Here is a 109,705-nt window from a genome sequence, read left to right on the forward strand (position 1 = left end):
GGTCTCCCGCTGCACCGGCATCACCACCTGGGGTGTGCGCGACTGTGACTCGTGGCGTGGGTCGGACAACGCCCTGCTCTTCGAGTGCAGTGGGAACAAGAAGGCCGCGTACACGAGCGTTCTGAACGCCCTCAACGCCGGCCCGGGCATCACCCCGTCGCCCACGACGCCGGGGCCGACGACCCCGGGGCCGACGAGCCCTCCGCCGACGAGCCCGTCGCCCACGACTCCTCCGCCGACGACCCCTCCGCCGGGTGGTTGCACCGCATCGGTGTCACTGAACTCGTGGACCGGTGGTTTCGTGGCCAGCGTCAAGGTCACCGCCGGCGCGGCCGGCACGAACGGCTGGAACGTCAGCGTCACGCTGCCCGGTGGTGCGAGTGTCACCAACACCTGGAGTGCGACGGCCAGTGGTTCCACCGGCACGGTGCGGTTCGCCAACGTCAACTACAACGGCCGGCTCGGCGCCGGTCAGGTCACCGAGTTCGGCTTCCAGGGCACCGGCAGCGGGGCTGGTCTGACGCCCACCTGCACCGCCTCCTGACCGAGCGCGACTGACCGACCCGTCCCCCCGTCGGGGGGGGGGGGGGGGGGGGGGGGGGGGGGGGGGGGGGGGGGGGGCGCGGCGGGGGGGGGCGGGCCGGGGGGGGGGGGCGCCCCCCCCCCCCCCCCCCCCCCCCCCCCCCCCCCCCCCCCCCCCCCCCCCCCCCCCGGGGGGGGGGGGGGGGGGGCCCCGCCCCCCCCCCCCCCCCCCCGCCCGTTCGCGCTGGACGAGCCGATCAGGAGTACGGCAGCCGCACCACCGACTGGTTGCCGATGCCCACGGTGCTGGGGTTGTTGCCGATCGCGGACCAGATCTCCACCCGGACCGTGCCGTTGCTCAACGTGCCCAACGTGCCGGTGGCCGAGGCCAGGCCGGTGCTCTGGGTGTAGCGCTCGTAGCCCGGGACCGGGTCGGTCGCGAAGTAGCGCAGGGTCTCCACCCGGTCCCAACTGCCGTTGCCGGTGAGGTCGTAGGAGATCCGCACCTGCACGCCGTTGCCAACCGCCGTCCCGGCATCCACGAGCAGGTCGAACGCGGTCTGCCCGCCGGAGTAGGCGAGGTTCAGGCCGGTCGCCGTGAAGACCTGGGCGTTGGTGGGCGTACCGTCGTGGTTGCCGTTGGCTGCCGCGACCGTCGTCGTGGCCGCGCTACCGGCCGCGCCCAACCCGCCCCCGGGCAGCAGGTACCGGGTGGGACCGCCCGAGGTCGGCGGCGAGGTGGTCGGTGGCGCGGTCGTGGGTGGCGCGGTGGTGGGTGGCGCGGTGGTCGGTGGCGCCGTCGTGGGTGGCGCCGTGGTCGGTGGCGCGGTCGTGGGTGGGGTGGTCGGCGGTACGCCGCCGGACGCGTTGCCTCCACTCCAGGTGTACGCCCCGGTGGTTGCCGTCCGGCCCGCCGCCACGGTGAGTCTGGTGCCATTGGAGAACGTCACGGTGATCGGCGCGGCGGTCGGGTTCGAGGCCACGTAGGTGCGTGCCCCGTTGCGGGAGAACACCGCCGACAGCGGGTGGTTGCCGGTCACCGTCGTGTCGACGGACCCGAGGGCCGCGAGGTTGCGGATCCAGTGGAAGGTGTGTGCCCGGCTCTCGCCCTCCTCCGGGGTGTAGCCGGGGTTCGCGCGGAGGTTCGCCAGCGCCGCGTCGGGGTCACCGAGGGCCTGGAACTGCCAGAGGATGTCCTGCCACACCGTCGGTTGCCCGCCGTTGTTGCGGACCAGTTCGGCGTAGTTGGTCCGCACGTACGCCGGGTTGTTGCCCAGGTAGAGGTGTCCACCGGTGACCGGCAGCAGGTTGATGCCCTGGATCATCTCCGGTTCGCCGCTGAACCAGGTGGCGTACGCGCCGCCGTCGCCCCAGACCATGCCGACCGTGGAGTGCCCGAAGGCGGCGGGGAAGTTCTGGTCGCTGGAGTCGAACCAGTATTCCTGGATGGCGGCGGCCTGCGTGGTGTAGAGGAAGACACCGGCGTCACGGACGGCGGTGTTGCCGGTGACCTGCCCCCACTGGATCAGGGCGTTGGCGAAGTTCATCCCCTCGGATGAGGACTCCTGGTTGTTTCCGGAACCGAACGAGCCGTGCCCGGACGCCCAGTCGTGGCCGGCGTAGATGTCGAAGTCCCGCAGGTAGGGGAAGCGGGTGTCGTCGCGCTGGTAGTTGTTGGCGTCGCGGATCAGCAGGTCCACCATGCCGCCGTAGCGGCTGGCGGTGGCCCACGTCGGGTCGAACTTGGCGAGCGTGGCGGCGGCGGCGATGAAGTAGCCGTAGTGGAAGTGGTGGTCGTTGAGTTCCTGGTCGGAGCCGTACGACGCCGGATAGCCGATCAGGGTGCCCCAGTTGTTGTCGTAGTAGAAGACCCGGCTGGTCTTGCCGCTGGACGCGGTGAACCAGTCGGTGAGCGTGCCGCGGATCGCGTTCAGCGCGCTGTCGCGCGTCGTGGTGTCGTTGACCTGGTCGGCGATCTCGGCGATTCGCGCGGCCCGGCCGAGCCCCTTGCCGGTCCAGTACGTGTCGTTGCCGCGCTGGTCCATCGGGTTCGCGCGGGTGGCGGCCAGTTGGCTGTTCAACGTGGCCAGATCGCTTCCGCTGCCGTCGCCGACGGCCGGCAACTCCGGCAGGACGCCCTGGAACGTCATGGCGGTGCGGAACTGGTTGACGCCGGTGAGCACCTTCATCCGGCCGCGCGCCGACGGGTAGGTCGGGGTGATGGCGGTGGACCCGCTCAGCGACTTCCACTGGTGCGGGTAGAGACTGACCACGGTCTGTGTGGCAGAGCCCTCCCGGGCGGTCGTGGTGAACGCGTACGTGGTGGTCAGGCCGCTGGTCGACGGGTTGTACGCGTACGACACCTGGGTGCCGGTCACGTGGGCGTGGGCGTACCGGCCGTAGGTCGCGGCCAGGTCGGCGCGCTCCGTGGCGCTGGACGTCGGTGGCAGCAGGGCCACCGAGAAGTAGCCCCGGCCGGCGAGGGTGGACGAGATCCGACCACCGGCGACGGTCCAGCTGGCGCCGCTGGGCGCGTACGCGACGTAGTCGTGCCCGTTGACCCGGAACCCGATGGTGGCGCCGCTGGCGGACCACACGTCGGGGGTGCCGGCGGTGCCGATCACCGCGTCTCCGCCGGTGGTCTGGAAGTACGCGAAGGGCAGCCCGTGGCCGATGGTGGCGCGCATGGTGCGGGTGCCGTCGCTCCAGTGTGGGCTGACCGTCCAGTCGGTCCAGCCGTCCACCCTGACCTGGGGTGCGCCGAGCCCGGCCACGCCGACCCGGATGTCCTGCACGTAGGGGTAGTGGTATTCACCGACGCCGGTCGCGGTGCCGCTGATGGTAGGTGTGGAGTTGGCGGAGAAGCCCAGGCCGTCGGTGAAGGTGTCGTACGAGATCGGGTGGGCGTGCAGGGGTTCGCTGAAGGAGCAGTCGGTGCGCTTCCACAGCAGGGAGGACCACCAGTCGTTGGTGGGGATCGGCCCGGCGGGTGCGTTGGCGGTGGCGAACTGCCGGGGGTTGCTGGCCATCGCGCCGCAGCCGCTGGGGAGCGCGCCGACTGCGGTGGTGGTGTAGCTGCCGGCGCCGACAGGTGCGGCCTCGGCGGCGCGGGTGACGGGGATCGTGAGACCGCCGACGACCAGGGCCAGGGCGGTCGCGATGGCCAGGGCCCAGCGGCGGTGGGGGACGGGAGGTGTCATGGTGCCTCCATCGCGCGCCGGGGTGCGGCAGGTGCCGGGTCCGACGCGTTGCGTCTGAATTAGGGAGAAGGTCAGGCGAGAGAGCGCTCTCACGGCAACGGTAGTGGAGTACCTAGATCCCCGTCAATGTGTCAAACCCGTTGCGTGCTGATGTCGCTAACCGCCAGCGCCCGCGTCCGACGCGACGACCGGCGCGCCAGCGTCGTCGAGGTCGCCCAGGAGCGCCTCGGGCGCGCGCATCCGCCACGCGTCGGTCACCAGCTCGCGCAACCGCTCCAGATCGACCGCCGCCAACCGCACCAGCACCAGGGGCAGTCCGGCGTAGCCGGGTGTGGTGAAGAAGAGGTCGGGCTCGCCGAGCACGAGCGCCTGCTTCTCGGCCTCGTCGCCGACGAACAGCACGGCGATGTCGAGTCGGAGCACCCGGGGCTGTCCGGGGACGCGCTCCGGGTAGGACCAGATGAAGCCCTTGTCCGCCACCCGGAAGTCGAAGCCGTCACTGGGGATCTCCACCGTGTGCGGCAGTGCCAGCGCCACCCGGCGTACGTCATCGGCGTCAGCCACCGAGGCCCCCCGCACCACACCCGATCAGCATGTGCCGAGATTACGCGGTGGACAGGTCGACGGCGGCGGCGCCGATGACGGCCCGGTTACCGTCCTGCTGCACGTAGCCGACCACCGAGGCCCCGCGAGGATCGAGATCGGGTGGTGTCGCCACCTCCACCCGTCCCCGCTCGGCGCGCAGGTCCACCGACGTGAAGGCGCGGACGACATTGTCCTGCCGTAGCGTCCGCCCGGCGTTCTCCCCCCGGGCGATCTCGCTGTCCAGGCCACGTTCCACGATCGCCACGTGCAGCACCGCGCCCTCCGGCGGCGGCGCGCACTGGTAGTCCACCGCCACCCGCCCGCCGAGGTCCGCTGTCCGGAGCGTGACCGCTGTGGTGGCGCTCGACGCGAGGGCGGACGCGATCGCACCCGCCGCACGCCGTCGGTCCGATCCGACGAACTCGACGCTGCCGTTGACGACCATCTGCGGTGTGTACAGACGTCCGGTGCCGAAGGCGCGGGCGTACGCCTCCTGCCGTGCGCTGTACGCCCCGTCCGCGAAACGGTCGGGCCAGCCCAGGTCGTCCCAGTAGTCGACGTGGAACCCGAGGGCGAAGACCGGCTGTCCCCGATCCCGGGCGTCACGCTCGATCTCGGTCAGCACCTCCTCCGCCGGAGGGCAGCTTGAGCAGCCCTGCGAGGTGAACATCTCCACGACGGCGAAGCCGCGGTCTGTCGATGGGTTCGTCACCTGGCACGCCTCCTCCCGCGTCTCGGCCGGCGGCGCTGCGTTTCCCGTTACCGCCGGGACAATGCGCGCGGCGTCACCTGACCTCGGCCGCGCGGCGAGCGGTGGCGCGGCGGGTGGTTGGATGACCGGATGCAGATCACCGTGACAGACGCGCCGGAGCGGGAGCGATTCGAGGCGCGCGACGAGGCGGGGACGGTCGCCGGGTTTGTCACCTACCAGTTGACCGGCAGCATCATCGCCTACACCCACACCGAGGTCGACCCGGCGTTCGAGGGCAGGGGCGTCGGCTCGACCCTGGCCCGCGCGGTGATGGACGACGCGCGGGCCAGGAAGCGGACGGTCGTACCCATCTGTCCGTTCCTCGCCGACTGGCTGGTCAAACACCCGGAGTACGAGGGCGTCGTGGTCCGGTCCACCCGAAAGATCAAGTAGAGTTCGACGAGCCTGACCTGCGCATCCCTGGTGAGCCGAACGATGACAGTGGCCACCTTCCGCGCCCCGCACCACGCCGGCCGGCGCAACCGCCTCGACGGTCAGCCGTCGGCGCGGGCGGCGAGGGCGTCCACCAGCCGGCGGGTGGAGCCGGCCAGGTTCCAGCGGCCGGCGAGCTCGAGCAGCCGGTCCGGATCGACAGGCGCGCTCGGCAGCGCGGTGGGCAGCTCCGGCAGCGGCACGTCCAGCGCGACCCGGACCACCGTGGGCGCGACGGCCAGGTAGTCGCGGGCCGCGGCCAGCTTGGTACGCAGGCCCGGTGCGAACGACGAGTCGGAGTCGTCGAGCGCGGCCAGGATGCCGGCGATGTCGCCGTAGCGCTGGATGAGCCGGGCCGCGGTCTTCTCGCCGACGCCCGCCACGCCGGGCAACCCGTCGCTGGGGTCGCCGCGCAGCGCGGCGAAGTCGGCGTACCGGTCGGCGGGCACGCCGTAGCGGGACCGGACCGCCGCGTCGTCGCAGTCGTCGAGCTTGCTGACGCCGCGCCCCACGTAGAGCAGCCGGACCGGCCGCGCGTCGTCGATGAGCTGGAACAGGTCCCGGTCGCCGGAGACCACCTCGACCGGGCCCGGCTGGGTGACCGAGAGCGTGCCGAGCACGTCGTCGGCCTCGTAGCCGGTCGCCCCGACCGCGGTGATGCCGACCGCGGCGAGCACCTCCAGGATCATCGGCACCTGCGGGGACAGGGTGTCCGGAACGATCTCGCCGCCCTGCGGGGCGACCCGGTGCGCCTTGTAGGAGGGCAGCAGATCGACCCGCCAGGCGGGACGCCAGTCGTGGTCCAGGGCGCACACCATCCGGTCGGCGCCGCGTCCGCGGATGAGGGTGGCCAGCATGTCGAGGAAGCCACGCACCGCGTTGACCGGGGTGCCGTCCTCGGTGCGGGCGGCGGACTCCGGGATGCCGAAGTAGGCCCGGAAGTAGAGGCTGGCTGCGTCGATCAGCAGGATCGGGGGTCGGTGTGCCACGCCGGACAGCCTGGCACAAGCCTCCGACGATCCGGGGTACGCCCGGCCGTCGGCGGTGTCAGCGCCGCTCGTCGTGCCGGTAGACGGTCGCGCGCCGGGCCAGGTGCTGCACGACGTAACTGGTCACCAGCAGCAGGATCGCGACCAGCACCTCGACCCAGGCCGCGACGCCGTCGGCCGCGGTGACACCGATGATCAGCAGGACCAGGCCGACGAGCGCGAGCACTCCCGCCCACAGTTGGCGGCGTCGGCGGGTCGCCGCCCGGTCCCCCTCGTTCGGTGCCACGTGATCCTCCCGGCCGGCGACGCCCGCGCGGGCATCCCGGGTCCAGGCTATGGCCCCGTCCGCCCGGTCGAACGGGAAATCGCGGCGCCTGTGGGGTGACCTGGCCACGCCGTCGCGTCGGGGCAGCCAGGTCGGATCGTCATCGATACGCTCGTCGCGCAGCCGCGTCAGGACGGACCCGGCAGCCGGCCGGGTGCCGAGACGCGGGGAGGGTCGATGGACGAGCCGGCGGCGCGCCGAGCAGAGCTGCTCACTCAGGTGCGAGCCGTGTTGGCGCCGGGCGAGACCCTGCGGGAGGCGTGCTGGGTGGGCCGCGTCCCGGGCCGCCGGTCGGCGGGGGAGGTGTTCCGTGCGGCGTTCAACCCGCTGCGGGTGGCGGAGGGGCTGGCCGGGGATGCCGTCGGGGTGAGCGCATCCACCGGGCCGGGGGTGGAGTGGTACGAGACGGCCCGCAACGGGGTGCTCGGCGGTCCGCCGGGTTCGTTGGCGGTCGGGCTGGACGAGCAGTTGCCCGACCCCAGCGTGGTGCGGGTCCTGGCGTTGACACACCGCCGGGTGTTGGTGCTCCGCCGCCGCGCGCGACCGGTGGGGACGCAGCCGGCCGCCGGTGGCGGTCTGCGGGATCGCCTGTCGGCGGCGGCCAGCCAGGTGCGGGCGGCCTGGCAGGGGCCCGGCCCGGCGGACCGCGACGCGCCACTGGAGGTGGCCTGGCAGGTGGGTCTGGAGTCGTTGGTCCGCCTCGACGCGCTGCCCGGCGGCATGATCGGACGTCTCGCCCTGCTCTTCGCCGACGGCTCGTGGATCGTGCTCGGCCCGCCGGACTCCGCGACCGCGTTGCGGATGGCGGCGTCGCGCGCCGGGTGATCGGCGGCGACACGGCCGTCGTCGCCGCGGCTCGCCGAGAGTGCCTCCTGCGGTGGCGCGGTCACCGCCGAACGGCGGCGACGGGCGACGCGACCGGGCGTGGTTCGTCGTGGTCGGTGAGGTCGCGCAGGTTGCGGACGGGGGAGAGCAGCAGCACCAGCGGCGCGCACACCAGTGTCGCCGCGAAGACGAACAGGGTGGCGCGGGCGCCGAGCGGGCCGGCCAGCGCGCCGGCGACCAGCCCGCCGACCGGGATCGCGCCCCAGGAGAAGAACCGCACGGCGGCCATCACCCGGGAGAGCAGCTCGGGAGGGCTGGCGATCTGCCGGTACGTCCGGGTGGTCACGCTCAGCACCACCGTCCCGAGGGAGAAGACGACGCTGCCGGTGGCGAAGGCGGCGTACGCCGGCCAGCCGGTGCCCCAGGGGAGCAGGAACGACCCGGCGACCGTGGTGAACGCGGCGGCGAGCAACGCTCGGGCGGTGCCGATCCGCGCGGTGATGGGCGTGGTGAGCGCGGCCCCGACCAACGCGCCGACTCCCTCGACGGCGAGCAGCACCCCGACCAGGCCGACTGGTGCGTTCAGCTCGCGGACCAGGTAGAGCGGGAAGAGCGCGAGCTGTGCGCCGCAGACGAGGTTCATCGCTGTCGCGGCCCACATGCTCGGTCCGATCACCGGGTGGTGCGCGACGAAACGCCAGCCGGCGCGGATCAGTTCGCCGACCGGCGGCCAGCGGTCCGGCGCGTCGACCCGACCGGCGGGCAGCGTGCGCAGCAGTGCCGCCGAGACGAGGTAGCTGGCCGAGTCGACGAGCAGGGTGGGCACCGCGCCGAGCGTCTGCACCGCGAGCCCGCCGAGGGACGGGCCGCTGAGCAGGGTCACGGCGTGGGTGCCCGACGTGAGGCTGTTGCGCGACTGCAACTGCTCCCGTTCCACGATGCTGGGCAGGAAGGTCGAGTTGGCCACGTCGAAGAGCACGTTGGCGAAGCTGACCACGAGCGCGGTGACCACCAGGTGAGCGACGGTGAGGTGCCCCCACCACCAGACAAGCGGTATGGACGCGACGGCGACCGCGCGGGCCAGGTCGGCACCCACCTGGGCGCCGCGTAGCGGCAGGCGTTGCACGATGACGCCGGCGGGCAGCCCGATCACGAGCCAGGCGACGTAGCTGGCCGCGGTGATCACGCCCAGCTGGAACGCGGAGGCGTCGAGCACGGTGAGCGCGGTCAGCGGCAGGGCCACCGAGCCGACCGCCGACCCGACCATGCTGGTCGTGCCGGCGGTCCACCAGCGCCAGAAGATTCCGGCCCGATCGTCGACGCGCACGTCGTCGGCCCCCGTTCGTCGGACTGGTGCGTTCCAATCTGGAACGCACTATAGTCGGTGGGGACCGACGGAGGTAACGGGTGCGGCGAGAGGATCTCGCCGATGCGGACTGCGGCATCGCGCAGGCGCTCGGCGTGCTGGGGGATTGGTGGACGTTCCTCATCGTGCGCGACGTCGCCGGGGGAACGACCCGCTTCGACGCGCTGCAACGCGAGCTGGGCGTCAGCCGGCGGGCGCTGACCGAACGCCTCGCCGCCCTGGTGCAGCACGGGGTGCTGGAGCGTCGGTCCTACTCGCGGCACCCACCGCGCTACGACTACCTGCTCACTCCTCGGGGCGAGGGGCTGCTGCCGGTGCTGATCGCCCTACAGGACTGGGGAACGAGGCACCTCATGGGTGACGGCGATCTGACCGCGACGGCCGACGCCGACTCCGCCGAGGCGCACCGGGCGCACCACCTGGTCGGGCGGCGACTGCCCAAGGTAGCCCTGCCCGGTCCCGACGGTCGGCCGGTTGCGTTGGCCACGATGGGCACCTGGGCGGTCCTCTACCTCTTCCCCGGGGCGTACGCGCCGGGGACGCCCGGCTATCCGCCGGGCTGGGGGGAGATCCCCGGCGCCCGGGGCTGCACCCTGGAGTCGCGCACGTACGCCACGCGTCACCCGGACTTCCAGGCCGTGGGGGTGCGGGTGCACGGGATCAGCACCCAGCGCCCGGACCAGCTCGCCGACTTCGCCGCGTACGCCGAACTGCCGTTTCCGCTGCTGTCCGACGAGGATGGCCGCCTGGCCGCGGGCCTGCTGCTGCCGGTCTTCCGAGCCGGCGGGGTGACCCGGTTCAAGCGGCTGACGCTGCTCGTCGACCCGTCGGCGGTGGTGCGCGCCGTGCAGTTCCCGGTCACCGACCCGGCCGGCTCGGTGCAGGAGATGCTCACCCTGGCCCGGGAACACGCGGCGGTCCCCGGTTGACGCCTGGGCGTCGACCGGGGACCCGGACCATGCCGGTCAGGCCGGGAGAGTCCAGCGCTGGTTGGCGCCGGCGAAGCAGTCCCAGATCTGCAGCCGGGTGCCGTCGGCGGAGCTGTTGTCCGTGACGTCCAGGCACTTGTTCGACTGCGGGTTGCGCAACGTGCCGTTGGACTGCGCCTGCCACACCTGGGCGCCGCTGCCGTTGCACTCCCAGAGCTGGACCTTCGCGCCGTTGGCGGTGGAACCGCTGGCGATGTCGGCGCACTTACCGAGGGCCCGCAGCGTGCTGTCGCTGGCCACCGTCCAGGTCTGCGCGGTGGTGCCGTTGCAGCCGTAGAGCTGGATGGCGGCGCCGTTGGCGGTGCTGGCCGCGGCCACGTCGACGCACTTGCCGCCGAGGCCGGTGATCCGGCCGGTACGCCCGGTCGGCGGCGGGGTGGTGCCGCCCATGATGGTGTCGTACATCGCGCTGAGCAGTGAGGTCGAGCCGCTGGTGTCCTGGCTCAACTCCCAGTTCATCACGCCGCCGGCGTTGGCCAGCGCCCACTGCGTCTTGCGCTTGACCGTCGGGATGCCGTTCCAGCACTGCTGTGACCCGCCGATGGTGGCGCAGTCCCGGTTGGCGTTCGCCGGGTCCAGGCCGACGATGTACGAGTAGTTGTAGTACACCGGGCGGCTGTAGAAGGGGATGCCGAGCACCGCCTTGCTGGCCGGCAGGCCGCGCGCCTTCCACAGGTTGATGCTGTTGATCGACCAGTCGTAGTTGGCGTGTGGGCTGCCGCCGTCGTACGCCATGATGTTGAGCCAGTCGACCTGGTTGAAGACGGCGGTCTGCACGCCCTGCACGCTGCCGCCCTCGGAGACCACGGCGGCGGTGAGCAGCTTGCCGCGGCTGTGCATGGCGCTGCCGAGCTGCGTCATGAGCGCCGTGTAGTTGTTGGCCGAGGTGCCCGGGTCGGGGTACTCCCAGTCCATGTCGACGCCGTCGAGGTTGTACTGGTTGACGAAGTTGACCAGGTTGTTGACGAAGTTGGTCCGGCTGCCGGAGTTGGCCGCCAGGGCTTCGAAGGCCGAGTCGTTGCCGTCGTTCCAGCCGCCGACCGCGATCGAGACCTTGACGTTGTTGGCGTGTCCCTGCGAGACCAGCGAGGAGAGCCGGCCCCCGTCGACTCCCTGCAGGCTGCCGTCGGCGTTGGGCAGGATGAAGGCGTAGTTGATGTGGGTGAGCTTGTTGTACTGAATGGTGTTGATGTTGCCGGCCCAGGAGGGCATGTAGCCGACGCTCTTGAAGTTGTTCGGCAGCACCGCGGCCTGCGCGGCGGTGGAGGTGACGGTGAGGGTGGCGCCGGCGGTAGCCAGCGCGAGGAGGCCGGCGGCGAGGGCGCGGCGCAGTGGTGAGGACATCGGGGGCCTTCCCGTGGGCGGGGGACGACACCCGCCCACGCGGGTTGTCGCGGGCGGGCGGTGCGGGACGCAGGAACGGGTGGGCCTCGAGGTAGCCAAATCTTAAAGAATGTTAACTGTCCGCGTCAATCAACATCTGTGAATTCCCCCGGCACTGGTGCCGATATGGGGGTTTACCCAAACGACCGTTAAGCTGATGGGGTGGGACTCGACGAGCTGTACCCGCCGGATCGGCTGATCGCCGCGCAGCGCGCCACCGCCGCTGCGGGGCTGGACGCCCTGCTGCTCACCCCCGGTTCCGACCTGCGGTACCTGACCGGCTACGACGCCCACGCGGGGGAGCGGCTGACCTGCCTGGTGCTGCCCGCCCAGGGCGAGCCGACCCTCATCGTGCCCAGGCTGGAACGCCCGGCGGCCGAGGCGGCACCGTCCACCGGCGTCCGCATCGTCGACCACCTCGACGGCACCGACCCGTACCCGCTTGTCGTCGCCGCCCTCGACGGCCCGCCGGCGGCGGTGGGGCTGGCCGACCGGATGTGGGCCGAGCAGGTCCTCGCGCTGCGCGCCGCCCTGCCCGGCGCCGCGCAACACCTCGCCGGCGAGGTCCTGGGCGAGCTGCGCGTGCGCAAGTCCCCGGCGGAGGTGGCCGCGCTCGCCGAGGCCGGCGCGGCGATCGACGAGGTGCACCTGCGGATGGGGCAGTGGCTGCGCCCCGGGCGCACCGAGGCCGAGGTCGCCACCGACATCGCCGCGGCGATCCGGGCCGCCGGACACGTCCGGGTCGACTTCGTCATCGTGGCGGCCGGGCCGAACGGCGCCAGCCCGCACCACGGCACCTCGGACCGGCCGATCGGCGTCGGCGAGCCCGTGGTGGTCGACATCGGCGGCACGATGGCCTCGGGATACCGCTCGGACTGCACCCGCACCTACGTGGCGGGCGGGCCGGCGCCGGCGGACTTCCTGGACTACTACGCGGTGCTGCACGACGCCCAGCGCGCCGCCGTCGCCGCGGTGCGGCCCGGGATCACCGCGACGGCGGCCGACGCCGCAGCCCGGGACCCGATCGCCGCCGCCGGCTACGGCCGCGCGTTCCTGCACCGCACCGGCCACGGCATCGGTCTCGACGGTCACGAGGAGCCCTACCTGGTGGCGGGCAACGACCGCCCGGTCGAGGCCGGAATGGCGTTCTCCATCGAGCCGGGCATCTACCTGGCGGGCCGGCACGGCGCCCGCATCGAGGACATCGTCGTCTGCACCACAGACGGCGTGCAACGGCTCAACACCACCCCCACGGAGCTCATCGCGCTATGACTGTCGACCGGATCCTCCCCACCGACGAGGCCCACGACCTGCTGGGTCTCGCCACCGAGCTCGCCGATCGCGAGCTCGCGCCGAACGCCGCCGCCTTCGAGGAGCGCGCCGAGTTCCCCCGCGGCCTGCTCCGGACCCTGGGCCGCGCCGGCCTGCTCGGCCTGCCCTACCCCGAGGAGTACGGCGGCGCGGCCCAGCCGTACGAGGTGTACCTGCAGGTGCTGGAGATCCTGGCCAGCCGCTGGCTCGCGGTCGCCGAGGCGGTCAGCGTGCACACCCTGGCCTGTTACCCGGTGTTCGCGTTCGGCACCGACGAGCAGCGCAAACTGCTGCCGGACATGATCGGCGGCGAGCTGCTGGGCGCGTACTGCCTCTCCGAGCCGCAGGGCGGCTCGGACGCGGCCGCGCTGAGCACCCGGGCGGTTCGCGACGGGGACGCGTACCTGGTGTCCGGCACCAAGGCGTGGATCACCCATGCGGGGACGGCCGACTTCTACAACATCTTCTGCCGCACCGGCGGACCCGGGCCGAAGGGGATCTCCTGCCTGCTCGCCGACGCGGGCACGGCTGGCATCAGCCCGCAGGCGGCCGAACGGACGATGGGGCTGCGCGCCTCGCCGGTGGCGCAGATCGTCTTCGACGAGGCGCGGGTGCCGGCCGACCGGCTGATCGGCGGTGAGGGCGCGGGCTTCACCATCGCCATGTCCGCGCTCGACTCCGGTCGCCTGGGCATCGCCGCCTGCGCGGTCGGGCTGGCCCAGGCGGCGTTGGACTACGCGGTCTCCTACGCTCGGGAGCGGCAGCAGTTCGGCCGTTCCATCATCGACTTCCAGGGCCTCGGGTTCCTCCTCGCCGACGCGGCCACCCAGATCTCCGCCGCCCGCGCGTTGACCCTCGCCGCGGCCCGGCTGCGCGACGCCGGCCGCCCGTACGGGATCGAGGCGGCCAAGGCGAAGCTCTTCGCCACCGACATGGCGATGCGGGTGACCACCGACGCGGTCCAGGTGCTCGGCGGCGCCGGCTACGTGGCCGATCACCCGGTGGAGCGGTACATGCGCGAGGCCAAGGTGTTGCAGATCGTGGAGGGCACCAACCAGATCCAGCGCCTGGTGATCTCCCGGGCACTCGCCCAGGGCTGAGGTCGACGCGGGCTGGTGGGGCCGCGGCGAATCCGCCGCGGCCCGCCGCTCGGGTGCCGCGTCGCCGTGCGGCGGTTTTCCCGGTAGGTTGCACGCCGTGGAGGAGATCGACCGCGCCATCGTCGCCGCGCTGACCGCCGACGGCCGACTGTCGTACACCGACCTGGCCGAGAAGGTGGGGCTGTCGGTGTCCGCCGTGCACCAGCGGGTGCGCCGGCTGGAGCAGCGTGGGGTGATCAAGGGGTACGCCGCGCGGGTGTCGTTCGAGGCGCTGGACCTGCCCCTGACGGCGTTCGTGGCGATCCGCCCGTTCGACCCGTCGCAGCCGGACGACGCGCCGGAGCGTCTCGCGCACCTGCCCGAGATCGACTCCTGCTACTCGGTGGCGGGGGAGGACTTCTACATGTTGTTGGTGCGGGTGGCCAGCCCCACCGACCTGGAGCGGTTGCTCCAGGAGATCCGCACCTCGGCGAACGTGACGACCCGGACGACCGTGGTGCTGTCCACCCCGTACGAGAACCGGCCGCCGAAGGTCACCGCTGCGGTATCGAGTCGGTCGCGGTCCCGGGCGCCGGAGGAGCCGGCTGGTTCCACCGCAGGATGACCTGCCGGCCGTGCTCGTGACCGAGCGCGCTGACCGTGGCGGTTTCCAGGCGCAGTCGTCCGCCGGCGGACGGGGGCAGGCCGATCCAGCGAGCGCCGAGCACGCGCAGGCTGTGCGCGTGGCCGACAAGCGCGACGGTGCCCCGGTCGAGCAGTGGGGTGACGCGTGCGAGCACCCGGTCGAGCCGTTCGCCCACCTGCGCGGGTGACTCTCCGCCGGGGCAGCCGTCGGTCCAGATGTTCCAGTGCGGGTCGTCGGCGTGGATGTCGACGGTGGTGCGGCCCTCGTACTCGCCGTAGTTCCACTCGCTGAGGTCCTCGTCGACTCCGTCGACGGTGAGCCCGGCCAGCTGCGCGGTGCGCAGCGCCCGGGCGCGGGGGCTGGCCAGCACTGTCGCGAACCGCCGGCAGGCGAGGAAGGCGGCGAGGGTGCGGGCCTGCCGCTCGCCGTCGGGGGTCAGCTCAAGGTCGGTGTACGAGGTGTGCCGGAGGCTGGCGCTCCAGGTGGTCTCGCCGTGCCGGATCAGCAGGAGCTCTCCCATACGGCCAGTTAACCACCGTGGCCGTCGCCGGCAGGCGACCCTGCCTCAACCTATCTTCCTAGGATGCTGTAGCGGGTGTGCCGACCGGCACCACCGGTTTCGGCACCCAGAGACCGGGCAAGCGAACGAGGACAACCGCCAGACCGAGGAGGCGCGATGAGCTTCACCGAGAAGGCCAAGAACAAGGTCGAGCAGATGGCCGGCGCAGCACGTGAGCGCGTCGGCGACATGACCGACAACGAGCGGATGCGTGGCGAGGGCGCCAGCCAGGAGAGCGACGCGCGCGCCAAGCAGGCCGGTCAGAACGTCAAGGACGCCGGTCGCAACATGAAGGACTCCTTCACGAAGTGACCTGAGCGGTCCACGGGTCCCCGGGGGGCATGACCGCCCGGGGACCTGTCGCTTGCTGCGGTTAGTGTCGGCCGGTGACCGTGCTGCGTTCCCTGGTGTTGTTCGTACTGGCCGCCGTGGCCGAGATCGGCGGCGCCTGGCTGGTCTGGCAGGGCTGGCGGGAGCAGCGCGGGCTGTGGTGGGTCGCTGCCGGCGTGGTGGCGCTGGGCTGTTACGGCTTCGTCGCCACGTTCCAACCGGACGCGAACTTCGGCCGGATTCTGGCCGCGTACGGCGGGGTGTTCGTGGCCGGCTCGTTGGGTTGGGCGATGGTGGTCGACGGCTTCCGTCCGGACCGGTGGGACCTGGCCGGTGCGACGCTGTGCCTGCTGGGCGTGGCGGTCATCATGTACGCCCCGCGCGGCGGCCCGGCGTGACAGCCCGCGGCGGCTCGGCGTAGCAGCCCGCTGAGGGCTCGGCGGAGCCCGCTCGACTTGGTTTCCTGATGTCGGGGTGTCCGGGCGGGTGGGACAGCCCGGTATCAAGAAGCCCGAGTCGATCAGCGGCGACGCAACGGTAGTTCGGCGGCCTGGGGCGGTGCCGGGGGGCAGTGAGTCTCGTTCACTTCTGCGATGATCTGCTGCGTGATTCGATCTTGGATTCGCCCGTTGGGTGGCGTCCTGGTTGCGGTGGTCGTCGTCGGCAGCGCCGCGTGCACGGCATCCCGCGTGCCGCCGCCGGACGGGCCGGTCTTCGTCGGTTCGCCGGCCAGCGCCCAGCCAGCCCAGCCAGCCCAGCCAGCCCCGACAGCCCCGACAGCCCCGACAGCACCGACAGCACCGACAGCACCGACAGCACCGACAGCACCGACAGTGCTGACAGTGCCGGGGGCGACGCGGATGGGGACCCGGGCACCGGTGGTCGATCACGGGCCGCGGACCGGCGCCAAGGTCGCGTTGACCTTCGACGCGGACATGACCGACGGGATGCTGGCCAGCCTGCGGGCCGGCCGGGTGAAGTCGTACGCGAACCTGCGCATCCTCGACCTGCTGGAGCGGGACGAGGTGCCGGCGACGTTCTTCCTGACCGGCAAGTGGGTGCAGCGGTATCCGGACGTGACCCGGCGGATCGCCGGCAATCCGCGCTTCGAGTTGGCCAATCACACCTACGGGCACGCGGCGTTCACCGCCGACTGTTACGACCTGCCGCGGTTGCCGGTCGACGAGCTGGCCGGTGATGTGGCGAAGACGTTCGAGGTGATCGCGCCGTACGGGGGTCGGCAGACCCGGTACTTCCGGTTCCCCGGGTTGTGCCACGACGCCGCGGCGTTGGACGCGTTGGCGCCGCTGGGTGTGACGGTGGTCGACGGGGACGTGGTCAGCGGCGATCCGTTCGCGACGGCGTGGAAGCCGTTGGTGCGGGCGGTGTTGGACCACGTTCGCCCCGGATCGGTGGTGATCATGCATGTCACCGAGGCGAACGCGGCGATGACGGATGAGGCGTTGCCGCACATCCTGGCGGGGTTGCGGGAGCGAGGGCTGGTGCCGGCACCGTTGTCCGAGGTGCTGGCCGAGGGTTGAGGCTCAGCCCTCCCGCACGTCGTCGACGGTCAGGACGATCTTTCCGCGGCGGGATCCGTGCTCGGCCGTCTGGTGTGCGTCGGCGGCCTTGTCAAGCGGGAAGGTCGCTTCGATCGGCACCCTGAACCGGCCCTCGGTGAACAGTTCGGCGGCGGCGGGCAGGCCGTGGCGGCCGTCGGGTTCGCCGGCCAGCTGCCCCATGGACAGGCGGACGCCGTGGGTGGGGGCGGTGAAGTCGGCCAGGGTGAGCACCGCTGCCGGGTCGCCGGTGAGGTGGAGCAGTTCGGGCAGGGACCCGGCGCCGGCGACGTCGAGGGCGCGGTCGATCGGGGTGACGCACAGGGCGTCGAGGCGGTTGGTGAGGTCGGGGCCGTAGGTGACCGGTGTCGCCCCGAGTTGGCGGAGGAAATCGTGGTTGTCGGCGCGGGCGGTGCCGATGACGTGGACGCCGCGGGCGGCGGCGAGTTGGACGGCGGTGCTGCCGACGCCGCCGGCAGCGCCGTCGACGAGGAGGGTCATGCCGGGTCGTAGGTCCAGCAGGTCGAGGGCCCGGGTGGCGGTTTCGATGCTGGTGCCCGCCGCGCCCGCCTGGGCCCACGGCATGGTGGTGGGCTTGTGCGCCCAGAGCTGTAGTACCGCGAACTGTGCGCTCGCGCCGCCGAGTCTGGCCAGCTCGACGATGCCGAAGACGTGGTCGCCGAGGGTCACGCCGTCGACGTCGTCGCCGATCTCGTCGACGACGCCGGCCGCGTCGACGCCGGGGATGTGTGGCAACGGCAGTTGGGCGCTCATCGGGGTGCGGCCGGCGCGGAGGCCGACGTCGACGGGGGAGACGCCGGCGGCCTGGACGCGGATGCGGATCTGGCCGGCCCGGGGCCGTGGCGCGTCGGTGGTGCCGAGGTGGAGTACCTCGGGGCCACCGCACCGGTCGTACTGCACGGCGAACATCAGGGGCTCCTCTGCCTGGGAAGACTGGGTGGTAGTCGTACCGTAGGCCGGAAACGGAGCAGCTGTTCCGCTGTGGGGTCAAGTGAGAGGGAGGCCGGTCGGAGATGTCTCAGATGCAGCGTGCCGATGCCCGGTTCAACCGTGATCGGGTGGTGGCGGCGGCACGGGAGGCGTTCGCGTCGGCGGGGCTCGAGGTGCCCATGCGGGAGGTGGCGCGACGGGCGGGGGTGGGTGTGGCGACCCTCTACCGGCACTTCCCGACACGTACGGAGTTGGTGGCGACGGTCCTGGCCGAGCGGGTGGACGACTGCGGTGTGCGGATGCGCCGCGCGCTCGACGACCCGGACCCGTGGCGGGCGCTGTCGGGGGTGGTGCGGGAGTTCGCCGAGCGGCAGATCCATGACCGGGCGCTCAACGAGGCGTTGTTGGGGCCGGGTGAGGCGTTCCAGCGGGAGCGGCGGGAGCACGCGCAGGCGTTGAACGTGCTGGTCGGGCGGGCCCGGGCCGCGGGTGTGCTGCGCGACGGCGTCGGCGCGGACGACGTCCGGGCTGGTCTGCTGGCCATCGCGTCGCTACGGCGATTGCCGGCGACGACGGGTGCCCGGGTGATCGGTAGGGTCGCGGACCTCGTCCTCGCCGGTATCAGTGCCTGACTGGTGTGGGCTGTCGGCGGGGCGTACTGGTCCGCTTCGCGGACGGGCGGCAGGAGTCGTTCGATCTCGTGGTGGGCGAGGTCGAACTGGCCCGGGCAATCAGGGCCTTACGCTCGTTTCGCTTCGAGGGATGTTCTCTCGTCGTCTCCGCGGCGGGTGGACCGCCGGCTGTCGGTCACCAGCATCAGCACCAGGATGGCGATGGTGGTGACGAGCTGAACGGTCACCGGAAGAGTGACGCCGATGGCGACGGTGGTCAGCGCCGCCACCGCGGCGACGAGTCGGGCCAGGGGGATAGGCACGCGTAGGGCGCGGCGCACGGCGGCGATGCCGACCAGGTAGAGCGCGACGCCGCCGCCGAGGGCCAGGGCGGCACCAGTGGTGGCTGGCTCGTCAGGTCGGGCGACGGCGGCATGCAGACCGGCGACCGTCGCGATGACGCCGAGCAGCAGCAGGAAGTGGGGGAACACGTAGGTACGGGCGGCCAGCTGGCTGCGAGCGGCGGGTGCTGCGGCGGCCAGGGTGGCCGTGGCGGGTCGGGTGTCGGTGAAGTAGGTCCACCAGAGGGCGACGGGTACGGCGAGGGCGAGCACGATCGAGGCGGCTGTTGCGGCGGTGAGCTCGTCGGCGGGTACGCCCATGCCGATGGTGACGACGGATTCGCCGAGGGCGACGATGACGAGCAGTCCGTGTCGTTCGACGAAGTGCGCGGGGCGCAGGTGGAAGGCGTCGGGAACGCCGGTCCAGGACAGCCGGGGGAGCAGGTAGGGCAGCACGGACTGGGTGAACACGGCGGCGGCCCAGAGGGGGGGTACGGCGGGGCCGGTGAACGCGGCGGCGGCGAGGACGAGGAGCGCGGCTGCGAGGTTGTAGGGGGCGAGTCGCAGTGCGCCGGTGCGGGCGTTGGTGTGCAGGAAAAGGATGAGGTGCACGGCGACGACGACGAGGTAGCCGACGGCGAAGAGCTTGCCGCCGCCGGTGAGGGCGTCGGGTAGGGCGACGGCGCTGAGCAGGAAGCCGGCCATGCCGGCGAAGAGCAGCAGCTTGGTGGCGTTCTGTCGGGGTGGCAGGTGGTTGTTGAGCCAGGCGTAGCCGGTGTAGAGGTACCAGAGCAGGCCGAGGATCAGGGCGCTGCGGCCGAATCCGGCCCAGTTGAGGTGTGTTTCGAGGGCGTGGGCGAGTTGGGTGACGGTGAGGACGAACACGACGTCGAAGAAGACTTCGTCGAGGGTGACCCGGTCGCCGGTGCCCGTGTCGGGGGCCGGCTGCGGGTGTCTCATGGTGGTGGACGCTAGTCGTCGGTGCTGCGTGGCGTTCCGGGGTTGAGGATTCTCTAGCAGGGGCGGCGACGCCCTCGGGGGGGAGGCCGTCCGGGGCGTCGCCGTCGGTGGGTCAGTCGTCGCGGTGGTCGGTCCACCACTGCTGGCCGTCGGCCGGGAGGGTGTCGATCGGGTCGTAGTAGGCGTAGCGCTTGTTGAGCGCCTCCAGGTCGGCGGATTCGATGGAGGTGCGGTAGTTCTTGGTCCAGTAGGAGATGCCGCGCTCGCGGTCGTAGTCGGTGAGCATGTGCACCCAGCGTTTGCCGACGAAGGGCACGTCGCAGACGATGCGGGGGGTGGCGTAGCCGGGGAGGTAGCCCATGATGTCGTGCTGGAGTTGCTGGGCGTGCCAGACCGGAACCCGCCAGTGTTCGGCGTTGGGGATCATGTCGCACATGTAGAAGTAGTACGGCAGGATCCCGGCTTCGCCCTGGAGGGCGAAGCAGAGGTCGAGCAGTTCCGGGGTGGTGGCGTTGACGCCGCGCATGAGGACGCCCTGGTTGCGGACGTCGCGGACGCCGACGTCGAGGGCGGTCTGGGCGGCCCTGGCGACCAGTGGGGTGAGCGACTGGGCGTGATTGACGTGGGTGTGGATGGCGAGGTTGACGCCGCGGCGGGCGGCGGTGCGGGCGACTCGTTCCAGGCCTTGGACGACGTCGGGTTGCAGCCAGTGCTGGGGGAGGCCCATGAGGGCCTTGGTGGCGAGCCGGATGTCGCGGACCGTTTCCAGTTCCAGCAGGCGCATGAGGTACGACTCGAGGTTGCGCCAGGGGACGTTGGCGACGTCGCCGCCGGAGACGACCACGTCGCGGACGCCGGGGTGGGCCTTGAGGTAGGCGATGTGGGCGTCGTAGCGGTCGACGGGCTTGAGGGTGAGCTTCAGTTTGTCGACGGCGGGGGTGGAGTTGCCGACGAGGTCCATGCGGGTGCAGTGCCCGCAGTACTGGGGGCAGGTGGAGAGCAGCTCGGCGAGGACCTTGGTGGGGTAGCGGTGGGTGAGGCCTTCGGCGACCCACATGTCGTGCTCGTGGAGGCTGTCGCGGCTGGCGTAGGGGTGTGAGGGCCAGTCGGTGCGTCGGTCGGAGGCGACCGGGATCATGTAGCGGCGGATGGGGTCGGCGAGCAGCGCCTCGGTGGTGGGGGTCGCGAACGGCACCATCGTGTTGATCATTTGGGGTGGCACCAGCATGGACATGGTGGCCATGGCCTGCTGGTCGGCCTCGAGGTCGGCGTAGAAGGTGTCGTCGATGAGGTCACCGAAGACGGCGCGCAGCTGCTTGGTGTTCTTGACGCAGTTGACGCGTTGCCACTGGGCGGATTCCCACTGGTCGCGGGTGATGTGGCGCCAGCCGGGGAAACGGGTCCAGTCCGGTTCGACCAGGGGGCGGCGGTGGTATTCGTAGGGCTGCCCGGCGGTCGGTACGGCGACCGGGGCGTGACGGGGTTGCGGCATGGTCTGGGTCACGGCCCCTCCTCGGTGTTACGGCTGATCAGCAAGGCCCGAAGGCTACTGGAAAATATTCGGTTCAGAAACTAGTCTGCCGTAAGTTTTCCCGTTACGCGAGCCTTGACCGGGGGCTTCGGGCGGCGGCTGGGGGAGGTTGGCGTGACGTCACCGGTGGGCTTGCACCGTGTCGTGCAACCGGCGGGGGTGCTGCCGCAGGCGGCGTGGCGCCTGGACGCGTCGGCGGCGATCGGGCCGAACGAGGTGCGGATCCGGGTGCAGCGGCTCAACCTGGACGCGGCGAGCTTCCGGCAGTTGTCGGAGAAGCACGGCGGGGACGGCGACGCGGTCCGCGCCGAGGTGTTGGAGATCATCTCCACCCGGGGGAAGATGCAGAACCCGGTGACCGGGTCCGGCGGCATGCTGATCGGCACGGTCGAGGAGGCCGGCCGGCGCTCCCCGCTCGGGCTCAGGGCGGGGGAGCGGGTCGCGACCCTGGTGTCGTTGACGCTGACGCCCCTGGTGATCACCGACGGGTTGGCCCGCTGGGACGGGCGCAGCGAGCAGGTGCCCTGTGACGGGTGGGCGATCCTGTTCGCGCGGTCCATCGCCGCGGTGCTGCCCGACGACGAGGATCCGCAGTTGTCCCTGGCGGTGCTGGACGTGTGCGGGGCGCCCGCGCTGACCGCCCGGGTGGTGTCGCGCTACGTCGAGGAGCGCGGTCGCCTCGGTGACCCGACGCCGGTGCGGGTCGCGGTGATCGGCGGGGCGGGCAAGAGTGGGTCGCTGTCGCTCGCCGCGGCGCGGCGGGCCGGTGCCGCGCGAACCGTCGGGGTGGTGCCGGTGGCGGCGGAGCGCGACGCGCTGACGGCCGCCGGCCTGGCGTCGGTGGTGGCGTTGGCCGACGCCCGGGACCCGGTGGGGTTGTCCACGGCGGTGACCACGGCCCTGGGGGCGCCGGCGGACGTCACGGTGGTGTGCGTGGACGTGCCGGGGTGTGAGCACGGGGCGGTGTTGGCCACCGCGGACGGCGGCACGGTGATCTTCTTCTCGATGGCGACGAGCTTCTCCGCGGCGGCGTTGGGCGCCGAGGGGTTGGCGGCGGACGTGACGATGCTGGTGGGCAACGGGTACGTGCCGGGGCACGCGGAGTTGGCGCTGGGCCTGTTGCGGGCCGAGCCGGGGGTGCGTCAGCTTTTCGCGGCGCGGATCGCGGCAGACTGAGGTCATGACGAACCCCTCGACGTTGTACCGCGGCGGTGTGCTGCACTGCCCCGCCGACCCGAGCGCCACCGCGCTGCTGGTGTCCGGTGGGCGGATCACCTGGTTGGGGACCGACGGTGACGCGCCGCCGGCCGAGAAGGTGGTGGATCTGGGTGGGGCGCTGGTGACGCCGGCGTTTGTCGACGCGCACGTGCACGCCACGGACACCGGGTTGGCGTTGGCCGGGCTGGATGTGGCCGGGGCGCGCTCGGCGGGGCAGTTGCTGGACGCGGTGGCGGGGTTCGCGGCGGGTCTGCCGGCGGACGCGGTGGTGCTGGGGCACGGCTGGGACGAGTCGGGCTGGCCGGATGCGACGTTGCCGGACGCGGCGGCGGTGGGCCGGGCGGCTGGTGGACGGCGGGTGTATCTGTCGCAGGCGTCGCTGCATTCGGCGTTGGTGTCGTCGGCGATGCTGGCGGCGTGCCCGCAGGTGGTCGGGTCGGTCGGTTACGACGCGTCGGGCTGGTTGCGTCGCGACGCGCACCACGTGGTGCGGGCGGCGGCGCAGGGGTCGGTGAGTCGGGCGCAGCGGGTCGCCGCGCAGCGGGTGGCCCTGTCGCACGCGGCGTCGTTGGGGATCGCGGCGGTGCACGAGTGTGGTGGGCCGGAGATCTCCGACGAGGAGGACTTCACCGGCCTGCTGGGCATCTCGGGTGCGGGGTTGCCGGAGGTGTACGGGTACTGGGGTGAGTTGGGTGGCGCGGCGCGGGCCCGGGAGTTGGGTGCGGTGGGCGCCGGTGGTGACCTGTTCGCCGATGGCGCGTTGGGCTCGCGGACGGCGCATCTGTCGCAGGGGTACGGCGACGGTGACGGGTGTGGGCACGGGTACCTGACGACCGAGCAGGTGCGCGATCACCTGTTGGACTGTGCGGCGCACGGCGTGCAGGGTGGGTTCCACGCGATCGGTGACGCGGCGATCGGCACGGTCCTGGACGGGTTCGCGGCGGCGGCGGCGACGCTGGGTGTGGAGCGGCTGCGCGCGGCCCGGCACCGCATCGAGCACGCGGAGATCATGAACAAGCGGTTGATCGCGCGGTTCGTGGAGTTCGGGGTGGTGGCGAGCATGCAGCCGGCGTTCGACAGGTTGTGGGGCGGCGCGGGCCGGATGTACGAGTCGCGGTTGGGGTTGGACCGGTCGTTGGAGTCGAACCCGATGGGTGCGATGCACTCGGTGGGTGTGGCGTTGGCGTTCGGGTCGGATTCGCCGGTGACGCCGTTGGACCCGTGGGGGTCGGTGCGGGCGGCCGCGGCGCACCACAACCCGACGCAGCGGATGAGTGTGCGTTCGGCGTTCGCCGCGCACACCCGTGGTGGGTGGCGGGCGGTGCACCTGGACGTCGAGGGGGTCCTCGCGTTGGGCGCGCCGGCGACGTTCGCGGTGTGGTCGACGCCGGCGGGGGTGCAGCGGGGACTGCCGGTGTTGCTGGCCGAGGATCCGGAGGCGCGGGGTCCGGACGACCCGACGCCGTTGCCGGTGTGCCGGCGGCTGGTGCTGCGCGGTGAGGTCATCTACGAGGAAGGGTCATCATGACCGGGAAGCTTGATCTTGATCCGGTGCTGGTGGCGCGGGCGCGGGAGTTGGCGCGTCGGGCCGGGCAGCCGGTGGTGGACCTGGCACGCAGCCACACCACCGTGTCGGTGGAACGGGCGGTGCTGCGGTTGGCCGGGGTGACCGGTGCGGACCCGGACGGGATTCCGTGGGTGAACCGGCTCGTCGACGCGGTCGCCGCGGACGTCGGGTTGGGTCACGGGGTCGCGGTGCCGGTGTTCGACGCCCTGGCCCGCGAGGGCGGCACCGACGTGACGTTGCTGGCGCAGAAGGCCGCCGCCGGGTCGGTGCGGTTCGACCTGCCTGCCGGGCGGGCCGCCACGGCCGCCCGGTCGGCGGCGCGCAGGGCCGTCGGCGCGGGCCTTCGGCGCATCGACCGGCGGCGCGCCGAGCGGGACCGGCTGATCAAGCGCCACGGTGACCCGAAGCAGCGGCCGTGGATCTACCTGATCGTGGCCACCGGGGACATCTACGAGGACATCCCGCAGGCGCAGGCGGCCGCGCGGGCGGGCGCGGACGTGATCGCGGTGATCCGCTCCACGGGGCAGTCGTTGCTGGACTACGTGCCCGAGGGTGCGACCCGGGAGGGGTTCGCCGGCACGTACGCCACGCAGGAGAACTTCCGGCTGATGCGGGCGGCGTTGGACGAGTCGTCGCGGGAGGTGGGCCGCTACGTGCGGTTGACCAACTACGCGTCCGGGTTGTGCATGCCGGAGATGGCGACCCTGGCCGGGCTGGAACGCCTCGACATGATGTTGAACGACTCGATGTACGGGATCCTGTTCCGCGACATCAACCCGGTGCGCACGTTCGTCGACCAGCGGTTCTCCCGGCAGGTGCACGCCCGCGCCGGGATCATCATCAACACCGGTGAGGACAACTACCTGACCACCGCCGACGCGGTCGACGAGGCGCACACGGTGACGGTGTCGCAGCTGCTCAACGAGTTCTTCGCGCACGAGGCGGGGTTGGCGGACTGGCAGTTGGGGCTGGGGCACGCGTTCGAGATCAACCCAGAGGTGCCGGAGTCGTTCCGCCTGGAGTTGGCGCACGCCCTGCTGGCCCGGGAGTTGTTCCCGGACGCGCCGTTGAAGTGGATGCCCCCGACGAAGCACATGACCGGTGACGTGTTCCGGGGCAACCTGCTCGACGGCTTCTTCAACCTGGCGGGCGCGCTGACCGGTCAGGGGATCCTGCTGGTGGGGATGATGACCGAGGCGGTGGTGACGCCGTGGTTGTCCGACCGGGACATCGCGTTGCAGAACGTGCGGTACGTGCTGGGCGCCGCCGGCGGGCTGCACGAGGACTTCGTGCCGGCGGCTGGTGGGTTCATCCGCCGTCGCGCCAACCAGGTTCTCGGTGAGGCGCTGGACCTGCTGGAGCGCATCGGGGAGCAGACGTTGCTCACGGCCATCGCCGAGGGCACCTTCGGGATCATGAAGCGGCCCGCGGACCGGGGCAAGGGCCTGGCGGGAGTCGCCGCGCACGAGGCCGACTACTACAACCCGGCCACCGACATCCTGGAGGCGGCGGCGTGAGCGAGCGTAGCGAGCGAACCGGCAAGCACAGCAGCCCCACGCTCGCGACGCCGCGAAGCGGCGGCGTGAGCGAGCGTAGCGAGCGAACCGGCAAGCACAGCAGCCCCACGCTCGCGACGCCGCGAAGCGGCGGCGTGAGCAAGCAGATCGTGCGCCCGTACGGGGACACCACCGGTGACGGGATGGTGCAGGTGTCGTTCACCCTGCCGGTGGTCCACGACAAGCGGGCCGAGGGCGCGGCGGTGCAGTTGGCCAACAAGATGGGCATCGACCCGGCGATGGTGGTGCACGCCAAGCCGATGGGTGACGGGTTCACGTTCTTCGTGGTCTACGGGCGGGTCAACCACCTGGTCGACCTGAACGCGGTGCAGGTGGTGGAACGGGACTTCGCGCTGCTGTCGGCGAAGGAGGTCAACACGGTGGTCAAGCAGCGGTTGCGGCGCAAGCTGTCCGTGGTCGGGGCGTGCATCGGCACCGACGCGCACACCGTGGGCATCGACGCGATCCTCAACGTCAAGGGCATCGCGGGGGAGAAGGGCCTGGAGTACTACCGGGAGTTGAAGGTCACCAACCTGGGCGCGCAGGTCAGTGTGCCGGAGTTGGTGGAGGCCGCCCGGGTGGAGAAGGCCGACGCGGTGCTCGTGTCGCAGGTCGTCACGCAACGCGACGCGCACCTGCACAACACCCGGGAGATGTCGGCGGCGTTCCGGGAGGCGATGCCGGCGGGCCGGCGGCCCCTGTTGATCGTCGGTGGTCCCCGGTTCGACGAGTCGATGACCGACGAGTTGGGCGTGGACCGGATCTTCGGTCGGGGCACCACGCCCGGCGAGGTGGCCAGCTACCTCGTGCACGCCCTGATCACGCAACGGAAGGTGAACGCATGACCGACGCACGGCTCGGGTTGACGGTGACGCACCGGCGGTATGTGCCGTACTCGCACGCCCACTACGCCGGCAACCTCGTCGACGGGGCGTACGCCCTCGGGTTGTTCGGCGATGTCGCCACGGAGGTGTGTATCCGCACCGACGGCGACGAGGGCCTGTTCGCCGGTTACGCCGACGTGCGCTTCCACGCGCCGATCCACGCCGGTGACGTCATCGAGGTCACCGCCCAGGTGTCGCGGGTGGGCACCCGCAGCCGCACCCTGGAGTTGAGCTGTGCGGTGGTGTGCCGGGGCCGCCCGGAGCGCTCCGCGTCCGCCGCCGAGGTCCTCGACCCGCCGATCGTGGCGGTCACCGCGACCGGCACCGTTGTCGTTCCCGCCGCCACCGTGAGTCGCGAGGAGTGAGCCGGGGTTGCGAGCCCCGCAGTCGCGAACACCAGAGGCACCGTGAGTCGCGAGGAGTGAGCCGGGGTTGCGAGCCCCGCAGTCGCGAACAGGGAAATTCGTGACCCTGGCGGTCTGCGCGGACGTCGGCTCCACGTACACCAAGGTGGCGGTGGTGGACCTGGCCGCCGGTGTGCTGGTCGGCGCGGCGGCGGCGCCGACCACGGTGGGCACCGACGTGCTGCACGGCCTGGACGCCGCGGTCGCGGCGGCCACCGCCGGACTGGGGGTGCGCGACGTGCCGTGGTACGTGTGCTCGTCGGCCGGTGGTGGGCTTCGGCTGGCCGTGGTCGGCTACGAGCCGCTGGTCACCGCGCAGGCGGGCCGGCGGGTCGGGTTGTCCGCCGGCGCCCACGTGGTGCACGTGGCGGCCGGTCGGCTCGGCGCGGCGGACCTGGCGGCGATGCGGGCGGCCCGATGCGACGTGGTGCTGCTCGTCGGTGGCACCGACGGCGGTGACGCCGAGACGGTCACCCACAACGCGACCCGCCTGGCCCGCGCCCGGTGGCGGGTCCCGGTGGTGTACGCGGGCAACGGCGACGTGCGCGCCGAGCTGACCGGGTTGCTGGAGGCCGCCGGGGTGCCGGTGACCGCCGCGGAGAACGTGCTGCCCCGCATCGGGGTGCTCGCCCCAACGTCGGCGCGGGCGGCGATCCGCGCGGTGTTCCTGCGCCACGTCATCGGGGGCAAACGACTGTCGAGGGGCACCCGGTTCGCGCGCCTGGTCCGTGCGGCCACCCCGGACGCGGTGCTCACCGGTGTGGAGGTGCTCGCCGACACCCTCGGCGGTGACCTCGCCGTGGTCGACGTGGGTGGTGCCACCACCGACGTGTACTCGGTGCTCACCCCCGACGAGCGGGCCAGCGGGCCGGGCCGGGAGGTCGCCGGCAGCCTGTGGCGGGCCCGCACCGTGGAGGGTGACCTGGGCATGCGGTGGAGTGCGCCCGGGGTGGTGCGGGCCGCCGTCGAGGAGCGGCTGCTCACCCCGGACGAGGCCGACGACCTGAGCGCCGCCGCGACGGCTCGGGCCGCCGACCCGGCGTTTCTGGCCGTCGACGACGCCGAGCGGGCCGTGGACCAGCGGATCGCCACCCTCGCGGCGACGGTGGCGTTGCGCCGGCACGCCCGCGGCGCCGCCACCGGTGAACGGGCCGGGCGGGACCTGCGCGACGTGCGGTTGCTCGTGGGTTCCGGTGGGGTGCTGCGGCACGCCTCGGCGGACACGTCCGCGCAGGTGTTGGCGGCGGTGCTGGCCGACCACGCCGGCGGGTGGGCGTTGCCGCGCGCCGCCGCCGCGGTCGTCGACACCGAGTACGTGCTGGCCGCCGGGGGGTTGCTCGCCGAGGAGCACCGGGCGGCGGCGGGGGCGTTGCTGCGCCACCATCTGCGCACGCATTGAGACTCGCCGACCCGACACGCCGTGTCGCAACACACGACAGGCCGGGGGTGGGTTGACAACCGACGGGGGTCGCCACGTACCGTCTTTGAGTCCTACCACGGGAAGCGGCTGTTGTTCGCTTCGTCCTCTCGTCCGCTGGCCGAGCGACATTTTCAGCGTCATCGTCGCGGCGGCCAGGTCCAGCGGGCGGGGGTCGGCGGGGCGGCGCGAACCGGCCGCGGTTACCGGTGTACGGGCAGGGTGAGGTGCACGGCCAGTAGACAACGGCCCGGCGGGGGCAGCCAGTCCACGTCCGGTCGGTCCGAAGGTCGTCGTACCCCACTCTCGCCACACCGGCCGGGAAGGGCCTGGGAGCATCGGGGCGCGGCGTGAGCCGCGCCCCGATTTCATGTCCGCTGGGCGGTCTGTGCCCGCCGGCCCGATGCGGTCGGTTCGCAGGCCAGCCAGGTAGCCTTCGCCCCGTGATCGAGGTGAAGCGGTGACGATTCTGGACCGGGACGACACCCACAGCCCGGCCGCGCCGAGTCAGCCGGTCGGGACCGGTCGGCCGCTGCCGCTGCGGGTCGCCGTGCCCCTGGCCGTGGCCGCCGGGCTGGCCCTGCTGGTGGCGTTCCCCCCGTACGGGGTGTGGCCGCTCGCGCCGGTCGGGGTGGCGTTGCTGGCCGCCGCCGCACACCGGCGGCGGTTGCGCGCCGGCGCCGGCCTGGGCTTCCTGACCGGGGTGGCGTTGTTCGCCCCGCTGTTGGCCTGGACGAACCTGCACACCGGTTACCTGCCGTGGGTGCTGCTGTCGTTGCTGCAGGCCGGTTACCTGGCGCTGCTGGGCGTGGCCACCGCCTGGGTGTCGCCGCTGGCCGACCGGGTCCGTTGGGCGTGGCCGGTGCTGACCGGGCTGCTGTGGGTGGGGCAGGAGGCGCTGCGCGACCGCACCCCGTTCGGTGGGTTCCCGTGGGGGCGGTTGGCGTTCAGTCAGGACACCTCCCCGCTGCTGCGTCTGGCCGCGCTGGGCGGCGCGCCGCTGGTGACGTTCACGACGGCGCTCGTCGGCGGGTTGCTGGTCACCGCCGCGTGGCGGGCCTGGGCCGCCGCCCGTCCCCCCGCCTCGCCCGCTGAGGGCTCCCAGGACGCCGACGGCGGGCGGGGGGTCACGTCGGCTCGCCGGTGGGCGCCGGTGGCCGCACCGGCCGCTGTGGCCCTCGCGCTGACCGCTGGGGGCCTGCTCGTGCCGGTCGCCACCGCCGGGTCGGGCGCCACCACCACCGTGGCGATCGTGCAGGGCAACGTGCCGCGGCTGGGCCTGGATTTCAACGCCCAACGGCAGGCGGTGCTCAACAACCACGTCGACGCCACCATCGAGCTGGCCGCGCGGGTCACCGCCGGTCAGGAACGTCGCCCCGACCTGGTGGTGTGGCCGGAGAACTCCAGCGACATCGACCCGCTGCGCAACCCCACGGCCGGCGCGCGGATCTCCCAGGCCGCCGACACCATCGGCGCGCCGATCCTCGTCGGGGCGGTGCTGCTCGGCCCCGGCCCCGGGCAGGTCCGCAACGCGGGCATCCTGTGGCACCCCGGCACCGGCGCCGACCTGGACCAGCTGTACACCAAGCGCCACCCTGTGCCGTTCGCCGAGTACGTGCCGCTGCGCGACATTGCCCGGATGGTCAGCAAGCAGGTCGACCTGATCCGCAGCGACTTCGTGCCCGGAAGCACCCCGGGCGTGGTACGCGCCGGCCCGGCCGTGCTCGGCGACGTGATCTGCTTCGAGGTCGCCTACGACCACGTGGTCCGCGACACCGTCGACGGCGGCGCGCAGCTGCTGGTCGTGCAGACCAACAACGCCACCTTCAACGTGGCGGAGGCCCGCCAGCAGATGGCCATGGTGCGGCTGCGGGCGGTGGAGCACGGCCGACCGGCGTTGATGGCCTCCACGGTCGGCGTGTCCGGGTTCGTCGCACCCGACGGGCGGGTAAGCGATGCCACCGGGTTCAACACCCGGGAGGTCGTGGTGCGGCAGTTGCGGCTCGACGACGGACGTACCCTCGCCACCCGCCTCGGCTGGTGGCCGGAGGTGACGCTCGCCGCGCTGGCCGTGGCGGCCCTGGTCGGCGCGGCGGTGCTGCGCCGGCGGCAACGGGTCATGCCCGGGTAGCAACAGCCGGTACGCCGGCGGGAGCGGAGGAACCATGATCCAGGCGACCGATACGATCCGACGCCCGGACGAGGTGCCCGGGGTGGGCCGGGTGCTGGTGGTGATCCCCACCTACAACGAGGCCGCCAACATCGCCTCGATCGTCGGTCGGGTCCGACGTGCCGTCCCGGCGGTGCGGATCCTCATCGCCGACGACAACAGCCCCGACGGCACCGGCGCGATCGCCGACGCCCTCGCCGACGGCGACGCGCACGTGCAGGTGTTGCACCGCCAGGGCAAGCAGGGCCTCGGCGCGGCGTACCTGGCGGGGTTCGGGTGGGCGCGTGAGCGCGACTACCAGGCGGTCGTGGAGATGGACGCCGACGGCTCGCACGCGCCGGAGGACCTGCCGGCGCTGCTGGAGGCCGCCCGCGACGCCGACGTGGTGATCGGGTCGCGCTGGACCAGGGGCGCGCGGGTGCTCAACTGGCCGCTGCGGCGGCTGCTGCTGTCGCGCGGCGGCAACCTGTACGCGCGCCTCGCCCTGGGCATGCCCGTCTCGGACGCCACCGGCGGATACCGGGTGTACCGGATCAGCGCGTTGGACGCCATCGACCTGGAGTCGGTGACGTCACAGGGGTACTCGTTCCAGGTGGAGCTGTCCCGGCTGGCGCACCGGGCCGGGGTGCGGATCGTGGAGGTGCCGATCACCTTCGCCGAACGGGAACACGGGGACAGCAAGATGAGCCCGCGGATCGTGGCCGAGGCGCTGTGGCGGATCACCGCCTGGGGTGTGCAGGACCGGCGGCAGGCGGTACGCCGTGGCCTGCACGGCACGGCCACCGGTCAGGCGCGGTGGCCGTGAGGCGCCGCAGGCGCGGTGGCCGTGAGGCGCCGCAGGCGCGGTGGCCGTGAGCGCCACCGTGTCATGCTGGATGAGCGGGACACGTCCATGGTGTCGCGGGAATGGCGATGAGGTGAGATGCGCCGAGGACTGAGGTTCGTGCCGTTGGCCCTGTTGCTGGCGGTGGTGCTGGAGTTGGCGGTGTTCGTCGGAGTCGGGCGGGCGCTGGGGTTCGGGGCGGCGGTGCTGCTGGTGTTCGCCGCGTCCCTGCTGGGCCTGGTGCTGCTGCGCCGGGAGGGGATGCGCGCCTGGCGTGGTTTCCGCTCCGCCGCCTCGGCCGGGCAACCACCGGGTGGGCAGGTGACCGACGGGCTTGTCGGGTTGGGCGGCGCCCTGTTGCTGGCGGCGCCCGGGCTCGTCAGCGGGCTGATCGGGTTGCTGCTGCTGGTGCCTCCGGTGCGTCGACTGGCCCGCGCGGGGGTGCGACGCGCCACCGAGCGGCGGGTGTCGGCGATGGTCGCCGGTGACCTGTTCGGCCCTCGCACGGTGCGGGTGCGTCAGGGTGCGCCGCAACCGGCCCCGCAGCCGCAGCAGCCGGTGGTCGTCGACGGCGGTCGGGCCATCGAGGGCGAGATCATCGAGCCCGGTCGCCAGTAGGCCGAGCACCGCACGCGAACACGACGGCGCCCCCGGGATGATCCCGGGGGCGCCGTGTGTCGTGCGGCTCAGGCGCGGCCGCGGCGGGTCCGAACCTCCTGCAGACGCTCCTCGAGGATGTCCTCGAGCTCGGCGATCGAACGCCGCTCCAGCAGCATGTCCCAGTGGGTACGCGGCGGCTTGGCCTTCTTCTGCTCCGGCTCGTTGCCGTCGACGAGTCGGGCGACGCTGCCGTCGAACTTGCATTCCCAGGTCATCGGGACCTCGGCGTCGACGGCGAACGGCACCTCGAACTGATGGCCCTTGGCGCAGAGGTACTCGCGGGTCTGACGCGGCGCGAGCTCCGTGTTGCGGTCGGATTCGTAGCTCACCGCGCCAAGGCGGCTTCCGCGCAGCATACGCTCGCCCATGATCGACTTCCCCTCGTTCGTGGTGCTGGTCTTCTGGGTGTAACGGCGCGTTCCCGTCGAGCCATTCCCGCCCGAGGGCGTGAGGCGTCCACGGGTGGGGCCTCGACCAAGGGTAGCCGGCCGGGACGCGCACCCGGCCAGGTGATCCCCAGGCCTGTCGCAACGGGGGTGTGGATCCGCTGCCACCGGGGAGGTTAACCGCCCGGGGGCGGCGGAAGTTGCGCCCCCCGGGCGGCTCAACCGGTCGTCGGCACCGAGCCGAGCCGGGCCAGCGCCGCCGCCAGGTCGCTGACCTGGTCACCGAGCTGCGCCACCCGCTGCTGAGCCAGGTCCCGGCCACCTTCAGCCGCGTCGAGTCGTACCGTCAGGGCGGTGACCTGGCTCTCGGCGGTGGCCGCCGCCTGCCGGGCCGCGGTCAGCTCGGCGGTGAGCGTGTCGCGCTGGGCTTCGGTGGCGGCCAGTTCCGCGCGCAGCCGTGCCGCCACCTGCGCGACCTCCTGCCGGGCGTCGTCGACCTGGCGGGCGGCGACCTGGGCGTGCTCGCGGGCCCGGTCGGCCTGCTCCCGCGCCCGCGTGGCGTCGGCGGCCTCGGCGCGGGCACGCGCGGCGTCGGCGCGGGCCTGCTCGATCTGGCGGCGCACGTCCTGCACCTCGGCCTGCCACCGGCCGGCCCGTTCGGTCGCCTCGGCGGCGACCCGGCCGGCCCGCTCGGCGTCGGCGCGGACCGCGTCGCGTTCCGCGGTCAGGTCGGCCACCCGCTGCCGCTCGGCATCGCGTTGCGTGCGCAGGTCCCGCACCTCGGCGCGGGCCTGGTCCCGGTCGCGTTCGGCCTGGGCGCGCAACGCCTCGGCGGCACTGACGTCGTGGCGGGCCTGGTCGCGGGCCGCCTCGGCGTGCCGCGCCCGCTCGTCGGCAGCGGTGGCCTGCTCGCGCGCCCGCGCGGTGGCCTCGGTGGCCTGCTCGGCGCGTCGCCGGGCCTCGTCGGCGTCGGCGAGAGCCGTGCGGGCCTGCTCCCGGGCACGCGCCGCGTCGGCGGCGGCGGTCTCGGCGTCGTCGCGGGCCTCGTCGCGCTCGGTCTGCGCCGCCGCGACCTCGGTGGCGGCCTCCGCGCGAGTCTGGGCGATCTGGCGCTGCACACCCACCGGGGACAACTCGGCGTGCAGGGACTCGGTCAACGTCTCGACGATCTGGTCGAGGCGGTCCACCGCCTCCCAGGTGCGGGCCACCTGCCCCGGCAGGCCGGGGGCGTTACGGTGGCGCATCCGGCTGTTGCGGGAGGCGCGCTGGCAGGCGCCGTCGTTGTCCCGGCAGTACCGAAACGGTCGGCCGGCGCCGACACGCTGCGGCACCGGCAGTCCACAGTGGGCGCACGGGCGGGTTTCGGTGGTGCTGGGCTGGGCGTCCATCGAGGTGGCAGTCTAGTGCCGGGCGGCGCCGCCCGGCGCACCGCGGCGGGGTCAGCTCGCGGCGCGGGCGCTCGCGTCCAGGGTGTAGCGGCGTTGCAGCAGCAGCGCCGCGAGCATCGCCACCGCCGGCAGCACCCCGAAGCCGTAGCGGACCGCCGCCAGCGCCGCGTCCGGCTGCGTCGGCGACTCACCGGCCGTCGAGGCCACGAAACCCCCGACGGCCAGGCACAGCGCGTACGCGTACGGACCCAGGGCCGCGCCGGTTGCCTCGGTGGCCGTCCACACCCCGGTGTAGGTGCCGGCACCTGTCGTCGCGGTGGTACCGGTGCTGTCGGCGGCCGCCGCGCGGTCGCTCGCGGCGGCGCGGATCACGTCGGGCAGCATCGAGAAGGGCAGTAGTTGCATGCCGGCGAACGCCACCCCGAGCACCGCCACCGCGCCGATCAGCATCGGCAGTCCGGCCGGGCGACCCACCGCGAGCACCAGCGACCCGAGGGCGAACGCGCCCTGTGCGCCGAGCAGAGCCCGCTGCTTGCCGACCCGACGGGCCACCACCAGCCAGACCGGGGTCACCAGCAGCGCCGGTGCCACGAACGCGGCCACCAGCACCGTGGTCAGGCCGGGCGCGCGCAACTCGTACTCGGCGTAGTAGGGCACCCCGGCGAGCACCAGGTGGGTGGCGGTGGACATGGCCAGGTACGCGGTCACCAGCCAGCGGAACTGTCGGTCGCGCAGCGCGGTGCGCAGCGCCCGCCACCCGCCGTGCCCCGCTCGCGTGGGGTCCGCCGCGCCGCCGCGCAGCCGGGCGATGCCGGCGACACCGACCAGCATGGCGGCCAGCATGCCGACGGCGAGGACCACCCCCATTCGCTGGTAGCCGCCCCGGGTCGCGGCGTCGCCGCCGGTGAGCAGCGGGGCCAGCAACCCGGAAAGCAGGATCCCCAGGGTCAGCACGACCATCCGGAACGCCATCAGCCGGGTGCGTTCGTGGTAGCCGATCCGCAGGTCGGCCGGGGTGGCCAGGTAGGGGACCTGGTAGGCGGCGAAGAGCAGGTTGCCGGCGACGAAGAACACCGCCACCCACGCGGCCGCCGACACGCCGGTCAGGCCGCCGGGCACCGCGAAGAGCGCGGCGAACGCAACCGGCAGGGCACAGCCGAGCAGCAGCAGGCGGCGACGGTCGCCCCGGCGGGTCTGCTCGACGTCGGCGCGGTGCCCCACCCAGGGGTGCAGCAGCACGTCGGCGATCTTCGGCAGCAGCAGCGCGAGGCCGGCCAACCACGGCCCGACCGCCAGCACGTCGGTGAGGAAGTACAGCAGCAGCAGGCCCGGAACTGTCACCCAGACACCCATGCCGAGCGAGCCGGCCGCGAAGCCCGCCAGGGGACCACGGGCTAGCGTCGCGTCGGTGGCGGCCACGGGCCGCCGGTCGAGCCCGGTCATCGCCGCATCCCCTCGGTAATCCAACGGTTGCTGGATTCTAGGGGCAGAATGGCGGCCATGACCATGCCTCGCCGCCGTCCCGGTCGGCCCCGCCGCGACGAGACCCGGCCGACCCGCGAGGTGGTGCTCAGCGCGGCGACCGCGCTGTTCGCCGAGCGTGGCTTCGACGCCGTCGGGCTGCGGGAGGTCGCCGCCGCCGCCGGGGTCGACGTCGCCACGGTCGCGCACCACACGGGTACGAAGGCGGCGCTCTACGACGCCTGCTTCGCCCGGGTCTTCGCCGCCGAGCAGGAGGTGCTCACCCGCGCCGCCGAGCAGGCCCGGGCGGCCCTCGACGCGGGGCCGGACGCCTCCCGGCGCGCACTGCACGACCTGGTCGACGTCTTCGTCGACTTCCTGGAGGACCGCCCGGAGACCACCGCGCTCTGGTTGCGCCGCTGGCTCGAACCACAGCGGCACGACGAGCTCGACAAGCGGTACGCCGAGCCGTTGTACCGGCTGATCGCGGAGTTGCTCACCGCCGCCGCGGCGGCCGGGGCACTGGCCGAGCCGACCCCGCACATCACCGTCCGCAGCCTGGTGTGGGCGACCCACGGGCACGTGGTCGCGCTGGCCGCGGGTGCGCCGGGCGCTCGGGAGCGGCGCGAGTTCCGCGCGTTCGTGCATCGCCTGCTCGACGGCCTGTACGGACCGTCGAGCACTTGACGCGTCGCCGCCGCGCGACGATTATCCAGCAGACGTTGGATTACATGGGGGCGGCGATGGGTGTACCACCCAGGGTGGCGGTGATCGGCGCTGGCGCGGCCGGGCTTGCCGCCGTCAAGGCACTGCGCGACGCCGCGGTGCCGGTGATCGGCTTCGAGGCCGCCGACCAGGTCGGTGGCCTCTGGGTGTACGGGGCACCCGACTCCCCCGCGTACCGCACGCTGCACCTGAACACCAGCCGGGCACGTACCCAGTTCGCCGACCACCCGATGCCCGGCGACTGGCCCGACTACCCCGACCACCGCCGGGTCGCCGGTTACCTCGCCGACTACGCCGACCGTTTCGGGCTGGGCGAGGACATCCGGCTACGCCACACCGTCGAGCAGGTCACCCGGGACTCCGCCGGCACCTGGACGGTGACCGCTCGCGGGCCGAACGGGTCGGCCGAGGTCACCGTCGACGCCGTCGTCGTCGCCAACGGGCACAACCGGGTGCCGCGGCTGCCCGACCCCGCGTACCCCGGGACCTGCACGGCGGAGCAGATCCACAGCCACGACTACCGGGGCCCGGATCAGTTGGCCGGCAGGCGGGTCCTCGTCGTCGGCGGCGGCAACTCCGCGATGGACATCGCCGTGGACGCCTCGTACGCCGCCACCCGCACCCTGCTGTCGTTGCGCCGGGGTGTCTGGGTGGTGCCGAAGTACCTGCTGGGTCGCCCCTCGGACACCCTCAACGGTGCGCTGGCCCGCCGACTGCCGTGGCGGCTGCGCCAGCGCATCAGCCAGACGATGCTCAGCGCCACCCTCGGCAGCCCGGCCCGCTACGGGCTGCCCGCGCCGACGCACGGTTTACTGCAGGACCATCCGACGCTCTCCGACGGGCTGCTGTCGCGGCTGACCCACGGCGACGTCGAGGCCCGACCCGGCGTCGCCGCCCTCGACGGCGACCGGGTCGAGTTCACCGACGGCCGCAGCGACAGCGTCGACCTGATCGTCTGGTGCACCGGCTACCGGGTGGAGATCCCGTTTCTCGACCCGGCGCTGCTCGGCGGTGGCGCCGACACCCTGCCGCTGTATCGGCACGTGTTCCACACCGACGCCCCCGGCCTGACCTTCGTCGGCCTGATGCAGTCCACCGGGTCCGCGTTACCCCTGGTGGAGGCACAGGCCAAACTGATCGCCGCGCAGCTCGCCGGCCGGTACGCGCTGCCGGACCCGGACCGACAGCGGGCCATGTGCCGGGCCGAGTTGCGGGCCGCGACCGCCCGGTGGGGCCAGCGCCGCCCGGCGATGCGCGTGGACTTCGACGCCTACCTGGCCGACCTGGCCCGCGAGTTGACCGCCGGCACCCGCCGCGCCCGATCCGGTGCCGCCGCTCCTACCGGTACGGCCTCCTCGGTCGGGGTGCAGCAGTGAGGGCCAGCGCATTGGCGGGCCGTCGGGTGCTGCTGACCGGCGCGAGCGGAACCTTCGGCCGGCATCTCGGCGCGGCGTTCACCGCCGCTGGCGCTCACGTGGTGGGTCTCGACCTGCGCGCGCGCCCCGACGTCGAACTGCCGGTGCTCGGCTGCGACCTGACCGACCCGGACGCCGTGGCACCGGCCGTACAAGCCGCTGTCGACCGGCTCGGCGGGCTGGACCTGCTGATCAACAACGCCGGTGTCGGTGGTCCCGCCCCCGCCGAGTTGCCACCCGACCAGGTGGTCCGCCGACAACTGGAGGTCAACCTGCTCGCCGCCTGGCGGACCACCGCGGCGGCACTGCCACCGCTGCTCACCGCGCGCGGACGAGTCATCTTCGTGGCCAGTCGGATGGCGGTGCTGCCCCTGCCGCTCGCCGCCGCGTACGGAGTCAGCAAACGGGCTCTGGTCGCGTACGCCGACGCGCTGCGCCACGAGGTGGGCACGCACGTCGGGGTGAGCGTGGTCTACCCGAGCATGGTCGTCTCACCCATCCACCACAGCACCGCCGAGGCCGGCCTGTCCCTGCGGGGGGTGTCCCGCCCCGAGCCCGTCGAGGGGGTGGTCGCGGCGATCCTGCGAACCGCAACGGCCCGGCGGGCACCCCGCGACGTGGCGACCACGACGCGCGGTCGGCTGGAGTTGGCCGTCGGCCGGCACGCGCCCGCGCTCGCCGACCGGATGGTCCGTCGTACCCTCGCCGCCCGGCTCGCCGCCGGTGACCTGGACGCCGCGCCGCTGGCCGCCGGGATGGTCCGCCGCCACCGGGGGCATTGACCGTCTCGGTCCGGGCGTGGCTCTCGGTGGTCCGCCGCGATGGTGGCAGCGACCGTTCGGTCAGGGCGTGGCGACCGCCGCGCGGGAGCGGTCGGCGGCGATCCGGACGGCCAGCGCGGCCAGGGCCGTCCCGGTCACCCACCGCTGCACCCGCAGCCACCCCGGTCGGCGGGCGAAGAACCCGGCCAACGAGCCGGCGCTGAGCACGATCAGCGTGTTCACGAACAGCGCCACGGTGATCTGGGTCAGGCCCAGCAGCAGACTCTGCGTCGCCACCTGCCCGCGCGCCGGGTCGATGAACTGGGGTAGCACCGACACGTAGAGGATCGCGATCTTCGGGTTCAGCAGGTTGGTGACCAGGCCCATGGTGAACAGCCGCCGGGGCGGGTCCGGCGGCAGCGGCGTCGGCGTGAACGGTGAGTGCCCACCCGGGCGCAGCGTCTGCCAGGCCAGCCAGAGCAGGTAGGCGGCCCCGGCCAGCTTCACCACCGCGTACAGGGTCGGCACCAGCACGAAGACGGTGGCCAGACCGGCGACCGCCGCCGCCAGGTACACCCCGAAGCCGGCGGCCACCCCGAGCAGTGAGACCAGACCGGCTCGGCGACCCTGGGCCACCGAGCGGGACACCAGGTAGACCATGTTCGGGCCGGGCGTAAGCACCAGCCCCAACGCCACAAGCGCGATGCCCAGCAGTGCGCCCGTACCGACCATGACGTTTTCCCCCGTTCGTCAGCCCCGTACCGACCGTAGGCGGGGCGACCGTGTCGATTCGAGGGCCACCTGGCAGGTCGTGGCCCTCGAATCGGACACCTGCGCCGAAACCACCTTGGCCGGTCGCCGCCGGGAATGGTCACCGTCGCGGGCGCGCTGGCCCCCTACGAGCGCGCGTCGCCGGGCGGAGGCGGCGCGTTACGGTGGCCAGGGGGAGGTGCCGCAGAGTGACCGATGCGTGGGAAGCGGCCGTGGAGGCGCAGATCCGGGGAGCCGTGCAACGCGGCGAATTCGACGACCTGCCCGGCATGGGCAAGCCGATTCCCGGCCGGGGAGCCCCGTACGACGAGTCGTGGTGGATCAAGAGCTTCCTGGAACGGGAGGCGCTGCCCAGCGACCTGCTCCTGCCCACCCCGCTGCAACTGCGCCGACGCGTCGAGCAGGTCCCCGACGAAGTCCGCGACCTGCCCACCGAACAGGCCGTACGTGACTTCGTGGGTCAGTTGAACTCGCAGATCGTGGCATGGCTGCGCAACCCGGACGGCCCCCGCGTGGCCGTGCGTCCGGTCAACGCCGACGAGGTGGTACGCCGCTGGCGCGCCGAGCACGCCCCGCCCAGCCTCCCGACGCCGAAGACCGACCGGGTGACCGTCGTCGCGCCACGCCGGTCGCGTCGCGCCTGGTGGTTGCCGTGGCGCCGTCGGTCGCGCTGACCCGTCTGCCCGGCCGTGCCCGGCACCGGCAGACTGTGCGGATGGTGATCGACCCACGGACCTCCGGCATCTCCTCGGTGCCGGGCCTGGCACTGCGTCCCTGGGCGGACCACGATCTGGACGCCCTGCTGGACGCGTACCGGGATCCGGTGTTGCGTCGGTGGACCCGGCTGCCGGTGACCGAACCGGCCGAGGGCCGGCAGTGGCTGGAGCGGGTGCGAGAGGACTGGGACGCGGGTCGGCGGTACAGCTTCGCGGTCGTCGAGGACGACGAGGACGGTCCGCGGTTGGTGGCGAACGTGGTGCTCAAGAGGGTCAGCGCGGATTGGCCCGCGCCCGAGGTGGGTTACTGGACGGCGGCGTGGGCGCGCGGGCGCGGCGTCGCTCCGCGGGCGGTCACCGCGCTCAGCCGGTGGGCGTTCGACCGGTTCCCCGCGCTGGAGCGCCTCGACCTGCTGCACCAGGTGGACAATGTGGCGTCCTGCCGGGTGGCGCAGAAGAGCGGCTACGTGTTCCAGGAGGTGCTGCCGGCCCGGCCGCCGTTTCCGCTGGACGGTCACCGGCACTCGCTGAGCGCCGGCTAGGGGTCAGCCCACCGCCGCCTGCCACGTCCACGAGGTGCGTCGTGCCCGGCCGGGCAGCTCACCGCGGCCGGTCATCCAGAGCAGCACCTCCGCTGCGACCCCGTCCGGGGCGTCCGGGAAGAGTCGCCGCAGCACTGCCGCGCTCAACCGCTGCGGCGGCTGCCACGGCACACCGAGGCCGAGGGTGATGTCGTGGGTGTGCAGCAGGGTCTCGGCCACCCCCATGGCGGCGAATCCGGCCGGGTCGCAGGGGCCGTAGTGCCAGGCCCGCGCGTCCGGCGGGGCGGCGTCGACGGCGGCGGCGAGCAGCCCGGCGCAGGCCCGCGCCACGGTGAGGGTCTGCGCCGGGCTCGCGTCGGGGGAGACCCGCAGGTCGTACGGCAGGTAGCCGTCCTCCGGGCGGCCGGTGACCTGGCCGGCGTACGCGAGCAGGTCGTGTGCGACGTGCGCGGCGGTGGTCCAGCAGTTCCAGGTCAGCGGGCCGGCGGGCACGGACCAGTCGCGCTCGCGGTGTGGGTGCAACACCCGGGTCATCTCCTCGGCCGCCTGAAGCAGGTCGGCGCCGGTCACTGCGGACATCCGACGACTCTCGCAGCGCCGGTCGGCCGAAGCAACCGAGATCCACGCTCGCGTAGAAAATTTCAAGGCTGTGCTCGGATCTTGCAGCCAACTGTTGATTTTCTGTAGGCTGCCGTGGTGATCGATCAGCCCCTGGTGCAGGCGAGGCAGTTGACCAAGGTCTATCCGCCGCGTGGATCCACAGCGGAGTTCCGCGCGGTCGACGGCATCGACTTCGAGGTCCAGCGGGGGGAGTCCTTCGGGCTGCTCGGCCCCAACGGCGCCGGCAAGTCCACGACCATGCGGATGATCGCCGCGACGTCGCCGATCAGCGGCGGCAGCCTGCGTGTGCTCGGCCTGGACCCGACACGACAGGGGCCGGAGATCCGCGCCCGGCTCGGCGTCGTCACCCAGGACGACCACCTGGACAACGAGCTGACCGTCCGGGAGAACCTGCACATCTACGGGCGCTACTTCAGTCTGCCCCGGGCCGTCATCCGGGACCGCGCGACCCGACTGCTGGACTTCGCCCAGCTTCAGGAGAAGGCCGGCGACCAGGTGGAGACGCTCTCCGGCGGTATGCGCCGACGCCTGACCATCGCCCGTTCCCTGATCAACGAACCCGACATCCTGCTCCTCGACGAGCCCACCACCGGCCTCGACCCGCAGGCCCGGCACATCCTGTGGGACCGGCTCTTCCAGCTCAAGCAGGAGGGCGTCACGCTCATCCTCACCACCCACTACATGGACGAGGCCGAGCAGCTCTGCGACCGGCTCATCGTCGTCGACCACGGCCGGATCGTCGCGCAGGGCTCACCCCGGGACCTGATCACCAGGTACGCCACCCGGGAGGTCCTCGAACTGCGGTTCCGCCTCGACGACCGGGACACCGCGACGGAGAAGCTCCGGACGTCGGCCCTGGCCACCGGCGGCAACGACACCGACGGCCGGGTCGAGTCGCTTCCCGACCGGGTGCTCGTCTACACCGCCGACGGTGAGGCCGCCCTCGCCGCGGTGCACGCCATGTCGCTCACGCCGCTCACCGCCCTGGTCCGTCGCGCGACGTTGGAGGACGTGTTCCTCACGCTCACCGGCCGATCGCTCATCGAGTAGCAGAGGAGACCACGGTGTTGAATGCATTCGGATACTGGATGGTCCGCTACCGACGCACCTGGCGTGGCTCGATCGTGATCAACGTACTGAACCCGCTGCTGTTCCTCATCGGTATCGGCGCCGGCCTGGGCGCCCTCGTCGACGACAACGCGCCGGCCCAGATCGCCGGCGTCTCGTACGCGGCGTTCTTCGCCCCGGGCGTGCTGGCCGCCGCGGCGATGCAGAACGCGTTCCTGGAGGGGGCCGGGGGAGTTGCCCGGGCCGCGGGCGTCGGGGCGTACCGGAGCGCCACCCCGACGCCACTGGATCCGGAGCAGCTCGCCGCCGGGCACCTGCTCTTCATCACCTTCCGGGTGCTCATCGCCAGCGGCGCCTTCATCGTGGTGATGGCGGCGTTCGGGTTGATCGGGGGCTGGTGGGCGCTCGGCGCCCTGCTCGGCGCGACACTGACCGGGGTCGCGTTCGCGGCACCGGCCGCCGCGTGGGCGGTTGGGGTACGCAAGCTGCGCCACATCGACACGGTGTTCCGCTTCGTCATCATGCCGCTCTACATGTTCTCCGGCACGTTCTTCGCCGTCTCCCAGTTGCCGGAGTGGATCCGCCCGGTGTCCTACCTGCTGCCGCTCTGGCACGGGGTGGAACTGTGCCGCACCCTCAGCCTCGGCACGGCGACGATCACCGGCAGTTCCGTCCACATCGCCTATCTGCTGACGCTGGCCGTCGGCGGCTTCCTGGTCGCCCGGGTCACCTACCGGCGACGGTTGCACCCGTGACGGCCCACCCACCGAGTCCCGTGGAGACAGCATGAGCACCGTCGTGGTCGTACCGGCCTGGACGCGACGTCGCGCGTTCGCGCTCGTCGAACGCAACTTCATGATCTACCGTCGGTCGGTCACGCCGCTGCTCAACGCGCTCGTCGAACCGATCCTGTACCTGCTGTCTATCGGCGTCGGCGTCGGGATGCTCGTCGGCGCCGTACCCGGGGTCGACGTCCCGTACGCCGTCTACGTGGCCCCGGCGATCCTGGCCACGACCGCGATGAACACCGCGTTCAACCAGACCAGCTTCGGTGTCTTCGTGCGGATGAGGATCGAGAAGACCTACCAGGCGATCCTGCCGACGCCGCTGTCCGTCAGCGACATCGCCGTCGGCGAGGTCACCAGCGCGATGATCAACGCATTGCTCACCTCGATCGGATTCCTCATCCTCATGGCGGTCGGTGGGCTGGTGACCTCGGCCTGGGTGCTGCTGGCCCTACCCGCGTCGCTGCTGATCGCGTACGCGTTCGCCGCAGGCGGGCTGGCCGTCACGACGTACCTGCGCGACTTCCCGGACTTCCAGTACATCCAGCTCTTCATGCTGCCGATGTACCTGTTCGCGACGACGTTCTACCCTCTGTCGGTCTACCCGGAGGCGGTGCGACCCCTGATCCAGGCGCTGCCGCTCTACCACAGCATCGAGCTGGTCCGCGAACCGACGTTGGGTCGGCTCGGCTGGGACCTGCTGATCCCGGTGGTCTACCTGCTCGCGTTCGGCTCGATCGCGATGATCGTCGCGACCCGTCGCATGACCCGGATGATGCTGCGCTGACGGTGCGGCTGGGTCCGGTCGGTCCGCTGGTGGTCACCGCCGTGCGTCGGTCGGATCGTCCGCGGCGAAGTCGCGGACGGCGGCGCGGATCGCCTCGCCGTACGGGTCGTCGGGCAGGTGCACTAAGTGGTCGCTCGCCCGAGCCAGGTGCTCCCGAGCCCGGGCGGGGTTGCCCAGACGCCGGTGGCAGTCGGCCAGGTTGAGATACAGCGACGGCAGGAACGCCTGGACCTGGAGGGACGACAGGTAGCGCTGGGCGCGTTCGTCGGTCAGGTCGGACACGGCGGCCAGGGCGCGCTCGTCCCAGGTCAGCTCCGCCTCGGTGGTGTCCTGGAGATCGGCGAGGTAGTGGGCGAGGGTGCAGCGGTGGAAGGCGTCGCCGGTGGGGCCGATCTCGTCCCACAACGCGGTGAGAGTGTCGCGGGCGGGACCCTTCTGCCCCGACCGGCCGAGCTGCACCGCCTCGCCGATACGGGTCATTGTCGGGTCGGGTGCCGGTTGGTCGTCCATGCCGCCGATGCTCGGGCCTCGACCCGGTCGAGGGTCAAATCAGCCTCGGTGGACGGGAACCCGAGGGATTCGGTGCCGGCCACCCGCTGTCTCTGGCCCGATAGGGGTTGCGGCCCGCGCCAGCACCCGGGCACGATGCCCGGATGCCCGCAGCCCACGCCTACCACGACCAGGCCGGTGACGCCTTTGCCGCGCACGCCGCCGACGGTCCGCACAACGCCTACACGGACCGGCCGGCGATGCTGACGCTTGCCGGCGACGTCGCCGGTCTCCGGATCCTGGACGCCGGCTGCGGCGGCGGCCACTACGCGGCCGAGTTGGTCGACCGGGAAGCCGAGGTGGTGGCGGTGGACGGCAGCGCGACGCTGGTCCGGCACGCGAGGGCACTGCTCGGCGACCGCGCCGAGGTCCAGCAGCACGACCTGGACGCCCCGCTGGAGTTCGCGGCCGACGCGTCGTTCGACGGAGTCGTCTGCGCGCTGGTGCTGCAACACCTGACCGACCGTGCCCGGTTCCTCGGGGAGGTGCGGCGAGTGCTGCGGCCGGGCGGCTGGTTCCTGCTGTCGACGACCCACCCGACGTCGGACTGGCGGTACTTCGGCGGATCGTACTTCGACGAGAGCTGGGTCGAGTTCCCGATGGCCGACGGCTTCACCATGCGCTTCCAGCGGATGACCATCGAGTCTCTGGTGTCCGAGGTGCTCGACGCCGGGTTCGTGCTGGAGCGGCTGGTCGAGCCGAGGGCGGTCGAGACGCTGCGCGCCGTCGACCCGGAGCGCTATGAGCGGCTGACCGAGCGCCCGAGCTTCGTCGCCCTGCGTCTACGCCGCCCCTGACGGCCCGGCAGATGTTCGCCGAACTCGGCTACGAGCGCACCACGATCCGTGCCGTGGCCAGGGCGGCCGGGGTCGATGCCGGCCTGGTGATGCACTACTACGGCACCAAGGACATTCTCTTCTCCCGCGCCGCCGAGCTGCCCGCCGCCGAGCTGCCCGGCGGCGGCGGTGAAGAGATCGTCGAAGTCCTGCTCGCGTCGCTCGCCAGCCGCCTGGTCGGCGAACCGGTCGCCTCACTGGCGGTCCTGCGTTCCATGCTCACCCACAGCGACGCCGCCGAGCGGTACCGGGCCGCCGCCGAGCCACAGCTCAGCCAGATCACCACCGCGATTCCCACCGAGGACGCCGAACTGCGCGCCAGCCTGCTCAGCGCAATCGTCCACGGCGTGATCATCGAGCGTTACCTGCTACGACTCGGCCGACTCGCGGACGCCGCACCCGATGAGATCATCGAGCTGCTTCGTCCGTGCTTCCAGACGTTGGCCACGGGCGAGGTGTCGCCGGCACCGGCCCGGCCCGCCGGTGCGAGTTGAGCCGCGATCCGTCGGGGTACGCACGGCACCGCGCGGGGTGGCTGGTCGGCGACCCAGCCAACCGTACGAAAGGCGAGGCCGGGCCGTCGACTGAGCCTGCGCCCCTCAGGCCTGGGCGGCGATGGCCGTGAGCACCGTACGGGCGGACGTCGGACGGTGACCGATGAGGGCCTCCAGTGTCGGGTCGGTGACGGCGAACTCGCCACGGCGGGCCGCGCGGTACATGCCGAGGGTGAAGTCTGCTGCTGGCGCGGGCATGCCACGTGCGACGGCGGCGGCCCGCCACTGGTCGTCATCCACGACGACGCGCCTGATGGTGCGACCCGTGATGGCACTGAGCACGCCAGCCACCGCTTCGAGGTCGAGCATCTCCGGCGCGGTGAGTGGGGCCGTGACTCCGTCGAGTGCGCCGTCCTCGGCGAGAGCGATGGCCGCGGCCTCGGCGAGGTCCGCGTGTGCGGTCCAGGACACCGGGCCGTCCGCTGGTGCCACGAGCTGCCCGGTGTCGAGGGCCGCACCGATGGCGAAGCTGAGCGTGCTCGCGTAGAAGCCGTTGCGCAGCGCGGTGAACGGGACGCCCAGCCCGGCCAGATACTCCTCGGTCTCGGCGTGCGTGAGCTGGGCGGGGAAGAGCGAGTCCCTGGCCGCCGCCTGGTGGCTTGTGTACAGGACGCGCGTGGCCCCGGCGGCGTGGGCGGCGTCGATGGCGGCGCGGTTCGCGGTGATCGCGGCGCTGCCGCGAATGGCGGCGGACACGACGAGGACCTTCTCGGCGCCTTCGAAGGCGTGCTGCAACGTGGTCGGTTCGGTGAAGTCTCCAGCGCGGACCCGTACGCCGCGCGCGGCGAGACCCGCCGCCTTGGTCACGTCGCGCACGCTGACGCCCACGGTGTCGGCGGGCACCCGCTCGAGCAACCGGTCGACGATCTGGGAGCCGAGCTGACCGGTGGCACCGGTGATGACGAACATGATGAGCACTCCCTGTTATCGACGCTATCGACTCAACGTTAGCAGTGATAGTTCGAGGATAACAACTTTCTGTTAGCATTGATTCATGACTGCGGCGCAGGACACGGCATCCCGAGACGACGTGCGGCTCGGCATCGTCACGGCAGCCAGCCGGCTGCTGCGCGAGAAGGGCGCGAACGCGGTGACGACGCGAGCCGTCGCCCAGGCGGCGGGTGTGCAGGCGCCCACCATCTACCGTCTCTTCGGTGACAAGGACGGCCTGATCGATGCCGTCGCGGAACACGTCATGGCCACCTACGTGGCCGCCAAATCCGCCGTGGTGCAAGCCGCCGAGGGAGATCCGGTAGCGGACCTGCGGCTCGGATGGCGGGTGCACATCGAGTTCGGCCTGGCGAACCCCGAGTTGTACGCCCTCATTGGCACTCGGGAGGCCGGCAGGCCGTCGCCGGCGACGGCTGCCGGCATCGAGGTGCTGCGCACCCGCGTCCGGCGACTGGCCGCGGCCGGCCTGCTGGGCGTCGACGAGCGGCGTGCACTCATGATGATCCATGCTGCGGGCAACGGAACCATCCTCGCCCTCCTGGCGACACCTCCGCAGGAGCGCGACAGTGGTCTGGGTGACGCCATGTTCGACGCCGTGCTCAGCAGCATCCTCGTGAGCACTCCGGCGACACCCGACACCACAGTGAGCGCGGTGGCGGTCACCTTCGCCACCGTGGTGCCCGACCTTCCGGGGCTCACCGACGCCGAACGCGCGCTCATGACGGAGTGGCTCCGCCGATCGCTGAATGCCTGACCGCGCCGCGCGGGGCCATCGACGGCAGTCCGTCTCGGAGGGGAAAAGCGCTGGACGCGCTGGTGCGCGGCTTGTAGTTTGCGGCTGACCGTGACACCGCCTGAGGAGGTGAGACCCATGACCGCTGTATCGATGTGGGTGCTCCCCATCCCGTCATGGCCGGGCGACTGACGTAGGTGTCGCCGGGAGCGCCTCGCCAACAAGGCACTCTCGAAGGGCAACACCTATGCGTTCTCCGCAATTCACCAGCGCTCAGCCGTCCGACGGTCGGGCCGACCGTGCACCCCTCGCCTTCGATGTGATCATCACCGGATGTGGGCCCACCGGAGCCATGCTGGCCGCCGAACTACGGCTGCACGAGGTGCGGGTACTCGTCCTGGAGAAGGAGACCGAGCCCGCGTCGTTCGTCCGCATCGTGGGTCTGCACATGCGCAGTCTCGAGCTGATGGCGATGCGCGGTCTGCTGGATCGGGTCCTCCCGCACGGGCGACGGCGTCCGGCCGCCGGCTTCTTCGCCGCCATCGCCAAACCCGCGCCCGAGAGCCTGGACTCCGCGTACGCCTATTTGCTGGGAATCCCGCAGCCGGTCATCGTTAAGGTGCTCGAGGACCGCGCGCTCGAACTGGGTGCGCAGGTACGGCACGGGTGCGCGGTCGTCGACGTGCAGCAGGACGACGAGGGTGTGACAGTCCTGCTGGCCGACGGGGAACGGTTGCGGTCGCGCTACCTCGTCGGCTGCGACGGCGGGCGCAGCACCGTACGCAAACTGCTCGGTGTCGGCTTTCCCGGTGAGCCGACACGCACCGAGACGCTGATGGGTGAGATGAAGGTGGGCATGCCCCCGGAGGAGGTCGCCGCCACGGTGGCCGCGCTCGGCGAGGCCCCACACCGGTTCTGGCTCCGGCCTTTCGGGGGAGGGGTCTACAGCGTGCTGGTCCCCGCCGCGAAAGTCAGCGACCGCACGGAAGCACCCACCCTTGAGGACTTCCAACACCACTTGCGCAGCATCGCCGGAACCGATTTCGGCGTCCACTCTCCGCGCTGGTTGTCCCGCTTCGGCGATGCCACCCGGCTCGCCGAACGCTATCGAGTCGGGCGGGTGCTCCTGGCCGGCGACGCGGCGCACATCCACCCGCCCATCGGCGGACAGGGCCTCAACCTGGGCGTCCAGGACGCGGTCAACCTGGGCTGGAAACTGGCCGGGCGGATCCGCGGCTGGGCACCGGATGACCTGCTGGACACCTATCAGGCCGAACGCCGTCCGGTCGCCGAGGACGTGCTGGACAACACGCGCGCCCAGACCGAGCTGCTGTCCACCGAACCGGGTCCACGGGCCGTGCGCAGGCTGCTCACCGAACTGATGGACTTCGACGAGGTCAACCGCTACCTGCTGGAGAAGATCAGCGCGGTCGCCATCCGCTATGACTTCGGCGAGGGTCCCGATCTGCTCGGACGCCGCCTGGGCGACGTCGCCCTGAAACAGGGCAATCTCTACGGTCTGCTGCATCGCGGTCGTGGCCTGCTGCTGGACCGCACCGAACGCCTGACCGTCGGCGGCTGGTCAGACCGGGTCGACCACCTCGCAGATCCCACCGCGGCGCTGGACGTGCCGGGTGTCCTGCTGCGCCCCGACGGGCACGTCGCCTGGATCGGCAACGACCAGGCAAGCCTGGACGATCACCTTTCCCGCTGGTTTGGCACGTCCACCCACTGACGTCGCTTCTTGATCGACTCGATCGACACCGGGCAGACTGATGGCATGACAGGTCTGACCGCCGGGCTCGTGGTCGACGGTCGCACCCCGCAGAGCCCGGCGCTCGCCCCAAACGGGCGCCGGCTCTGCTACGTCCTCGCCCCGATCAGCCGGACCGGTGACCACCTCGACACCGAACTCTGGCTCGTCGACACCGATGGCGCCGTCGCGTCGCGCCGGGCGACCGCCGACACCGCGACCGAGTCCCTACCACGCTGGTCTTCCGACTCGACGACCCTGTTCTTCCGGTCCGACCGCGCCGTCCGTGGCACCCCGCAGCTACACGCGCTTAACCTTCCCGACGGCACGGTGACCACGGTGACCAGCTGGCGCACCGGCGTCATCGACCATCTGCCGCTGGTCGACCCCACCCTGGTGGCTCTGCTCGCCGAGGACGAACCCACCGGGCCGGCCGCGCGCCGTGCCCGGGACCGCGACGACGCCATCGTCGTCGGCGAGCGCGAACCGCGTGCCCGGTTGCGTCTGCTCGACCTGCGCACCGGCCGGATCACCACCCCGAACGTGTTCGCTGACCGGCACGTCGTGGAACTGCGGCAACGTCCCGACGGCGGGCCACTTGCCGTGCTGACGAGGGCCAGCGCCGACAACGACCACGGCCCGCGCAGCGGCCAACTGCACCTGCTCGACCCCACCACCGCAACCGTGGAGAACCTCGGGCCGGTCGGGGTCGACGCACAATCGCTGGCCTGGTGGCCGGGCGAGGACGGCTGGCACCTCGCACACCTCGCGCTCACCCCACCGGGTCTGCAGGCCGGCACTGCCGTGTTCGACCTGGCCGTCGACAGCCGCGTCCTGCGCAACCGCACGGCTGGTCTTCCGATCTGCCCCACCGAACTCTGCCAGACCGGCGCGGCGCCGTTGGTGGTCTGCGCTGATGGCCTGAACACGACCCTGGCCCGGCTCGACCCCACCGGCCTCACGACCCTGTCGCAGCACCCCGGACGCCTCGACAACCTCACCACCACCCCTGCCGGTGAGGTGATCGCCGTCCTTACCGGCACCCGCTATGACCCGCCGAACGTCCACGTCGGACCGCCAACCGGGGCGCTGCGAAGAATCACCAACACGCGCCCGGAACTGGACGGCATCGCACTCGGCACGCAACAACCGTTGGCCTACCGGGCCGCCGACGGCCTCGACCTGGACGGCCTGCTCGTCCTGCCGGTCGGAAGAACCGCAGCGCAGGGTCCGTTCCCGCTCATCACGATCGTGCACGGCGGCCCGTACGACCGCTACGCCGATCGGTGCCAGTTGTTCTGGTTCCCCAGCGCGCAGTGGCTGGCCGCCGCCGGCTACGCCGTGTTGTTGCCCAACCCGCGCGGTGGTCAGGGACATGGCCACGGCTTCGCCGCCAGCGTCGCCGGCCGGGTCGGACAGCAGGAATGGACGGACATCCTGACCGGCATCGACCTGCTCGTCGCCGACGGCGTCGCCGACCCCGATCGGCTGGGCATCGCCGGCTGGAGTCACGGCGGCTTCATGTCCGCCTGGGCCGTCGGCCAGACCGACCGTTTCCGCGCCGCGTTGGTCGGCGCCGGCGTCGTCGACTGGGGCATGCTCGCCGCGACCGGGGAGAACGGCCAGTTCGAAGCCGCACTGGGTGGCAGCGACGGCTGGTCCGGCACCGGACCACACCCACACGACGCGGTCAGCCCGATCTCCTTCGCCAGCCACATCCGCACTCCGGTGCTCATCCTGCACGGCGCCGAGGACACGAACGTTCCCCTCGGACAGGCCGTGTACCTGCATCGCGCGCTGCGCCACTTCGACGTCGAACACGAGTTCGTGATCTACCCGAGAGAGGGCCACTCGATCCGGGAACGCCACCACCAGATCGACGTGCTGCGGCGGACCCGTGCCTGGTTCGATCGCTGGCTGAGTTGAGTGGAGGTCAACGAGTAGCCATCGCCAATCACGGGCGGCTTCGCACGCCAGGTGAGTCGCTGACTGCGAACCGATCGAGGGCATGAAGAACGTGCTCGCGCGTCTCGGCGGTGCCGAGATGCCCTGCGCTCTCGATCACGGTCAACGTCGAGTCGGGCCAGGCGCGGTGCAGGTCCCAGGCTGTTTGCAGCGGTCCGCCCAGGTCGAGTCGGCCATGGATGAGGACACCGGCGATGCCGGCCAGCTGGGCAGCGTCGCGCAGCAGTGCGCCTTCCTCCAGCCACGCGCCATGGGCGAAGTAGTGCGCGCAGATCCGCACGAAGGCCAGCCGCGCCGTGCGAGGGCGGCCCCCGTACGGACGTGATTTGCCGCCGGTCTCACCGGACAGGACCGCGTCTTCCCAGGCGCACCAATCGATCGTGGCCCTGTCCCGCACCGCGGGGTCAGGGTGTTCCATCAGGCGGGCGTACGCGGCGACGACGTCCCCGTCGCGGGATGTGCCCGGGGCGCCTGCGAGGAATCGTTCCCACTGCTCGGGGAAGAACCGGCCGACACCTCGGTAGAGCCAGTCGACGTCGGCACGCCTGGTCATGGTGACGGCGGCGATGACGATCTCGGACACCCGCCGGGGGTGTTGCTGCGCGTAAGCCAGGATGAGCGTGGAGCCCCAGGAACCGCCATGCAGGAGCCAGCGGTCGATGCCGAGGCGTTCGCGCAGCCGCTCCATGTCGGCGATCAGGTGCCAGATGGTGTTGTGCCGCATGTCGGTTGTCGGATCGCTCGCGTGTGGTGTGCTGCGACCGCAACCACGCTGGTCGAACAGGACGACCCGATACTGGTCTGGATCGAAGTACCGACGCCAGCCGGCCGCACACCCCGAGCCGGGCCCACCGTGCACGACGAGCGCTGGCTTACCGGCCGGGTTACCGCACACCTCCCAGTACACGAGGTTGCCGTCGCCGACGTCGAGTATGCCGGTCTCGTACGGCTCGATCGGCGGGTACAGCTCGGTCAAGGTCCGGACCTCCGGGACGTGGGCGAGAGTGATGTCACGGTGGCACATCCCTGACCCTTTCGGCGACCAGGTTCTCGGGCCCCGGTGGAGCCCTTGCCGCAGGAAGGCGGTCCACCACGCCGTCCGTCGCCGCCACGACCCCTGCGAACGCCGATGCCGGATCAGCTCCACCCGACCCATCACCAGCCCCCGAAGTTTCACCGGCGGCGGACCGAGCCCAATGGATTGATGGATTGCTAGTAACAATAATTCGATAATTTAGGCCACATAAGGGACGAAACTGGCATGCATCATAATGACAGTTCTTGTGCGTAAGGGATCAGGCTGGTGCGCGCACCGGGTTGACTTCTCTGTCCTGCCCCGGACCAACCAGCTGCCGACGGCAGTTGATCTGGGAGCATCGTGCGGTGGAGCGCTTGGACAGTCGGACCGTCTACACCAACGCCTGGATGACCGTCCGGGAGGATCGCGTACGCCGGCCCGACGGCTCGACTGGCATCTACGGGGTCGTGGAGAAGCCGGACTCCGCGCTGGTCCTGCCCCGCTGGGCTGAGGGCTTTTGGCTGGTCGAGCAGTTCCGCTACCCGGTCGGCCGGCGAGCCTGGGAGTTCCCGCAGGGCAGTTGGGGTCACGGAGTCAGGGGCGACGCCTCCGCGTTGGCTCGTCAGGAGTTGGCCGAGGAGACCGGACTGCGTGCGGAGACGGTCACCCATCTGGGGCACCTGTACGAGGCGTACGGCTTTTCCACCCAGGGCTTCGACGTCTACCTGGCCACCGGGTTGACCGAGGGGGAGCCGGACCGCGAGGCGACCGAGCAGGACATGGTGCACCGGTCGTTCACCGACGCGCAGATCCGTGCCATGGCGTTGGCCGGTGAAATCGTGGATGCGCCGTCGCTTGCCGCGCTGACCCTCTACACACTGTCTCGGTGACCCCGCTCGGCCAGACCCTGGCCCAGTACGGCCGGATCGCGAGAACCCTGCACCTGTTGGCCATGGTCGACCCGCCCCACGGGCGATGAAGCCGGCACGACTGTTCCGGCGCCGCCGGGACCGAACGCCGAGCGCGACAGTTTCTCCCGCCCGACGGTCCTTGGTGCGCGTCCGGGCGAGTTCGCGGCCGATCTGGACTGGTCTGGCTGATCGCCGGCCCGACTCGGACCGGACGCCGCCCGTGCGTACTCAGCCCACCTGCCGCCCGTACGCGGCCCGTGCTGCGGCGACCTCCGCGGATTGGCGCACGCGCCACCTCTGCTGGGCCTCGCTGTTGCACACTCGGCATACCTTGCGGTATCGACCACTCGTGGGATCGATATCTCGCTCGTGCCCGTTGCGACAGTGCGGCTGCTGGGCGCGGTCGCGACAGGTCTCGGCGTGGGTCACCTGCTGCAGATGGGTGGGTTCGATGCAGTCCGGCGTGCCACAGATGTGGCGTACGTCCAACTCGGGGTCGTAACCACCCACGAAGACGACGTAGGCCGCGATGTGTGCCCACGCCCTCCCGGCGACCTTCTGGCGCACGCCCCGCCGGCTACCGTAGCCGCGCACGATCAGGCAGCCGTCGTCTCGACGAACCGAACGATCGATGAGGTACGCGCGCAGGGTCTGCTCCGTGAAGTGTCGAGATAGACCCGTCAACTGCGACAGCATCTCACCAGGCTAGGTGGGCGCCCCCAACGCGTCGCGACCGGCGGCAGATCCGTGCGTCCGACCTCGGCGAGACACGGACGACGGGCAGGCAAGCGCCGCCGATGACTTGGCCCGGCTGCGTTGCGTTCTGGGTCATCAGCCGATCGGGCGCCCGGAGGCGATGATCGGCTATTTCCATGTGCGACGGGCACCCTGCGACGCCTAGGAAGGAGGCATGACCAACGAGCGGACCGTTCCCCTGCTGCCGTGCGCATCCATTGACGACATCGAGGCCTTCTACGGAGTTCTCGGTTTCCGCACCACGTACAAGCAACGCAAGCCCAACGCGTGTGTGGGGGTGCAGCGGGAGGACCTGCATCTGCAGTTCTTCGAGATCGCCGGATTCGATCCGGAGCAGTCCTATGGTTCGTGTCTCGTGCTCACCGCGGACATCGAAGGGCTGCATCGGGCCTTCGCAGCCGGCATGCGCGCTGCGTACGGCAAGGTTCTGGTGTCCGGAACGCCGCGGATGACCCGGCCCAGGGCACGGAAGAACGCCGACGGGTTGGGCGGATTCAGCGTCATCGACCCGGGCGGCAACTGGATCCGCGTCTTCCGGGACGCCACCACCGCGCCCCTGCCGCCAGCCGCCCCGACTGCCGGGCGGCTGGCCAAGGCTCTGGCGAATGCTGTCGTGCAGGCCGACTCCAGGGGAAGCGTCGGACAGGCCCAACGGATCCTTGACAGCGCGTTGGCCCGCCCGCAGGCCGACGACGACCCGGTCGAGCAGGTAGAAGTCCTGGTCTACCGCGCCGAACTCGCACTGGTGCTGCACGACCCAGAGACCGCGGCCGAGATGCTGGCCCGCGCCCAGTCCGTCACGCTCACGGAAGACGAATCCGAAAGGGCGGCATCCGCGTTCGACAACGCCGCCGAACTCGCAGCGGCACTGCGGTGACTCACCCTACGGATGGCCCGACGCGACGGCTCGCATCCGGATCCCGACCATCTTCTGCGCAACTTCTCCACCAACCGGACTAATCTTTCGTGTTGGGTGGATGCATGACTCAGCACGCCGAGGCGACCGCCGCACCGGACCCGATCGCATACCTGGACGCCGCCGCTGGCACTGCGGTGGGCCTGGATTACAAGCGGCGTTTCCTCGCAGCTCTCGATCTGTCGCCGGGGCACGCGGTGGTCGACATTGGTTGTGGACCCGGCACGGACCTCGGTCGACTGGCCGACGCGGTAGGCGAAACCGGTGCGGTGATCGGCGTTGATCGTGAGCCTCGGATGGTGGCGGAAGCGGGTCGCCGCCATGCGGAGCGTCCCAATGTCGAGTTGCGTGCGGGCGACGTGCACACCCTTCCGCTCGCCGATGCATGCGTTGACCGGGCCCGAACGGACCGCGTCCTTCAGCACGTCGACGATCCCGCGGTGGCGATCACGCAGGTCCGGCGGGTGCTTCGGCCCGGAGGTGTGTTCGGCATGGCCGAGCCGGACTGGGACTCCCTCGTCGTCGCCGAGGAAGACGCAGAGACGAGTCGGCGCTTCTCGCGTTTCGTGGCTGGGCGGGTGCGTAACGCGACGGTCGGCCGCGAGGTGGCCCGGCTCTGCACAGAGGCAGGCTTCGAAATCAGGTCGGTGGAAGCTCTTCCGGTGGTCTTCCGAGATTTTGCGACGGCCGACCAGATCCTGGGGTTACGTCGAAATTCGGCGCGGGCCGTCGAAGCGGGTGTGGTTGCCGAAGCGGATGCCGCGGGATGGCTCCAGCGCCTCCGGACCGGGCCGTTCCTTGCCGGGTTCACCTTCTACCTGGTCACCGTTCGGGCGTGAGCCGAGTTGAGCCCCGGCGAGAGGCCAGCGGATCTGTGCAGATCGTCGAACAGTTCGTGTCATCGGCGAGGCCTTGGCCGAATCCGAGTCGACGCTCGCCCTCCTGTTGGGCAGGAGGTGAGCGTCACGCCGGCGGTCGGGTGAGTTTGGCGGCCACGGCGTCGAGGACCCAGTCCAAGCCGGTCGCGAAGGATGCCTCGGCGTCCACCTCCGTGCCGTCGTGCACGGCCTTGGAGAGTGCCGGGAAGCGGCCCGTGGCCAACATTGTCGTCACGTGCGGGCCGAAGGCGCGCTGCCACTCGCGCTTGGACAGGCCCGTGGCGCGCTCGGCCCGCAGGTTCGCGATCTCGCGCCGGATCGCGCCGGTGACGTAGGCGCTGACGGTTGCCACGGCCCGCAGGACGGTGTCGATGTCGGCGAGGCCGTCGAGGGCGGCCAGGTTGGCCTCGGTCACGGCCATGCCGTTCGGGCCCAGGGTCGGGCGGCCGCCGAGCAGATCGGCCAGCCAAACGTGGCGCAGGGCGGCCTGCCTGGTGCGGTGGGCGAGGACGCCTAGCGCCTCCCGCCAGTCACCGGGTCGCTCGTCGGGGAGAATCTCGGCGTGGACCTCGTCCACGATGAGGTCGAGCAGCTCGTCCTTGGTGGAGATGTAGCCGTACAGCCGCATCGGGCCGGCGTTCAGGCGGGCGGCGACCTTGCGCACCGACACCGCGCCCAGCCCGCCCTCGTCGGCCAGCGCGATGGCGGCGGCGATGATCTGCTGCCGGTCGAGTGGCACGGGGGGAGGCGGCGGCTCCGGCCGGTCCCACACGGTCATTGTCACTCCCTGCTGTTGCGAGTCATTGTACGAGCCCGATACGGTGTATTGCTATGAGACAGCGTATCGCGGTGGTCGGAGGCGGCCCGGCGGGCCTGACCTTTGCCCGTGTCCTGCACCGCCACGGCCACCCCGTCACCGTCCTCGAACGTGACCCGGCGCCCGACTCCCGCCCCCCGGGCGGCACGCTCGACCTGCACGAAGGGCTGGGCCAGCTGGCACTGGACAAGGCGGGGCTGCTGGCCGAGTTCCAGGCGCTGTCTCGTCCCGAGGGGCAGGCCATGCGGATCCTGGACACTGCTGGGACCGTTCTGCGCGACTGGCGACCCGGCCCGGATGAGCGGGCCAATCCGGAGATCGACCGGGGGCACCTCCGTGACCTGCTGCTCGGCTCTCTCGACGTGCGGTGGGGGCGAGAGGTGATCCAGGTGGTGCCCGGGACCGGGGATGGCGTACTGGTTCATGTCGCGGACGGGCGGCAGGAGACGTACGACCTCGTGGTGGGCGCCGACGGCGCCTGGTCCCGGGTCCGCCCGGCGGTCTCGTCGGTGACGCCGCGGTACACCGGCGTCACCTCGGTCGAGACCTGCCTCGACGACATCGACGCCCGCCACCCCGACCTCGCCCGGTTGGTCGGCGACGGGTCGGTGGCCGTGTACGGCGTGAACCGATCCCTCGTCGCCCAGCGCAACAGCGGCGGTCACGTCAAGGTGTACGCCAAGTTCCGCGCCCCGCTGGACTGGCACGCCGACCTGGACCTGACCGACGTCGAGGCCACCCGCACGCGCCTTCTGGCCCTGTTCGACGGCTGGGCCGCGCCCGTCCTCGACCTGCTCGGCCACGGCACCGCTTTCGTCCACCGCCCCTTCTACGTCCTGCCCGAATCCCACAGCTGGGCCCACGTCCGCGGGGTGACGCTCCTGGGTGACGCCGCCCACCTGATGCCACCGTTGGGGGCGGGCGCGAACCTCGCCATGCTGGACGGTGCCGAACTCGCCGAGGCCATCGCCGCCAACCCAGAAGATCTGGACCAGGCCGTGCGCGCCTTCGAGGAACGGATGTGGGCACGGGCCGGCAGGTGGGCGACGATCACGACGGCCGGTCTGGAACGCCTCGTGAGCCCGGACCCCGCCGAGGCCCTCGCCCTCTTCGACCACGTCCAGCCATCCTGACCACCAGACTCATCGCCAGCAGGAATGAGCGGGGGTGGTAGCACGATGTGTCAGCTGAGCGGCATGCCTGCTGCCGGTGTGCCACCGAGAAAATCCTTGAGGACCTGAATGAACCGCGCCGGTTGCTCCTCGGCCACGTAATGGCCGCAGTCGTCGATGATCACCTCGGTGACGTCGTCGGCAGCCAGCCGCATCGTCGCGGCGGCCGCTGCGCCGCTGTACTGCGCGCCGCCGACGGCGAGCACCGGCAGCGTCAGCCGGGTCTTCGCGCGCTGCTCGTTCTGCGCGATCGTCTCGTCCAGCGCCCGGTAGTACGCGAAGCTCGCCTGCAGCCCGCGAGGATCCGCGACGATCGCATCGACGTAGACGTCGACGGCGTACGCGGGGACCGCGTCCGCGGTGGCTGCCTTCTTGGCAAACTGGTAGCCGAAGAAGAGCCGCTCCCGCCCCCGGACCAGTTCCTCGTTGAGGTCGGTGAGCTGATTGAAGCCGAAGTGCCAGAACCGCTGGTTGACCGCGGCCGGGCTGAAGACCGACGGGGTCGGCGTGATGCCCGGGATGATGGCGTCGACGACGGCGAGCCGGCCGACCCGCTCGGGGTGATCGGCGGCGATGGCGTACGCGGTCCACATGCCGATGTCGTGGCCGACCGCGTCGAACCGGTCGTGCCCGAGCGCCGCCATCAACGCGACCAGGTCGGCGGCGAGGGTGCCGGCGTCGTACCCGTCGTCGGGCTTGTCGGAGAGCCCAGCCCCGCGTGAGTCGACGGCGACGACGGTGTGCTGGCGGGCGAGCGCGGGCATCACGTCCCGCCAGGCGTACCAGGTCTGCGGCCACCCGCCGACCAGCAGCAGCGGCGGGCCTTCCCCGCCGGTGACGGCGTGCAGCCGCAGCCCGTTCGCCGCCACGAGGCGGCTGGTGAAGGCATCGGTGAACCCGTCGGGCAGCCGTAGCGAACTCAGGTTTGTCATGCCGGTGACCATACGCATGTTGGAACGATCAGTACAAGACTGCTTGGAACGATCGGTACAAGATGTGTAGACTGACGAACCATGGCGGGCCGCAAGCAATTCGACGTGGACGAGGCGCTCCGACGCGCGATGTACGTCTTCTGGCGCTGGGGCTATTCGGAGGCCTCGATCGATCGCCTCACCGAGGGCACGGGCCTGGGTCGGGGCTCGCTCTACGGCACTTTCGGCGACAAGAGCACCCTCTTTCGCAAAAGCCTCCAGCGCTACGCGCAGACCTACCACCCGCTGTACGAGCAGGCACTGACCGGCCCTCACCCGAGCCCGAGCGCCGTCGTGGCCGCCTACCTGCAGGTCACCCTGAACCGCATCGCCGACCCGACGGTCCCGGACGGCTGCCTGCTCACGGTGTCGGCAACGCAGTTCCCGGCCCTCGACGCGGAGGGCCAGGAGATGGTCGGCGCCATGATCGACGGTTTGCGGGCGATGCTGCGACAGGCGTTGCTGGCGGCGGGGGCCGATGAGCAGGAGGCGGCAGAGTTGGCGTTGTGCGCGCTGGCAACGAACAAGTCCCTGGCGGTGCTGAGCCGCGCCGGCTTCTCGAGCGACGACCTGGCAACCGTCGCCGCAGCCGCCGCCCGCAACCCCTCCCCGAACTGACCGACGCGGACGACCCCACATTCCCGGCAACTGCGCGATCCTGGTCACTGTGATCACGCAACGGCTCCGAGTGGCCGCGTACGCGGTGTGTCTGCGGGACGAGAGCCTGCTGCTCGCCCGTTGGGTGTCGCCGGACGGGGCTCGGCGGCACTGGACGTTGCCCGGCGGCGGGGTCGAGCACACCGAGGATCCGTTCGACGCCGTCGTGCGCGAGGTGGCGGAGGAGACGGGGTACGCGGCGCGGGTCGAGCAGTTGCTCGGGGTGAACTCGCGGACCAGGAACGTGGAACGGCTCGACGACGACGTTGTCGAGCTGCACATGCTCGCGGTGTTCTATCGAGCCCGGATCGTGGGCGGTGAGCTTCGATCGGAGACCCGCGGCACGACCGACCTGGCGCAGTGGGTTCCGATGGCGCAGGTCGTTGCCCTGGAGCGTTCCGTCGTCGTCGACATCGGTCTGGAGTTGCACCGCAGCGCGCCACCCACCGGGCACGTGGGGCCGATCCCCACGACCGGCCTGCTGCGACACTGACCGCCCGTCCAGGTCGGCGGTGATCAGATGTAGGGGCTGCGAGCTTGGACGTCCCGAAGCCAGGCCGGACGCGTTCCCCAGGAGGACGACGGGGTGCTGCCCCACTCGCAGGCCGGCCCCACGAGGGGATCGATCTGCAGGGGCGAGGTGTCCGGGTCCGCCGCGAACAGGGCGAGGTCCTCGGCGTAGCGGACGAGCAGCTGCGTCCAGGATGGGGCCAGCACGTCCCAGGAGGCGCATTCGATATCCACCCGAACCACCTGTCCGGGCGTTCCTCCCGGTGCCGGGTCACCGTCGAGCAGCCACAGCACGTCGCCGTTCAGGTCGCCCACGACCACCGCGCCCGGCGAACCGATGATCGGCCGCACCGGCCCGTTCAGGCAGAGCATCTCGCTGTCGACCAGGTGCGCCCAGACCTGCGGATCGTCCCAGTCCGGCTCCGGACCATAGTTGTCGCGCCACATCTGGGTCATCTCGACGATCAGGTCGGTGTCGCAGAGGTTGGTCAGCGGCACCGGGCTGGGCGCGAGGGACGGCAGTGTGGCACCGGGTTCGGTCCCGTCGTGGATGCGGAGACTGGCGCGGAAATCGGGCGGCAGTGTCCTGCCCAGGGCGGCTTCGGCCGCATCGATCGCGGGTGCCGGCGCTGGCGCGTTGAGTAGCCGTAGGGACGACGGCAGGACGCCACCGAGGCCCGCCTCGATCCGCGCCCACGCCTCGGCAACGCGCCTGTCGACCTCGGCCGCGGTGTCGGTCACGACGCGGACCTTAGCCGTCACCACCTCGTCTTCGCGGCCCCGACTCCACGACCGGCACCGGCCCGCACGTCGGCGTGCGGGCCGGCGGACGCCTCAGCCCTGGCGGTCGAGCCACTCCCGGTAGGTGGTGGAGGCGATGACGGCGTCGTCGACGGCGATGAGCGCCGCGCCGGGTACGGCGGCGAACATGCCGACGTTGTCGTCGGTGGTGACGGTGCGCTGGTCACCTCGCGCGGCGAGGGTGACCCGTCCCAGCTCGTCGAGGGCGAAGACGTCGGGGCCGGCGACGTTGCGGACACCGCGCAGCGGTGCGCCCGTGCTGACGTCCGCGACGGCCTGCGCCACGTCGGCCGCGGCCATGGGCTGCACGGGGGTGCGGGGCAGGCGGACGGTGGTGTCGTCGGCCGTCCACGACAGGATCGCCTCGACGAACTCGAAGAACTGGGTGGCGCGGACGATCGAGTACGGGACGGGACCGGCCTTGAGGATGTCCTCCTGCAGGACCTTGGCGCGGTAGTAGGCCAGGTCGGGCACCTGGTCGACGCCGACGATGGAGAGCACCACGGCGTGGCTGACGCCCGCGCGATCGGCGGCGGCGAGGAGGTTGTCCATGGTCGTCTGGAAGAAGGCGGGGGAGGCGTCGTCGAAGGTCGGCGAGTTCGTCAGGTTGACGACGACCTCGGCGCCGGTGAGCCCTTCGGACAGGCCCTGCCCGGTGAGCAGGTCCACCCCGGTGGAGGGCGAGAGCGGCGCCGCGTCGTGCCCGGCGGTCCGCAGGATCCGCACGACCTGCGAGCCGATGAGCCCGGTCCCACCCAGTACGGCGATCTTCATGAATGCACCTTCCCGTGACGTTGTGGGGTCTTTGTCCGGTCCCCAGCGAGGCGGCCGATACTCGGACCTTTCCTGTCCGGGAACAATACTCGGACAATTGAAGTCCGAGTAAGTGGGGTTGGCTAGGGTGAGGTCATGAAGATGTCCGGCGGGGTCGAGTGGGCGCTGCACTGCTGCGTGGTGCTCACCGTCAGCAGCGCACCCGTGCCGGCGGCCAGGCTGGCGGAGCTGCACGACGTGTCCGGCAGCTACCTCGCCAAGCAGCTCCAGGCCCTGGCCCGCGCCGGCCTGATCCACTCCGTGCAGGGCAAGTCGGGCGGCTACGTGCTGACCCGGGCACCGCAGAGCATCACCCTGCTCGATGTGGTCCGGGCCGTCGACGGCCCCGGCCCGACCTTCGTCTGCACCGAGATCCGCCAGCGCGGCCCGTTCGCGACCCCGGCCGACGCCTGCACCACGCCGTGTCCGGTCGCCCGGGCGATGTGGGCAGCCGAGGACGCCTGGCGCCAGGCGCTCGCCGCCGTCACCATCGCCGACCTCGCCCGCGACGTCGACGCCACCTCGGGCCCCGAAGCGCTGGCCGGCATCCAGGCCTGGCTGACCAGCGGAGCCGGCTGAGGGCCGGTCACCCGGTGTGGCGTACCTCGGTGTCCCAGATCTGCGCCCACGGACGCCGCAGCCCCCGGCAGACGTGGATCGGGCCGCCGTTCTCGTCGTTGTCCACCTCGACCCGCTGATCCACCCGCCCCGCGAGCGTGCACTCGTCGAACCAGGCGGTCAGCGGCTCGGGGCGCTCCCAGCCGACCGCGATGACCACGTCCGCGCTGGCCGGCGGCTGGCCGAAGTCGACCATGCTGTTGTGCCCGGAGTATGCCCGGGGCAGCTCACGGACCGGACCGTAGCGGGCCAGCGCGCCGGCCTCGCCGTAGTTGCTGGTCAGGATGACCGCGCGGGGGCGCTCCGCGGGCGGCAGCCCACGATGGACGGTGGCGACCGAGTCGGCGAACGCCGGCCAGCCGATCGTCTCGCCGGCGTCGTAGTTGACGTCGACCACGAAACCGGGCAACCGCTCGGCCGGCAGCACCGGCAGCAGCAGCACGATGTTGGGCAGCAGGAGCGGCACCACGCCCAACGCGAGCAGCCCTCGGCGCAGCCGGACCGACCCGCGCGACGCCCACCCGACGGTCACCACCGCGCCGGCGGCGGTGAGCACCAACAGCAGCGGCGCGTCGTAGTAGCCCTTGCCGCCGGCGACCAGCACGATGCCGAACACCACCAACCAGGCCCAGGCCACCGCCCGATAGGCCCGCCAGGCCGGGCGGCGCAGCAGCGCGACGAGGCCGGCGATCCAGATGGGTACGGCGTACGGGCTGATGATGACGAACTGGAGGGTCAACGCGTCGCGGCGGCCACTGTAGGAGCTGTCACCGTCGGCGATGGACGCCGCCACGCCGAGCTGGGGAAAGCCGTGCGCCGCCTGCCAGATCAGGTTCGGTGCGGCGAGCAGCAGGGCGATCCCGGCGGCGGCGAGCACCCAGCGGTCGCGCAACAGCCGACGCGGCCCGGCGATGAGCACGCCGGCGATCAGGCCGACGGCCAGCAGCGCGGGCAACACCTTGCTGAGCATGCCCACACCGAGCGCCAGCCCGATGCCCAGCGCCCAGCGGCTGTCGCCGGTGCGCAGCAACCGCACCGCACACCACACCGCGGCCAGCCAGACCAGCAGGTCGACGGTGGTGGTGCTGAGCAGGTGCCCGCTGGCGAGCACGATGCCGGACAGCGCGGCCAACACCGCCGCGCAGGTCTGCGCGCCGCGACCGGCGCCCAGCTCGCGGGCGATGGCGGCGACCAGCAGCACCGCGCCACCGGCCAGCAGCGCCGACGGGGTCCGCAGGATCACCAGGTTGTCCGGCGCGATCGTGTCCAGCAACCGGGCCAGCGCCGGGACCAGCGGACCCTGGTCGACGTAACCCCAGTCGAGGTGCCGGCCGGCGAGCAGGAAGTACAACTCGTCGCGGTGATAGCCGTAGCGCCCCGCGAGCAGCAGCAGGACCATGCTTGTCGTCAGGGCCACCAGCCCCGGGAGGCGGGTGGGCGCACCGGGCTCCGGTGCTCCCGGCGGTGACGTCGGAGCCGACCGCTGGGGTCGGTCGATGTTGATCGCGGACTCGCTCACCCGCCCATGATGACCGGCGAGGTGGCAGCGCGGGTGCCCGTACCGGGGCCTGGCGGCCTCCCTGTGCGGGTGGCCCCGCCGAGTGCGAAGATCGGCTTTGTCACTCGGACCGAAAGGACGATATGCGCTATCGCACTCTGGGGGGCACCGGCACGGTGGTGTCGACCCTGTGTCTGGGCACGATGACGTTCGGGGCGGAAACTGACGAAGCCGGCAGCTTCGCCCAACTGGACCGGTTCGTCGAGGCCGGTGGCACCCTCATCGACACCGCTGACGTCTACTCCGCGGGTGTCTCCGAGGACATCGTGGGACGCTGGCTGCGGACGCGGCCCGACCTGCGTGACCGACTGGTGATCGCCACCAAGGGGCGGTTCCCGATGGGTCCGGGCGGCAACGACGCCGGCCTGTCCCGGGTGCACCTCACCCGTGCCCTGGACGCCAGCCTGCGGCGGCTCGGTGTCGAGGCCGTGGACCTGTACCAGGCGCACGCCTGGGACCCGCTCACCCCGCTGCCGGAGACGCTGCGGTTCTTCGACGACGCGGTGCGCGCCGGGAAGATCCGCTACGCGGGGGTCAGCAACTTCACCGGTTGGCAGTTGCAGAAGGCGGCCCTGCTCACCCAGCACCTCAACCTCACCCCGATCGTGACCCTGCAACCGCAGTACAACCTGCTGGCCCGGGAGATCGAGTTCGAGCTGGTGCCGGTCTGCGAGAACGAGGGCATCGGCATCCTGCCGTGGTCGCCACTGGGCGGCGGCTGGCTGACCGGCAAGTACCAGCGCGACAGCACGCCCACCGGCGCGACCCGGCTCGGTGAGAACCCGCAGCGCGGCGTCGAGGCGTACGCCGGTCGCAACGCCGAGGAGCGCACCTGGCGGGTGCTCGACGCGGTGCGCCGGGTCGCCGACGAACGGGGCGTGTCCATGTCGGCGGTGGCGTTGGCCTGGCTGGCCGCCCGGCCGGCGGTCACCTCGGTGATCCTCGGTGCTCGTAACACCGAGCAGCTCGACGACAACCTGACCGCCGCGGACCTGGTCCTCGACGCCGAGCAGATGCGGTCGCTGGACGAGGCGAGCGCCCCGTTGGTGGGTGACTACCCGTACGGCGGGGCGGGTGTGCGACAGCGCGCCCGCGACCTGCCCACCGGGTCGTGATCGCCTTCCCCGAGCCGACCGACCCGGCCGGCAGCCGCACCGAGGTCTTCCTGCGCTACCTGGACTACTTCCGCGAGTCCATGGTGGCCAGGGTGTCCGCGTTGGCCGAGCCGGAGCTGCGGCGCAGCCGGCTGCCGTCCGGGTGGACCCCGCTGGAGTTGCTCACGCATCTGCGGCACGTCGAGCGGCGGTGGATCGAGTGGGGTTTCCAGGGCCGGGACGTCGCGCAGCCGTGGGGCGACCGCCGCGAGGACCGCTGGTACGTCGCCCCCGACGAGACGCGGGAGGACCTGGTGGCGGCGCTGCGGGCGCAGGGCGCGCACACCACGGCGGTGGTGACGGCGCACGACCTGGCGGAGGTCGGCGCGCCGGGGCCGCGCTGGAACGGCGCGGCCCCGGCGTCGCTGGAGCGGGTGTTGTTCCACCTGGTCCAGGAGTACGCCCGCCACCTCGGTCACCTCGACGTGGTCGCGGAACTCGCCGGGGGCCCGACCGGGGAGTGACGCCGCCGGCTCGGTCTGATCAGCCGATCTCCTCGGTGGACGCCGTCGGTGTCGCACCGTCGGCGCGTCGCATCGCCCGTGGCAGTCGCAGCGCGACGACGCCGGTGGCCACCAGGCCGCCGACGCCCGCGATCACCAGGGTCACCGGAGCGGACGTGAGGTCCAGCAGCAGACCACCGACCAGGTAGGACAGCGCGGCGGCGACCCCGATCGCGCCGTACAGATTTCCGAAGACCCGGCCGAGCATGCCCGCGGGGACCGTCCGTTGCAGCAGCGTGCTGGAGGCGACGTCCATGGCCGCCAGCCCGAGCCCCCGGACCCCCTGGAGCGCAATCGCGGCGGCGACGGCCCAGGCGAGGCCGGTCAGCAGGTTCCCGAGACTGCTGACCCCGAAGCCCACGATCAGCAGCAGCGCCATCGACGCCCGGGTGCCCCACCGGGACAACATGGCGTACCCGGCGACGAGTCCGATGCCGACCGCGCCCAGCAGCAGCCCGAACGCGGAGTTGCCCACCTCGAAAGTGTCCCGGGCCAACACCAGCAGTGCCACGTCGTCGACCCCGTTGAAGGCGACCACCGCGGTGAAGCCCAGGAAGATCACCCGCACCGTCGGAACGCTGAGCAGATAGCCGATTCCCGATCTGGCCTGGCGCAGGAGCGACGGCTGGCGCCCCTCGGTAGTCACCGCCGGGATCGAGGGGAGAGTCGCGAGCAGCACGGCCGAGACGAGGAACGTCACCGCGTCGACGAGCAGCAGCCCACGCACTCCGACCAGCGGGAACAGAGCTGCGGCGAGGAGCGGGCCGGCCGCCTCCGCCGCGTTCGAGCCGAACCCGACTGTGGAGTTGGCGGTCTCCAGGTCACGGTCGGCGACCAGTGCGGGCACCGCCGCCCGAGACGCCGGTTGAAAGATCTGCGAGGCGGTGGCGCGAATCGCGACGAGGGCCAGCAGCACCGGCAGCGGGGGCAGCGTCACCACGATCACCAGCAGGACCGCGGCCTGGACGAGTTCGCAGACGACCATCAGCCGCCGGAGGTTGAGCCGGTCGACGAGGGCGCCGCTGAAGGGACCCAACATCGAGGGCGCGAGATCTCCGACAAGCAGCAGGAGGGAGACCGCCAGCGCCTTTCCCGTCGTCTCGCTGACGTGCAGCATGAGCGCGACAAGGCTGAGCGAATCGCCCGCGTACGAGACGAGTCGGGCCGAGAAGAGAGCGCGAAGGGGTCGACTGCGGCGAAGCAGTTGGGTGGGACGCAGCGAGACGCCGCCGGTCGCTGCGTCTGACATCTGAATCCCCCGATTCATGGAGGTGCCGTTGACCGACCAGCCTCTGGGTGAGGTTAGCCATACCGGCGTCGAAGAGCGCGCGATTAATGCCGGGCGCCCCGACCAGCGGCGCAGGCAGCGCCGACCTACCTCTGCGCTTGCCCGACACCGGTGCGTACCGCCGGACCGCTCGGCGCGGCGGTCCCCGTCGCCGGTCGGGAGCGGGATGGCTCAGCGGGCTTCGGCCCAGCCGACGAAACGCGGTGCGAGTTCGGGCGACGTGATACCCGGGTTGAGCGTGCTGAGGTCGGCTTCGGCCGCCTCCTGAAGCTCTGTCAGGTGAGCCAACAGGCCGGGCCGATCCTCGCGGTACTCGCCGAGCAGGCGCAACTTCGCGGCCGAACACGGCCACCGGATGCCGCAGACCCGGCACCGCCACGACGGCCGCAGCGGGGAGTGCGTCGGGCGTGGCATCAGCGCACCCCACGGGACCGGTACGCCGGCTCGGTGCGGGCCGGTGGGTCTCGGTGGCCCGGCGCGGGGACAACGCCTGGATCCGCACGCCCGCACGCATGACGAACAGTTCGCGCCGCGCGACCGCCTCGCCCTTCGGGTTCAGCTCGTAGGCGTCGAGCCAGAGCCATCCGTCGTAGGTGTGTCGGTCGGGGCAGTTCGCGGATGACCCGGACGACTATCGGTCTGTGGAACTGGACGCTGGCGGCGGTGCTCAGCAGGATCACGTCCCCGGCCCGCAGGGTGCCGGTCATCGCGGCTCCTGTGGCTGTGGCCGCGCTGCTCCGGCTTCTTCGGCTGGCATCGATGCCCCCTGGCTGGCGTTGGGAAGGGGGCCGCCCCGTCGGGGCGGCCCCGCCACGAACGCGTCCGCCGGGTTCGGGTCCCTGCCGGCCGCGCCGTCTACACCGCACTTTGCCGAGAGTTGCTGGACAGTCACACAGCGTTGTGCAATCTTCTTCGGACAGTTGGTTTGTTCTTGGGGAGGATCGGCATGAATCACGCCTTTGTTGCGGCGCTCGCCGAGGCGGGTCACACCGCCGAGAGCCTCGCAGGTCGGATCGGCGTGCACCCGAAGACCGTCGCGAGATGGGCGAACCCGGGCCACATTCCGCAGAGTCGACATCGCTCGACCGTCGCGGAGTTGTTGGCAAAGGACACCGACGCGCTTTGGCCGGACATCGTTCGTCGCCGCGAGCCGGTGTGGTTCCGGCGGTGGGTCGACATCGAACGCGAGGCGGTGACGCTGCGGTCATTCGAATTGGCCTGGGTGCCCGGACTGTTGCAGACCGAGGCGTACGCGCGGGCGACCCTGGCGGGTGGGGTGCTGCGACCGGATGCGGTAGTCGAGTTCGCCGAGGCGCGGATCAACCGGCAGGCGATCCTCACCCGGGACAGTGGACCGCTGCTGATCGCCGTGCTGGACGAGGCGGTGCTCCGGCGACGCGTCGGCGACGACCGCGCCCTGATGGCGGCGCAACTGACCCGCCTGCTCGGGCACGCCGAGACCGACAGCGTCCAGCTCCACATGGTTCCGGCGGACGCGCCCAGCTATCCCGGCCTGGACGGCCCGTTCACCATCGCCGACATGCCGGACGGGTCGCGGGTCGCGCACGTCGACGGCCCGGCGCAGGCGCAGATCCTCGACCAGGCATCGGAGCTTGTTAACCTGGAACGACGGTGGGAGCGTATTCGTGGAGAGGCACTGCCCCGAGGGCGTTCCCTGGACCTTCTGAGAGAAGCGGCAGCATCATGGACATGAGCGGCGCGCGGTGGCGTAAGAGCACGAAGAGCGGCGGCAACGGTGGCAACTGCGTCGAGGTCGCCGACAACCTCCCGGGCATGGTCCTCGTGCGGGACACGAAGGATCGCGACGGCGGCACCCTGACCTTCAGCCCGCAGGCGTGGCGTGGCTTCGTCGCGATGACCCGCGACGCCGGCTGACCGAGCACCCCGCACACAGGCTCCCGGCGCTGGTCGGGGGCCTTTCGCGTGGGCGCGCGCGGCTTGGCTCACCTGACGCCGGCAGGTTCGACCGCTCGCGGGCTGGCCGGCCAGGTGAGTCGGCGTACGCCGGGGACGAGTGAGGTGCCCGCGCAGGAGACGAGGACCAGCAGGCCGGCGACGGCCAGCGGCACGGGTGCGCCGAACGCGTCGGCGGCCAGTGGCGCCAGCGCGTACCCCAGCGGCATGGCGGCCAGCGACACCAGCCAGTCGTACGAGGTGACGCGGGCCAGGACCTCCGGCGGGAAGTGGTGCTGCACGACGGTCTCCCAGACCGGGTTGAAGTAGCCGAGGGCGGTCAGCGCCACGGCGTACGTGGCGATCACCGCCGAGGCGGGCGCGGCGACGGCGAGCAGGACCAGCGGCGTGGCGTAGCTCGCCAGCGCGAGGTTGGCCAGCAGCACCGGTCGGCGCAGGCGGACCCGCCCGGCCAGCAGGGATCCGGTGAGCATGCCGACCGCGCCGGCCTGCAACAACAGCACCCAGGTCGTCTCGCCGCCGAGGCGGTCGATGGCGACGGCCGGCCCGAGGGTCATCAGCACGGCGGCGGCGCCGTTCCACACGCCGTGCCCGAGCAGGCTGGTCCAGAACCAGTCGCGGGCGCGGACCTCCGCGAAGCCGTGGCGCAGGTCGGCGAGTACGGACCGGTGGGGCACCGGCACGTGGCGGATCCGCACCAGCGCGAGCAGCAGGGCGCTCAGTGCGAACGACGCGCCGTCGAGGATGAACGCCCAGCCGGGCCCGGCGGCCCAGACCAGCGCGCCGGCCAGCGCGGGGCCGGCAAGGCGACTGGTGTTGGCGGTGATTCCCATCAGGGCGTTTGCCCGCTGCCGGCCGGCCGGTTCGACGGCGCCGGCGACCAGCGGAGACGCGGTCGGCATCGCGAACGCCGAGGCGGTGCCGCCGAGGGCGGACGCGATGACGACTGTGGTCAGTGACGGGTCACCGCCGAGCAGCTCCACGCCGACCGCGAGCTGGGTGGCGCAGCGGACCAGGTCGGCCAGCAACGCGACCCGTCGGGCGTCGAACCGGTCGGCGACGACACCACCGAGTGGTAACAGCAGCAGCCGGGGGACCATCGCCGCGGCCAGGACGACGGCCAGCGCGCCGGTGGAGCCGGTGGCCCGCAGCACGGCCAGGGCCAGCGCGGCGGGCACCACCGCGTCGCCGACGGCGGAGACGGTCCGGCCCAGGAACAGCAACCGGAACGAGCGGGTGCGCAGGGGATGGGTCATACCGGCAATATACTTCGACGTCGAACCTTTCGGCAATGAATATTTCGACGTTGAGGTAAACTCGGGCGGTGACCACGACTCCCGATTCCGTCGACAGCCACATCGAGCGGTGGCTGCCGGTGGTGCCGCACCTCGACGTAGATGTCGAGGGCGCGGTGACCAGGATGATCAAGCTGACCCGGCACCTGCGTTCGGTCAAGGAGCGGGTCCTGGTCGATTTCGACCTGTCGGTCCACGAGTACGACACCCTGCAGGCCCTGGCCGGCCGCCGCGGCCGGGCGGCGCCCTCGGACCTCGCCGCGGACCTCGCGATGGCGCCCGCCTCGATCACCGCGCGGGTGGACGCCCTGCTGCGGCGGGGTTTCGTGCGCCGCATCCCGTCCACAGTCGACCGCCGGCGGGTGGACGTGGAGCTCACCGACGCGGGGCAGGCGGCGTGGCACGGGGCGATGGAGATCCAGGGCGCGGAGGAGCACCGGTTGCTCGGCGCGCTCACGGCGACCGAACGACGACACCTCGCCGACCTGCTACGCCGGGTGCTCCTCGTCGCCGAGCAGCCGACGGCCGACTGAGCTAAGCAGTTGATCCAGGGCGCGGCGAGATGCGTGTGGAAGGTGTCGGCGGCAGGACGACCCGTCGTTGGATTATCAGCACGGCCGACATGACGGTCGCCGCCGCGACCGCCACGATGATGGCCGCTGTGGCCAGCGTCGCCCGGTCCGCACCCGGTCCGCCGCCGTAGAAGCTGACGGCGAGTTCTTCGGCCAGCGGATGCAGCCGCAGCATGCCGATCGGGCAGAGCAGCACCAGCAGTGCCCACGCACCACGAAGGTCGTTGCGCGCCGCCAGCCCGACGGCGACGAGCAGCGTCACCGAGAGAAGTGCCATCCCGGCGCCGGGCAGGACCTGCCCGGCGGGCCAGCCGTAGTACGCACGGAGCACGTCGCCGCCGTTACGGGCAAAGGTCGCCGCTACGGGTAGGGCCGCGGCGGCGCCGGCGACGGGCAGCAGTCGTCGCCACACGGGCGGCTGGCCGGGAACGCCGAGCGCCACGAACCCGAGGCAGACCTGGGCGAGGAGGACGAACAGTGGGGGCCGGGACCGGTCCACGATGGCGGCAAGCGGCACGACGGCGACGGTGAGGACAAGGGCGAGACCGATCGCCAGGCGGGTCCACCGACCGGGTGCCACCGCGTGCACCACCGCGGCGAGCAGCCATGCCGCCCACACGCCGATACCGAGCGAGACGGACGTGCCGTGCTGCGCGAAGCCGAACCACGCCGTCGTCCACGGATTGAGCTCCAGCACGGCCCAGCCGCCGGCTAGAGCCGTGGCGGTCAACAACGCCAGCGTCGCGGCCAGCCGCACGCCGTTGCCGATGCCGGTGGCGCGGATCGCGCGTAGGCGCTGGCGTAGCCCGCCGCCGGCTATGTCGGTCAGGTCGGCGACCGAAGGCCACCGCCGGTCCGGCGAGGACAGAGCGAGGTACGTGTCCACGATCTCGGTGCCGCGCGCGTCGCGGTAGCCGGCCGGATAGAAGATCCGGACCAATCGCAGATAGCGGCGTTCCAGGTCGCTCATGCCGTCCCCCCACTGAGTCGGGGCATACCTTGGCGGGTACGTGTGGTCAACCGGGCGGTTGCGGCCTCGACGTTGCGGCGCATCCGCTCGGTCTCGTTGGCGAGCAGGTCACCGCCGTGCTCGGTGAGCCGGTAGTAGCGGCGCAGCCGGCTGTCCACCACCTCCTCCCGCTCGACGATGACCAGACCCGCGTCGAGCAGCCGGTCGAGGGCGCCGTAGAGCGTGCCGGGGCGCAACGACACGCGGCCTTCGGAGAGCCGGGCTACTTCGGTGATCAGTCCATAGCCATGAAGCGGCTCCGCGGCCAGCGCCGTGAGGATCAGGAACGTGGGTTCGCGTACCGGTGTCTCCACGCCCTCAATGTGTCGGGTCCGAAGGTATAACGGCAGATGGGCGGCCGGCCGGAAAACGCCTGGCGGTCGGCGTACCGCTGATGCGAGGGTGACCGGCGTGACTGCGCATACCCTGGCCGGGGCACTGGCCGACGACGGACGGCGACGGATCTTCGCGGCGATCGTGCTCGGCGCGACAAGCGCGGCGCAGGTCGCCGAGCGCACCGGCCTGCCGGCGCGGGTCGCGCTCACCGGGGTCCGCCGGCTCACCGACGCGGGCCTCGTCGCCGGTGCGGACGGCGCGCTCGCGGCCGACGAGGCATCGCTGCGGGCGGCCGCCCGCGACAGTCGCCCGGCCGACGACACCGACCCGGCCGCCGATCCGGTGCTGCGGACGTTTCTGCGCGGCGACGTCCTGGTGGGCCTGCCGGCGCAGCCGAAACGGCGGCGCGTTCTGCTCGCGCACATCGCCGAGCGGTCGTTCGAGCCGGGTGCCCGCTATCCGGAGCGGGCCGTCGACGAGGCGCTCAAGGCGTGGTGCGCGGCGGGCGGGTCGGACCACGCCACGCTGCGTCGCTATCTGATTGACGAACAGTTGCTCACCCGGGAGCACGGCAGCTACCAGCGGCCCTGATCGTCCACGGCGCAAACCGTCTGGTCGCGGAGCATCTTGCTAGCCTCGGCGTATGACCTCCTGCACGCCCGCCGACGGCCCACCGGACCTGTTGTTTCTGCTCTCCTGGGCGAGTCACGCGTTGCAGACCGAGCATGCCGCGGGGCTGGCCGAGCTGGGTATCTCGCCGCGGGCGCACTACGTGCTGGCGCAGGCCCGCGCCGGCGAGCTGACCCAGCGCGAGATCGGCGAGCGGTGTGGCGTGGACAAGACCACGATGGTCGTCACGCTCGACCAGTTGGAGCGGACCGGGCTGGCCGAGCGCCGACCGGCGCCGACGGATCGGCGAGCCCGGCTGGTCGTGGTGACTCCGGCGGGGGAGCAGGTCCTGCAACGGGCGCAGCAGGTGGTCCGGCGTATTCAGGACGACCTGCTCGCGACCCTGCCCGAGCAGGATCGGGAGGCGTTTCTGCGCGCCCTGCTGGCGTTGGTGAGCGGGCCGCTGGCCACTACCTCCCCGTACGCGCCGGGCGGCCGCTCCACCTGTTAGTTCCGAGAGAGATAGTTCCGAACAAGACTATCTGCTACGGTCGTACTCGTTCGTTTCCCCTGAACGAGGAGCCGTCATGAGCGCTACCGCCGTCACGACCCCCACCACCTCGACCCTGCGCCGCCGCGCCCTCGGCGTCGCCGCCGCCGTCGTGGCTGCCCTGGCCGTCTGGGCGATCGGCGCGCTGGCCGGAGTCGACTTCACGATCGAGAGCCCAGGTCAACCCGCCACCGACATCGGGGCCGGCGCGATCGTCATCGTCGCCCTGGGCGCCGCCCTGCTCGGCTGGGCGACGCTGGCCCTGCTGGAGCGGTTCGCCCCACGGGTCGCCCGGCCGGTCTGGATCTCCCTCGCTGTGGTGGTGACGGCGGTGTCCCTCGTCCCGCTGCTGGGCGTCGAGGCCACCGGCGGGGCCAAGCTGACCCTCGGCGCGGCGCACCTGGCCGTGGCGGTCCCGCTCATCGCCCTGCTGCCCCGCGCCCGCCGGTAGACCTCGCGACACGCCGCCCGCCGCGGAACAGCGACACAGAAGTCCGCGGGGCCGGGATGAGCCGGTTAGGCGAGCCGCTCGCGGAGGAAGTCAGCGATGTCTCCTCGGGCGGCTCGGGCCTGGCGCACGACGCCGGGCATGCTGAGGAACGCGTGTGGCGCGTTGGGATGCTCGGTGAGGGTGGCAGGCGTTCCGGCGGAGCGCAGGCGGGCGGCGTAGGTGCGGCCCTGATCGGCCACCGGGTCGAGGGTCGGCACGACGACGAGAGCCGGGGCGAGGCCGCCCAGGTCGTCGGAGTGCAGCGGCGAGACGGCGCGGGCGTCCGAGCCGTCCGGGACGGCCAGCCGGCAGAAGAACTCCATCTGGGTGACAGTGAGGGTCGGGCTGGTGGCGTGTTCCCGCATCGAGGGGTAGTCGAAGGCGGTTGCGGTCAGGTCCGTGCAGGGGTTGACGAGCACCTGGGCGCGTAGCGGCACATGTGCCTCCCGGGCGCGGATCGCGCTCAGCGCGGCGACCGTCCCGCCGGCGCTCTCGCCGAAGACCGCGGAGCGGGTTGCTGGTGCTCGCCCACCACGCATGATCACGGTCTCGGTGGGATCGGCGCGCCTACCCGCTGATCCCACCCGAGGCTGAGAGCCTTTTTCACATGGTGTTCTCCGACGCTCCGGTGCTGGCCCGCCCGTCCGCGCCACCCGCGCTGCCGAGTGGACCGGTCGAGGTCACCGAGGCGTGGCTGCGTAACCGGCGGTTGTCCGAGCACACCCGCGACGCGTACCGACGCGACGTCACCGGCTGGCTCACCTGGTGCGCCGGCCGCGACCTCGACCCGCTGCGGGCCACGTTCCTGCACGTCAACGACTATGCCCGGGCGTTGGAGTCCACACTCGCCGCCCACAGCGGGCGACCGCTGACCCCGGCGACCGTGGCGCGACGGCTCTCCGCGCTGTCCAGCTGGTACGACTTCCTGGTGAAGCTGGGCGCGGTGCCGGCCAACCCGGTCTCCGGCGCGGACCGGCCCCGGGTCGACCGCGACCACTCGGCCACCCTCGGGCTCAGCCCCGAGGAGGTCGACGCCCTGCTCGCCGCCGCCGACGCGGACACCGGCCCGACCGCCCTGCGCAACCGGGCGGCGATCGCGCTCCTCGCCGACCTGGGCCTGCGGGTCGGGGAGCTGATCTCGCTGGACCTGACCGACCTCGGCACCGAACGCGGGCACCGCAGCGTGCGCTTCGTCGGCAAGGGCGGCAAGCAACGCCGCCGGGCCCTCACCCCCGGCAGCGGGTACGCCGTGGACGCCTACCTGGCCCAGCGGGCCGCCGCCACCGGTGTGCCCGTGCCGCAGCTCACCGGGCCGCTGCTGGTCACCGCCAGCGGCGCCCGCCTGGACCGGCACTCGGTGTTCCGGATGGTCCGCCGCCTCGCCCGCGCCGCCGGGATCCCGGCCTGGGCGAAGCTGTCACCGCACTCACTGCGGCACGCCTTCGCCACCACCGCCCGCTCGGAGGGGGTGCCGCTGGAGGACGTGCAGGACGCCATGGGCCACGCCGACCCGCGCACCACCCGCCGCTACGACCGCGACCGGTACAACCTCGACCGCGACCCGGCCTACGTGGTGTGGCAGGCCCGGTCCCGCCGCCGCGGCTGACGTCGGACCCCCGGCCTACGGTCGACGGATGAGACACGGTCTGGAAATCTCCTGCGGCGGCGCGGCCGTCGCGGTGTCCACCCTGGTCGAGCTGGGTGAGCGCGCCGAGCGCGCCGGTTGGGACGGCGTGTTCCTGGAGGACTACCTGATCCACTACTCCGGCGACGACCCGTCCACCTACGACCCGTGGTTGGTGCTCACCGCGATAGCCGGCCGCACCGACCGGGTGCGGCTGGGCACCACGGTCACCGCGCTGCCCCGACGCCGCCCGGCGAAGCTGGCACGGGAGGTCCTCACCCTCGACCACCTCAGCGCGGGCCGCGCCACCGTGGCGGTCGGCGTCGGCGACCCCGCCGATCGGGGGATGGCCGCGTTCGGCGAGCAGACCGAGGTGTCCGTGCGCGCCGCGATGCTCGACGAGGGCCTCGACCTGCTGACCGGGCTGCTCAGCGGTGAGCGGGTCAACCACCACGGCACCCACTACCGCGCCGACGACGTTGCGCTGCGACCTGCGCCGGTGCAGTCGCCCCGGGTGCCGGTGTGGGTCGGCGGCAGCACCCAGGCCGGGGCGGCGCGCCGCCGCGCGGCCCGCGCCGACGGCATCGTTCCGTACAAGCTCACCGACACCGACGGGTGGTCCGACTTCACCCCCGACGAGGTCCACGACCTGGTCAGCGCCCTGCCAGCGACCCGCGCCGACGGTCAACCGTTCGACGTGGCGATCGGTGGCCGGCGGCGCCGATCCGACGAACGCGCTGAACGGGCGTACCTCGGTGAGCTCGCGGCGGCCGGCGCCACCTGGTGGTTGGAGTTCGTCCCGGTCGGCGACCCGGGCACGATGCGCGCCGCCGTCGCCCGAGGCCCGCTGCGCTGAGCGTCGACCCGCGGACGCGATCGGGTCAGGGGGCACCCAGCGGCCAGAGCGTCACGCGGGTGCCGTCGCCGCAGATGAGCCGGGTGCCGACCCGCCGGCAGCCGCTCAGCCCGGCCGGAAGCACCGCGATCACCCGGTGACCGTCCGCGCCCACCGTCGCGACCAGCACGCGCCGGCCGTCCGAGGCCAAGCCCAGCAGCACCAACGAATCGCCGGCGACCCGAGCGCCCGCGACGGTGTGCCAGCGCGCCCCGCCCGGCCACGTCCACCGCCGCACGCCGGTGCCCGCGTCGATGGCCCAGCGGCCCTGCTCGTCCTGCCCGCAGATCAGACCCTGGCAGGGCCGCAGGGTCATCTCGCCCGGCTCGGCCGCCACCTGCCAGCGCGGCGTCAGCCCGGGCAGGTCGTAACCGCTCAGCGCCGACCCGCTGCTGCCGCTCGGATGCCGCAGCACCAGATGTGCGCCAACGACCTGCGGATTGTCCGGGCCGTAGTCGGCCGGCGGAAGCCACCCCCGCCCGCGGTCGGCGCCGTCGCGGATGTCGAGCAGCCGGGCCAGCCCGTCGTCCTGGACCAGCAGCAACCGCCCGGGCACGTCGGGCAGCACCCGCAGGACGGCCGTGGATGGCACCGGCACCGACCAACGATTGACACCGGTGGCCGGATCGACCCCGTGCACTCCGCCCTCGATCCGGCGACCCGGCTCGGAGGCACTGCGTACCTCGCTCACCGCGACTGCCACGTCGCCGGCCGCGTACACCCGCTCGGGTCGTCGCCACACCACCTGACCCGTGCGGATCGACCGGGCGGTGGTCACTCGCGTCCCGCGTACCTGGTCGCGTTCGGCGACCAGCACCACGTCACCGACTGTTTCGGCGGACCACCCGGAGCCCGGCGGCACCGCGACCCGCCACCGCGCCGGGTTACGTGGCGCGGCCGCGTCGTAGGCAGTCATCGTCGGCGGGTCCGGGCCGGGGTCGACGACCAGAAGCAGCGGCCCCGCGCCGAGCACGGTCGCACCGGCAGGCGTCCTCGGTCCCAGCTCAGGCGTCAGGTATTCGGGCTCGGCGGCCCCGCCGAGCAGGGCGCACGCCACCACCAGCAGCGCCACCCGCCGACCCCGCGACACCTGCGGCGGGGGTCTGTCGTCGTCTCGGGGCGCACCCCGGTCGTCGCCCAGCTCGATCAGCACCGACATGGGTGCCCGTCCGTGCGCTCGCTCCGGGCGGTCAGCAGAGCAACTCCAGGTGGTGGTGGGCGTCCTCGGCGATCTCCTCGTGCCGCAGCCAGCGCCGCGCCCACAGCCGGGCCGCCAGCTCCGCCTGCTCGTCACCCCACGCGGCGTGCTCGACGAGCAACGCGGTGGTCAGCGCGTACGCGAGGCGCAGCGCCAGACCACGGGCACCGGCCTGCACCGCGGCGGCGCCCGGATCGGCGGTCACCGAGGTGATCGTGTCGCCCAGCCGCGTGGCGGCGGCGGCCAGGGTGTCGGCGAGCGTCGGCGACAGCGGTCGGGCCAGGTCGACCGCGGCGGCGAGCCGGCCCAGCACCGGGGTCCCGGCGTCCTCCCTGGTCAACGCGCGCAGCACGTCCAGGGCCAGCACATTTGTGGTGCCCTCCCAGATCGGCAGCACCTGCGCGTCGCGCAGCAGCCGGGGCACACCGGTGTCCTCCACGTAACCGGCGCCGCCGAAACTCTCCACGTACTCGCTGGCGGAGCTGACGGCCAGTCGGCCGGTGGCCAGCTTCGCCAGCGGCGCCACGATGCGCAGCTCCGCCGCGGCCTCCGGGTCGGCGCCGACCTCGACCCGCCCCAGCAGGGCGAACGCGTGCCCGGCGAGGGCGAACGCGCCCGCCGCGTCGACCGCGAGGGTGCCCAGCGTGGCCCGGTGCAGCGGCGAGGACATCAGCGGGCCGCCGGCGACGTGCCGCACGTCGGCGTACGCGCGGGCGTAGTCCAGCCCGCGGCGCATCCCGCCGGCCGCCGCGGCGGCGTTGTGCACCCGGGTCACCACGACCAGGGTCATCGCCCGGACCAGGCCGGGCACCGCCGGGTCGCCCAGCGGGAGCGCGTACGCGTCGTGCAGACCGATCTCGGCGGTGGGCAGCGCCCGGGTGCCGAGCTTGTCCTTGAGGCGGCGCACGGTGACACCCGATGCGGGCGCGTCCGGCGCCCCGCCGATGCTCAACGGCGAGTCGGCCGCGTAGCGGGGGACCAGGAACGGTGCGAGCACCCGACTGCCGCGCCCGGCGTCCTCCGGCCGGGCCAGCGCCACCGCCATCGCCGCGTCGGCGGCCGAGCAGAACCACTTCTCCCCGGTCAGCCGCCAGGACCCATCCGCCGCCGGTCGGCCGATCGTGCTCGACCGGCCCAGGTCGGAGCCGCCCTGCGACTCGGTCATCCACTGCCCACTGGTGATCGCCGTGGCCGGGTCCGTGGAGATCAGCCGGGGCAGCCACGCGTCGCGCACCCCGGCGTCCACGTCGGGCATGCTCAGCAGCGCCGCCGCCCCGTCGGCCATCGCCACCGGGCAGGAGAACGTCGCCGACTCCGGCCCGTACAGGTGCAGCAGGGCGTGTTGCACGACCCGCGCGGCGGCGCCCCAGGTGCCGCGCGCCTCGGTCAGGTAGGGCAGCGCGACCACGGCGTGTCGGGCGGCGGCGGCACGCTGCGCCTGCCAGCCGGCGGAGGTGTCGATCCGGTCGACCCGGGCGCCCCACGGGTCATAGCGGACCAGGGTCGGCGGGTGCGCCTCCGCGTCGGCGTGGGCCGCGCGCAGCGGCCCGCTGACGTCGGCGGCCAGGTCGGCGAGGCGTCCCTTCGCGGCGGCGTGCCCGTCCGGACCCAGGTGGCGCTCCAGCCAGGAGCGCAGCAGGCCGTCACCGGCGTACGGATCGACGGGGGGTGGCACCGGCTGCACGAAGCGGCTCATCGATCGACTCCTGGTACTGCTCGGGGACGTGCGCCGACGGTAGACGATCCGTGGTCGGTCCGAACAGGGCAGTCCCACCAACCCAGGTACGCCCGATTTCCGACTTGTCGCACTTCAGTGCGATGGCGTTCTCTACGGTCGGTAGTCGTGGGTGCCGGCCAGCCGTGGAGCCGACCGGCCCGGCGCAACCGCCCGATGCGCACCGGGCTGGCGTTCGCCGGGTTCGGTGTGGCGCTGTGCTGCGTCGGCGTGGCCGGGGTGGCCGCCTGGAACCTGCAGACCGTCCGCCAGGCCGCCGGCCCGATCCGGGAGACCGCCGACGACTTTCTCAGCGAGGTGGCCCTGGGCGACAGCGACCAGGCGTACGAGCGGCTCTGTGCGGACGCGCGCAGCCGGTGGAGCGCGATCGGCTTCACCAGTTGGGTGCGGACGCCGCCGATGGTCACCGACTACGAGATCACCGACGTGTCGGTCGCCACCCGCAGCGGACGACCGCACGGCACGGTGACCGTGAAGGTGACCCGCGACGGCGGGCTCAGCGAGGAACGGCGTCTGCCGGTGGTCCGCGAGGGCGGGGACTGGCGGGTGTGCGGTGACCCCTTCTGAGCCACCGGCCATCACGCCGGTGCGTCCCTGGCTGTTGCGCCCGCGCACGGGGGTGCAGCCGACCACGTCCACGGAACTCTTCTTCGACCTGGTCTTCATCTTCAGCGTCACCCAGTTGTCGCACTACCTGATCGCCCACCCGGACTGGCGGGGCGCCGCGCGCACGGCCCTGCTGCTGGCGCTCGTCTGGTTCGTCTGGGTCTACACCACCTGGCTGACCAACTGGTTGCAACCGGATCAGGGGCCGGTGCGCACGGCGCTGATCGGGGTGGCGTTGGGCAGCCTGTCGTTGTCGGCAGCGATTCCGGACGCGTTCGCCGGGACCGGCCTGCTCTTCGCGGTGGTCTACGTGGCCGTACAGGTGGGCCGCACCCTGTTCGCCATGTGGGCGGTGAAGGGCAGCCCATGGCTGGTCGACGGATTTCAGCACCTGCTGCCGTGGTTCTTCGCCACGTCGGTGCTCGTGGTGCTCGGCGGCCTGGTCGACGGTGTCGCCCGGGAGGCATTGTGGGCGACGGTGATCGTGATCGAGGTGGTCGGCCTGTTGATCGGTTACCCGCTGCCTGGGCGGGGTCGCACCCACGCCGAACGGTGGATGGTGGAGGGTGGGCACCTGGCCGAGCGGTGCGCGGCGTTCGTCCTGATCGCGTTGGGCGAGTCGATCCTGGTCACCGGGAGCACCCTCACCTCACACGTGGACCTGGTGACGTCCGGGGCGTTCCTGCTGGCGTTCGCCGGTTCGGTGGCGCTGTGGTGGGTGTACTTCGCCCGCTCGGCCCCGGCCGCGACCGAGGTGATCGCGGGGGCGGGCGAGCGCACCGGGGCGTTGAGCCGGGTCGCGTTCAACTACCTGCACCCCGTGATCGTCGCCGGCGTGATCGTCGCCTCCGCGGGCGACGAGCTGTTGCTGCGGGAGCCCGGCGCGCCGGCCACCACTGTCGCCGCGCTGTTCACCCTGGGTGGTCCGGCGTTGTTCCTCGCCGGGCACGGCGCCTACAAGGCGTTGCTGTGGCGACGCCCACCGACCAGCCGGATCGCCGCCGTGCTGGTGCTGCTGGCGCTGGTGCCGATCTGCGTGCGGCTGGGACTGCCCGTCGCGGTGTGCGCCGCGCTGGCGTTGGCGGTGACCGTCGCCGTCATCGTGACCGACCGGCTGCGGGCACGCCCGGCCGAACGGCAGCCGTCCTGACCGGGCCAGCCGTAGTTTCCAACGCGAACGGACACCGCGATATCGATTGACGACGGCGATCTACTGGCGGTATGCCAGAGATTGAACTGCGTCCGTTTCGCCCCGACGACGCGGTGGCGGTGCACGCACTGCACCTGCGGCACGTCGCCGCCGACCACATCGACCCGCACTCCACCGTCGCCCCGCTGCCGGACGTCGACGAGCTGCGCCGACGCTGCGAGGTCGCAAACTGGGCGGCCGTCGCACTGGACGGCTCCGGTGGACCCGTCGGGTGGGCGATGCTGATCAGCTGGACCGAGGACGACGGCACCACCGTCCGCCGCGCCGACGGGTACGTCGCGCCGCCGGCGCGGCGGCGAGGAATAGGCACCCGACTGCTGGTGGCCACCGAGGCCGCCGCGCGGGAATTGGCGGGGGAGGGCGTCCTGGCCGCGAACGCGTCGTCCGTCCAGCCGGACCGGGTCGCCCTCCTGCAGCGCCACGGCTACCGCCGCGTGTTCTCCCTGGTCGAGATGGTCCACGACGGGCAGGACCGGCCACTACACCCACTACCCGGCGGCGTCGCCGTCCGGACCGCCACGGTTGGCGACGCCGCCGCACTGATCGGCCTCACCGCGCGTGCCTGGGCCGGGCGGCCCTTCTTCATCCGGCCCGATGAGGACGGGCTGCGCGACTGGCTCGCCCGAACGGACCTCAGCCTGTTCCAGGTGGCCAGCACGGACAACCAGCTGGTGGGCCTCGTCGCCGCGGTGCCCCGTGCCGGATTCGCCGAAATCGTCGACGTACAGACAGATCCTGCGTTTCAGCGCCGCGGTCTGGCATCCGCGCTGGTCGGGCGCGTTGTCGTCGAACTGGCGCGGCGCGGCGCCGGGCCCGTCCGACTCCACACCGAAGGCGACGACCCAGCCGGGGCGCGCTCGCTGTACGAGCGCCTGGGCTTTCGCACGGTTCGGGAGCACGGCCGGTACCGCAAGCCCGCATCGACGCCCGCACGTCCGGTCACGGACCCAGCATCCGAGGTGTGACCGACCGCCCCGACGCGGGGCTCGGTCGCTCAGGTACCGATCACCACTGGGCCGCCGGGCTGCCACCGCGCCCGGCTGGCGCGCAGCTTCGGCCGCCCGGTGCGGGTACTCGCCGTCGCGCGGCAGTGCGCGCCGGGAACCTGCGTCGGTTCCCGGACAACGCCGGCGTGGGCAGCCCGTCTCGTCGTTAGCGTGAGCCTGCGCGGTGCTCGCACGAGCGGAGGCGACGCGATGGCAACCGACCGCCGGACCCGACCGCCGAGGTGGCTGATCCTGGTGGCCGCCGCCGGCTACGGCAAGACCACCGCCCTGGAGACCATCGGCGGGGACGCTCCGACGGCGTGTCACCTGGCGGCGGACCTGCTCGACGCGCTGTCGCAGCCCGGCCCGCCGGGCGCGTACCCGCTGGCAAGGGTCGCCGTGGACGAGATGTCCGCGCTCACCGCAGACGACCAACTGGCCCTGGTACGGCTGCTGAGCGCGCTGCCGGGTCGGCCGGCGGTGACGCTGGCCGCTCGACAACCACTCGCCGACGCGGCACGCGACGCCTGCGCCGGGCGCGTGGTGCACCGGGGGCCGGAAACCCTCGCCCTCGGGCGGGACGCGGTCGCCCGGATCCTGCGTGACGAACACGCGGTGCCCGACAGCGACCTGGCCTACCTGGTCTACCACCTGACCGCCGGCTGGCCAGCGTGGGTGCACCTCGCCGGTGACGCCCTCGGTCGGCAGGGCGTCGGCCGGCGGGACCTGCTCGCCGCCCTGACCGAGCCCGGCACCGCCGGCGGGCACTTCGCCCGCGACGAGATCCTCGCCGACCTTCCCGCGCAGGTGGCGGGTCTGCTGGAGCGCGTCCACCACCTCGACCCGATCACCGCGCCGCTGTGCGTGGCCATCGATCCCGACACACCGGCCGACGCCACCACGCAGGCGTTGCGCTGGTCGACCCGCACCGGTCTGCTGGTCGCCCATCCGCGCCGACGTTCCGGCCCCACCTCACCGACCGTGCAGCTGGTACCTGTGCTCGCGGCGGTGCTCGCCCAGCAGGCGGGCCACCCGGACACCTCGGGCCGCCAGCGGTTGTCCGCCGCCGCCGACTGGTATCTCGCCAACGCGTACCCGCTGGCGGCTGCCCGAGCCCTGCACGACGCGAGCGACATCCCCCGCTGTGCCGGCCTGATCGTCAGCCACGGTGAGGACATGCTCGCCGGTGGTGGGGCACCGGACGTCGTCGACCTGGTCAGCGTGTTGCCATCGGCCGAGCAGAACCCCGACCTCCAACTGATCTTCGGCGACGCGTTGCGGATGTCCGGCTCGGTGACCTGGGCGTCGCGGGTCTTCGCCCCGCTGCTGGCCCGGTCGGAGCACGACCGTCGCTGGCCGGCCCGGCTGCTGTGGCGGGCCGCGATGGTGCCGTACCTGCGCACCGACTACGCCGGTGCCCTCGCGGTGCTCGACCGGGTGAGCGCGCCGCCGACGCTCACCCCACCCGGCCCCGACGACGTCCTGCTGCTGGCCTGCCGCGCCAGCACCCTCGCCCAGCTCGGCCGGGTCGACGAGGCGGTCAGCACCGGGGCGCGGGCGCTGGGCGCGGCGCGGCAGCTCAACGAGGACGCCCCGTTGGCGGCGGCGCACATCGCGGCCGCGCTGACCTCGTCCGGTGTCCGCCGCGACGGGCACCTGGCCGAGGCGCTGACGGCGGCGGAACGCGCGGGTGACCTGGTCCAACAGGCGCGGGTCCTGGTCAACCAGGCGCACTGCCTGCTGCGGGAGGCCCGGTACCCGTCGGCGCTGGCCACCGCCGTGCGGGCGGTCCGCGCGGCGGAACTCGCCGGACCGCCGGGAGTGTTGGTGACCGCGCTGCACAACGCGGGTGAGGCGCTGGTGCGGTTGGGCCGCTACGACGAGGCGACCCTGCACTTCACCCGTTCCAAACTGGTCTCGCAGCGGTTGGGACTCAACCGGGCGGCCTTCGGCGTGTACGGGTTGGCCGAGGTCAGTCGCCGCCTTGGCCGACGGGAGGAGGCGTTGGCGGCCTTCACCGAGGCCGCGGAGCTGGCCCGGGACGTGGGCGACCTACAGGTACGCATCCCGGCGCTGGTCGGCCTGGCCCGGCTGCGTTGTGAGGGCGCCGCAGCCGACCTCACCGCCGCCCGTGCCGCCGCTGACGAGGCATACCGACTGGCACCGGCGTTCCTGCTCTCCTGCGCGCTGGCGGCGACGGGCTGGGTGGCGTACGCCGGGGGTGACCTGGAGGTGGCCCGGCGGCGGGCGGCCGAAGCGGTGCGGGCGGCCCGGACCGGTCGGCAGGCCGACGCGTTGGCCGAGGCGTTGGAACTCACCGCCACCGTCGCCGCCGACCCGGCCGCGAGCCGCGACGCGCTGCTGGAGGCCGGGGCGATCTGGCGGGCGGCGGGCGCGGGACCGGCCGCCGAACAGACAGTCGTCCTGCTGGGTCGGGTCCCGGGCGCAGACGACGCGCAGCGCTCGGCGGCGCAGGCGGCAGCCGACCGGTTGCTGGCGCTCGGGGTCGAGACGATCGACGGTCGGCAGTTGTCCGAGCCGTCCGTCGACGGTGGGACCGTCGAGGTGCGGGTGCTCGGGCGGTTCGAAGTCATCGTCGGCGGGCGGGAGGTACCGCTGCCGTCGTGGCGGTCCCGGCAGGCCCGCACGTTACTGAAGATCCTCGTCGCCCGGCGCGGCCGTGCCGTGGGGCGAGCGGAGCTGTGCGAGCTGCTGTGGCCCGACGACGAGCCCCGGCGGACCGCGCACCGCCTGTCGGTGTTGCTGTCCGCTGTGCGTGCCGTGCTCGATCCTCCCCGGCGGTGGCCCGTCGACCGGTACGTGCGCGCCGACCTGACCGGCGTGCGCATCGACCTGACCCGGGTGGTCGTCGACGCGGAGAACGTCCTCGCTGACGTCCCGCGGGCCGAGCGACTCGCCCGCGACGGTGACCCGGCGCGCGCCCGCGCGATGCTCGCCGAGGTGGACGCCGCCTACCGGGGGGACGCCTTCGCCGACGAGCCCTACGAGGACTGGGCCGACGGGCTGCGGGAAGAGGCCCGCTCGGTGTGGTTGCGGGCGCTGCGTGAACTGGCCCGCCGATACCGGCGCGACGGTGACGCCGACCGGGCCGTCACCACTCTGGTCCGGCTGCTCGACGCCGACTCCTACGACGAGTGGGCGCACCAAGCGCTGGTCGCGACGCTTGTCGGTGCCGGCCGGCACGGAGAGGCTCGGCGGGCGTTCGACAGGTGGGTGGGGGCGATGCGCGCGATCGACGCACCGCCCCCGGACCCGGGCGTGCTGCGGACGACGGCCGGTCAGCAGTTGTAGAGGTTCTCGTTGCCGTCGTCGGTGTCCACGTACGAGTAGAAGACCATGTCGCTGCTGACCTCGTCGTCCTCCGCGCAGGTGTCCTCCCCGGGCCCACCGTCGAGGCTGTCGCCGTCGCTGACCACGCCCCAGACGGTGACGCCGGCCACCCCGATCAGCAGGTCCGCGCCGTTGGCGCCGGAGAGGTGGTCGTCGCCGTCGAGACCGGCCAGCACATCGTCACCGGCCCCGCCGACGATGAAGTCCCCGCAGTCGTTACCGAACAGGACGTCGTCGCCGCCGCCGCCGTGGATCGTGTCGACACCACCGCCGCCGAAGATGATGTCGTCACCGCCGAGCCCGTAGATCTCGTCGGGTCCGCCGCTGCCGTGCAGGATGTCGTCGCCGGCGGTGCCCATGATCGGGTCGCCGTCGGTGGCGGCGCACGGATTCGCGTCCGGGTCGGCGTACGCCGCGCCGCCGCTGACGCCGATCAGAGCGCCGCTGACCAGGAGGGCGGCCAGCGCCGCCGCTCGGATACGCATGATGGGACCTCCCGTTCGTGGACCCCGTCCGGAGCCCGGTGACGCCGCGATGACGTCGCCGGCACTGTCGCAGCCACCCGTCATCGTGGCGTCAGTACGGCGTGGGCGTCCGCGCTGCTGACGCGCTCCTGACGAGGCTGCGGAGTCTGGTCGCAACGCCGTCGTCGACAGTCGACGAGGCAGTGCGGAGGGAAGATCCGATGAAGCGGAAACTGGCTGGTCTGGCAGTGTTGACGGGCGTGGCGGCGGCCACGACGCTGCTCGCACCGACAACCCCGGCGCAGGCGTCGGTCGGCCTGTACCGGGTCGCCGCGACGAGCGTTCTGGACGCGACGAACGCCAAGACGATGACCATCTCGTGCAACGGTGCCGACCAGGTGGTCGGCGCCGGCGGGCGGATCAACGACGGTCAGGGCGATGTCCTGATGACCCGGGTCTACGCCGATGCCACCCTGCACACGGTGACGGTGTTGGGCGTGGAGGCCAACGCCACTGCCGTGCCCTGGTCGGTGGACGCGTTCGCGGTCTGCGCCCCGGCCGGGGCGGTGGCCGGACTGCAACTGGTCACCACCACGTCGGCGAACAACGCGCTGGACAAGGTGGCCGTGACCGCCGTGTGCCCGCCGGGCAAGAAGACCTTCGGCGGCGGGTACCGGGTGGACAACGCGAACGCCGCGGTGGCGATCGACGAACTGGAGTTCATTCCGGCGCTCACCTCGGTGTCCAGCACGGCGTACGTCTTCGGGGCTCCCGGCAACTTCACCCTGCAGACCCAGGCGTTCTGTGGCACCCCGCTGCCGGCGATGGCGTTGACGCAGGTGGACAGCGCTTCCAACGCGTCCGCGCCGAAAACCGCGACTGCTCCGGCCTGCCCTGCGGGGTCGCAGACCGCGGGGGTCGGCGCGGTGTTGACCGGACTGACCGGGGCCGGCTCGGTGGCGACCCTGCTGCCCAAGCCGGCACTGGACAGCGCGGACGCCACCGGAAGGGAGATCGCGGCGTACGCCTTCTCGTGGAGGATCAGGGCGCAGCAGGTCTGCGTCGGCTGATCGACCCGGACCAGGGCCGGCCGTCCCCGACCCGGGGGGCGGCCGGCTGACGCGATCGGCACCCGGTCAGCCACCACACCACCGTGCCTGGGCGGTACGTCCAGCTCAATCGTCGTCAGTGGCGTCCGGGGGCGGTCCTTCGGCCGAGGGGCGGTCCACCGTTGACGGCCGCTCGCCCTCCCGGTCCGGTGGTGGTTGCTCCTGCCGATCGACGTCCGGGTTGGGCTCCTCCGTCGCGACCTCCTGGTTTCTTCTCTTCCGGACGTCCGACGCCGCTCCTTCGAGGGGCTCCGCGGCTGCCGTCGCGGTCCGTGCGACGTCCCACAGCCTGTCGTCGGTCTTCTGCCAACCGAGGACGCTGGCCACCGAGATCCCGACCGCCCCGGCCAGGGCCGCCACCGCCGTGCCGGCCTGCTGTGCCCCAGCCTGCGACCGCTCTCGTAGCGACGCCTCGTCGGTCGCCGCCCGCTCCTCGGCCGGGTCCAGCGTCTCCGCCCCCGTGTCCGGATCCTCGGTTTCCCTCCCGTCGCCCGGCTCGGCCGAGCGTTCCAGCCGGTCACGATCCTCGCTCGGCTCGGTGCGGTCGGAGGGTCGCGTGTCGTCGTCCGGACTTCCGGCCGCGGACTTCGGGTCATCCCAGCGTGGACTCATCTGTCACGCCTTTCCGCGATATCGGCCGCTCGCGAGGACCCGCATCGGCCATCGGCAGGCGGCGAAATGGGTGTCGACGGTCTCGGCGAGCCGGTCGGGCCAGGACGGGGTGTCGTATTCGACCCCGACAGTTGTCTCGATCACCGAGGGCGTACGGGACCCGAAGGCCACGACCTGACCGGCTGCCCGGTCCCGCTGGTCGATCTCGAGCAGCGTCGCCCGGCGGTAACGGTGTGCCAGGAATTCCGGCTCCTGCTCCGCGCAGTGCCCGCCGCCGAACGCCGTCCAGCGCAGCGAGTCGACGACGTGCTTGACCAACTCGTCCGGGTCGGACCGGGTCGACAGGTGCGCGGACCGGGCGGCGACCGCTGCGTCGACCGCGTGCGAGAGGGCGCATTCGCGCAGCCGTACCGGCATCAGGTGCAGGATCTGGATCAGTTCCGCGCGGATGGCCGGCGTGGGCCACCCAGTGAGGTGTCCCACCACCGCCAGTTCGCTCCAGAGCCCCAACCAGGGCAGATCCGCCAGCAGCAGGCGTGCCCGGCGCATGTCCCGCAGGGTGCAGGGCTGGGCCAGGCACGCGCCGCCGCAGCTGGCGCTACGACGGCCGATGATCTCCGACGGGTCGGCGGTGCCGACGGGTGCGGCTGTCTCGCGATCGGTACCGTCCGGCACCCGGACGAGCACCGGGTGGTCCATGCCGTCGGTGCAGACGGCGCCGACGCCGGACGGCAGCGTCACGACGAACTCCGACTGACGGGCGGTGAGATTGATCGTCGCTCCGACGGCGTCCCGGTCGTCCCGGGCGGGCAACCTGTGCATGACCTTCACGGCGGTGTTCTTGATGACGTCGGAGGCGAGCTTCTCCGGGATCTGCTCGACGATCACCAGGCCCTCCCCGTACGCGCGGACCTCCGCCAGCAGGCCGGCGAACAGCTCCACCGCGTACGCGGCGGCCGGGCCCTGGTGGTCGGTGCGCCGCAGGAGCCGGTGCGCCTCCTCGACGACGCACAAATGTCGCAGGGTGGCCCCGCGATCCTCCCGGCGTTCCCGCACCCGTAGGTACTCGGTCAGCTGGATGAGCAGGGCACCCATGAGGAACGCCTTGTCCCGGTCGTCGCCGACGTCCTCAATCTCGACGACGACGTTCGAGTCCAGCAGGCGCGCGATGTCGATGGGGTGGCCACCTTCGAAGAAGCTCCCGGTCGTACCCAGTCGCAGGCTGGCCAACCTGACCCGGATGAACCCGCGGACATTGTCGGCGACCTCGCGGCCGTATCCGATCTGGTTCACCACCTCCTCCGCCGCCTGGTGCAGGTCGCCCAGGGTCGGATAGCGCGGCCGGTGTCCGGGTAGCCGCGGCTCACCCAGGGTCAGGTCCCACCCGAGCTGTTCGTACGAACGGGCCAGGGCCGCGGCGAGAACCTGCGGGAAGGGCTCTTCCGCGTCGAAGGCGGCAAGGAACAGGGCCCGGACGAGGTCCGCATGGGTCTGTAGCGGGAACCCGGGCACCGGCTGAAGGGGATTGAACCCGGCGGGCGGCGTCGCAGCCTCGCCGGGGCGGACCACGACGACACTCGCGCGCGGTAGCCGGCTGGCCATCCGCCGGTACTCGGCCTTCGCCGGCTCGATCACCAGCCAGGGCAGCCCCGCCTCGGTGGCCTGTTCGAGCAGATGCCGGACGGTCTGCGACTTGCCGGCCCCGGTCGCCCCGCACACGAAGGTGTGCCGGTTCAGACTGGTCAGCGGCACCCGCAACTGGTCGCCCACGGTGCCGTGCCGGTCGAGCACGGCACCGATCGCTATCGACTCGGCAGGGACCGGACGTGGCTCCCGGTCCGTAGCGGCGTCGGTCTCCGGGGTGACGTCGAACTCCGATTGCACGGTCAGACGGACTCCTGGTGTCTCCTCCGCCGGAGGAACCGCCAGCGCGGCCACCAGCGACGAACTGCCAAAAAAGGGAGCACTCGGGGCGGCGGGCCGCCGCTCCGGGGACCGTGCCGCTCCACCGGTCAGGGTGGCCAGTTCGGCCCGCCCCAGCAGGTCGCTCAGGACACCGGAGACGCGGGTGGGCGCCAGGGCGTAGGGCAGGCCGTGCAGGTCGACAGATGCGCTGAGCAGCCCCGCCACGGCCGCGGCGGCCGCCGGCGTCGTACCCGCGGCCAGCAGGTGGATCCGCCACCACCCGAGCGTCTCGGCTGCGGCCAGCTCCCGGTGCCGACGCTCGAGCCGCAGGGCGCGTACCCCCTGGGTGGGCGAGGAGCCCCGGGCCCTGGCGTCGCGCTCCTGGACGGCGAGCTGCCTGGCCTGCGCCGCGACGTCGTCGGCGGGGACGGGGTCGGCGAGCAGCAGCCAGGCGAAGGCGTCCGGCCAGACGCCGAGCAGGCAGTCGTCGAGCCGGGGGCGCAGATCGGTCGGTCGATGCCGGTCGTCGCGCTCCTCGACCAGCCCGTCCGTCATCCCGGCGATCCGCGTCCAGCAGGGCAGTGCGTCGAGCAGCTCGGTCAGGCCTCCGGCGGGGTAGGCGTGGCCGACAGCGCCAGCGAAGAGGCTGCTTCGGTGCCGACCGGCAGCTCCCGTGGCGTCGATACCGCCGCCGGTGAAGACGTGCACCCCGCTCTGCGCGGCCGGACGGCACCAGCCGACGGCGAGGCGGCCGCCGCCCCCGGTCGCGGCAGCCGAGTGGTACGCCGCGACGACGGCGGCCAGTCGCTGCCGCCGCCCCGGATCACCGCTCACCTGGTCCATTCGCGGGGGCAGCCGCGGCAGTTCCACGATCCGGTACGCCCTCAGGTGGTCGAGCCAGCCGCGTACGTCCCACCGCGGGTCGGTGGGAGACGTCATCGCCAGTCCTCCGGGTGGTTCTCCTCGGCCCACTCGAACTCGTCGTCGTCGTCACCCGGGAGTGCCTGTCCCGGTAGGCCCTGCGCACTGAACGGATGTACCGGCACCTGCGCCGGATCCGGCAGCGGCAGGTCCGGCAGCGCTCCGGTGGTGACCCCGGGGAGCGAGATGATGTCCGGATTGCACTCCACACTGCGTACCGACAGTCTCCCGGTGCCCTGCGTGACCTCGATCAACGCGTAGTCCGGCAGGTCCTGAAGAGTGCGGGGCTCGACCACGTACTCGTACGCCCGCTGCTCACTCGCCGACTCGTTCCAGTTCACGCTGTCGGCGACCGTCCTGGTGTGGGTCCAGTTCCGGCCGACGCTGACGCGCCTCTGCCAGAGTGCGCCGCTGGTCTGGTCGGAGAATCCGACGCTGTTGCCCTGGGAGTGGGTCTCGCTGCCGCCGAGCGTGCGGGTGAGCTGGCTGAGCAGGAAGGTGTGTTGCCGGCCGATGAAGTCGGCCGCTCGCCCGGCCTCCTCGTGGTTGCTCAGCCGCATGAACGCGACCACGTCCCCGCCGACGGCGCGGACCGCCGAGTCCCGCAGGTGACGGAACATCAACACCAGTCGGACGCCGCGGCGTACGCACAGGTCGCTGAGCCGCTCGATGTGCCGGTGGCTGAGGTCGTCCGCTCCGGCGATGACCAGCGGGCCGATGAACGGCTCCGGCGAGGTGAGCCGCAGGGCCAATCCCTGGAGGACCAGCTCCTTGAGCACCTCGTCCCGGACGTTGTGCGTGGCGGTCTCGTGGACGAGGCAGGTCAGCCCGGGTTTCCCCAGATCGTGCTGAACCTGTCTCCGGTCGGTCGCGGCGAACAGGTCGCGCAGCGGGTACAGGTGCGATTCGATCCGTCGCAGGTTGGGGTGGGTCTGGCGCCGGAACTCGTCGGCGAAGAGCGAGTCGCTGATGTGGTCCCGCTCGGCCTCGCTGAGCTGGGGGAAGTCGCCCGGCTCGTCGAGCAGGACGCCGACCGCCGCGGCGATCCTGGGGATCGTGACATCCTCGCCGAGGGCCCGGCAGACGGTCGAGAGGATGCGGTCGTCCTGCGCGCGGTCGGCCCGCCGGCCGGCGGGGGCGTCCCCGTGCATCGCCTCGACGAGGCTGTCGACCAGGCCCCGGCCCTCGATCGTGGACAGCAGCGTGGTCTCGCCCAACTGCTCGGGCAGGCGGATGGCGGTGACGTCGATGGAGGCCGCTCTGGCCAGCCAGACCAGTTCGTGACAGGCAGGCTCGCCGGAGAAGTCCACGAGGGTCACCGCGCCGCTGGTCCGCAGCATCGAGGCGCCCATCACGGTCAGCAGCGCCTCCCAGCCCCAGGCGCTGCCGCCGACGATGTCGACCCGACGGGCTGTGGCCGGCAGGAGCGCGGCGCCCCATTCGAGATAGCCGCTGACCCGCTCCCGCTCGGCGGCGTCGAACTGGTCGCGGCGCTGCTCCCACCACGCGCACTCAGCCTCGTAGCGCCGTAGCTGCCTCTCGCGCTCGCGCGTCGGCCCGTCCTCGGCGGAGCGGCTGTTGAACCAGCTCAGCAGGGCGCCCCCGACCATCACCGCAAGCCCGAGCACGATGATCGCACCCACATTGACGGTCAGTCCCCTGCTGAGTATCCCGAAGCAGAGCAGAACCACCATGACGCCGAAGCCGATGCCCACCCAGCGCCGCATCCGGTGCCACTTGTCCACGCTCGCCGTCGCGGCGTCGAAGAAGACCCCGTCCGGCACGGGTTCGAGAGTGGGGTACGACTCGGGGAACTGGTGACGGTAGAGGTGCCGGTCGCGGAAGATCCAGCCGAGGCGTTCCCCCTCCACAAAGAGGAAGTCCAGGTACTTCGATTCGTCCCGGGAATTGATCATCATTCACCTCAGGTGGTGAAGTCTGGATCGAAGCATTATCCCGAACCAGCGAATCAATGACCATCGTTCTCCTGGTCGTACCCTGCGCCTGGGGCGGCTAAGAGCGTGGGCCCAGGTCGCCCGAGCGGTAGTGCCGGCGGCAGAGCACCTGGTAGCGCACCTCGGCGGTGTCGACGGTGTCGCCGATGACGACCTGCGCGCCCTCGCGGACCACCCGCCCGTCGACGACACGGGCGTTGAGCAGCCCCTCCCGACCACACCAGCAGAGCACCTCGACCTGGATGCGGGCCACCTCGTCGGCCAACTCGAACAGCCGTTGCGCGGCGGGGAACAGGCAGGACCGGAAGTCGGTGGCCAGGCCGAACGCGAACACGTCCACGTCGTAGCTGTCGACCAACTCGGCCATCTGCTCGACGTGCTCGACGGTGTAGAAGCACGCCTCGTCGCAGATCAGGTAGTCGACGCGTACCCCGTCGGCCCACCGGCCCCGCACGAGCGCCCGCAGGTCCAGGTCGTCGGTGACCTCGATGGCCTCGTGGGCCAGGCCGATGCGCGTGGTGACCTGCGGCCCCAGCGACCTGTCGATGCGGGTGGTGACCAGCCCTCGGCGGCCCTGCCGGGCGTGGTTGTAGTTCATCTGCAACGCCATCGTCGACTTGCCGCAGTCCATCGGCCCCCAGAAGAACTTCAACGCCGCGGCGTGCACCGGCCGCCCGTCGAGCCCGCGCGCGGCCGCGCACCCGGCCGGTGCGTGCGGCTGGCCGGGGAACGGGTGAGCCAGGCAGGTCGGAGCGGTGGCGGCGTCGTCTGTCACGGTCGGGCAGCCTAGCCGATCGGCCGAGGCTGATCTGTCGCGCGCGGGACGCGTGCTCAGAGCACCCGCGGTGGGGTGTTGCCCGCGGCGACGATGGCACGGCGGATCGGCACGGCGGCCAGGAGCAGGAAGCCGACCACGAAGAAGATCAGCAGTGAGACCAGGCCCACCCGGTAGGAGGCGGTGAGTTGGAACACCAGGCCGAAGGCGAGCGGGCCGAGCCAGCTGGTGCCCTTGTCGCTGATCTCGTAGAAGCCGTAGTACTCGCCTTCCTTGCCGACCGGGATGAGCTGGCTGAACAGCGACCGGCTCAACGCCTGGCTGCCGCCGAGGACCAGGCCGATGCCCGCGCCGAGGATCATGAACGGCACCGGCGCCTCGGCGGGCAGCCGGAACGCGGCGATGATCACACCGGTCCAGAGCACCAGGCTGAGCAGCACGGTCTTCCACGCGCCGATGCGCCTGGCCAGCGCGCCCAGGCTCAGCGCGCCGCCGAACGCGAGGAACTGCACCAGCAGGATCGTGATGATCAGGGTGCTCTGCTCGAGGCGCAACTCCTCGGTGCCGTACTGGCTGGCCAGGGTGATGACGGTCTGGATGCCGTCGTTGTAGACCAGGAACGCGAGCAGGAAGAACAACGTCAACGGGTACGCCTTGATCTCGCGCATGGTGCGGCCGAGCTGCCGGAACCCGTCGGTGACCACGTTGCCGCCGCCACCGGCCAGGGCCGCCGCGCTGGGGTGCTCGCGCATCCAGCGCAGCGGCACCAGCGTGAACACCGCCCACCACACCCCGGCGGACACGATCGACCAGCGGGCCAGGTCCAGGGTGCGTTGCGGGTTGTCCCCCTCGTCGAGCAGGGTGATCGCCACGAGGTTCAGCGCCAGCAGCAGACCGCCGCCGAGATAGCCGATCGCCCAGCCGCGGCTGGAGATGCCGTCGCGTTCGTCGGGGCCGCCGAGCTGCGGCAGGAACGAGTGGTACACCACGACCGCCGCGCCGAAGGAGATGTTGGCGATCAGGAATAACGCCCCGCCGAGCAGGTAGCGGTCGCCGGTGACGAAGGCCATCAGGATCGTCGCGCCGGCACCGGTGAACGCGGCCCCGCCGAGCAGCCGCTTCTTGTGCGCCGACCGATCGGCGATCGCCCCGATGACCGGCAGCACGAACACGGTCAGGAACACCGACAGTGAGATCAGGTACGGGTAGTAGGACCCGGCCGCGACCCGGATACCCAGCGGGTGCACGTACCCGTCGCAGGTGTCCGCGCCCAACTCGCAGCCGGCCGCCAACTCGGCGACGGTGGTCAGGAACGGGCCGAGGAACACGGTGATCACGGTGGTCTGGAACGCGGAGTTGGCCCAGTCGTAGATGTACCAGCCCCGACGCTCGCGGCGGGTGCTCGCCGGGGGCGGGGTGTCGTCCACCGTGGGGGTCACGGTCTCGGCCATCCGGGGGTCCTTCGACGGATCAGGCGGCCCAGTGGCCGCGGCTGCGGTAGACGTCGCGCAGCACGCCGACGTGATCGGTCATGATGCCATCCACACCGAGATCCAGTAAGTCGTGCATCTGGGCGGGTTCGTCGATCGTCCAGACGTGCACCTGAAGGCCGAGCCGGTGGCAGTAGTCGAGGAACCGGCGGTCCACCACCGGCACCCTCCCGTAGCGCGGTGGCACCTGCGCGGCGACCACCGACGGGGGCAGCCGCAGCGGCCGCCCGTGCAGGGACGCGAGCCGCAGCCGGGCTACCCCGCGCATGCCGAGGCTGGTCGCCACCCGCCCCTGCGTGAGCGCGCGCAGCCGGGTCAGCCGGGCGTCGCTGAACGACGCGAGCAACACCCGGTCGCCGGCGCCGGCCCCGGTCACCGTCGCGACCGCCGGCTCGACACCGCCGTCGGCCTTCACGTCGATGTTGAAGCGGACCTGCGGCCAGGCGCCCAGCACCTCGTCGAGCCGGGGTACGACGGCCGCGCCGCCGACGCGTACCGAGGCGAGGTCGGCCCAGTTCAGCTCGGCGATGCGCCCCGCCTCGCCGGTGACCCTCAGCAGCGTCGGGTCGTGGAAGATCACCGCGACGCCGTCCGCGGTGGCGTGCACGTCGGTCTCCACGTACCGGTAGCCGAGCCCGACGGCGCGGGCGAACGCCTCGGTGGTGTTCTCGTCTCCCTCGGCGGCACCGCCACGGTGGGCGAACGCCAGCGGCGCGGGCGCGTCCAGGTAGCCGAATCGGGTCAACACGCGACGCAGTATGCCCCCGGTTGGTGGCCGGCGGGTGGCCGGCGGGCGTCTGTCGCCCGCTCGCGCCGCCGCGCTGACCGTCAGCCGCAGATCAGGTCGTCCAGCAGTGTCATCTGCCGCTGGATGACCGCCACCGCCGGGCCCGGGTCGGCCAGCTCGGTGGCCAGGTACAGGACCGTCGTGCGGCGCCCGTCCGGGCTGACCGCGGCGAGGGTGCTCATCCCGGGCATGGAGCCGACGTGCGCCCAGGAGCCGCCGCACCGGTTGGGTATCCACATGATGCCCAGCCCGTAACGGATGCCCGCCCGGATCCCCTGGAATCCGTCGGCCAGCACGCTCTGGCGCAGTGCGGCCAGTTGTGCGGGTCGCAGTAGCTCGCCGCGGCCGACCGCCTGCCAGAAGCGGGCCAGGTCGGTGGGGGTGCTGACCAGGCCGCCGGCCGAGGCGGTGACGCTCGGATTGAACACGGTCGTGTCGACAAGCGGCCCGCCGGGTGCGAACTGCCGGTACCCGTTGGCGTGCGGTCGGGGCAGGGTCGCCTGGTCACCCGGGTAGTACGTGTGGGTCAGGCGCAGCGGCAGCAGGATCCGGGAGCGCACCTCGGTGTGCCACAGGTGTCCGGTGACGCGTTCGATGAGCATCCCGGCCAGCAGGTAGTTGGTGTTCGAGTAGCTCCAGCCGGTGCCGGCGGCGAACAGCGGCGCGTGCCGCATCGCGGTCGCCACCAGCTGCGCCTCGGTGTAGTGGTCGAAGCGGTGCGCCCGGAACTCGTCGGCCGACCGCAGGGCGGCCAGGTCGCCGGTGGGGTCGTAGAGGCCGCTGGTGTGCTGGAGGAGCTGGCGAACGCTGATGTACCGCCCGTCGTTGCCGTTGCCGCTGACGACACCGGGCAGCCAGCGTTCGACCGGGTCGTCCAGCCGAATCCGGCCCTCGCCGACGAGTTGGAGCACGACCACCGACACGAACGTCTTCGTAGTGCTGCCGATGCGGAGGTACCCGTCGACCGGCACCGCTGCGCCGGTGTCCAGGTCGGCCACGCCGCTGCGCGCCATGGTCACCTGGCCCGCGTCGCGGACCAGGCCCTGCGTCCCGGACACGCCCAGGCCGTGCAGGTCGTCGAGGCCGTCCTGGAGCACCGTGACCGTGGACCGGTGATCCGGGCCGGGCGGCGCGGCCGCCCCGGCCGCCGGGCCGACGGTGGTGGCCAGCACTGCCGCAACGGTCGCGGCTGCGACGACGCCGCGCCACCGCACCGCCTTTCGTCCTGCGAAAACCACGCTCATCTCAGGGCTCCCTTCGGGACAACAATCGTGCCCAAACGGTACGAAGAGCCTCGATGTCCGCACCAACCGGAAAACCCCAGCTTCGACGTGGGGGTTAGCCCCCAGCCTCGGTGTCAGCGCGCGCCTGCGGGCCTACGAACTCAGGTAGCGCAGGACCGCGAGGACGCGGCGGTTGTCGGCCTCGTCCGGGGGCAGTCCCAGCTTGTCGAAGATGCTCGCAACGTGTTTCTCCACGGTTCCGCCGGTCACCACGAGCGCGTCGGCGACGCCGGCGTTCGAGCGCCCCTCGGCCATCAGCGCGAGCACGTGGCGTTCGCGCGGGGTCATCGCCGCCACGCCGCCGGCGCGGCGGCTGACGCGCAGCAGTTGACCGACGACCTCCGGGTCGAGCGCCGTACCGCCGGTGGCGACCCGCCGCAGCGCGTCGGCGAACTCGGCGACGTCGGCCACCCGTTCCTTCAGCAGGTACCCGATGCCCGCCGCGTTGCCTGTCAGTAACCGGGCCGTATACCTGGTCTCGATGTACTGCGACAGCACCAGTACCCCCGTGCCGGGGTGCTGGCGACGGATCTCCAGTGCGGCGCGCAGCCCCTCGTCGGTGTGCGTCGGCGGCATCCGGATGTCGGCCACCACCACGTCGGGCCGGTGCGCGGTCACCGCGGCCAGCAGCATGTCGCCGTCGCCCACGGCGGCGCACACCTGGTGGCCGTGGTCCTCGATCAGGCGGGTCAGCCCCGCCCGGAACAGGGCGGCGTCCTCGGCGATCACGACGCGCACCCTCATGCGCGCAGCGGAAGCTCGACGGTGACCGTCGTCGGGCCACCGGGCGGGCTCGCGATGCTCAGCGTGCCGTCGACCACGGCGACCCGTTGCGCCAGCCCGGACAGGCCGGTGCCCCGGCTCGGGTCGGCGCCGCCCGTGCCGTCGTCGGCGACGCTGAGTCGCAGCACTGTCCGCCCGCCGGCCACCCGTACGGCGACGGTGTCCGCGAAGCTGTGCTTGGCGGCGTTGGCCAGCAGTTCGGCGGCGCAGAAGTACGCGATGGTCTCGATCGCGGGGGTGGGCCGGACCGGGATGCCGATCTCCAGCTCGACCGGGATCGCACTGTCGGCGGCCAGCGAGGCGAGGGCGTCGGGCAGCCCGTTGTCGAGCACCGGCGGGTGGATCCCGCGGGTCAGAGTGCGCAGTTCGCCGAGCGCGTCCTTCGCGCCGCGCAGCGCGGCGTCGACCAGCTCGCGGACGGCGGCGGCGTCGGCGACCTCGCCGTCGTCGCCGAGCTTCCGGCGGGCCATGCCGAGGTTCATGGCCAGCGTGGCCAGCCTGATCTGCGCGCCGTCGTGCAGGTCGCGTTCGAGCCGGCGCAGCAGGGCGGCGGAGTCGTCCACGGCCGACGCCCGGCTCAGCTCCAGCTCGTGGACCCGCTGCGCCAGCCGCCCCGGCCCGAGCAGACCTCGGATCAGCCAGGCGTCGGCGGACGTGACGGCATTGGTCACCCACGGCGCGGCCAGCAGCATCGCCGCTCCCGCCGCGGCGGCGGCGAACGTGCCGCCGAGGGTCTCGACGCGGAACGTGCCGTCGCCGAACAACCCGAACGGCGTGAACACCGGCACCGGGTCCAGCCGGACGCCCGGCGGGTGGTTGCGGAACGCCCCCCACAGCAGCGGGTAGCTCAGGTTGACCAGGCCGCCGATCCAGAAGAACACGGCGTACAGCTCGATCAGGCTGGCCGGCAGCTTGGCCAGTAGATACCCGACGACCCGCCAACCGGCCCCGTCGCGCGGGCCGGGCCAGGCCCGACCGGCGCGCACCGGCGGCGGCGGCGCGACCCGGATCCCGAGCAGCCGGGTCGCGAGCATGCGCTGCACTGCGCCGAGCCTGCGGGCCGCCGTCGTCGACACCAGCAGCACGAGCAGCAGCCCCACGCTGACAACGGCGATGATCACGTCGGTCGGGGCGGGGTTACCCCGAGCGCCGGTGCTGACCAACCAGCTCAGGTCCACCGCGACCACGAAGAGTGCCACCGGGTTGAGCACGATGAACGGCAGCCCGCAGAGGCAGAACACCAGCTCGCGGCCGGCTTGCCTGTGGAACGGGGCCAGCACCGGATCACCCGATCTTTCTGCGTCGTCGGTGGGCTACGGACGATCACGCTAGGCGCGCGGTTGTCCGGGCGGAAGCCGGCTGACACCCGTCTTGCGCTGGGGGATTCCCCCCAAGCCGGCCCGCGCGGGCAGCCGGTGGTCAGCCCGTGCACGTCGGGCTGCGGCGGGTGGCCCGCTGGCCTCTGTCGCCTGCTCGCGTGCGCTGTCAGGTGAGCCAGGCGCCGGTCATCCGGGCGACCTCGGCGCCGTCGAGGTCGGCGAGTTTGACGCCGACGAACTGCCGGGCGCCGTCGGAGGTCTGCGCCCGCACCGGCGGTGCGGGGTCAGTGAGCACGGCGAGCACCGCCGCAGCGGCGTCGGCGGGGGACTGCGCGGCGGCGAACGCCTGCCCGGTGCGGGCCAGGTACGCGCGCAGCGCCGGCCCGTACACCCCGGCGGCGGCGATGGCGGCGTCGATGGCGATGTTGCTGACGAACTCGCTGGCCACCGCGCCCGGCTCGACGAGGGTGACACGCACGCCGGTGGTCGCGGCGAGCGGGGCGAGGGACTCCAGGTATCCCTCGACGGCGAACTTCGCCGCGCAGTACGCCTCGTTGAACGGCTGCCCGACGATCCCGCCGACGCTGGAGACGGTGACCAGCCGGCCCCGACTGGCCCGCAGGTGCGGCAGCGCGGCGCGGCTGACGTGCAGGACGCCGAAGAAGTTGACCTCCATGACGGCCCGCACGTCGTCGACGCTGTCCTGTTCCAGGGTGCCCACGTGCCCGGCGCCGGCGTTGTTGACCACCGCGTCGAGCCGGCCGTACCCGCCGATCACGTCCTCGACGCAGCCGGTGACCGCGTCCGGGTCGGTGACGTCGAGCCGGCGTACGTCGATCAGGTCGGCGACCCCGGCGGCGTCGGCGGCGTCGCGCAGCCGGTCGGCGCGCGTGACGTCGCGCATGGTGGCGACGGTCCGCCAGCCGGCCCGCGCGCAGCCCAGCGCGATCTCCAGCCCGATGCCGGTGGACGTTCCGGTGATCAGCACGGTCTGCTCGCTCATGATCTTTCCTTTCGGGGCAGGCGCCGCGGGCCGTGCCACCTCTGGGCGCCCGCGGCAACAGGTTACGGGCGCGGTCGGTGATCGACTCGGTTTCCTGCAGGTCGGGGCGTCCGGGGCGCGGGCATGCCCCGGCTTCGAGGAAGCCGAGTCGATCATCGGCGCCTGCCGCGGTCGGCTAGCTCAACCGGCGGTCAGCGCGGGTGGCGGCGGTGAGCGCGGCTGAGGTCGCTCGGGCGGCCGGGATCGACGTGGCGGGGCAGGTCCGGTTCGTCGGGGCGCAGCGGGGCGAGGGTGTCGGTGAGCGCGTCGATGATCCGCTCGGTGGCGCGGCGGGCGGCGCCGGGAGTGGCGGTGTTCGTCTCGCCCAGGTCGACAGGCGCGCCGAAGTGCACCCGGATCACCGGGCGGCGCCACAGCGCGTGAGCGATGCCGCGCAGCATTCCGCGGGGCGCCTGGTAGGGCAGCACCTCGTGGGCGCCCCACTGGGCGATCGGCACGACCGGGGCACCACAGGCCAGGGCGAGTCGGGCGGCGCCGGTCTTGCCGCGTTCGGGCCACATGCCGGGGTCCAGGCCGATCCGACCCTCGGGGTAGATGAGGATCACCGACCCGCTGGCGACGGCGCTGGCGGCGTCGTCGAGTGCCCGGTGGACGGCGCTGGTGCCCCGGTCGACCCGGATGTGCCCGGCGTGGCGCATGGCGGCGCCGAGCACCGGCACGCGGAACAGCCCGGCGGTCGCCATGATCCGAGGGGCGATGCCGCGGGTCTGGCAGGCGGCGGCCATGACGAGGGGGTCGAACGGGCTGATGTGGTTGGCGGTCAGCACCAGCGGGCCGCGCCGCAGGTGCGCCGGGATGTCGCCGGTGACGTCGAGGCGGGCGAGCAGGCCGACCAGGCCCCGGGCCAGGAGGAGGGCTGCGCGCCAGATCAGCGGCGGCTGCCAGGTGGAGGTGTTCATCAGCGCGCCATCGTCGCACGCGGTGGGGTGATCGCGAGGTCGGGTCGGGGTGATCAGGGTCATCGGCACGGGGTGGGTGCGGGTCAGCCGAGCGTCTACGACGAGCAGTAGTATTTACTACGTCTCGTAGTATGAGTAGCTGGGGGTTTCAGGTGGACGCGTTGGACGTTGCCCGCTGGCAGTTCGGTGTCACCACCGTCTACCACTTCCTCTTCGTGCCGCTGACCATTGGCCTGTCCGTGCTGGTCGCCATCCTGCAGACGATGTGGCACCGCACCGGCAACGAGCGCTACCTGAAACTCACCAAGTTCTACGGCAAGCTCTTCCTGATCAACTTCGCCATGGGCGTGGTCACCGGGATCGTGCAGGAATTCCAGTTCGGCATGAACTGGAGCGACTACTCCCGCTTCGTCGGCGACATCTTCGGCGCGCCCCTGGCCATCGAGGCGCTCGTCGCGTTCTTCCTCGAATCGACGTTCATCGGCCTGTGGATCTTCGGCTGGGACCGGCTGCCCAAGCGGGCGCACCTGGCCAGCATCTGGGCCGCCGCGATCGGCACGAACCTGTCCGCGTACTTCATCCTCGCGGCGAACTCGTTCATGCAGAACCCGGTCGGCTTCCGGATCAACCCCGACAGCGGACGCGCCGAGCTGACCGACTTCCCGGCCGTGCTGACCAACAAGGTCGCCCTGATCACCTTCCCGCACACCCTGGCCGGCTCGTTCCTGGTCGCCGGGTCGCTGATCGTCGCGGTCGGCCTGTGGCACGTGATCCGCAACCGCGACTCCGCCGACACCGACGCCTACCGCTTCGCCACGAAGTTCGGCTCCTGGGTGGTCCTGGTCGCCTCCGCCGCCGTGCTGTTCACCGGCGACATCCAAGGCAAGATCATGACGGACGTGCAGCCGATGAAGATGGCCGCCGCCGAGGGCCTCTACACCACCGAGAGCCCCGCCTCGTTCTCCGTGCTCACCATCGGCAGCCTCGACGGCAGCCGCGAGGTGTTCGCCCTCAAGATCCCGTACCTGCTGTCGTTCCTGGGCACCGGCGACCCGCACGGCACCGTACGCGGCATCGACGACCTGCAGGCCCAATACGCCACCCAGTACGGCCCGGGCAGCTACACCCCGATCATCCCGGTCACCTACTGGAGCTTCCGCTTCATGATCACCTTCGGGTTGGCCGCCGGCGCGATCGCCCTGCTGGTGCTGTGGAGCCAGCGCAAGGGCCGCACCCCGAGCAGCAGGTGGCTGCTGCGCGCCGGGCTGGCCATGCCGGTGCTGCCCTTGCTGGCCAACTCCTTCGGCTGGATCTTCACCGAGATGGGCCGCCAGCCGTGGATCGTCTTCGGCGAGATGCTCACCCGCAACGGGGTGTCCCGCAGCGTGTCGCTGGCCGAGGTCCTCACCTCGTTCACCGCTTTCACCCTCATCTACGCCACCCTCGCCGTGATCGAGGTGAAGCTGCTGCTGCGCTACGCCAGGGCCGGCGTGCCGGACGTCAGCGAACAGCCGCCCGCCGACGACACCGACGACGCCGAGCGCCCGCTCGCCTTCGCCTACTGATCCCGGACGGAGCTCATCGTGGAACTGACCACCATCTGGTTTCTCCTCGTCGCCGTGCTGTTCACCGGGTACTTCATCCTGGAGGGCTTCGACTTCGGCGTCGGCATGCTGCTGCCCGTCCTCGGCCGCGACGACCGCGAGCGCCGCGTCCTGATCAACACCATCGGCCCGGTCTGGGACGGCAACGAGGTCTGGCTGATCACCGCCGCCGGTGCCATGTTCGCCTCCTTTCCCGAGTGGTACGCCACCCTGTTCTCCGGCTTCTACCTGCCGCTGCTGCTGATTCTGCTGGCCCTGATCGCCCGGGGCGTGGCCTTCGAGTACCGGCACAAACGCCCGGAGGCGTCCTGGAAACGCCGGTGGGACGCGGCGATCGTGGTCGGCTCGCTGCTGCCGGCAGTCCTGTGGGGCGTCGTCTTCGCCAACATCCTGCGCGGGGTCCCGCTGGACGGCGACCACGAGTACGTCGGTGGGCTCGTGGACCTGCTCAACCCGTACGCCCTGCTCGGTGGCGCGACCACTCTCGCGCTGTTCGCAACCCACGGCGCGGTGTTCCTCGCCCTCAAAACCACCGGCGACATCCGGGAGCGCGCGGGCGCGCTCGCGGTGCGCCTGGGCGTCGGCGCCGCCGTGCTCGCGGTCGCGTTCCTGACCTGGACGTTGAGCATCCGCTCCAGCACGGCGGCCGTCGTGCTCGCCGTCGGCGCGGCCCTCGCCCTGCTCGGTGGCCTGGCCGCCGCCCGGGTACGCCGGGAGGGCTGGGCGTTCACCGGCACCGCCGTGGCGATCGGTCTCGCGGTGGCGACCCTGTTCGCGGCGCTGTTCCCGAACGTGCTGCCGTCCACCCTGGACGCGGCCGGCACGCTGACGGCCACCAACGCCGCCGCCACCCCGTACACCCTGAAGATCATGACCTGGGTGGCGGTGATCTTCACCCCGGTCGTGCTCGCGTACCAGGCCTGGACGTACTGGGTGTTCCGCAAGCGCATCGGCGTGGCCAACATCCCGCAGCACTGACCGACCGGGCGCGCAGCCGCCCGGCTGGGAAGATGCTCGCCATGTGGAACCGGGATCTCGACGTACTGGTACCGATGTGGCAGGGCGCCGACGACATCCGGGTACGTGACGGAGCGGCCGCGCTGGGCGACCTGACCGCGCCGGCGACGCAGCGGCTCACCGTGCCGGTCCCACCCGGCGGGTCGGAGCGCGAGGACGGGGTCCGCCACCGGGCCGCTGTCGTCGACGCCTACCGCGCCCACCGGGACGTACTCGCCCGGCACCGCCCGCGGCGGCTGCTGACGTTGGGCGGTGACTGCACGGTCGAGGTCGCGTCGGTGGCCCACCTCGCGGGCCACTACACGCAACGGCTGTTCGTGCTCTGGATCGACGCGCACGGCGACCTCAACACACCCGCGAGCTCGCCGAGCGGGACGGCACACGGCATGCCGCTGCGCCTGCTGCTCGACGCAGACGCGGACGGCGCGCTGCCGGCGGCCGGGTGCCTCTGCCCGGGGCAGGTAGCGCTGGTGGGGGTCCGGGATCTCGACCCGGCCGAGGTCGAGTACGCGCACCAGCACGACCTGACGGTGCTGGACAGCGCCACACTGGGCGCGCACCCGACCCGGCTGGCCGCGCTGCCCCCGCCCGACGCCGCGGTGTACGTGCACCTCGACCTGGACGTGCTGGACCCGTCCGCGTTGCCGGCCGTGGCCGTACCCACCCCCGGCGGCCTGACCGCCGCCGCGCTGGCGGGGTCGCTGAGCGCGCTGCGCGCACGACACCAGGTGGTCGGTGTGGGGATCACCGAGTACGTCCCACAGCTCCCACACGACCAGCAGGTCCTCGTCGACGTGCTGAACGCGCTCGGGCTCGCCTAACGCGCGACCCGGCACGGCGATCTTGCAGTTTCTGTCGCCTTTACACGCGGAAATGCCCCCTATGCCGCGACAGAAACTGCAAGATCGCGGAGCGTTGGGTTGGGCGGGCCTCTCCCGCTAGGGTGTGCCGATGCCCGAGCCCGTGCACGTTCGTGAACTCGGCGCCGACGACCTCGACGCCGCCTGGGAGTTGGGTCGGTTCGCGTTCGGCTCCGACCCGCAGCCCTCCGCGCACGCCACCGTCACGCCCGCCGGCATGACCCGCTACGGCGCGTTCGACGCCAGTGGTCGGCTCGTCGGCAAGGCCGTCGACCGGCACCACGACCAGTGGTGGTCGGGCCGCGCGGTGCCGGCCGCCGACGTCGCCGGGGTGGCGGTCGCCCCCGAGACCCGGGGCCGGGGCGTGGCCCGTGCCATGCTCACCGCCCTGCTGCGCGGCGCCCGGGAGCGGGGAGCGGCGGTCAGCGCGCTCTACCCGACCGTCGCCGCCCCGTACCGGGTCTGCGGGTGGGAGGCCGCCGGCGTGTTGCGTACCGTCGATCTGGCCACCGCCGCGCTGCCCCGGCACCGGCCCAGCCCGGACCTGACCGTGCGGGCCGGCACACCGGGCGACCTGCCGGCCGTCGCCGACCTCTACGAGCGGGTCGCCCGGCACCGCAACGGCATGCTGACCCGCCGGGGTGAGCTGTTCGACTTCTTCGCCGCCGACCGGGGCCTGCCCGGCGACGGTCTCACCCTCGTCGAGAACGACGGCGACCTGGTCGGGTACGCCACCTGGCAGCGGGGCCGAGGCTACGGCGCCGACTCGGTCCTCACCGTCGACGAGGCCCTGGCCGTCACCGCCGAGGCCGCCCGGGAACTCGTCGGAGTCCTCGCCAGCTGGGCCAGTGTCGCGCCGACGCTGCGGCTGTGCCCGCTCGACGGCGACGCCGTCAGCACCGTCCTGCCGTTGGAGGCGGCACGCGACCACGAGCGGGACCTGTGGATGCACCGGCCGGTCGACGTCGCCCGCGCGGTGAGCGCGCGGGGGTGGCCCGCCCACGCCCAGGGTGTCGTCGACTTCACCCTCACCGACGCGCTCGCCGACTGGAACACCGGCACGTGGCGGCTGACCGTCACCGACGGCGACGCCGAGTTGGCCCGGATCGACTCCGCGGCCGACCTGCGGTTGGACGTGCGCGGTTTCGCCCTGCTGTACACCGGGGCGGCGCAGGCCCGATCGGTCGCGCAGGCCGGCCTGCTGCACCACCGCCCGGGCGCCGACCCGGCCGCGCTCGACCTGCTCGGCGCCGGCGGCCCGGCGCAGTTGCTCGACTACTTCTGACCGGCGTCGCCCGGGTGCCGGTGGATTCGCACACCGGACGTGGGAACTCAACGGTCGCAGCGGACAGATACAGGTGTGACAGCGACAGCCGAGATGCGGGCCCGGATCCGGGCCGGAGACTCCGAGGCGTTGGGTGAGCTCTTCGATGAGCACGCCGACGCGATCCATCGACACGCGCTGTGGAGCGGAGGCGACCCGGCGCACGCCGAGGACGTGGTGTCGCTGACCTTCCTCGAGGCGTGGCGGATCCGGGAATCCCTACGCCCGGACGGGGACAGTCTGCGCCCGTGGCTGCTCGGCATCGCGACGAACGTGCTGCGCAATCGCCGTCGGGCGGCGCGCCGGCACCGGGAGGCGTTACGGCGGCTGCCGGTACGCGACGTCGTCGCGGACTTCGCCGACGAGGTCGTCGACCGGATGTACGACGCCGACCAGGTGGCCGCCGCCCTGGCGGGACTGCGGGCGCTGCGCCGCGCCGACCGGGAGGTGTTCCTGCTCTGCGTGTGGTCGCACCTGGACTACGCGGCGGCGGCCGAGGCGCTGGGCGTACCCGTCGGGACCGTGCGCTCCCGGCTGTCGCGGGCCCGCACCCGGCTGCGAGCGCTGGCGCAGCAGGAGTTGACCGGCACCCGGATGACCCCCGTCGAGCAGGGAGAATACCGATGAGAGAGTTCTCCGCCCCGCCCGTGCCGGCCCTGCCGGCGCTGCGCCGACAGGCACTGCGGCATCATCTGCTGGCCGAGGTCCGGCGGCCGGGACGGCGGCCCCGGCGGGTCCGGGTGCTCGTGCCGGTGGCGGCGGCGCTGGCCGTCGTGGTCGCGGTCGGGGTGGTCGCCCAGCCGTGGGCGCCGCGCAGCGCTCCCCTTGTCGTCCCGGTCGTGCAGGGCGAACGCGTCGGCGCGACGCTGTTGCTCAACCGGATGGCCGTGGCCGCCGCCGACAAGCCGATGCCACCGCCCGGCGAGGGCGGCTACGTCTACATCAAGAGCCGGGGCGCCTTCGCCGAACTCGGTGACGGCCCGGCACGGCTGCGACCGGTGCACGAGCGGGAGATCTGGATCCCCCGTGACGAACGGGGTGACGGTCTGCTGCGGCAGCCGTTCTTCGACGCGCCGATCGTCGGTGTGATTCCGGAGAACGAGACGCTCACGGATGTGACCCCGAACGCCGCGCTCGTCGACCTGCCCGACGACCCGGACGCCCTGCTGGCAAAGTTGTACGGGGAACGCGAGGATCGGGGTCGGGGCACCAGCCGCGACGGTGCGGCGTTCACCGCGATCGGTGACATCCTGCGCGAGTCGTTGGTGCCGCCGCGCACGAGCGCCGCGCTCTACCGGGCCGCGGCGAAGATCCCCGGGGTCGAGGTGGTGCGCGGGGTCACCGACGCGGCCGGGCGGCGGGGGATAGCCGTCGCCCACACCGAGCGCAGCCGCCGCGACGAGTGGATCTTCGATGAGCGGACGTTCGACTACCTCGGTGAGCGCAGCTATCTCGTGGCGGACACCGCCGACGGGCCGCCCGGGACGGTGCTGGGCACGACCGCCGTGCTGCAACGGGCCGTGGTGGCGCAGCTCGGGCAGCGCCCGCAACGGTAGGTGGTTCAGGCGGCCGGCACCCCATGGGCTGGGTGCCGGCCGCGCGGTGAACACCGTCGCCGTCAGGCCGGAATCGCCGCCAGCTCGGCGTTCGCGCGTTGGGTGACGAGGGTGAGCACCCGTGCCGCGATGCCGGCCTCGTCGGTGGGCATGTCCGCGTACAGCCGGGCGGTGATTCCCGCTACGGCGTCGGCGACGCGGGCCTGCGTGGCGTGACCGGTGTCGGTGAGCCGCACGGAAGCCTCATCGAGGTGCGCGAGGTCGGCGTCGGTGAGGCTGGCGATCACCTCGTGCACGGCCGGTTCGTCGACCTTGAGGGTGCTGGTGATCCGACGCACGAGCTGAGCCGGCTCGACGGGGCCGGCGGCGAGGACGTTGAGCGCGAGCACCTGGCCGAAGCTGACGCCGAGGGGCGCGACGGCCCGTTCGAGCAGTGCCCGGGTGGCGTAGTGGGCCTGGCCGATGACCTGACCGTTGAGGGGGGGAGTGGTGGACATGACACCTCCTAGGAAACATTGGCTAAACCAACGTTGGCCGAACCAACATTACACCCGATCGTGGGTCGCGCCAACGATTCCTGTTAGGCTGCCCCCATGGACGCCACCGCCCCGCAGTCACCCGCCGGGCTGCGCACCACCCCGACCTGGCTGCTCAACCAGACCGCCAGCCACGCCACCCGCCTGCTCACCGAAGGCTTCGCCGCGCACGACCTGCGCGGCTACCACTACCGGCTGCTCGCCGCGCTCGCCGAGGACGGCCCCGCCAGCCAGGCCGACCTCGGCCGGCGCTGCGGCATCGACCGCAGCGACGTCGTCGCCGCCGTCAACGACCTGGCCGGTCGGGGACTCGTCGTCCGCGCCCCCGACCCGGCCGACCGCCGCCGCAACGTCATCAGCCTCACCACCACCGGCACCGACGAGGCCCACCGGCTGGGCGACACCCTCGACCGCGTCCAACGCGACCTGCTCGCCCCGCTGTCCGCCACCGAACGCGAACAGCTGACCCACCTGCTCACCCGGCTGCTGGACCACCACACCCGGCGCTGAGCACGCTCAGCGGGCCTCGCGCAACTCCGCCAACCGGGCCTCGATCTCGGCCAGCTCCGCGCGCAGCTTGTCCGCCTGCTGCTCTGCCTCGGCCCGCTCCGTGCCCAGGATCTGCTCCACCGCCTCCTGCACCCCCGGCACGTCGACCAGAGCCACCATCTTCAACGCCTCCGCCGGCTTCACCACGTACGGCTTCGCCAAGGCCTTGCTGCCCTGCTGCGCGGCGACGGTCCACTCACCATCGGCGTACGCCAACGTCACGGTGAGACCCGCGGGCCCCTTCGGCTTGACGGCCTTGACCGCCCGCCGCGCCGGCGGCTTCTCCGTCTGCTCCACCTTCGGCTCCTCCAGTCGCTGCGCGGGCACCCGCGGCGTGTCCAACACGAACTCCGGCGCCGCCACCGCCGGCGCCTCGGGCTCCGGCTCCGGCTTCGGCTCCACCACCCGACGCGTCACACCCTTGGGCGCCACCGCCAGGTCAGCGGGGGAGAACGGCAACTCGTCCCGACCGAACCGCACCACCACGAACTCGTCGGACACCTCGGGATCGGTCAGCTCGATCACCTGACCGACCTGACCGACGATCTGACCCGCCGCCGCGGTGAACACCACCCGCGGCTTACGCCCGGCCGCCAACGCCTCCCGGATGCTCTGCACCTCGCTAGTGGACAAACCCTGGCCGGCATCCATCACAACCCTCTTCCGTACACCTGTTTGATTGCTGTCTTGATACCAGCCGGCTGCGACACCCGCCGCACGGGGCTCACACCCCGCTCAGCCGCCCAACGCCCGCAGCGCCCGGTCCGCGTGCTCGTTCATGCTGACCTCGCTGTGGATCACCTCGACGACCCGCCGGTCGACCCCGATCACGAACGTCATCCGCTTCATGCTCAACGGCCCCAACGGCACCCGCCGCTTGACCCCGAACTGCTGCGCCACCGCACCGTCGACGTCCGACAACAACGGATAGTCGAAGCCGTGCAGCTTCGAGAACTCGGCCTGCTTCGCCACCGGGTCGCGGCTGATGCCCACCCGCGTCGCGCCCAGCGCCGTGAACTCCGCCGCGAGGTCGCGGAAGTGGCAACTCTCCGCCGTGCACCCCCGGGTCATCGCCGCCGGGTAGAAGAACAGCACCACCGGCCCCGCCGCCAGGAACTCCGACAACCGCCGGGGCGTACCCGTCTCATCCGGCAACTCGAAATCCCGCACCTCGTCGCCGACACCCACACCCGCCACCGCGCACCTCCATCGTCTGATCGACCGCGCGGTGAGCGTAAGCGATCACACCCAGAGCGCCGCCACCTCGTCTCCCACCCCGTCGGCCTGGGCCCGCCCGGCCCGCGCCGCGCCCGCCCGCCGCGCCGGGTCCAGCACGTCGCGTCCGATCGCCGCACGCGCCGCCGCGTCCGGCGTCACCACCACCACCCGCGACCCGGCCGCCCGCAACCCGGCCACCTGCGCCGACAGCCGCGGCATCGGCCCGAACGACGCCGACGTCGGCGCGAGCACCAACACCGCCCGCGCGTCCACCGCCAGATCCGCGTTCACCGACGAGCGCATCCCACCGTCGACGAACCGGCGCGCGCCGATCGTCACCGGCGGCCACACCCCCGGCACCGCGCAACTCGCCCCCACCGCGTCCACCAGCGACACCCCACTGTCGCGGTCGAACACCACGAACTCCCCGGACGCCGCGTCCACCGCCGTGACCAGCAGCCGCCGCGCCGGCCACTCCCGCTGCGGCAGACGGGCCTCGATCACCGCCCGCTGCGACGCCTCCGACGGGGTGCGCGCCGCCACCGCCATCGCCCCGATCCGCGCCCGCGAACGCACCGCGTCCCGACTACGACCACCAGCCCAGATCAGCCGCGCCAGCACCGCGAAGCCCAACCGCGCCGCCACCGCACTCGACGGCGGCGCCAACTGCTCGGCGTAGAACCGCTGCACCGGCAACCCGGAACACACCTGCGCGCCGACCACCGACCCCGCCGACGTACCCACCACCAGGTCCGCCTCGGTGACCGGCACACCCCGCTCGACCAACCCCGCCAGCAGCCCCAACTCCCAGGCCACCCCGGTCACCCCGCCCCCGCCGAGCACCAACGCCCGCCGCATGTGACGCTCCTCTCGACGACCCACCCGCGCCGGTCACGGTAGCGTCGGCACGACCATCGCGCAGCCGTCACACCCGCCGGGAGGCACCGTGGCACCCGTCACCGTCATCACCGGCGGCGGCCGGGGCATCGGCGCGGCCACCGCCCGCCGCCTCGCCCACACCGGTCACCACATCGCGCTGTGCTACCGCCGCGACGAGGCCGCCGCCACCGCCGTCCTGGCCGACCTGCGCGCCGCCGGCGCACAGGCCATCGCGGTACGCGCCGACACCACCGACCCCGAGCAGATACACCACCTCTTCGACGCCGCCGCCCAACTCGGCCCCCTCACCGGCCTGGTCAACAACGCCGGCGTCACCAGCCCG

Annotated in this window: 111 protein-coding genes and 2 pseudogenes (1 of these 113 cut by a window edge); 63 read left to right on the plus strand and 50 right to left on the minus strand. The window is 72.3% G+C overall.

Annotation, left to right across the window (positions count from 1 at the left end; translation table 11 throughout):
* Positions 1–544 (plus strand): cellulose binding domain-containing protein (locus ACFYPM_RS27265; RefSeq protein WP_387202627.1); only part of this gene is annotated, 544 nt, incomplete at its 5' end.
* 235 nt (positions 545–779) lie between these two features.
* On the opposite strand, the gene ACFYPM_RS27270 is transcribed toward ACFYPM_RS27265, so the two are convergent.
* From ACFYPM_RS27270 to ACFYPM_RS27280, 3 genes are all read right to left on the minus strand, one after another.
* Complete coding sequence (locus ACFYPM_RS27270) at positions 780–3,722, minus strand: glycosyl hydrolase (protein WP_387202630.1); 2,943 nt, start codon at positions 3,720–3,722, stop codon at positions 780–782.
* Between the two features lie 156 nt (positions 3,723–3,878).
* Positions 3,879–4,286, minus strand: coding sequence for an MmcQ/YjbR family DNA-binding protein (locus tag ACFYPM_RS27275; protein ID WP_387202633.1), 408 nt, complete (start codon positions 4,284–4,286; stop codon positions 3,879–3,881).
* A 40-nt stretch (positions 4,287–4,326) separates the two neighbouring features.
* Positions 4,327–5,019 carry a DUF1223 domain-containing protein gene (locus ACFYPM_RS27280; protein ID WP_387202636.1) on the minus strand — a complete coding sequence of 231 codons (693 nt, stop codon included), beginning with the start codon at positions 5,017–5,019 and terminating at the stop codon, positions 4,327–4,329.
* A gap of 114 nt (positions 5,020–5,133) precedes the next feature.
* Between ACFYPM_RS27280 and ACFYPM_RS27285 the strand changes: the two are divergent.
* Positions 5,134–5,451, plus strand: a pseudogene (locus ACFYPM_RS27285) (GNAT family N-acetyltransferase); the annotation flags it as partial.
* Positions 5,452–5,552: 101 nt separating this feature from the next.
* Here ACFYPM_RS27285 and ACFYPM_RS27290 read toward each other — a convergent pair.
* Positions 5,553–6,479 carry a 5'-3' exonuclease H3TH domain-containing protein gene (locus ACFYPM_RS27290; protein ID WP_387202639.1) on the minus strand — a complete coding sequence of 309 codons (927 nt, stop codon included), beginning with the start codon at positions 6,477–6,479 and terminating at the stop codon, positions 5,553–5,555.
* A 58-nt stretch (positions 6,480–6,537) separates the two neighbouring features.
* The gene (locus tag ACFYPM_RS27295; protein WP_387202642.1) at positions 6,538–6,765 is read right to left on the minus strand and encodes a hypothetical protein; all 228 of its coding nucleotides are present in this window, start codon (positions 6,763–6,765) and stop codon (positions 6,538–6,540) included.
* 216 nt (positions 6,766–6,981) lie between these two features.
* On the opposite strand from ACFYPM_RS27295, the gene ACFYPM_RS27300 reads away from it, so the two are divergent.
* Positions 6,982–7,629 (plus strand): hypothetical protein, encoded by a 648-nt coding sequence (locus ACFYPM_RS27300; protein ID WP_387202645.1) that lies wholly within the window; start codon positions 6,982–6,984, stop codon positions 7,627–7,629.
* A 61-nt stretch (positions 7,630–7,690) separates the two neighbouring features.
* Here ACFYPM_RS27300 and ACFYPM_RS27305 read toward each other — a convergent pair whose 3' ends face one another.
* Entirely contained in the window at positions 7,691–8,956 is a 1,266-nt protein-coding gene (locus ACFYPM_RS27305) for an MFS transporter (RefSeq protein ID WP_387202648.1), read from the minus strand.
* Between the two features lie 80 nt (positions 8,957–9,036).
* On the opposite strand from ACFYPM_RS27305, the gene ACFYPM_RS27310 reads away from it, so the two are divergent.
* Positions 9,037–9,924 (plus strand): winged helix-turn-helix transcriptional regulator, encoded by an 888-nt coding sequence (locus ACFYPM_RS27310; protein ID WP_387202651.1) that lies wholly within the window; start codon positions 9,037–9,039, stop codon positions 9,922–9,924.
* 36 nt (positions 9,925–9,960) lie between these two features.
* Here ACFYPM_RS27310 and ACFYPM_RS27315 read toward each other — a convergent pair whose 3' ends face one another.
* Positions 9,961–11,328, minus strand: coding sequence for a glycosyl hydrolase family 18 protein (locus ACFYPM_RS27315; protein WP_387202653.1), 1,368 nt, complete (start codon positions 11,326–11,328; stop codon positions 9,961–9,963).
* 201 nt (positions 11,329–11,529) lie between these two features.
* On the opposite strand from ACFYPM_RS27315, the gene ACFYPM_RS27320 reads away from it, so the two are divergent.
* From ACFYPM_RS27320 to ACFYPM_RS27330, 3 genes are all read left to right on the plus strand, one after another.
* Entirely contained in the window at positions 11,530–12,639 is a 1,110-nt protein-coding gene (locus tag ACFYPM_RS27320; RefSeq protein ID WP_387202656.1) for a M24 family metallopeptidase, read from the plus strand.
* Positions 12,636–13,778: an acyl-CoA dehydrogenase family protein gene (locus ACFYPM_RS27325; RefSeq protein WP_387202659.1), complete on the plus strand. Its 1,143-nt coding sequence runs from the start codon at positions 12,636–12,638 to the stop codon at positions 13,776–13,778. The genes ACFYPM_RS27320 and ACFYPM_RS27325 overlap by 4 nt, the downstream gene beginning before the upstream one ends.
* 97 nt (positions 13,779–13,875) lie before the next feature.
* Positions 13,876–14,382, plus strand: a complete 507-nt coding sequence (locus tag ACFYPM_RS27330; RefSeq protein ID WP_387202662.1) for an Lrp/AsnC family transcriptional regulator — start codon at positions 13,876–13,878, stop codon at positions 14,380–14,382.
* Here the strand turns inward: ACFYPM_RS27330 and ACFYPM_RS27335 are convergent.
* A complete protein-coding gene (locus ACFYPM_RS27335) occupies positions 14,312–14,923 on the minus strand; it encodes a histidine phosphatase family protein (RefSeq protein ID WP_387202665.1) in 612 nt (203 codons plus the stop codon). The genes ACFYPM_RS27330 and ACFYPM_RS27335 overlap by 71 nt on opposite strands.
* A 156-nt stretch (positions 14,924–15,079) precedes the next feature.
* On the opposite strand from ACFYPM_RS27335, the gene ACFYPM_RS27340 reads away from it, so the two are divergent.
* The 3 genes from ACFYPM_RS27340 to ACFYPM_RS27350 all read left to right on the plus strand — a co-directional run bounded on the left by ACFYPM_RS27340 (position 15,080) and on the right by ACFYPM_RS27350 (position 16,833).
* On the plus strand, positions 15,080–15,274 hold the full coding sequence (locus ACFYPM_RS27340; RefSeq protein WP_124856785.1) for a CsbD family protein: 195 nt from the start codon (positions 15,080–15,082) through the stop codon (positions 15,272–15,274).
* Positions 15,275–15,348: 74 nt separating this feature from the next.
* Positions 15,349–15,690, plus strand: coding sequence for a YnfA family protein (locus tag ACFYPM_RS27345; protein WP_387202668.1), 342 nt, complete (start codon positions 15,349–15,351; stop codon positions 15,688–15,690).
* 444 nt (positions 15,691–16,134) lie between these two features.
* Positions 16,135–16,833, plus strand: coding sequence for a polysaccharide deacetylase family protein (locus ACFYPM_RS27350; protein WP_387202671.1), 699 nt, complete (start codon positions 16,135–16,137; stop codon positions 16,831–16,833).
* Between the two features lie 3 nt (positions 16,834–16,836).
* Here the strand turns inward: ACFYPM_RS27350 and ACFYPM_RS27355 are convergent, their stop codons facing one another.
* Positions 16,837–17,781, minus strand: a complete 945-nt coding sequence (locus ACFYPM_RS27355) for an NADP-dependent oxidoreductase (RefSeq protein ID WP_387202674.1) — start codon at positions 17,779–17,781, stop codon at positions 16,837–16,839.
* Positions 17,782–17,894: 113 nt separating this feature from the next.
* Here ACFYPM_RS27355 and ACFYPM_RS27360 point away from each other — a divergent pair, with 113 nt between their 5' ends.
* Complete coding sequence (locus ACFYPM_RS27360) at positions 17,895–18,434, plus strand: TetR/AcrR family transcriptional regulator (RefSeq protein ID WP_387202677.1); 540 nt, start codon at positions 17,895–17,897, stop codon at positions 18,432–18,434.
* Between the two features lie 107 nt (positions 18,435–18,541).
* Here the strand turns inward: ACFYPM_RS27360 and ACFYPM_RS27365 are convergent, their stop codons facing one another.
* Together ACFYPM_RS27365 and ACFYPM_RS27370 are read right to left on the minus strand one after the other, a co-directional pair.
* Positions 18,542–19,714, minus strand: a complete 1,173-nt coding sequence (locus tag ACFYPM_RS27365) for a low temperature requirement protein A (RefSeq protein WP_387202680.1) — start codon at positions 19,712–19,714, stop codon at positions 18,542–18,544.
* A gap of 112 nt (positions 19,715–19,826) precedes the next feature.
* Positions 19,827–21,206, minus strand: coding sequence for a KamA family radical SAM protein (locus ACFYPM_RS27370; protein WP_387203031.1), 1,380 nt, complete (start codon positions 21,204–21,206; stop codon positions 19,827–19,829).
* Between the two features lie 165 nt (positions 21,207–21,371).
* On the opposite strand from ACFYPM_RS27370, the gene ACFYPM_RS27375 reads away from it, so the two are divergent.
* The 9 genes from ACFYPM_RS27375 to ACFYPM_RS27415 all read left to right on the plus strand — a co-directional run bounded on the left by ACFYPM_RS27375 (position 21,372) and on the right by ACFYPM_RS27415 (position 31,902).
* Positions 21,372–22,421: a zinc-binding alcohol dehydrogenase gene (locus tag ACFYPM_RS27375; RefSeq protein WP_387203034.1), complete on the plus strand. Its 1,050-nt coding sequence runs from the start codon at positions 21,372–21,374 to the stop codon at positions 22,419–22,421.
* 4 nt (positions 22,422–22,425) lie between these two features.
* Positions 22,426–23,991 carry an amidohydrolase gene (locus ACFYPM_RS27380; protein WP_387202683.1) on the plus strand — a complete coding sequence of 522 codons (1,566 nt, stop codon included), beginning with the start codon at positions 22,426–22,428 and terminating at the stop codon, positions 23,989–23,991.
* Positions 23,988–25,547: a lysine 5,6-aminomutase subunit alpha gene (locus ACFYPM_RS27385; protein WP_387202686.1), complete on the plus strand. Its 1,560-nt coding sequence runs from the start codon at positions 23,988–23,990 to the stop codon at positions 25,545–25,547. Before ACFYPM_RS27380 ends, ACFYPM_RS27385 begins: the two co-directional genes overlap by 4 nt.
* 134 nt (positions 25,548–25,681) lie before the next feature.
* Positions 25,682–26,431: an OAM dimerization domain-containing protein gene (locus tag ACFYPM_RS27390; protein WP_387203037.1), complete on the plus strand. Its 750-nt coding sequence runs from the start codon at positions 25,682–25,684 to the stop codon at positions 26,429–26,431.
* Complete coding sequence (locus tag ACFYPM_RS27395) at positions 26,428–26,835, plus strand: hotdog domain-containing protein (RefSeq protein ID WP_387202689.1); 408 nt, start codon at positions 26,428–26,430, stop codon at positions 26,833–26,835. Before ACFYPM_RS27390 ends, ACFYPM_RS27395 begins: the two co-directional genes overlap by 4 nt.
* A gap of 100 nt (positions 26,836–26,935) precedes the next feature.
* On the plus strand, positions 26,936–28,273 hold the full coding sequence (locus ACFYPM_RS27400; protein ID WP_387202691.1) for a glutamate mutase L: 1,338 nt from the start codon (positions 26,936–26,938) through the stop codon (positions 28,271–28,273).
* A gap of 478 nt (positions 28,274–28,751) precedes the next feature.
* Positions 28,752–30,422, plus strand: coding sequence for an apolipoprotein N-acyltransferase (lnt, locus tag ACFYPM_RS27405; protein ID WP_387202694.1), 1,671 nt, complete (start codon positions 28,752–28,754; stop codon positions 30,420–30,422).
* A 34-nt stretch (positions 30,423–30,456) separates the two neighbouring features.
* Entirely contained in the window at positions 30,457–31,266 is an 810-nt protein-coding gene (locus tag ACFYPM_RS27410) for a polyprenol monophosphomannose synthase (protein ID WP_387202697.1), read from the plus strand.
* Positions 31,267–31,383: 117 nt separating this feature from the next.
* Positions 31,384–31,902, plus strand: a complete 519-nt coding sequence (locus tag ACFYPM_RS27415; protein ID WP_387202700.1) for an FxsA family protein — start codon at positions 31,384–31,386, stop codon at positions 31,900–31,902.
* 68 nt (positions 31,903–31,970) lie between these two features.
* On the opposite strand, the gene ACFYPM_RS27420 is transcribed toward ACFYPM_RS27415, so the two are convergent.
* The 3 genes from ACFYPM_RS27420 to ACFYPM_RS27430 all read right to left on the minus strand — a co-directional run bounded on the left by ACFYPM_RS27420 (position 31,971) and on the right by ACFYPM_RS27430 (position 35,161).
* Positions 31,971–32,312: an RNA polymerase-binding protein RbpA gene (locus tag ACFYPM_RS27420; protein ID WP_030489777.1), complete on the minus strand. Its 342-nt coding sequence runs from the start codon at positions 32,310–32,312 to the stop codon at positions 31,971–31,973.
* Positions 32,313–32,548: 236 nt separating this feature from the next.
* The gene (locus tag ACFYPM_RS27425) at positions 32,549–33,718 is read right to left on the minus strand and encodes a hypothetical protein (RefSeq protein ID WP_387202704.1); all 1,170 of its coding nucleotides are present in this window, start codon (positions 33,716–33,718) and stop codon (positions 32,549–32,551) included.
* A gap of 51 nt (positions 33,719–33,769) precedes the next feature.
* Complete coding sequence (locus ACFYPM_RS27430; protein ID WP_387202707.1) at positions 33,770–35,161, minus strand: MFS transporter; 1,392 nt, start codon at positions 35,159–35,161, stop codon at positions 33,770–33,772.
* A gap of 57 nt (positions 35,162–35,218) precedes the next feature.
* On the opposite strand from ACFYPM_RS27430, the gene ACFYPM_RS27435 reads away from it, so the two are divergent.
* From ACFYPM_RS27435 to ACFYPM_RS27445, 3 genes are read left to right on the plus strand one after another with little or no spacing between them, the layout of a single operon-like run.
* A complete protein-coding gene (locus ACFYPM_RS27435; RefSeq protein WP_387202711.1) occupies positions 35,219–35,866 on the plus strand; it encodes a TetR/AcrR family transcriptional regulator in 648 nt (215 codons plus the stop codon).
* Positions 35,867–35,922: 56 nt separating this feature from the next.
* Positions 35,923–37,281, plus strand: a complete 1,359-nt coding sequence (locus ACFYPM_RS27440; RefSeq protein ID WP_387202714.1) for a flavin-containing monooxygenase — start codon at positions 35,923–35,925, stop codon at positions 37,279–37,281.
* On the plus strand, positions 37,278–38,102 hold the full coding sequence (locus ACFYPM_RS27445) for an SDR family NAD(P)-dependent oxidoreductase (RefSeq protein ID WP_387202717.1): 825 nt from the start codon (positions 37,278–37,280) through the stop codon (positions 38,100–38,102). Before ACFYPM_RS27440 ends, ACFYPM_RS27445 begins: the two co-directional genes overlap by 4 nt.
* 60 nt (positions 38,103–38,162) lie before the next feature.
* Here the strand turns inward: ACFYPM_RS27445 and ACFYPM_RS27450 are convergent, their stop codons facing one another.
* Positions 38,163–38,813, minus strand: coding sequence for a LysE family translocator (locus ACFYPM_RS27450; protein ID WP_387202720.1), 651 nt, complete (start codon positions 38,811–38,813; stop codon positions 38,163–38,165).
* Positions 38,814–39,040: 227 nt separating this feature from the next.
* Here ACFYPM_RS27450 and ACFYPM_RS27455 point away from each other — a divergent pair, with 227 nt between their 5' ends.
* Entirely contained in the window at positions 39,041–39,526 is a 486-nt protein-coding gene (locus ACFYPM_RS27455) for a DUF1992 domain-containing protein (protein ID WP_387202723.1), read from the plus strand.
* Between the two features lie 41 nt (positions 39,527–39,567).
* Positions 39,568–40,110, plus strand: a complete 543-nt coding sequence (locus ACFYPM_RS27460; protein ID WP_387202726.1) for a GNAT family N-acetyltransferase — start codon at positions 39,568–39,570, stop codon at positions 40,108–40,110.
* A gap of 3 nt (positions 40,111–40,113) precedes the next feature.
* Here ACFYPM_RS27460 and ACFYPM_RS27465 read toward each other — a convergent pair whose 3' ends face one another.
* Positions 40,114–40,689 carry a maleylpyruvate isomerase N-terminal domain-containing protein gene (locus tag ACFYPM_RS27465; RefSeq protein ID WP_387202729.1) on the minus strand — a complete coding sequence of 192 codons (576 nt, stop codon included), beginning with the start codon at positions 40,687–40,689 and terminating at the stop codon, positions 40,114–40,116.
* A gap of 114 nt (positions 40,690–40,803) precedes the next feature.
* Here ACFYPM_RS27465 and ACFYPM_RS27470 point away from each other — a divergent pair, with 114 nt between their 5' ends.
* From ACFYPM_RS27470 to ACFYPM_RS27480, 3 genes are read left to right on the plus strand one after another with little or no spacing between them, the layout of a single operon-like run.
* Entirely contained in the window at positions 40,804–41,781 is a 978-nt protein-coding gene (locus ACFYPM_RS27470; protein ID WP_387202732.1) for an ABC transporter ATP-binding protein, read from the plus strand.
* Between the two features lie 14 nt (positions 41,782–41,795).
* Entirely contained in the window at positions 41,796–42,554 is a 759-nt protein-coding gene (locus tag ACFYPM_RS27475) for an ABC transporter permease (RefSeq protein ID WP_387202735.1), read from the plus strand.
* 31 nt (positions 42,555–42,585) lie between these two features.
* On the plus strand, positions 42,586–43,371 hold the full coding sequence (locus ACFYPM_RS27480; RefSeq protein WP_387202739.1) for an ABC transporter permease: 786 nt from the start codon (positions 42,586–42,588) through the stop codon (positions 43,369–43,371).
* A gap of 33 nt (positions 43,372–43,404) precedes the next feature.
* On the opposite strand, the gene ACFYPM_RS27485 is transcribed toward ACFYPM_RS27480, so the two are convergent.
* Positions 43,405–43,881, minus strand: coding sequence for a tetratricopeptide repeat protein (locus ACFYPM_RS27485; protein WP_387202742.1), 477 nt, complete (start codon positions 43,879–43,881; stop codon positions 43,405–43,407).
* Between the two features lie 143 nt (positions 43,882–44,024).
* Here ACFYPM_RS27485 and ACFYPM_RS27490 point away from each other — a divergent pair, with 143 nt between their 5' ends.
* Entirely contained in the window at positions 44,025–44,717 is a 693-nt protein-coding gene (locus ACFYPM_RS27490; protein ID WP_387202745.1) for a class I SAM-dependent methyltransferase, read from the plus strand.
* An 11-nt stretch (positions 44,718–44,728) separates the two neighbouring features.
* Positions 44,729–45,250 (plus strand): TetR/AcrR family transcriptional regulator, encoded by a 522-nt coding sequence (locus tag ACFYPM_RS27495; protein ID WP_387202748.1) that lies wholly within the window; start codon positions 44,729–44,731, stop codon positions 45,248–45,250.
* A gap of 105 nt (positions 45,251–45,355) precedes the next feature.
* Here ACFYPM_RS27495 and ACFYPM_RS27500 read toward each other — a convergent pair whose 3' ends face one another.
* Entirely contained in the window at positions 45,356–46,219 is an 864-nt protein-coding gene (locus tag ACFYPM_RS27500; protein WP_387202752.1) for an NmrA family NAD(P)-binding protein, read from the minus strand.
* Between the two features lie 85 nt (positions 46,220–46,304).
* On the opposite strand from ACFYPM_RS27500, the gene ACFYPM_RS27505 reads away from it, so the two are divergent.
* The 3 genes from ACFYPM_RS27505 (at position 46,305) to ACFYPM_RS27515 (ending at position 50,673) form a co-directional block, all read left to right on the plus strand.
* Entirely contained in the window at positions 46,305–47,015 is a 711-nt protein-coding gene (locus ACFYPM_RS27505) for a TetR/AcrR family transcriptional regulator (RefSeq protein WP_387202755.1), read from the plus strand.
* Positions 47,016–47,241: 226 nt separating this feature from the next.
* Entirely contained in the window at positions 47,242–48,729 is a 1,488-nt protein-coding gene (locus ACFYPM_RS27510; protein WP_387202757.1) for an FAD-dependent monooxygenase, read from the plus strand.
* Positions 48,730–48,774: 45 nt separating this feature from the next.
* Positions 48,775–50,673, plus strand: coding sequence for a S9 family peptidase (locus ACFYPM_RS27515; protein ID WP_387202760.1), 1,899 nt, complete (start codon positions 48,775–48,777; stop codon positions 50,671–50,673).
* 28 nt (positions 50,674–50,701) lie between these two features.
* On the opposite strand, the gene pip is transcribed toward ACFYPM_RS27515, so the two are convergent.
* Positions 50,702–51,688 (minus strand): prolyl aminopeptidase, encoded by a 987-nt coding sequence (gene pip, locus ACFYPM_RS27520; protein WP_387202763.1) that lies wholly within the window; start codon positions 51,686–51,688, stop codon positions 50,702–50,704.
* Between the two features lie 407 nt (positions 51,689–52,095).
* Here pip and ACFYPM_RS27525 point away from each other — a divergent pair, with 407 nt between their 5' ends.
* Positions 52,096–52,620 carry an NUDIX domain-containing protein gene (locus ACFYPM_RS27525; protein WP_387202766.1) on the plus strand — a complete coding sequence of 175 codons (525 nt, stop codon included), beginning with the start codon at positions 52,096–52,098 and terminating at the stop codon, positions 52,618–52,620.
* Positions 52,621–52,869: 249 nt separating this feature from the next.
* On the opposite strand, the gene ACFYPM_RS27530 is transcribed toward ACFYPM_RS27525, so the two are convergent.
* The gene (locus ACFYPM_RS27530) at positions 52,870–53,337 is read right to left on the minus strand and encodes an HNH endonuclease (RefSeq protein ID WP_387202770.1); all 468 of its coding nucleotides are present in this window, start codon (positions 53,335–53,337) and stop codon (positions 52,870–52,872) included.
* Positions 53,338–53,551: 214 nt separating this feature from the next.
* On the opposite strand from ACFYPM_RS27530, the gene ACFYPM_RS27535 reads away from it, so the two are divergent.
* Both ACFYPM_RS27535 and ACFYPM_RS27540 read left to right on the plus strand, forming a co-directional pair.
* Positions 53,552–54,274 carry a VOC family protein gene (locus tag ACFYPM_RS27535; protein WP_387202773.1) on the plus strand — a complete coding sequence of 241 codons (723 nt, stop codon included), beginning with the start codon at positions 53,552–53,554 and terminating at the stop codon, positions 54,272–54,274.
* Positions 54,275–54,378: 104 nt separating this feature from the next.
* The gene (locus ACFYPM_RS27540; RefSeq protein ID WP_387202776.1) at positions 54,379–55,152 is read left to right on the plus strand and encodes a methyltransferase domain-containing protein; all 774 of its coding nucleotides are present in this window, start codon (positions 54,379–54,381) and stop codon (positions 55,150–55,152) included.
* 124 nt (positions 55,153–55,276) lie between these two features.
* On the opposite strand, the gene ACFYPM_RS27545 is transcribed toward ACFYPM_RS27540, so the two are convergent.
* Positions 55,277–55,969: a TetR/AcrR family transcriptional regulator gene (locus ACFYPM_RS27545; RefSeq protein ID WP_387202779.1), complete on the minus strand. Its 693-nt coding sequence runs from the start codon at positions 55,967–55,969 to the stop codon at positions 55,277–55,279.
* Between the two features lie 53 nt (positions 55,970–56,022).
* Between ACFYPM_RS27545 and ACFYPM_RS27550 the strand changes: the two genes are divergently transcribed.
* Positions 56,023–57,141: an FAD-dependent oxidoreductase gene (locus ACFYPM_RS27550; RefSeq protein ID WP_387202782.1), complete on the plus strand. Its 1,119-nt coding sequence runs from the start codon at positions 56,023–56,025 to the stop codon at positions 57,139–57,141.
* Positions 57,142–57,191: 50 nt separating this feature from the next.
* On the opposite strand, the gene ACFYPM_RS27555 is transcribed toward ACFYPM_RS27550, so the two are convergent.
* A complete protein-coding gene (locus ACFYPM_RS27555) occupies positions 57,192–58,112 on the minus strand; it encodes an alpha/beta fold hydrolase (RefSeq protein ID WP_387202785.1) in 921 nt (306 codons plus the stop codon).
* A gap of 81 nt (positions 58,113–58,193) precedes the next feature.
* On the opposite strand from ACFYPM_RS27555, the gene ACFYPM_RS27560 reads away from it, so the two are divergent.
* Positions 58,194–58,769 carry a TetR/AcrR family transcriptional regulator gene (locus ACFYPM_RS27560; RefSeq protein ID WP_387202787.1) on the plus strand — a complete coding sequence of 192 codons (576 nt, stop codon included), beginning with the start codon at positions 58,194–58,196 and terminating at the stop codon, positions 58,767–58,769.
* 49 nt (positions 58,770–58,818) lie between these two features.
* Entirely contained in the window at positions 58,819–59,301 is a 483-nt protein-coding gene (locus tag ACFYPM_RS27565; protein ID WP_387202790.1) for an NUDIX hydrolase, read from the plus strand.
* Positions 59,302–59,324: 23 nt separating this feature from the next.
* On the opposite strand, the gene ACFYPM_RS27570 is transcribed toward ACFYPM_RS27565, so the two are convergent.
* On the minus strand, positions 59,325–60,059 hold the full coding sequence (locus ACFYPM_RS27570) for an SMI1/KNR4 family protein (RefSeq protein ID WP_387202793.1): 735 nt from the start codon (positions 60,057–60,059) through the stop codon (positions 59,325–59,327).
* A 93-nt stretch (positions 60,060–60,152) separates the two neighbouring features.
* Positions 60,153–60,893 (minus strand): SDR family oxidoreductase, encoded by a 741-nt coding sequence (locus ACFYPM_RS27575; RefSeq protein WP_387202796.1) that lies wholly within the window; start codon positions 60,891–60,893, stop codon positions 60,153–60,155.
* A 135-nt stretch (positions 60,894–61,028) separates the two neighbouring features.
* Here ACFYPM_RS27575 and ACFYPM_RS27580 point away from each other — a divergent pair, with 135 nt between their 5' ends.
* Complete coding sequence (locus ACFYPM_RS27580) at positions 61,029–61,511, plus strand: RrF2 family transcriptional regulator (RefSeq protein WP_387202799.1); 483 nt, start codon at positions 61,029–61,031, stop codon at positions 61,509–61,511.
* Positions 61,512–61,518: 7 nt separating this feature from the next.
* On the opposite strand, the gene ACFYPM_RS27585 is transcribed toward ACFYPM_RS27580, so the two are convergent.
* Positions 61,519–63,069: an ArnT family glycosyltransferase gene (locus ACFYPM_RS27585; protein WP_387202802.1), complete on the minus strand. Its 1,551-nt coding sequence runs from the start codon at positions 63,067–63,069 to the stop codon at positions 61,519–61,521.
* A gap of 122 nt (positions 63,070–63,191) precedes the next feature.
* Here ACFYPM_RS27585 and ACFYPM_RS27590 point away from each other — a divergent pair, with 122 nt between their 5' ends.
* Together ACFYPM_RS27590 and ACFYPM_RS27595 are read left to right on the plus strand one after the other, a co-directional pair.
* Complete coding sequence (locus ACFYPM_RS27590) at positions 63,192–64,223, plus strand: aldo/keto reductase (RefSeq protein ID WP_387202805.1); 1,032 nt, start codon at positions 63,192–63,194, stop codon at positions 64,221–64,223.
* Entirely contained in the window at positions 64,220–64,726 is a 507-nt protein-coding gene (locus ACFYPM_RS27595; RefSeq protein WP_387202808.1) for a DUF664 domain-containing protein, read from the plus strand. The genes ACFYPM_RS27590 and ACFYPM_RS27595 overlap by 4 nt, the downstream gene beginning before the upstream one ends.
* 19 nt (positions 64,727–64,745) lie before the next feature.
* Here the strand turns inward: ACFYPM_RS27595 and ACFYPM_RS27600 are convergent, their stop codons facing one another.
* From ACFYPM_RS27600 to ACFYPM_RS27610, 3 genes and pseudogenes are all read right to left on the minus strand, one after another.
* On the minus strand, positions 64,746–66,014 hold the full coding sequence (locus ACFYPM_RS27600; RefSeq protein ID WP_387202811.1) for an MFS transporter: 1,269 nt from the start codon (positions 66,012–66,014) through the stop codon (positions 64,746–64,748).
* Between the two features lie 210 nt (positions 66,015–66,224).
* Complete coding sequence (locus ACFYPM_RS27605) at positions 66,225–66,467, minus strand: flavin reductase (RefSeq protein ID WP_387202814.1); 243 nt, start codon at positions 66,465–66,467, stop codon at positions 66,225–66,227.
* Between the two features lie 19 nt (positions 66,468–66,486).
* Positions 66,487–66,760, minus strand: a pseudogene (locus tag ACFYPM_RS27610) (hypothetical protein); the annotation flags it as partial.
* 239 nt (positions 66,761–66,999) lie between these two features.
* Here ACFYPM_RS27610 and ACFYPM_RS27615 point away from each other — a divergent pair.
* The gene (locus tag ACFYPM_RS27615; RefSeq protein ID WP_387202817.1) at positions 67,000–67,767 is read left to right on the plus strand and encodes a DUF5753 domain-containing protein; all 768 of its coding nucleotides are present in this window, start codon (positions 67,000–67,002) and stop codon (positions 67,765–67,767) included.
* On the plus strand, positions 67,758–67,949 hold the full coding sequence (locus ACFYPM_RS27620) for a DUF397 domain-containing protein (RefSeq protein ID WP_387202819.1): 192 nt from the start codon (positions 67,758–67,760) through the stop codon (positions 67,947–67,949). Before ACFYPM_RS27615 ends, ACFYPM_RS27620 begins: the two co-directional genes overlap by 10 nt.
* Before the next feature lie 68 nt (positions 67,950–68,017).
* On the opposite strand, the gene ACFYPM_RS27625 is transcribed toward ACFYPM_RS27620, so the two are convergent.
* Complete coding sequence (locus tag ACFYPM_RS27625; RefSeq protein WP_387202822.1) at positions 68,018–69,244, minus strand: MFS transporter; 1,227 nt, start codon at positions 69,242–69,244, stop codon at positions 68,018–68,020.
* A 68-nt stretch (positions 69,245–69,312) separates the two neighbouring features.
* Here ACFYPM_RS27625 and ACFYPM_RS27630 point away from each other — a divergent pair, with 68 nt between their 5' ends.
* A complete protein-coding gene (locus ACFYPM_RS27630; RefSeq protein WP_387202825.1) occupies positions 69,313–69,816 on the plus strand; it encodes a MarR family winged helix-turn-helix transcriptional regulator in 504 nt (167 codons plus the stop codon).
* 1 nt (position 69,817) lies between these two features.
* Here the strand turns inward: ACFYPM_RS27630 and ACFYPM_RS27635 are convergent, their stop codons facing one another.
* Positions 69,818–70,825: a hypothetical protein gene (locus ACFYPM_RS27635; RefSeq protein WP_387202828.1), complete on the minus strand. Its 1,008-nt coding sequence runs from the start codon at positions 70,823–70,825 to the stop codon at positions 69,818–69,820.
* Positions 70,822–71,178: a PadR family transcriptional regulator gene (locus tag ACFYPM_RS27640; protein WP_387202830.1), complete on the minus strand. Its 357-nt coding sequence runs from the start codon at positions 71,176–71,178 to the stop codon at positions 70,822–70,824. Before ACFYPM_RS27640 ends, ACFYPM_RS27635 begins: the two co-directional genes overlap by 4 nt.
* Before the next feature lie 97 nt (positions 71,179–71,275).
* On the opposite strand from ACFYPM_RS27640, the gene ACFYPM_RS27645 reads away from it, so the two are divergent.
* The 3 genes from ACFYPM_RS27645 (at position 71,276) to ACFYPM_RS27655 (ending at position 72,810) form a co-directional block, all read left to right on the plus strand.
* Entirely contained in the window at positions 71,276–71,791 is a 516-nt protein-coding gene (locus tag ACFYPM_RS27645) for a DUF2087 domain-containing protein (RefSeq protein WP_387202833.1), read from the plus strand.
* Positions 71,792–71,843: 52 nt separating this feature from the next.
* Positions 71,844–72,320, plus strand: coding sequence for a MarR family winged helix-turn-helix transcriptional regulator (locus ACFYPM_RS27650; protein WP_387202836.1), 477 nt, complete (start codon positions 71,844–71,846; stop codon positions 72,318–72,320).
* A 76-nt stretch (positions 72,321–72,396) separates the two neighbouring features.
* A complete protein-coding gene (locus ACFYPM_RS27655) occupies positions 72,397–72,810 on the plus strand; it encodes a DUF6069 family protein (RefSeq protein WP_387202839.1) in 414 nt (137 codons plus the stop codon).
* A gap of 65 nt (positions 72,811–72,875) precedes the next feature.
* Here the strand turns inward: ACFYPM_RS27655 and ACFYPM_RS27660 are convergent, their stop codons facing one another.
* Positions 72,876–73,388, minus strand: coding sequence for an alpha/beta hydrolase fold domain-containing protein (locus tag ACFYPM_RS27660; RefSeq protein WP_387202842.1), 513 nt, complete (start codon positions 73,386–73,388; stop codon positions 72,876–72,878).
* A gap of 68 nt (positions 73,389–73,456) precedes the next feature.
* On the opposite strand from ACFYPM_RS27660, the gene ACFYPM_RS27665 reads away from it, so the two are divergent.
* Together ACFYPM_RS27665 and ACFYPM_RS27670 are read left to right on the plus strand one after the other, a co-directional pair.
* Positions 73,457–74,455 carry a tyrosine-type recombinase/integrase gene (locus tag ACFYPM_RS27665; protein WP_387202845.1) on the plus strand — a complete coding sequence of 333 codons (999 nt, stop codon included), beginning with the start codon at positions 73,457–73,459 and terminating at the stop codon, positions 74,453–74,455.
* A 28-nt stretch (positions 74,456–74,483) separates the two neighbouring features.
* The gene (locus tag ACFYPM_RS27670; protein WP_387202848.1) at positions 74,484–75,329 is read left to right on the plus strand and encodes an LLM class flavin-dependent oxidoreductase; all 846 of its coding nucleotides are present in this window, start codon (positions 74,484–74,486) and stop codon (positions 75,327–75,329) included.
* 25 nt (positions 75,330–75,354) lie between these two features.
* Here the strand turns inward: ACFYPM_RS27670 and ACFYPM_RS27675 are convergent, their stop codons facing one another.
* On the minus strand, positions 75,355–76,527 hold the full coding sequence (locus ACFYPM_RS27675; RefSeq protein ID WP_387202851.1) for a hypothetical protein: 1,173 nt from the start codon (positions 76,525–76,527) through the stop codon (positions 75,355–75,357).
* Between the two features lie 31 nt (positions 76,528–76,558).
* The gene (locus ACFYPM_RS27680; protein WP_387202854.1) at positions 76,559–78,262 is read right to left on the minus strand and encodes an acyl-CoA dehydrogenase family protein; all 1,704 of its coding nucleotides are present in this window, start codon (positions 78,260–78,262) and stop codon (positions 76,559–76,561) included.
* 147 nt (positions 78,263–78,409) lie between these two features.
* On the opposite strand from ACFYPM_RS27680, the gene ACFYPM_RS27685 reads away from it, so the two are divergent.
* The 4 genes from ACFYPM_RS27685 to ACFYPM_RS27700 all read left to right on the plus strand — a co-directional run bounded on the left by ACFYPM_RS27685 (position 78,410) and on the right by ACFYPM_RS27700 (position 84,415).
* The gene (locus tag ACFYPM_RS27685; protein ID WP_357249328.1) at positions 78,410–78,868 is read left to right on the plus strand and encodes a hypothetical protein; all 459 of its coding nucleotides are present in this window, start codon (positions 78,410–78,412) and stop codon (positions 78,866–78,868) included.
* Positions 78,855–80,057: a low temperature requirement protein A gene (locus ACFYPM_RS27690; RefSeq protein WP_387202857.1), complete on the plus strand. Its 1,203-nt coding sequence runs from the start codon at positions 78,855–78,857 to the stop codon at positions 80,055–80,057. Before ACFYPM_RS27685 ends, ACFYPM_RS27690 begins: the two co-directional genes overlap by 14 nt.
* A 71-nt stretch (positions 80,058–80,128) precedes the next feature.
* Positions 80,129–81,082: a GNAT family N-acetyltransferase gene (locus ACFYPM_RS27695; RefSeq protein ID WP_387202860.1), complete on the plus strand. Its 954-nt coding sequence runs from the start codon at positions 80,129–80,131 to the stop codon at positions 81,080–81,082.
* Between the two features lie 231 nt (positions 81,083–81,313).
* Positions 81,314–84,415, plus strand: coding sequence for a BTAD domain-containing putative transcriptional regulator (locus ACFYPM_RS27700; protein ID WP_387202863.1), 3,102 nt, complete (start codon positions 81,314–81,316; stop codon positions 84,413–84,415).
* Here ACFYPM_RS27700 and ACFYPM_RS27705 read toward each other — a convergent pair.
* Positions 84,403–84,939, minus strand: a complete 537-nt coding sequence (locus ACFYPM_RS27705; protein WP_387202866.1) for a calcium-binding protein — start codon at positions 84,937–84,939, stop codon at positions 84,403–84,405. The genes ACFYPM_RS27700 and ACFYPM_RS27705 overlap by 13 nt on opposite strands.
* Positions 84,940–85,139: 200 nt before the next feature.
* Here ACFYPM_RS27705 and ACFYPM_RS27710 point away from each other — a divergent pair, with 200 nt between their 5' ends.
* On the plus strand, positions 85,140–85,988 hold the full coding sequence (locus tag ACFYPM_RS27710) for a hypothetical protein (protein ID WP_387202869.1): 849 nt from the start codon (positions 85,140–85,142) through the stop codon (positions 85,986–85,988).
* A 105-nt stretch (positions 85,989–86,093) separates the two neighbouring features.
* On the opposite strand, the gene ACFYPM_RS27715 is transcribed toward ACFYPM_RS27710, so the two are convergent.
* The 11 genes from ACFYPM_RS27715 to ACFYPM_RS27765 all read right to left on the minus strand — a co-directional run bounded on the left by ACFYPM_RS27715 (position 86,094) and on the right by ACFYPM_RS27765 (position 99,819).
* Positions 86,094–86,639, minus strand: coding sequence for a hypothetical protein (locus tag ACFYPM_RS27715; protein WP_387202872.1), 546 nt, complete (start codon positions 86,637–86,639; stop codon positions 86,094–86,096).
* 3 nt (positions 86,640–86,642) lie between these two features.
* Complete coding sequence (locus tag ACFYPM_RS27720; RefSeq protein WP_387202875.1) at positions 86,643–89,483, minus strand: ATP-binding protein; 2,841 nt, start codon at positions 89,481–89,483, stop codon at positions 86,643–86,645.
* A complete protein-coding gene (locus tag ACFYPM_RS27725; protein WP_387202878.1) occupies positions 89,480–91,381 on the minus strand; it encodes a hypothetical protein in 1,902 nt (633 codons plus the stop codon). The genes ACFYPM_RS27720 and ACFYPM_RS27725 overlap by 4 nt, the downstream gene beginning before the upstream one ends.
* 97 nt (positions 91,382–91,478) lie before the next feature.
* Entirely contained in the window at positions 91,479–92,195 is a 717-nt protein-coding gene (locus tag ACFYPM_RS27730) for a thymidine kinase (RefSeq protein WP_387202881.1), read from the minus strand.
* Between the two features lie 56 nt (positions 92,196–92,251).
* Complete coding sequence (locus ACFYPM_RS27735; RefSeq protein WP_357249311.1) at positions 92,252–93,646, minus strand: MFS transporter; 1,395 nt, start codon at positions 93,644–93,646, stop codon at positions 92,252–92,254.
* A gap of 19 nt (positions 93,647–93,665) precedes the next feature.
* Complete coding sequence (locus ACFYPM_RS27740) at positions 93,666–94,433, minus strand: glycerophosphodiester phosphodiesterase (RefSeq protein ID WP_387202885.1); 768 nt, start codon at positions 94,431–94,433, stop codon at positions 93,666–93,668.
* Between the two features lie 80 nt (positions 94,434–94,513).
* Complete coding sequence (locus ACFYPM_RS27745) at positions 94,514–95,716, minus strand: serine hydrolase domain-containing protein (RefSeq protein WP_387202889.1); 1,203 nt, start codon at positions 95,714–95,716, stop codon at positions 94,514–94,516.
* 132 nt (positions 95,717–95,848) lie between these two features.
* A complete protein-coding gene (locus ACFYPM_RS27750) occupies positions 95,849–96,493 on the minus strand; it encodes a response regulator (RefSeq protein WP_387203039.1) in 645 nt (214 codons plus the stop codon).
* A gap of 2 nt (positions 96,494–96,495) precedes the next feature.
* Entirely contained in the window at positions 96,496–97,818 is a 1,323-nt protein-coding gene (locus ACFYPM_RS27755) for a sensor domain-containing protein (protein WP_387202891.1), read from the minus strand.
* A gap of 205 nt (positions 97,819–98,023) precedes the next feature.
* Positions 98,024–98,860 carry an SDR family NAD(P)-dependent oxidoreductase gene (locus ACFYPM_RS27760; RefSeq protein WP_387202894.1) on the minus strand — a complete coding sequence of 279 codons (837 nt, stop codon included), beginning with the start codon at positions 98,858–98,860 and terminating at the stop codon, positions 98,024–98,026.
* Positions 98,861–99,051: 191 nt separating this feature from the next.
* On the minus strand, positions 99,052–99,819 hold the full coding sequence (locus tag ACFYPM_RS27765; RefSeq protein WP_387203041.1) for a lysophospholipid acyltransferase family protein: 768 nt from the start codon (positions 99,817–99,819) through the stop codon (positions 99,052–99,054).
* A gap of 152 nt (positions 99,820–99,971) precedes the next feature.
* On the opposite strand from ACFYPM_RS27765, the gene ACFYPM_RS27770 reads away from it, so the two are divergent.
* The 6 genes from ACFYPM_RS27770 to ACFYPM_RS27795 all read left to right on the plus strand — a co-directional run bounded on the left by ACFYPM_RS27770 (position 99,972) and on the right by ACFYPM_RS27795 (position 106,180).
* Positions 99,972–101,384, plus strand: coding sequence for a cytochrome ubiquinol oxidase subunit I (locus tag ACFYPM_RS27770; RefSeq protein WP_387203043.1), 1,413 nt, complete (start codon positions 99,972–99,974; stop codon positions 101,382–101,384).
* Positions 101,385–101,402: 18 nt separating this feature from the next.
* Positions 101,403–102,401, plus strand: a complete 999-nt coding sequence (cydB, locus tag ACFYPM_RS27775; protein WP_357572973.1) for a cytochrome d ubiquinol oxidase subunit II — start codon at positions 101,403–101,405, stop codon at positions 102,399–102,401.
* 41 nt (positions 102,402–102,442) lie between these two features.
* Positions 102,443–103,261 carry an arginase family protein gene (locus ACFYPM_RS27780; protein ID WP_387202897.1) on the plus strand — a complete coding sequence of 273 codons (819 nt, stop codon included), beginning with the start codon at positions 102,443–102,445 and terminating at the stop codon, positions 103,259–103,261.
* Between the two features lie 130 nt (positions 103,262–103,391).
* Positions 103,392–104,585: an enhanced intracellular survival protein Eis gene (eis, locus tag ACFYPM_RS27785; RefSeq protein ID WP_387202900.1), complete on the plus strand. Its 1,194-nt coding sequence runs from the start codon at positions 103,392–103,394 to the stop codon at positions 104,583–104,585.
* Between the two features lie 75 nt (positions 104,586–104,660).
* On the plus strand, positions 104,661–105,251 hold the full coding sequence (locus ACFYPM_RS27790) for an RNA polymerase sigma factor (protein WP_387202903.1): 591 nt from the start codon (positions 104,661–104,663) through the stop codon (positions 105,249–105,251).
* On the plus strand, positions 105,248–106,180 hold the full coding sequence (locus tag ACFYPM_RS27795; protein WP_387202906.1) for a CU044_5270 family protein: 933 nt from the start codon (positions 105,248–105,250) through the stop codon (positions 106,178–106,180). The genes ACFYPM_RS27790 and ACFYPM_RS27795 overlap by 4 nt, the downstream gene beginning before the upstream one ends.
* 62 nt (positions 106,181–106,242) lie before the next feature.
* On the opposite strand, the gene ACFYPM_RS27800 is transcribed toward ACFYPM_RS27795, so the two are convergent.
* Positions 106,243–106,677: a hypothetical protein gene (locus ACFYPM_RS27800; protein ID WP_387202909.1), complete on the minus strand. Its 435-nt coding sequence runs from the start codon at positions 106,675–106,677 to the stop codon at positions 106,243–106,245.
* A gap of 96 nt (positions 106,678–106,773) precedes the next feature.
* Between ACFYPM_RS27800 and ACFYPM_RS27805 the strand changes: the two genes are divergently transcribed.
* The gene (locus ACFYPM_RS27805; RefSeq protein ID WP_387202912.1) at positions 106,774–107,226 is read left to right on the plus strand and encodes a MarR family winged helix-turn-helix transcriptional regulator; all 453 of its coding nucleotides are present in this window, start codon (positions 106,774–106,776) and stop codon (positions 107,224–107,226) included.
* Positions 107,227–107,232: 6 nt separating this feature from the next.
* Here the strand turns inward: ACFYPM_RS27805 and ACFYPM_RS27810 are convergent, their stop codons facing one another.
* From ACFYPM_RS27810 to ACFYPM_RS27820, 3 genes are all read right to left on the minus strand, one after another.
* Positions 107,233–107,916, minus strand: coding sequence for a hypothetical protein (locus tag ACFYPM_RS27810; protein WP_387202915.1), 684 nt, complete (start codon positions 107,914–107,916; stop codon positions 107,233–107,235).
* An 84-nt stretch (positions 107,917–108,000) separates the two neighbouring features.
* A complete protein-coding gene (locus ACFYPM_RS27815) occupies positions 108,001–108,462 on the minus strand; it encodes a peroxiredoxin (RefSeq protein ID WP_357249267.1) in 462 nt (153 codons plus the stop codon).
* A 45-nt stretch (positions 108,463–108,507) separates the two neighbouring features.
* Positions 108,508–109,341, minus strand: coding sequence for a patatin-like phospholipase family protein (locus tag ACFYPM_RS27820; protein ID WP_387202918.1), 834 nt, complete (start codon positions 109,339–109,341; stop codon positions 108,508–108,510).
* Between the two features lie 88 nt (positions 109,342–109,429).
* On the opposite strand from ACFYPM_RS27820, the gene ACFYPM_RS27825 reads away from it, so the two are divergent.
* On the plus strand, positions 109,430–109,705 hold the 5' end (the start) of the coding sequence (locus ACFYPM_RS27825) for an SDR family oxidoreductase (protein WP_387202921.1). Its footprint extends 453 nt past the window's final position; 276 of the gene's 729 nt are visible here — the first part of the coding sequence; it begins with the start codon at positions 109,430–109,432; its stop codon lies off the right edge, out of view.

Source organism: Micromonospora sp. NPDC005203 (assembly GCF_042872705.1).
GTDB lineage: Bacteria > Actinomycetota > Actinomycetes > Mycobacteriales > Micromonosporaceae > Micromonospora.

Bases quoted from the DNA above. Each gene is read 5' to 3' on its own strand.
- ACFYPM_RS27650 (WP_387202836.1), top strand. From the start codon at position 71,844: ATGACCTCCTGCACGCCCGCCGACGGCCCACCGGACCTGTTGTTTCTG.
- ACFYPM_RS27720 (WP_387202875.1), bottom strand. From the start codon at position 89,483: ATGACGTCTCCCACCGACCCGCGGTGGGACGTACGCGGCTGGCTCGAC.
- ACFYPM_RS27510 (WP_387202757.1), top strand. From the start codon at position 47,242: ATGCGTTCTCCGCAATTCACCAGCGCTCAGCCGTCCGACGGTCGGGCC.
- ACFYPM_RS27410 (WP_387202697.1), top strand. From the start codon at position 30,457: ATGATCCAGGCGACCGATACGATCCGACGCCCGGACGAGGTGCCCGGG.
- ACFYPM_RS27440 (WP_387202714.1), top strand. From the start codon at position 35,923: ATGGGTGTACCACCCAGGGTGGCGGTGATCGGCGCTGGCGCGGCCGGG.
- ACFYPM_RS27425 (WP_387202704.1), bottom strand. From the start codon at position 33,718: ATGGACGCCCAGCCCAGCACCACCGAAACCCGCCCGTGCGCCCACTGT.
- ACFYPM_RS27385 (WP_387202686.1), top strand. From the start codon at position 23,988: ATGACCGGGAAGCTTGATCTTGATCCGGTGCTGGTGGCGCGGGCGCGG.
- ACFYPM_RS27675 (WP_387202851.1), bottom strand. From the start codon at position 76,527: ATGTCGGTGCTGATCGAGCTGGGCGACGACCGGGGTGCGCCCCGAGAC.
- ACFYPM_RS27270 (WP_387202630.1), bottom strand. From the start codon at position 3,722: ATGACACCTCCCGTCCCCCACCGCCGCTGGGCCCTGGCCATCGCGACC.
- ACFYPM_RS27505 (WP_387202755.1), top strand. From the start codon at position 46,305: ATGACTGCGGCGCAGGACACGGCATCCCGAGACGACGTGCGGCTCGGC.
- ACFYPM_RS27745 (WP_387202889.1), bottom strand. From the start codon at position 95,716: ATGAGCGTGGTTTTCGCAGGACGAAAGGCGGTGCGGTGGCGCGGCGTC.
- ACFYPM_RS27515 (WP_387202760.1), top strand. From the start codon at position 48,775: ATGACAGGTCTGACCGCCGGGCTCGTGGTCGACGGTCGCACCCCGCAG.
- ACFYPM_RS27795 (WP_387202906.1), top strand. From the start codon at position 105,248: ATGAGAGAGTTCTCCGCCCCGCCCGTGCCGGCCCTGCCGGCGCTGCGC.
- ACFYPM_RS27430 (WP_387202707.1), bottom strand. From the start codon at position 35,161: ATGACCGGGCTCGACCGGCGGCCCGTGGCCGCCACCGACGCGACGCTA.
- ACFYPM_RS27490 (WP_387202745.1), top strand. From the start codon at position 44,025: ATGCCCGCAGCCCACGCCTACCACGACCAGGCCGGTGACGCCTTTGCC.
- ACFYPM_RS27735 (WP_357249311.1), bottom strand. From the start codon at position 93,646: ATGGCCGAGACCGTGACCCCCACGGTGGACGACACCCCGCCCCCGGCG.
- ACFYPM_RS27665 (WP_387202845.1), top strand. From the start codon at position 73,457: ATGGTGTTCTCCGACGCTCCGGTGCTGGCCCGCCCGTCCGCGCCACCC.
- ACFYPM_RS27480 (WP_387202739.1), top strand. From the start codon at position 42,586: ATGAGCACCGTCGTGGTCGTACCGGCCTGGACGCGACGTCGCGCGTTC.
- ACFYPM_RS27810 (WP_387202915.1), bottom strand. From the start codon at position 107,916: ATGGATGCCGGCCAGGGTTTGTCCACTAGCGAGGTGCAGAGCATCCGG.
- ACFYPM_RS27715 (WP_387202872.1), bottom strand. From the start codon at position 86,639: ATGAGTCCACGCTGGGATGACCCGAAGTCCGCGGCCGGAAGTCCGGAC.
- ACFYPM_RS27370 (WP_387203031.1), bottom strand. From the start codon at position 21,206: ATGCCGCAACCCCGTCACGCCCCGGTCGCCGTACCGACCGCCGGGCAG.
- ACFYPM_RS27315 (WP_387202653.1), bottom strand. From the start codon at position 11,328: ATGTCCTCACCACTGCGCCGCGCCCTCGCCGCCGGCCTCCTCGCGCTG.
- ACFYPM_RS27420 (WP_030489777.1), bottom strand. From the start codon at position 32,312: ATGGGCGAGCGTATGCTGCGCGGAAGCCGCCTTGGCGCGGTGAGCTAC.
- ACFYPM_RS27450 (WP_387202720.1), bottom strand. From the start codon at position 38,813: ATGGTCGGTACGGGCGCACTGCTGGGCATCGCGCTTGTGGCGTTGGGG.
- ACFYPM_RS27620 (WP_387202819.1), top strand. From the start codon at position 67,758: ATGGACATGAGCGGCGCGCGGTGGCGTAAGAGCACGAAGAGCGGCGGC.
- ACFYPM_RS27530 (WP_387202770.1), bottom strand. From the start codon at position 53,337: ATGCTGTCGCAGTTGACGGGTCTATCTCGACACTTCACGGAGCAGACC.
- eis (WP_387202900.1), top strand. From the start codon at position 103,392: ATGCCCGAGCCCGTGCACGTTCGTGAACTCGGCGCCGACGACCTCGAC.
- ACFYPM_RS27340 (WP_124856785.1), top strand. From the start codon at position 15,080: ATGAGCTTCACCGAGAAGGCCAAGAACAAGGTCGAGCAGATGGCCGGC.
- ACFYPM_RS27575 (WP_387202796.1), bottom strand. From the start codon at position 60,893: ATGAAGATCGCCGTACTGGGTGGGACCGGGCTCATCGGCTCGCAGGTC.
- ACFYPM_RS27335 (WP_387202665.1), bottom strand. From the start codon at position 14,923: ATGGGAGAGCTCCTGCTGATCCGGCACGGCGAGACCACCTGGAGCGCC.
- ACFYPM_RS27325 (WP_387202659.1), top strand. From the start codon at position 12,636: ATGACTGTCGACCGGATCCTCCCCACCGACGAGGCCCACGACCTGCTG.
- ACFYPM_RS27355 (WP_387202674.1), bottom strand. From the start codon at position 17,781: ATGTTCGCCGTGCAGTACGACCGGTGCGGTGGCCCCGAGGTACTCCAC.
- ACFYPM_RS27605 (WP_387202814.1), bottom strand. From the start codon at position 66,467: ATGCCACGCCCGACGCACTCCCCGCTGCGGCCGTCGTGGCGGTGCCGG.
- ACFYPM_RS27435 (WP_387202711.1), top strand. From the start codon at position 35,219: ATGACCATGCCTCGCCGCCGTCCCGGTCGGCCCCGCCGCGACGAGACC.
- ACFYPM_RS27300 (WP_387202645.1), top strand. From the start codon at position 6,982: ATGGACGAGCCGGCGGCGCGCCGAGCAGAGCTGCTCACTCAGGTGCGA.
- ACFYPM_RS27485 (WP_387202742.1), bottom strand. From the start codon at position 43,881: ATGGACGACCAACCGGCACCCGACCCGACAATGACCCGTATCGGCGAG.
- ACFYPM_RS27600 (WP_387202811.1), bottom strand. From the start codon at position 66,014: ATGTCAGACGCAGCGACCGGCGGCGTCTCGCTGCGTCCCACCCAACTG.
- ACFYPM_RS27540 (WP_387202776.1), top strand. From the start codon at position 54,379: ATGACTCAGCACGCCGAGGCGACCGCCGCACCGGACCCGATCGCATAC.
- ACFYPM_RS27780 (WP_387202897.1), top strand. From the start codon at position 102,443: ATGTGGAACCGGGATCTCGACGTACTGGTACCGATGTGGCAGGGCGCC.
- ACFYPM_RS27635 (WP_387202828.1), bottom strand. From the start codon at position 70,825: ATGAGCGACCTGGAACGCCGCTATCTGCGATTGGTCCGGATCTTCTAT.
- ACFYPM_RS27365 (WP_387202680.1), bottom strand. From the start codon at position 19,714: ATGAGACACCCGCAGCCGGCCCCCGACACGGGCACCGGCGACCGGGTC.
- ACFYPM_RS27765 (WP_387203041.1), bottom strand. From the start codon at position 99,819: ATGAACACCTCCACCTGGCAGCCGCCGCTGATCTGGCGCGCAGCCCTC.
- ACFYPM_RS27560 (WP_387202787.1), top strand. From the start codon at position 58,194: ATGGCGGGCCGCAAGCAATTCGACGTGGACGAGGCGCTCCGACGCGCG.
- ACFYPM_RS27655 (WP_387202839.1), top strand. From the start codon at position 72,397: ATGAGCGCTACCGCCGTCACGACCCCCACCACCTCGACCCTGCGCCGC.
- ACFYPM_RS27415 (WP_387202700.1), top strand. From the start codon at position 31,384: ATGCGCCGAGGACTGAGGTTCGTGCCGTTGGCCCTGTTGCTGGCGGTG.
- ACFYPM_RS27500 (WP_387202752.1), bottom strand. From the start codon at position 46,219: ATGTTCGTCATCACCGGTGCCACCGGTCAGCTCGGCTCCCAGATCGTC.
- ACFYPM_RS27395 (WP_387202689.1), top strand. From the start codon at position 26,428: ATGACCGACGCACGGCTCGGGTTGACGGTGACGCACCGGCGGTATGTG.
- ACFYPM_RS27545 (WP_387202779.1), bottom strand. From the start codon at position 55,969: ATGACCGTGTGGGACCGGCCGGAGCCGCCGCCTCCCCCCGTGCCACTC.
- ACFYPM_RS27580 (WP_387202799.1), top strand. From the start codon at position 61,029: ATGAAGATGTCCGGCGGGGTCGAGTGGGCGCTGCACTGCTGCGTGGTG.
- ACFYPM_RS27820 (WP_387202918.1), bottom strand. From the start codon at position 109,341: ATGCGGCGGGCGTTGGTGCTCGGCGGGGGCGGGGTGACCGGGGTGGCC.
- ACFYPM_RS27805 (WP_387202912.1), top strand. From the start codon at position 106,774: ATGGACGCCACCGCCCCGCAGTCACCCGCCGGGCTGCGCACCACCCCG.
- ACFYPM_RS27535 (WP_387202773.1), top strand. From the start codon at position 53,552: ATGACCAACGAGCGGACCGTTCCCCTGCTGCCGTGCGCATCCATTGAC.
- ACFYPM_RS27660 (WP_387202842.1), bottom strand. From the start codon at position 73,388: ATGCGTGGTGGGCGAGCACCAGCAACCCGCTCCGCGGTCTTCGGCGAG.
- ACFYPM_RS27700 (WP_387202863.1), top strand. From the start codon at position 81,314: ATGGCAACCGACCGCCGGACCCGACCGCCGAGGTGGCTGATCCTGGTG.
- ACFYPM_RS27800 (WP_387202909.1), bottom strand. From the start codon at position 106,677: ATGTCCACCACTCCCCCCCTCAACGGTCAGGTCATCGGCCAGGCCCAC.
- ACFYPM_RS27710 (WP_387202869.1), top strand. From the start codon at position 85,140: ATGAAGCGGAAACTGGCTGGTCTGGCAGTGTTGACGGGCGTGGCGGCG.
- ACFYPM_RS27615 (WP_387202817.1), top strand. From the start codon at position 67,000: ATGAATCACGCCTTTGTTGCGGCGCTCGCCGAGGCGGGTCACACCGCC.
- ACFYPM_RS27760 (WP_387202894.1), bottom strand. From the start codon at position 98,860: ATGAGCGAGCAGACCGTGCTGATCACCGGAACGTCCACCGGCATCGGG.
- ACFYPM_RS27555 (WP_387202785.1), bottom strand. From the start codon at position 58,112: ATGACAAACCTGAGTTCGCTACGGCTGCCCGACGGGTTCACCGATGCC.
- ACFYPM_RS27680 (WP_387202854.1), bottom strand. From the start codon at position 78,262: ATGAGCCGCTTCGTGCAGCCGGTGCCACCCCCCGTCGATCCGTACGCC.
- ACFYPM_RS27380 (WP_387202683.1), top strand. From the start codon at position 22,426: ATGACGAACCCCTCGACGTTGTACCGCGGCGGTGTGCTGCACTGCCCC.
- ACFYPM_RS27590 (WP_387202805.1), top strand. From the start codon at position 63,192: ATGCGCTATCGCACTCTGGGGGGCACCGGCACGGTGGTGTCGACCCTG.
- ACFYPM_RS27465 (WP_387202729.1), bottom strand. From the start codon at position 40,689: ATGTCCGCAGTGACCGGCGCCGACCTGCTTCAGGCGGCCGAGGAGATG.
- ACFYPM_RS27495 (WP_387202748.1), top strand. From the start codon at position 44,729: ATGTTCGCCGAACTCGGCTACGAGCGCACCACGATCCGTGCCGTGGCC.
- ACFYPM_RS27670 (WP_387202848.1), top strand. From the start codon at position 74,484: ATGAGACACGGTCTGGAAATCTCCTGCGGCGGCGCGGCCGTCGCGGTG.
- ACFYPM_RS27625 (WP_387202822.1), bottom strand. From the start codon at position 69,244: ATGACCCATCCCCTGCGCACCCGCTCGTTCCGGTTGCTGTTCCTGGGC.
- ACFYPM_RS27705 (WP_387202866.1), bottom strand. From the start codon at position 84,939: ATGCGTATCCGAGCGGCGGCGCTGGCCGCCCTCCTGGTCAGCGGCGCT.
- ACFYPM_RS27460 (WP_387202726.1), top strand. From the start codon at position 39,568: ATGGTGATCGACCCACGGACCTCCGGCATCTCCTCGGTGCCGGGCCTG.
- ACFYPM_RS27695 (WP_387202860.1), top strand. From the start codon at position 80,129: ATGCCAGAGATTGAACTGCGTCCGTTTCGCCCCGACGACGCGGTGGCG.
- ACFYPM_RS27725 (WP_387202878.1), bottom strand. From the start codon at position 91,381: ATGATCAATTCCCGGGACGAATCGAAGTACCTGGACTTCCTCTTTGTG.
- ACFYPM_RS27550 (WP_387202782.1), top strand. From the start codon at position 56,023: ATGAGACAGCGTATCGCGGTGGTCGGAGGCGGCCCGGCGGGCCTGACC.
- ACFYPM_RS27360 (WP_387202677.1), top strand. From the start codon at position 17,895: ATGCAGCGTGCCGATGCCCGGTTCAACCGTGATCGGGTGGTGGCGGCG.